103 protein-coding genes and 5 pseudogenes (1 of these 108 running past the window's edge) are annotated in these 115343 nt (G+C 68.7%); 58 read left to right on the forward strand and 50 right to left on the reverse strand.

The window, feature by feature from the left end:
• Nucleotides 1–117: 117 nt before the first annotated feature.
• Both AB0E07_RS25320 and AB0E07_RS25325 read right to left on the reverse strand, forming a co-directional pair.
• Nucleotides 118–876 (reverse strand): dienelactone hydrolase family protein, encoded by a 759-nt coding sequence (locus tag AB0E07_RS25320; RefSeq protein WP_362256431.1) that lies wholly within the window; start codon nucleotides 874–876, stop codon nucleotides 118–120.
• 133 nt (nucleotides 877–1009) lie between these two features.
• Entirely contained in the window at nucleotides 1010–2026 is a 1017-nt protein-coding gene (locus tag AB0E07_RS25325) for an LLM class flavin-dependent oxidoreductase (protein WP_362256433.1), read from the reverse strand.
• A 697-nt stretch (nucleotides 2027–2723) separates the two neighbouring features.
• On the opposite strand from AB0E07_RS25325, the gene AB0E07_RS25330 reads away from it, so the two are divergent.
• The 6 genes and pseudogenes from AB0E07_RS25330 to AB0E07_RS25355 all read left to right on the forward strand — a co-directional run.
• A complete protein-coding gene (locus AB0E07_RS25330) occupies nucleotides 2724–5069 on the forward strand; it encodes a CoA transferase (RefSeq protein WP_362256436.1) in 2346 nt (781 codons plus the stop codon).
• A 168-nt stretch (nucleotides 5070–5237) separates the two neighbouring features.
• A complete protein-coding gene (locus tag AB0E07_RS25335; protein WP_362256439.1) occupies nucleotides 5238–6083 on the forward strand; it encodes an alpha/beta hydrolase in 846 nt (281 codons plus the stop codon).
• A gap of 947 nt (nucleotides 6084–7030) precedes the next feature.
• Nucleotides 7031–7897, forward strand: a complete 867-nt coding sequence (locus tag AB0E07_RS25340; protein WP_362256442.1) for an IclR family transcriptional regulator — start codon at nucleotides 7031–7033, stop codon at nucleotides 7895–7897.
• Between the two features lie 415 nt (nucleotides 7898–8312).
• Nucleotides 8313–9839, forward strand: a complete 1527-nt coding sequence (locus tag AB0E07_RS25345; RefSeq protein ID WP_362256445.1) for an MDR family MFS transporter — start codon at nucleotides 8313–8315, stop codon at nucleotides 9837–9839.
• Nucleotides 9840–10089: 250 nt separating this feature from the next.
• Nucleotides 10090–10919, forward strand: a protein-coding gene (locus AB0E07_RS25350; protein ID WP_362256740.1) for an IS5 family transposase whose coding sequence is annotated in 2 segments (ribosomal slippage) — nucleotides 10090–10420 and nucleotides 10420–10919 — 831 coding nt in all. Because the reading frame shifts where the segments join, the coding sequence is not laid out codon by codon here.
• A 23-nt stretch (nucleotides 10920–10942) separates the two neighbouring features.
• Nucleotides 10943–11191, forward strand: a pseudogene (locus tag AB0E07_RS25355) (MerR family transcriptional regulator); the annotation flags it as partial.
• Nucleotides 11192–11352: 161 nt separating this feature from the next.
• Here the strand turns inward: AB0E07_RS25355 and AB0E07_RS25360 are convergent.
• Nucleotides 11353–11967: a TetR family transcriptional regulator gene (locus AB0E07_RS25360; protein ID WP_362256448.1), complete on the reverse strand. Its 615-nt coding sequence runs from the start codon at nucleotides 11965–11967 to the stop codon at nucleotides 11353–11355.
• Between the two features lie 54 nt (nucleotides 11968–12021).
• Nucleotides 12022–12618, reverse strand: a complete 597-nt coding sequence (locus tag AB0E07_RS25365) for a TetR/AcrR family transcriptional regulator (protein ID WP_362256451.1) — start codon at nucleotides 12616–12618, stop codon at nucleotides 12022–12024.
• Nucleotides 12619–12874: 256 nt separating this feature from the next.
• On the opposite strand from AB0E07_RS25365, the gene AB0E07_RS25370 reads away from it, so the two are divergent.
• Entirely contained in the window at nucleotides 12875–13627 is a 753-nt protein-coding gene (locus tag AB0E07_RS25370; RefSeq protein WP_362256454.1) for an IclR family transcriptional regulator, read from the forward strand.
• A 68-nt stretch (nucleotides 13628–13695) separates the two neighbouring features.
• The gene (locus AB0E07_RS25375) at nucleotides 13696–14331 is read left to right on the forward strand and encodes a TetR/AcrR family transcriptional regulator (protein ID WP_362256457.1); all 636 of its coding nucleotides are present in this window, start codon (nucleotides 13696–13698) and stop codon (nucleotides 14329–14331) included.
• A gap of 119 nt (nucleotides 14332–14450) precedes the next feature.
• Here the strand turns inward: AB0E07_RS25375 and AB0E07_RS25380 are convergent, their stop codons facing one another.
• Nucleotides 14451–15140, reverse strand: a complete 690-nt coding sequence (locus AB0E07_RS25380; RefSeq protein ID WP_362256460.1) for a TetR/AcrR family transcriptional regulator — start codon at nucleotides 15138–15140, stop codon at nucleotides 14451–14453.
• 205 nt (nucleotides 15141–15345) lie between these two features.
• Between AB0E07_RS25380 and AB0E07_RS25385 the strand changes: the two genes are divergently transcribed.
• The 5 genes from AB0E07_RS25385 (at nucleotide 15346) to AB0E07_RS25405 (ending at nucleotide 20189) form a co-directional block, all read left to right on the forward strand.
• Nucleotides 15346–16494 (forward strand): LLM class flavin-dependent oxidoreductase, encoded by a 1149-nt coding sequence (locus tag AB0E07_RS25385; protein WP_362256463.1) that lies wholly within the window; start codon nucleotides 15346–15348, stop codon nucleotides 16492–16494.
• A complete protein-coding gene (locus tag AB0E07_RS25390) occupies nucleotides 16491–17429 on the forward strand; it encodes an amidohydrolase family protein (RefSeq protein ID WP_362256466.1) in 939 nt (312 codons plus the stop codon). Before AB0E07_RS25385 ends, AB0E07_RS25390 begins: the two co-directional genes overlap by 4 nt.
• Nucleotides 17430–17561: 132 nt before the next feature.
• Nucleotides 17562–18830, forward strand: a complete 1269-nt coding sequence (locus tag AB0E07_RS25395) for an MFS transporter (protein WP_362256470.1) — start codon at nucleotides 17562–17564, stop codon at nucleotides 18828–18830.
• A gap of 66 nt (nucleotides 18831–18896) precedes the next feature.
• Complete coding sequence (locus AB0E07_RS25400) at nucleotides 18897–19514, forward strand: NAD(P)H-binding protein (protein ID WP_362256473.1); 618 nt, start codon at nucleotides 18897–18899, stop codon at nucleotides 19512–19514.
• Nucleotides 19515–19607: 93 nt separating this feature from the next.
• Entirely contained in the window at nucleotides 19608–20189 is a 582-nt protein-coding gene (locus AB0E07_RS25405; RefSeq protein ID WP_362256476.1) for an NAD(P)H-dependent oxidoreductase, read from the forward strand.
• Nucleotides 20190–20289: 100 nt separating this feature from the next.
• On the opposite strand, the gene AB0E07_RS25410 is transcribed toward AB0E07_RS25405, so the two are convergent.
• Both AB0E07_RS25410 and AB0E07_RS25415 read right to left on the reverse strand, forming a co-directional pair.
• Nucleotides 20290–20964 carry a response regulator transcription factor gene (locus tag AB0E07_RS25410; RefSeq protein WP_362256479.1) on the reverse strand — a complete coding sequence of 225 codons (675 nt, stop codon included), beginning with the start codon at nucleotides 20962–20964 and terminating at the stop codon, nucleotides 20290–20292.
• Between the two features lie 350 nt (nucleotides 20965–21314).
• Nucleotides 21315–22784 (reverse strand): MFS transporter, encoded by a 1470-nt coding sequence (locus tag AB0E07_RS25415; protein WP_362256481.1) that lies wholly within the window; start codon nucleotides 22782–22784, stop codon nucleotides 21315–21317.
• Nucleotides 22785–22908: 124 nt separating this feature from the next.
• Here AB0E07_RS25415 and AB0E07_RS25420 point away from each other — a divergent pair, with 124 nt between their 5' ends.
• Nucleotides 22909–23553, forward strand: a complete 645-nt coding sequence (locus tag AB0E07_RS25420) for a TetR family transcriptional regulator (RefSeq protein ID WP_362256484.1) — start codon at nucleotides 22909–22911, stop codon at nucleotides 23551–23553.
• A gap of 86 nt (nucleotides 23554–23639) precedes the next feature.
• Here the strand turns inward: AB0E07_RS25420 and AB0E07_RS25425 are convergent, their stop codons facing one another.
• From AB0E07_RS25425 to AB0E07_RS25450, 6 genes are all read right to left on the reverse strand, one after another.
• Nucleotides 23640–24176: a hypothetical protein gene (locus AB0E07_RS25425; protein WP_362256487.1), complete on the reverse strand. Its 537-nt coding sequence runs from the start codon at nucleotides 24174–24176 to the stop codon at nucleotides 23640–23642.
• Between the two features lie 256 nt (nucleotides 24177–24432).
• The gene (locus AB0E07_RS25430) at nucleotides 24433–25170 is read right to left on the reverse strand and encodes an SDR family oxidoreductase (protein ID WP_362256490.1); all 738 of its coding nucleotides are present in this window, start codon (nucleotides 25168–25170) and stop codon (nucleotides 24433–24435) included.
• Nucleotides 25171–25341: 171 nt separating this feature from the next.
• Nucleotides 25342–26145, reverse strand: coding sequence for a fumarylacetoacetate hydrolase family protein (locus AB0E07_RS25435; protein ID WP_362256493.1), 804 nt, complete (start codon nucleotides 26143–26145; stop codon nucleotides 25342–25344).
• 24 nt (nucleotides 26146–26169) lie between these two features.
• Entirely contained in the window at nucleotides 26170–26817 is a 648-nt protein-coding gene (locus AB0E07_RS25440) for a TetR/AcrR family transcriptional regulator (RefSeq protein ID WP_362256496.1), read from the reverse strand.
• A 12-nt stretch (nucleotides 26818–26829) separates the two neighbouring features.
• Entirely contained in the window at nucleotides 26830–27951 is a 1122-nt protein-coding gene (locus AB0E07_RS25445; protein WP_362256498.1) for a DUF3500 domain-containing protein, read from the reverse strand.
• A gap of 92 nt (nucleotides 27952–28043) precedes the next feature.
• Nucleotides 28044–28844 carry a cupin domain-containing protein gene (locus tag AB0E07_RS25450; protein WP_362256501.1) on the reverse strand — a complete coding sequence of 267 codons (801 nt, stop codon included), beginning with the start codon at nucleotides 28842–28844 and terminating at the stop codon, nucleotides 28044–28046.
• Between the two features lie 282 nt (nucleotides 28845–29126).
• On the opposite strand from AB0E07_RS25450, the gene AB0E07_RS25455 reads away from it, so the two are divergent.
• From AB0E07_RS25455 to AB0E07_RS25480, 6 genes are all read left to right on the forward strand, one after another.
• Nucleotides 29127–30809: an AMP-binding protein gene (locus AB0E07_RS25455; protein WP_362256504.1), complete on the forward strand. Its 1683-nt coding sequence runs from the start codon at nucleotides 29127–29129 to the stop codon at nucleotides 30807–30809.
• A 542-nt stretch (nucleotides 30810–31351) separates the two neighbouring features.
• Nucleotides 31352–32509: an LLM class flavin-dependent oxidoreductase gene (locus tag AB0E07_RS25460; protein ID WP_362256507.1), complete on the forward strand. Its 1158-nt coding sequence runs from the start codon at nucleotides 31352–31354 to the stop codon at nucleotides 32507–32509.
• A gap of 78 nt (nucleotides 32510–32587) precedes the next feature.
• On the forward strand, nucleotides 32588–33346 hold the full coding sequence (locus AB0E07_RS25465) for a dienelactone hydrolase family protein (protein ID WP_362256510.1): 759 nt from the start codon (nucleotides 32588–32590) through the stop codon (nucleotides 33344–33346).
• 40 nt (nucleotides 33347–33386) lie between these two features.
• A complete protein-coding gene (locus AB0E07_RS25470; RefSeq protein ID WP_362256513.1) occupies nucleotides 33387–34655 on the forward strand; it encodes a MaoC family dehydratase N-terminal domain-containing protein in 1269 nt (422 codons plus the stop codon).
• A 2-nt stretch (nucleotides 34656–34657) separates the two neighbouring features.
• Nucleotides 34658–36223, forward strand: a complete 1566-nt coding sequence (locus AB0E07_RS25475; RefSeq protein WP_362256515.1) for a class I adenylate-forming enzyme family protein — start codon at nucleotides 34658–34660, stop codon at nucleotides 36221–36223.
• 139 nt (nucleotides 36224–36362) lie between these two features.
• Nucleotides 36363–37118 (forward strand): TetR/AcrR family transcriptional regulator, encoded by a 756-nt coding sequence (locus AB0E07_RS25480; RefSeq protein ID WP_362256518.1) that lies wholly within the window; start codon nucleotides 36363–36365, stop codon nucleotides 37116–37118.
• A gap of 136 nt (nucleotides 37119–37254) precedes the next feature.
• Here the strand turns inward: AB0E07_RS25480 and AB0E07_RS25485 are convergent, their stop codons facing one another.
• Entirely contained in the window at nucleotides 37255–37755 is a 501-nt protein-coding gene (locus AB0E07_RS25485; RefSeq protein WP_362256521.1) for a flavin reductase family protein, read from the reverse strand.
• A 443-nt stretch (nucleotides 37756–38198) separates the two neighbouring features.
• On the opposite strand from AB0E07_RS25485, the gene AB0E07_RS25490 reads away from it, so the two are divergent.
• The 5 genes from AB0E07_RS25490 to AB0E07_RS25510 all read left to right on the forward strand — a co-directional run bounded on the left by AB0E07_RS25490 (nucleotide 38199) and on the right by AB0E07_RS25510 (nucleotide 44392).
• A complete protein-coding gene (locus tag AB0E07_RS25490) occupies nucleotides 38199–40532 on the forward strand; it encodes a CoA transferase (protein WP_362256523.1) in 2334 nt (777 codons plus the stop codon).
• Nucleotides 40533–40582: 50 nt separating this feature from the next.
• Nucleotides 40583–41488 carry a nitronate monooxygenase gene (locus AB0E07_RS25495; RefSeq protein WP_362256742.1) on the forward strand — a complete coding sequence of 302 codons (906 nt, stop codon included), beginning with the start codon at nucleotides 40583–40585 and terminating at the stop codon, nucleotides 41486–41488.
• Nucleotides 41489–41602: 114 nt separating this feature from the next.
• On the forward strand, nucleotides 41603–42361 hold the full coding sequence (locus AB0E07_RS25500) for an SDR family NAD(P)-dependent oxidoreductase (RefSeq protein WP_362256526.1): 759 nt from the start codon (nucleotides 41603–41605) through the stop codon (nucleotides 42359–42361).
• Nucleotides 42362–42407: 46 nt separating this feature from the next.
• Nucleotides 42408–43478 carry an LLM class flavin-dependent oxidoreductase gene (locus AB0E07_RS25505; RefSeq protein ID WP_362256529.1) on the forward strand — a complete coding sequence of 357 codons (1071 nt, stop codon included), beginning with the start codon at nucleotides 42408–42410 and terminating at the stop codon, nucleotides 43476–43478.
• Nucleotides 43479–43504: 26 nt separating this feature from the next.
• Nucleotides 43505–44392 (forward strand): SMP-30/gluconolactonase/LRE family protein, encoded by an 888-nt coding sequence (locus AB0E07_RS25510; RefSeq protein WP_362256532.1) that lies wholly within the window; start codon nucleotides 43505–43507, stop codon nucleotides 44390–44392.
• A gap of 91 nt (nucleotides 44393–44483) precedes the next feature.
• On the opposite strand, the gene AB0E07_RS25515 is transcribed toward AB0E07_RS25510, so the two are convergent.
• From AB0E07_RS25515 to AB0E07_RS25555, 9 genes are all read right to left on the reverse strand, one after another.
• Nucleotides 44484–45413: an SDR family NAD(P)-dependent oxidoreductase gene (locus AB0E07_RS25515; protein WP_362256535.1), complete on the reverse strand. Its 930-nt coding sequence runs from the start codon at nucleotides 45411–45413 to the stop codon at nucleotides 44484–44486.
• 73 nt (nucleotides 45414–45486) lie between these two features.
• Entirely contained in the window at nucleotides 45487–45942 is a 456-nt protein-coding gene (locus AB0E07_RS25520) for a hypothetical protein (protein WP_362256538.1), read from the reverse strand.
• Nucleotides 45939–47537 carry a long-chain fatty acid--CoA ligase gene (locus AB0E07_RS25525; protein WP_362256541.1) on the reverse strand — a complete coding sequence of 533 codons (1599 nt, stop codon included), beginning with the start codon at nucleotides 47535–47537 and terminating at the stop codon, nucleotides 45939–45941. The genes AB0E07_RS25520 and AB0E07_RS25525 overlap by 4 nt, the downstream gene beginning before the upstream one ends.
• A gap of 20 nt (nucleotides 47538–47557) precedes the next feature.
• The gene (locus tag AB0E07_RS25530; protein ID WP_362256543.1) at nucleotides 47558–48394 is read right to left on the reverse strand and encodes an SDR family NAD(P)-dependent oxidoreductase; all 837 of its coding nucleotides are present in this window, start codon (nucleotides 48392–48394) and stop codon (nucleotides 47558–47560) included.
• Nucleotides 48391–49200, reverse strand: a complete 810-nt coding sequence (locus tag AB0E07_RS25535) for an alpha/beta fold hydrolase (protein WP_362256546.1) — start codon at nucleotides 49198–49200, stop codon at nucleotides 48391–48393. Before AB0E07_RS25535 ends, AB0E07_RS25530 begins: the two co-directional genes overlap by 4 nt.
• Nucleotides 49201–49266: 66 nt before the next feature.
• Nucleotides 49267–49842, reverse strand: a complete 576-nt coding sequence (locus AB0E07_RS25540) for a 3-phenylpropionate/cinnamic acid dioxygenase subunit beta (RefSeq protein WP_362256549.1) — start codon at nucleotides 49840–49842, stop codon at nucleotides 49267–49269.
• A gap of 59 nt (nucleotides 49843–49901) precedes the next feature.
• Nucleotides 49902–51104, reverse strand: a complete 1203-nt coding sequence (locus AB0E07_RS25545; protein WP_362256552.1) for an FAD-dependent oxidoreductase — start codon at nucleotides 51102–51104, stop codon at nucleotides 49902–49904.
• On the reverse strand, nucleotides 51101–51442 hold the full coding sequence (locus tag AB0E07_RS25550) for a non-heme iron oxygenase ferredoxin subunit (RefSeq protein WP_362256555.1): 342 nt from the start codon (nucleotides 51440–51442) through the stop codon (nucleotides 51101–51103). The genes AB0E07_RS25545 and AB0E07_RS25550 overlap by 4 nt, the downstream gene beginning before the upstream one ends.
• The gene (locus tag AB0E07_RS25555; RefSeq protein ID WP_362256558.1) at nucleotides 51439–52800 is read right to left on the reverse strand and encodes an SRPBCC family protein; all 1362 of its coding nucleotides are present in this window, start codon (nucleotides 52798–52800) and stop codon (nucleotides 51439–51441) included. The genes AB0E07_RS25550 and AB0E07_RS25555 overlap by 4 nt, the downstream gene beginning before the upstream one ends.
• Nucleotides 52801–52902: 102 nt before the next feature.
• Here AB0E07_RS25555 and AB0E07_RS25560 point away from each other — a divergent pair, with 102 nt between their 5' ends.
• The 5 genes from AB0E07_RS25560 to dmpG are packed head-to-tail and all read left to right on the forward strand — an operon-like array spanning nucleotide 52903 to nucleotide 57626.
• Nucleotides 52903–53901: a zinc-binding dehydrogenase gene (locus tag AB0E07_RS25560; protein ID WP_362256561.1), complete on the forward strand. Its 999-nt coding sequence runs from the start codon at nucleotides 52903–52905 to the stop codon at nucleotides 53899–53901.
• Nucleotides 53898–54845, forward strand: a complete 948-nt coding sequence (locus tag AB0E07_RS25565) for a 3-carboxyethylcatechol 2,3-dioxygenase (RefSeq protein ID WP_362256564.1) — start codon at nucleotides 53898–53900, stop codon at nucleotides 54843–54845. Before AB0E07_RS25560 ends, AB0E07_RS25565 begins: the two co-directional genes overlap by 4 nt.
• Nucleotides 54842–55639: a fumarylacetoacetate hydrolase family protein gene (locus AB0E07_RS25570; protein WP_362256567.1), complete on the forward strand. Its 798-nt coding sequence runs from the start codon at nucleotides 54842–54844 to the stop codon at nucleotides 55637–55639. The genes AB0E07_RS25565 and AB0E07_RS25570 overlap by 4 nt, the downstream gene beginning before the upstream one ends.
• Nucleotides 55636–56589 (forward strand): acetaldehyde dehydrogenase (acetylating), encoded by a 954-nt coding sequence (locus tag AB0E07_RS25575; RefSeq protein WP_362256570.1) that lies wholly within the window; start codon nucleotides 55636–55638, stop codon nucleotides 56587–56589. Before AB0E07_RS25570 ends, AB0E07_RS25575 begins: the two co-directional genes overlap by 4 nt.
• The gene (gene dmpG / locus AB0E07_RS25580) at nucleotides 56586–57626 is read left to right on the forward strand and encodes a 4-hydroxy-2-oxovalerate aldolase (protein ID WP_362256572.1); all 1041 of its coding nucleotides are present in this window, start codon (nucleotides 56586–56588) and stop codon (nucleotides 57624–57626) included. The genes AB0E07_RS25575 and dmpG overlap by 4 nt, the downstream gene beginning before the upstream one ends.
• A 237-nt stretch (nucleotides 57627–57863) precedes the next feature.
• Here dmpG and AB0E07_RS25585 read toward each other — a convergent pair whose 3' ends face one another.
• On the reverse strand, nucleotides 57864–58649 hold the full coding sequence (locus AB0E07_RS25585; RefSeq protein ID WP_362256575.1) for an IclR family transcriptional regulator: 786 nt from the start codon (nucleotides 58647–58649) through the stop codon (nucleotides 57864–57866).
• A gap of 87 nt (nucleotides 58650–58736) precedes the next feature.
• Here AB0E07_RS25585 and AB0E07_RS25590 point away from each other — a divergent pair, with 87 nt between their 5' ends.
• Complete coding sequence (locus AB0E07_RS25590; RefSeq protein WP_362256577.1) at nucleotides 58737–59384, forward strand: XRE family transcriptional regulator; 648 nt, start codon at nucleotides 58737–58739, stop codon at nucleotides 59382–59384.
• A gap of 332 nt (nucleotides 59385–59716) precedes the next feature.
• Here AB0E07_RS25590 and AB0E07_RS25595 read toward each other — a convergent pair whose 3' ends face one another.
• From AB0E07_RS25595 to AB0E07_RS25635, 9 genes are all read right to left on the reverse strand, one after another.
• The gene (locus tag AB0E07_RS25595; protein ID WP_362256580.1) at nucleotides 59717–60496 is read right to left on the reverse strand and encodes a polysaccharide lyase family 7 protein; all 780 of its coding nucleotides are present in this window, start codon (nucleotides 60494–60496) and stop codon (nucleotides 59717–59719) included.
• Nucleotides 60497–60557: 61 nt separating this feature from the next.
• Nucleotides 60558–61634: a DUF1565 domain-containing protein gene (locus AB0E07_RS25600; protein WP_362256582.1), complete on the reverse strand. Its 1077-nt coding sequence runs from the start codon at nucleotides 61632–61634 to the stop codon at nucleotides 60558–60560.
• Complete coding sequence (locus AB0E07_RS25605) at nucleotides 61631–62218, reverse strand: hypothetical protein (protein ID WP_362256585.1); 588 nt, start codon at nucleotides 62216–62218, stop codon at nucleotides 61631–61633. Before AB0E07_RS25605 ends, AB0E07_RS25600 begins: the two co-directional genes overlap by 4 nt.
• Before the next feature lie 10 nt (nucleotides 62219–62228).
• Nucleotides 62229–64271 carry a heparinase II/III family protein gene (locus tag AB0E07_RS25610; protein ID WP_362256588.1) on the reverse strand — a complete coding sequence of 681 codons (2043 nt, stop codon included), beginning with the start codon at nucleotides 64269–64271 and terminating at the stop codon, nucleotides 62229–62231.
• 6 nt (nucleotides 64272–64277) lie between these two features.
• Complete coding sequence (locus AB0E07_RS25615; RefSeq protein ID WP_362256591.1) at nucleotides 64278–66032, reverse strand: heparinase II/III family protein; 1755 nt, start codon at nucleotides 66030–66032, stop codon at nucleotides 64278–64280.
• The gene (locus AB0E07_RS25620; protein WP_362256594.1) at nucleotides 66020–66787 is read right to left on the reverse strand and encodes an SDR family oxidoreductase; all 768 of its coding nucleotides are present in this window, start codon (nucleotides 66785–66787) and stop codon (nucleotides 66020–66022) included. Before AB0E07_RS25620 ends, AB0E07_RS25615 begins: the two co-directional genes overlap by 13 nt.
• 54 nt (nucleotides 66788–66841) lie before the next feature.
• The gene (locus AB0E07_RS25625; RefSeq protein ID WP_362256597.1) at nucleotides 66842–67768 is read right to left on the reverse strand and encodes a carbohydrate ABC transporter permease; all 927 of its coding nucleotides are present in this window, start codon (nucleotides 67766–67768) and stop codon (nucleotides 66842–66844) included.
• Nucleotides 67758–68612: a sugar ABC transporter permease gene (locus tag AB0E07_RS25630; protein ID WP_362256600.1), complete on the reverse strand. Its 855-nt coding sequence runs from the start codon at nucleotides 68610–68612 to the stop codon at nucleotides 67758–67760. The genes AB0E07_RS25625 and AB0E07_RS25630 overlap by 11 nt, the downstream gene beginning before the upstream one ends.
• Before the next feature lie 137 nt (nucleotides 68613–68749).
• Complete coding sequence (locus AB0E07_RS25635; protein WP_362256603.1) at nucleotides 68750–70039, reverse strand: ABC transporter substrate-binding protein; 1290 nt, start codon at nucleotides 70037–70039, stop codon at nucleotides 68750–68752.
• A gap of 164 nt (nucleotides 70040–70203) precedes the next feature.
• On the opposite strand from AB0E07_RS25635, the gene AB0E07_RS25640 reads away from it, so the two are divergent.
• Together AB0E07_RS25640 and AB0E07_RS25645 are read left to right on the forward strand one after the other, a co-directional pair.
• Nucleotides 70204–71265 (forward strand): LacI family DNA-binding transcriptional regulator, encoded by a 1062-nt coding sequence (locus tag AB0E07_RS25640; protein ID WP_362256606.1) that lies wholly within the window; start codon nucleotides 70204–70206, stop codon nucleotides 71263–71265.
• Between the two features lie 259 nt (nucleotides 71266–71524).
• A complete protein-coding gene (locus tag AB0E07_RS25645) occupies nucleotides 71525–72874 on the forward strand; it encodes an MFS transporter (protein WP_362256609.1) in 1350 nt (449 codons plus the stop codon).
• 60 nt (nucleotides 72875–72934) lie between these two features.
• On the opposite strand, the gene AB0E07_RS25650 is transcribed toward AB0E07_RS25645, so the two are convergent.
• Genes AB0E07_RS25650 through AB0E07_RS25660 form a run of 3 tightly spaced genes read right to left on the reverse strand, consistent with a single transcriptional unit; the run spans nucleotide 72935 to nucleotide 74648 of the window.
• The gene (locus tag AB0E07_RS25650; RefSeq protein WP_362256612.1) at nucleotides 72935–73234 is read right to left on the reverse strand and encodes an NAD(P)-binding protein; all 300 of its coding nucleotides are present in this window, start codon (nucleotides 73232–73234) and stop codon (nucleotides 72935–72937) included.
• Nucleotides 73231–74343, reverse strand: a complete 1113-nt coding sequence (gene arsB / locus AB0E07_RS25655) for an ACR3 family arsenite efflux transporter (RefSeq protein ID WP_362256615.1) — start codon at nucleotides 74341–74343, stop codon at nucleotides 73231–73233. Before arsB ends, AB0E07_RS25650 begins: the two co-directional genes overlap by 4 nt.
• Nucleotides 74340–74648, reverse strand: a complete 309-nt coding sequence (locus AB0E07_RS25660; RefSeq protein ID WP_362256617.1) for a metalloregulator ArsR/SmtB family transcription factor — start codon at nucleotides 74646–74648, stop codon at nucleotides 74340–74342. Before AB0E07_RS25660 ends, arsB begins: the two co-directional genes overlap by 4 nt.
• A 95-nt stretch (nucleotides 74649–74743) precedes the next feature.
• Here AB0E07_RS25660 and AB0E07_RS25665 point away from each other — a divergent pair, with 95 nt between their 5' ends.
• The 5 genes and pseudogenes from AB0E07_RS25665 to AB0E07_RS25685 all read left to right on the forward strand — a co-directional run.
• Nucleotides 74744–75166, forward strand: coding sequence for an arsenate reductase ArsC (locus tag AB0E07_RS25665; RefSeq protein WP_362256744.1), 423 nt, complete (start codon nucleotides 74744–74746; stop codon nucleotides 75164–75166).
• Nucleotides 75163–76158: a thioredoxin-disulfide reductase gene (trxB, locus tag AB0E07_RS25670; protein ID WP_362256621.1), complete on the forward strand. Its 996-nt coding sequence runs from the start codon at nucleotides 75163–75165 to the stop codon at nucleotides 76156–76158. The genes AB0E07_RS25665 and trxB overlap by 4 nt, the downstream gene beginning before the upstream one ends.
• Nucleotides 76159–76503: 345 nt before the next feature.
• On the forward strand, nucleotides 76504–77085 hold the full coding sequence (locus AB0E07_RS25675; protein ID WP_362256624.1) for an IS607 family transposase: 582 nt from the start codon (nucleotides 76504–76506) through the stop codon (nucleotides 77083–77085).
• On the forward strand, nucleotides 77082–78488 hold the full coding sequence (gene tnpB, locus AB0E07_RS25680) for an IS607 family element RNA-guided endonuclease TnpB (RefSeq protein ID WP_362256626.1): 1407 nt from the start codon (nucleotides 77082–77084) through the stop codon (nucleotides 78486–78488). Before AB0E07_RS25675 ends, tnpB (AB0E07_RS25680) begins: the two co-directional genes overlap by 4 nt.
• 63 nt (nucleotides 78489–78551) lie before the next feature.
• Nucleotides 78552–79487, forward strand: a pseudogene (locus AB0E07_RS25685) (ArsO family NAD(P)H-dependent flavin-containing monooxygenase); the annotation flags it as partial.
• A gap of 4 nt (nucleotides 79488–79491) precedes the next feature.
• On the opposite strand, the gene AB0E07_RS25690 reads toward AB0E07_RS25685, so the two are convergent.
• The 3 genes from AB0E07_RS25690 to AB0E07_RS25700 form a co-directional block, all read right to left on the reverse strand.
• Nucleotides 79492–80010 (reverse strand): N-acetyltransferase family protein, encoded by a 519-nt coding sequence (locus tag AB0E07_RS25690; RefSeq protein ID WP_362256629.1) that lies wholly within the window; start codon nucleotides 80008–80010, stop codon nucleotides 79492–79494.
• 13 nt (nucleotides 80011–80023) lie between these two features.
• Complete coding sequence (locus AB0E07_RS25695) at nucleotides 80024–80395, reverse strand: metalloregulator ArsR/SmtB family transcription factor (RefSeq protein ID WP_362256632.1); 372 nt, start codon at nucleotides 80393–80395, stop codon at nucleotides 80024–80026.
• A 121-nt stretch (nucleotides 80396–80516) separates the two neighbouring features.
• A complete protein-coding gene (locus AB0E07_RS25700; RefSeq protein WP_362256636.1) occupies nucleotides 80517–80660 on the reverse strand; it encodes a hypothetical protein in 144 nt (47 codons plus the stop codon).
• Nucleotides 80661–81012: 352 nt separating this feature from the next.
• Here AB0E07_RS25700 and AB0E07_RS25705 point away from each other — a divergent pair, with 352 nt between their 5' ends.
• From AB0E07_RS25705 to AB0E07_RS25740, 8 genes and pseudogenes are all read left to right on the forward strand, one after another.
• A complete protein-coding gene (locus AB0E07_RS25705; protein WP_362256638.1) occupies nucleotides 81013–82416 on the forward strand; it encodes an NAD(P)-binding domain-containing protein in 1404 nt (467 codons plus the stop codon).
• Nucleotides 82413–83651, forward strand: a complete 1239-nt coding sequence (locus AB0E07_RS25710; RefSeq protein ID WP_362256641.1) for an MFS transporter — start codon at nucleotides 82413–82415, stop codon at nucleotides 83649–83651. The genes AB0E07_RS25705 and AB0E07_RS25710 overlap by 4 nt, the downstream gene beginning before the upstream one ends.
• Nucleotides 83652–83761: 110 nt before the next feature.
• Nucleotides 83762–84736, forward strand: a pseudogene (locus AB0E07_RS25715) (transposase family protein); the annotation flags it as partial.
• Nucleotides 84737–85342: 606 nt separating this feature from the next.
• On the forward strand, nucleotides 85343–85510 hold the full coding sequence (locus AB0E07_RS25720) for a hypothetical protein (RefSeq protein WP_362256644.1): 168 nt from the start codon (nucleotides 85343–85345) through the stop codon (nucleotides 85508–85510).
• Nucleotides 85511–85995: 485 nt separating this feature from the next.
• Nucleotides 85996–87048, forward strand: coding sequence for an ABC transporter permease (locus AB0E07_RS25725; protein WP_362256647.1), 1053 nt, complete (start codon nucleotides 85996–85998; stop codon nucleotides 87046–87048).
• On the forward strand, nucleotides 87045–87902 hold the full coding sequence (locus AB0E07_RS25730) for an ABC transporter ATP-binding protein (RefSeq protein WP_362256650.1): 858 nt from the start codon (nucleotides 87045–87047) through the stop codon (nucleotides 87900–87902). Before AB0E07_RS25725 ends, AB0E07_RS25730 begins: the two co-directional genes overlap by 4 nt.
• A 1-nt stretch (nucleotide 87903) precedes the next feature.
• Entirely contained in the window at nucleotides 87904–88887 is a 984-nt protein-coding gene (locus AB0E07_RS25735; protein WP_362256652.1) for an ATP-binding cassette domain-containing protein, read from the forward strand.
• 54 nt (nucleotides 88888–88941) lie between these two features.
• On the forward strand, nucleotides 88942–90516 hold the full coding sequence (locus AB0E07_RS25740) for an ISL3 family transposase (RefSeq protein WP_362256655.1): 1575 nt from the start codon (nucleotides 88942–88944) through the stop codon (nucleotides 90514–90516).
• Between the two features lie 581 nt (nucleotides 90517–91097).
• Here the strand turns inward: AB0E07_RS25740 and tnpB (AB0E07_RS25745) are convergent.
• The 3 genes from tnpB (AB0E07_RS25745) to AB0E07_RS25755 form a co-directional block, all read right to left on the reverse strand.
• On the reverse strand, nucleotides 91098–92555 hold the full coding sequence (gene tnpB / locus AB0E07_RS25745; protein WP_362256658.1) for an IS607 family element RNA-guided endonuclease TnpB: 1458 nt from the start codon (nucleotides 92553–92555) through the stop codon (nucleotides 91098–91100).
• Complete coding sequence (locus AB0E07_RS25750) at nucleotides 92552–93136, reverse strand: IS607 family transposase (protein WP_362256660.1); 585 nt, start codon at nucleotides 93134–93136, stop codon at nucleotides 92552–92554. Before AB0E07_RS25750 ends, tnpB (AB0E07_RS25745) begins: the two co-directional genes overlap by 4 nt.
• Before the next feature lie 315 nt (nucleotides 93137–93451).
• Nucleotides 93452–93757 (reverse strand): hypothetical protein, encoded by a 306-nt coding sequence (locus tag AB0E07_RS25755; protein ID WP_362256663.1) that lies wholly within the window; start codon nucleotides 93755–93757, stop codon nucleotides 93452–93454.
• 609 nt (nucleotides 93758–94366) lie between these two features.
• On the opposite strand from AB0E07_RS25755, the gene AB0E07_RS25760 reads away from it, so the two are divergent.
• The 4 genes from AB0E07_RS25760 (at nucleotide 94367) to AB0E07_RS25775 (ending at nucleotide 101071) form a co-directional block, all read left to right on the forward strand.
• Nucleotides 94367–94729 (forward strand): hypothetical protein, encoded by a 363-nt coding sequence (locus AB0E07_RS25760; RefSeq protein ID WP_362256666.1) that lies wholly within the window; start codon nucleotides 94367–94369, stop codon nucleotides 94727–94729.
• 359 nt (nucleotides 94730–95088) lie between these two features.
• Nucleotides 95089–97098, forward strand: coding sequence for a hypothetical protein (locus tag AB0E07_RS25765; RefSeq protein ID WP_362256669.1), 2010 nt, complete (start codon nucleotides 95089–95091; stop codon nucleotides 97096–97098).
• 1022 nt (nucleotides 97099–98120) lie between these two features.
• Nucleotides 98121–99524 (forward strand): SGNH/GDSL hydrolase family protein, encoded by a 1404-nt coding sequence (locus AB0E07_RS25770; RefSeq protein ID WP_362256672.1) that lies wholly within the window; start codon nucleotides 98121–98123, stop codon nucleotides 99522–99524.
• 173 nt (nucleotides 99525–99697) lie between these two features.
• On the forward strand, nucleotides 99698–101071 hold the full coding sequence (locus AB0E07_RS25775; RefSeq protein ID WP_362256675.1) for a VanZ family protein: 1374 nt from the start codon (nucleotides 99698–99700) through the stop codon (nucleotides 101069–101071).
• A gap of 494 nt (nucleotides 101072–101565) precedes the next feature.
• On the opposite strand, the gene AB0E07_RS25780 is transcribed toward AB0E07_RS25775, so the two are convergent.
• Nucleotides 101566–103056, reverse strand: a complete 1491-nt coding sequence (locus tag AB0E07_RS25780) for a SulP family inorganic anion transporter (protein ID WP_362256677.1) — start codon at nucleotides 103054–103056, stop codon at nucleotides 101566–101568.
• A gap of 415 nt (nucleotides 103057–103471) precedes the next feature.
• On the opposite strand from AB0E07_RS25780, the gene AB0E07_RS25785 reads away from it, so the two are divergent.
• Complete coding sequence (locus tag AB0E07_RS25785; protein WP_362256680.1) at nucleotides 103472–103882, forward strand: MerR family transcriptional regulator; 411 nt, start codon at nucleotides 103472–103474, stop codon at nucleotides 103880–103882.
• A gap of 582 nt (nucleotides 103883–104464) precedes the next feature.
• Here AB0E07_RS25785 and AB0E07_RS25790 read toward each other — a convergent pair.
• The gene (locus AB0E07_RS25790; protein WP_362256682.1) at nucleotides 104465–105040 is read right to left on the reverse strand and encodes a TerD family protein; all 576 of its coding nucleotides are present in this window, start codon (nucleotides 105038–105040) and stop codon (nucleotides 104465–104467) included.
• Between the two features lie 304 nt (nucleotides 105041–105344).
• On the opposite strand from AB0E07_RS25790, the gene AB0E07_RS25795 reads away from it, so the two are divergent.
• The 3 genes and pseudogenes from AB0E07_RS25795 to AB0E07_RS25805 form a co-directional block, all read left to right on the forward strand.
• Nucleotides 105345–105749 (forward strand): BlaI/MecI/CopY family transcriptional regulator, encoded by a 405-nt coding sequence (locus AB0E07_RS25795; RefSeq protein WP_362256685.1) that lies wholly within the window; start codon nucleotides 105345–105347, stop codon nucleotides 105747–105749.
• A 174-nt stretch (nucleotides 105750–105923) separates the two neighbouring features.
• Nucleotides 105924–106299: pseudogene (locus tag AB0E07_RS25800) on the forward strand (BlaI/MecI/CopY family transcriptional regulator).
• Nucleotides 106300–106304: 5 nt separating this feature from the next.
• Nucleotides 106305–106504, forward strand: a pseudogene (locus AB0E07_RS25805) (M56 family peptidase); the annotation flags it as partial.
• Nucleotides 106505–106638: 134 nt separating this feature from the next.
• Here AB0E07_RS25805 and AB0E07_RS25810 read toward each other — a convergent pair.
• The 6 genes from AB0E07_RS25810 to AB0E07_RS25835 form a co-directional block, all read right to left on the reverse strand.
• A complete protein-coding gene (locus AB0E07_RS25810) occupies nucleotides 106639–106902 on the reverse strand; it encodes a GlsB/YeaQ/YmgE family stress response membrane protein (RefSeq protein WP_362256687.1) in 264 nt (87 codons plus the stop codon).
• 87 nt (nucleotides 106903–106989) lie between these two features.
• Nucleotides 106990–107445, reverse strand: coding sequence for a TerB family tellurite resistance protein (locus AB0E07_RS25815; protein WP_362256689.1), 456 nt, complete (start codon nucleotides 107443–107445; stop codon nucleotides 106990–106992).
• A 115-nt stretch (nucleotides 107446–107560) separates the two neighbouring features.
• Nucleotides 107561–108622: a sporulation protein gene (locus tag AB0E07_RS25820; protein WP_362256691.1), complete on the reverse strand. Its 1062-nt coding sequence runs from the start codon at nucleotides 108620–108622 to the stop codon at nucleotides 107561–107563.
• Between the two features lie 95 nt (nucleotides 108623–108717).
• Entirely contained in the window at nucleotides 108718–108939 is a 222-nt protein-coding gene (locus AB0E07_RS25825; protein ID WP_362256694.1) for a hypothetical protein, read from the reverse strand.
• Between the two features lie 1028 nt (nucleotides 108940–109967).
• Entirely contained in the window at nucleotides 109968–110174 is a 207-nt protein-coding gene (locus AB0E07_RS25830; RefSeq protein WP_362256697.1) for a DUF2180 family protein, read from the reverse strand.
• Nucleotides 110175–110325: 151 nt separating this feature from the next.
• Nucleotides 110326–111471, reverse strand: coding sequence for a site-2 protease family protein (locus AB0E07_RS25835; RefSeq protein WP_362256700.1), 1146 nt, complete (start codon nucleotides 111469–111471; stop codon nucleotides 110326–110328).
• A 478-nt stretch (nucleotides 111472–111949) separates the two neighbouring features.
• On the opposite strand from AB0E07_RS25835, the gene AB0E07_RS25840 reads away from it, so the two are divergent.
• The 4 genes from AB0E07_RS25840 to AB0E07_RS25855 all read left to right on the forward strand — a co-directional run.
• Entirely contained in the window at nucleotides 111950–112432 is a 483-nt protein-coding gene (locus tag AB0E07_RS25840) for a retropepsin-like aspartic protease (protein WP_362256703.1), read from the forward strand.
• Between the two features lie 382 nt (nucleotides 112433–112814).
• Nucleotides 112815–113702: a universal stress protein gene (locus tag AB0E07_RS25845; protein ID WP_362256706.1), complete on the forward strand. Its 888-nt coding sequence runs from the start codon at nucleotides 112815–112817 to the stop codon at nucleotides 113700–113702.
• Nucleotides 113703–113770: 68 nt separating this feature from the next.
• Nucleotides 113771–114352, forward strand: coding sequence for a copper chaperone PCu(A)C (locus tag AB0E07_RS25850; RefSeq protein WP_362256709.1), 582 nt, complete (start codon nucleotides 113771–113773; stop codon nucleotides 114350–114352).
• A gap of 133 nt (nucleotides 114353–114485) precedes the next feature.
• On the forward strand, nucleotides 114486–115343 hold the 5' portion of the coding sequence (locus AB0E07_RS25855) for an SGNH/GDSL hydrolase family protein (protein ID WP_362256712.1). Its footprint extends 786 nt past the window's final position; 858 of the gene's 1644 nt are visible here — the first part of the coding sequence; it begins with the start codon at nucleotides 114486–114488; its stop codon lies beyond the right edge, outside the window.

Below are 115343 nucleotides of genomic sequence, written 5' to 3' on the forward strand. Positions count from 1 at the left end.
CTCCCCAAGGGCGGGCCGAAGGCTCGCTGACCTCCCGAGACGACACGACACGGAGGGGGGGGCCCGCTTTTCACCCGGGCCCCCCCCCGGGGGGGGGGCGGGGCCCCGGCGGCTCGGTCACACGGTCGCGGCGTCCCTGAGGCGCCGGCCGAAAAGAGCGAGCATCTGCGCCCAGGACGCAGCGGCGCCCGCCGGGTCGTGGGCAGGCGTTCCCGGCCACAGGAAGCCGTGCCCGCCCTTGGCGTGAATCTCCACCGTCGCCCGCCGGCCGAGCTTCTCCAACTCGTCGATCAGCGGCCGCTGGTCGGGCAGGGGGACGACGGCGTCGACGCCGCCGAAGGCCGCGTACACGTCGCCCCGGATCTCCTTGACCCGCAGGTGCGGGGAGTCGGGGGCGTCCGCAACGGTGAAGGCCGGGTGCAGCATGGCACCGGCCGTGAAGACCTCGCCGTGTTCGGCCATGGCGTGGATCACGGTGCGGGCCGTGTGGCAGAAGCCGAGGCACCCGACCGCGCCGGCAGCCGCTGCCGGGTGGTCCGCGAGGGCTTCCAGCAAAGTGACGGAATCCGCGACCATCCGCGAGGGCGTCGCGTTGCCAATGGCTGCCTCCATCCGGGCCCGCTCAGGGCTGTCCGGGTCTCTCATCCGTGACAGGTCGAACCTGATCTCCTCGCCGTCGCGGTGGTAGAGGTCCGGTACCGCAACGCAGTAGCCGTCAGCGGCAATGCGGCGCGCCGTGTCATAGATGGATTCCCGCAGGCCCGGTCCATCGTGGTAGCAGAGGACCACGGGGTGCGGGCCGTCGGCGTCGGGGCTCAGGACGCGCGCCGACATGGGACCGTCAGCTGTATCGACCACCATGCGGTGCTCATTCATGACATCTCCTGGTGGGTGAGTTGAGTCTGCGGCGACCGACGGCCTGCACGGCGCGGTTCACGTCCCGGCCGTGCAGGCCGTCAGCCGACTCCAGGGCCACAACAGCCCTTTGACGAGAGTGCGTTCAGGAGCCTCAGCCGAGCTCGGCGGCGCGCAGGCGCGGGATCACCCGGGTCCCGAAGAGTTCGTGAGAGCGGGTCAGATCGGCCCAGCTGAAGGAGGCGAAGTCAGCCCAGGCGAAGACCGTGCCGATGCCGGCCTCCTGGCACTGCCCGATCAGCTTGTCGGCGACCGTCTCCGGTGAACCGATCACATAGTCCTCGGGGTTGTGGACCAGGGCGGCGGCACGTGGGTCGGCGACCTCCATGCGGCTGCTGGTGCTACGCAGCAGCAAGGGCATCAGGTTCTGCGCGGCATCGAACTTCTCCTGCGCCTGTGCGTCCGTCTCCGCGACGAAGACCCTGCGGCGCAGGCCGAGCATGGACGGGTCGGTGGAGTGCCCGACGCCTTCGGCCGCCTCTCGGTAGCTGCGCGCCAGGTTGGCCGCGTACTCGGTCGGGACCCAGCCCATGAGGAGTTTCCAGCCACGCTGCGCGGTCCTGGCCGCTGACTCCGGTGACATGGCTGTCACCCACACCGGCTCCTGGCCCGGTGACGGATCCCAGCGCGGCACTATGCCGAGGTTGTCGACGTTGTGGAACTCGTCGTGCAGCGTGACGGGCTTGCCCGTGAGGGCACGCTCCAGCAGGGCGACACCACTCTCGTAGCGAGGCCGGGCCTCCTCGGCCGGGTAGCCTGCCAGTATCGCCTCGGTGGGGCCCGAGCCGGGCGCGACTCCGGGCTCGAAGCGCCCCTTCGACAGGTAGCGGAGCATCGCGATCTCAGCGGCGTACCGCCAGCCATGGTGCAGCATCAGCACGCTCCCCGCCGTGGAGAGGCGCAGGCTCCTGGTCCTGGCGGCGAGGGCGGCGATCGCCAGATGCGGCGAGGGGACCATGGAGTTGTTCATGAAGTGGTGCTCGGCGAAGGTCACTCCGTCGAACCCCCACTCCTCGGCCTTCGTGAGAATCTCCAGCCAGCGTTCGAACGCCTCCTCCATGGCGTCGGGTGTCAACTCCGCTTGCGACTCCACATACTTTTCCGGGGTCATGATGTAAAAGCCCCAGCTCTGAATCATCGCCTTCGCCTTCCTGGTGATGCAGGGAACGTCCGTACAGGGAATTCCGAACGGGAATATCTCAGCCAGAAAATGGGAGCGGGAAAGCACACTCTGACGGTGTTGTGGGCGCTGCTCGCCAGTGCGGCCGACGGCCGGCGGCACAGAACACGCCTCCCGCTGAACAGTTGTGCAGCGACACTAGCCAGGCCGGGCCAGAAGTCAAGAGGTCACACAGCAACCCGCATCGCCAGACCCCTGCCGCACCCGATTCCGCACCGAGGCGGCACGCACGCGACCAGTCGCGGCAACGGCCGCACCCGTCAGATGTCTTGACGACTCCTGGAGCGCTACCTAAGGTGCCACTGCACATGTGTTCAGCGGCCGAGGCACGGGCAATTCCGCAACGGACCCTTCTCCTGCAACGCGGGCTTGCTCGCACACGCCTTCACCTACCGACCGGCGGGGCCGGACGCCGGGTGAGCCCTGCCCCTCCTTGCCACGCCCATATCAGCGGCGTTTCACAAGACCAGTCAGATCCATCAGATCCTTTTGCCGAGAGTCAGCCACCAATACGAGCGGCACAGCCACGACAGGCTCACTTCCCTCGCCCTTCTCTCGGCCAAGGAAAACTCCGCGCCGCATCGAATCCGAAACGGCCGGAACGCAAGTCACTACGGAGGTAGCGTTCGTGAGCGAGATCAACGCCGGCGCCCTGCAGGGCGTGCGAGTGATCGACTTCGGCCAGTACATCGCGGGCCCCATGGTCGCCCAACTGCTCGCCGACCACGGTGCGGACGTGATCCGCGTCGACCCGCCGGGCGGGCCCCGCTGGCAGCACGAGAGCAACGCGCTTCTGCAGCGCGGCAAGCGCAGCATCATGCTTGACCTCAAGACCTCGGCCGACGCTCAACTCGCCCGACGGCTCGTCGACTCGGCCGACGTGGTCATCGAGAACTTCCGCCCCGGCGTGATGGACCGGCTCGGAGTCGGGTCCGCCGACGCCCTTGAGCGCAACCCCGGCCTGATCTACTGCTCGATCCCGGGTTTCGCCTCGGACGACGCCCGCGCGGGTGTCTACGCGGACGAGGCCGTGGTGGCTGCAACAGCCGGCCTCTATCCGCCTCAGGACGGAAACTGGGACCACCCGCCGGTCGTCAACACGCTCCCGCTGGCGTCCGTCTCCGCGGCCTTGGTCGCGGCGAACGCCATCGCCGCGGCACTGATCGCCCGAGAGCGCGGCAGTGGAGGCCAGCGCATCGAGGTCCCCCTCTACGCCGCCGCCTTCGAACTGACGCGCACCTTCATCGACCGGACCCCGGGCAGGGCGCATCGTCCGCTCGGCACCTTCGGCGGCAGCCACGCGTACCCGATCGCCCGCGCATACGAGTGCGCGGACGGCCGCTGGGTGCGGGTCACCTGGCTCGAAGGACGCCAGATCGGCGACTTCGCGCGGCTGATTGGCAAGTACGACGACTGGCAGGCTCGCGGATTCCTCGACGCCGGCGTCGAGCGGGTCGTCTCCGACGCCGCACTCGTCGAGGAGATGACGACGGAGATCGAGGCAGCCTTCAAAACCCGGACCGCCGAATCCTGGGAGAAGGAAGTCGGCCTCATCGCCGACCTGGCGATGGTCCGCTCAAAGCGTGAATGGCTGCTCTACGACGAGCAGGCGAGGGCGATCGGGGCAACGGTCGACCTCGTCGACCCGGAACTGGGCGTGACCAGGCAGGCAGGAAGCCCCGTCGACCTGTCCCTGACCCCGGCCGCACCCCGGCCACGCCGCCCGCTGGACGCGGATCGCGCCGGCATCCTCTCGGAACTGGACCGTCTGCCGGCGAAACCGGCCGTTGTCTCAGCCGAGCCTGTCGACCTCACCTCCGCACTGCAAGGCTTCCGTGCGATCGACATGACCGTACTGCTCGCAGGCCCCAACACCTGCCGCATCCTGGCCGAATACGGCGCCGAGGTCATCCATGTCGGCAACCCGAACTTCCACGGAATGAACGGGTTCCACTACGAGACCCACGGCGGCAAGCGCACCGTCCTGCTCGACCTGAAGAAGCCCGGAGCACTGGACATCTTCCACGCCCTGGCCAAGGACGCCGATGTCGTCGCCACGAACTTCTCACAGGCGGTCGGCGAGCGGCTGGGGGTCGGCGAGGACGCCGTCCGCGCGATCAACCCGAGCATCGTCTATTCCCGGCTCTCCGCCCACGGTGTGGTCGGACCACGTGCGGAGTTCCGCGGGCACGAGGAAATCGGCCAGGCGGTCACCGGCGCGCTCATGCACTTCAGCAAGACACTCGCCGGGAACATGCAGTTCTTCCTCCTCAACGACAACGGCACGGGCCAGATCGCCGCCTTCGGCATCCTGGCGGCCCTGTTCCACCGCATACGCACCGGCGAAGGTCAGTTCGTCGGTAGTTCCCTGGCCCAGACCAGCGTGGCGTGGATGACCCCGTACATGGTCGACCACCGCACCCGCGACTGGGACAGCGATCCAGGCGGTCTCGACTTTCGTGGCTACGGCCCGCTCAACCGGCTCTACCAGGGCAGCGACGGGCGCTGGCTCTACCTCGCGGTCAACCGGTCGACGGATGCCGCGGTCCTGTCCTCCGTCACCGGGCTCGAAGGGGTCCACAAAGTGGAGGCCGAAACGCTCCAGGCCGAACTGGCCGCGCGCTTCGCTCAGAAGCCCGCCAACTGGTGGGTCACCGAACTCAACCGGGTCTCGCCGGGCGTCGGTGCCGGCCCGGTCACCCCCATCGAGGAAGTGGTCGTCGACGACTGGGCCCTCGCCCACGACCTCATCCAGCAGCGGGAGTTCCCGGGAGCAGGCAGTGGCACGCTCGTCGGTCCCGTCCCCTACCTCTCCCGCACGCAACCGAAGATCGGCTTCCCTGTGGGACGTCCGGGCACCGACACCCGGACCGTGCTCGAAGAACTCGGCTTCCGCGACCGCATCGACGACCTGCTCACCCAAGGCGCAGTCAGAGAGCCGGCCACCGAGGCGCCTCCGGCTGCACAGGCATAACGTCACCCTCTGCCCGCGTACGCCCGGCACGTGGCGTGAGGGCGTATGGCCGAATGATCGTCCGTGCGCCCTCACTTCCTTATCCGGCCCGCCCGCCACTTCGGGCGCCGCCCGGTTCCAGCCCATGCCAACCACATTGCCCACGGCACTCAACGTCAAGGAACCACAATGTCGCGACCGCTGCCCACGCAATCCCACCACCACACCACAGCTGTCGGCTACACACAGCAGCTCGATGTGTTCCGCCCCACCGGGACGCACCGCCGCGGCGCCGTCCTGGTCTTCCACGGCGGAGGCTGGCGAACAGGGGCGCCGCGGGACGTGCACGACCGCGCGGCCGCACTCGCCGGTCTCGGATTCACTGCGATAGCACCCAGCTACCGGCTGCTCCACGAGGCGCCATGGCCCGCCCCGGTCGAGGACCTGCGCGCCGCCCTTGGGTGGGTGCGCGCCCATGCCGAGGAACTGGACATCGAACCGATGCACATAGCCGTACAGGGGCATTCAGCCGGAGGCCATCTCGCCCTCCTGAGCGGAACCCTCGACACCTCGGAGCGGCCCGCCGCGATCGTCGCCTACTACGCGCCGATCGGCTTTCACCCTGTGCCCGCACCAGCGACCGGCACCTTGCGCAAGGAAGACCTCATCCTGGACGAGGCCGGACGCATGCCGAGTTGGATGATTTTCCCTTCAGGGGACGCATCCGCTCAGGCGCTCGAGGATGCCAGCCCCCTCGCTCGGCTCACCGCCGACTTCCCGCCCACAGCACTCCTGCACGGGACCTCCGACAACGGCTTGCACCAGCGATCCAGCGTTCTGCTCAATTCCCGGCTGTCCGAGCTGGGGGTACCCAGCAGCCTGCACGTCTACGCGGGCCGCAACCACGAGTTCGACCGTGCTCCCACGATGCTGGCTGCGACCAGCCGTGACGTCGCCCTCTTCCTCGACTGCTACATGACCGACCGCAAACGCATCCAGGCTGAGGCGGAGCAGTACCCGTTCCCGGCCAAGTAGCACGCGCCCAACGCTGTTCGGGCCACGCTCGCGGGGCGGGCAGGTAAGGACACGCGGTGGCCCCGGGGACCGAGCCCCGGGACCACCGAGCGGGCTGTTCCGCCCTCGACCGCACCCCGTCCGCTGCGTCACCGCGCACGGGTCTCAGCAACGCGTCAGGCATCGGCGTCCTCGGAGAGCGATCCGTTAGGACCGGGACGCAGCGCAAGCCACGCTTCCAGGTCTGCAATGCCACGACGGGCGTATCCGCGGGTGTTCACGGGGCGCCGAGCCGCATCCACCGTCTCGACCGGAATCGGGGGCACGCCCACGTAGGGGGTGCCGGCAGCCATCAGAAATCGCAAGAGGCCGCTCAGAGCACGCCGGAGAATCTTCCTCACGCCCATCCACCAATCAGTCGGCAGCATCAGGGGATCAGCCCCAGCGCATCCGCTGCACAGGCCCACAGGTCCGACAGAGGGAACCTTGGTTCGTGCCCTTGCACTGCGTCCGGACCGCCGACAGCTTCGCGCCCGACAGCGAAGCCTAGAAACGAGCCTCCTCTCCCTCCAACAGATCGTCCCGGTTTCCGGGACAGCAACTCAGGCCGCACCACCAACAGCTTCGCCTCGGCAGAGAGCGGCGGCCGAGAACGCCGTAACGAACCCGCGCCGGCCGCCGGCACAGCCCCACCGCAGCTGTGACGCCTGACGCTGGCATTCCCTGGACCGTGCACAAACTATTGACGCCCTTGAAACGCGGGCCTAACTTTGCCGAAGGTCCTCAATCTGGTCCATTGGTCCACATAGAAGACCGGCTCCGAGAGCACCGCCCCCTGAGGGCGATACCCCGCTCCCGCCCGGACCGACCCACCCCCAGGCCGGCCAGAACCCCCGCCGACCTGGCGCCGTGAGGCGCGCGGGCCCACCGGGCCGTCACGCACCACCGAGACCAAGGAGCACGGCTCCATGACCGACCTGGCCAAAGCCACCGCCATCCTCAACGTGCTGGCCGACGGCAGACGGCCACTGACCTTGACCGAGCTGACCTTCCGCACGAACCTTCCGCGCTCGACGGTCCACCGCGTCATACGCAGCCTCGAAGAACAGTTCCTCGTCGTGCACGCCTCCGACTGTCCCGGCTACGCCCTCGGACCAGGCGCCCTGAAGTTCGGACTCAACGGTCACCTGATGCTTGTCACCGCGAACCGCCCGCTCGCCGTGTCCCTCTCGCACGAACTGCGCGAACACGTCGGCCTGGCGGTCTTCAGCGGTCGCGAAATGATCATGATCGACGAGGTCAGCCCGCCCGGTCGCCCCTTCGAACTCCACCACAGACTGGGACGCACCGCCGACCTGCACGCGACGGCGACAGGCAGAGTATTGGCGGCCCGCCTGAGCGACGACCAGATGTCGCGCCTTCTTCCCCATCCCCTCAAACGGTTCACAGGCAGGACCGTCGTCGACCCGGACCAACTCCTGGCCGACCACGCGAACGTACGCGCCTCCGGTGTGGCGATCTGCCTGGAGGAACACGACGCAGGAATCGGCGCCGCCGCAACCTGCATCCCCGGGGAGACAGGGGTGCTGCTCTCCATCGTCGTGGTGCTCCCGGTCGGCCGCTTGCTCGCCAAGCGTGAGTCGGTGATCGAAGCACTGCGCCGCATCAACCCTGCGGTAGACGCTATCCGCGCACTGCGGCAACTGGAAGCACGAGCCGCGCAATGCCGCACCGCCGAGCGGAAACCGGTCCAGTCCAGCCTCACGATCCACCAGCGCGAGACCACTGCCCGGCCGTCCCGAACCAAGCCCCAGGTGGCCCCCGCATCGCAGTAGGGACACCGCGGATCGGAGCGCCTCCCCCGCCCGCACGCCCCGGCCGACCGACGCGGAGCAGAAGTCAGGCAGCCGCTCGACAGAGATCCCGGAAGTCACTCGCTCCGCCTTGCCCCAGCAGCCTGGGCGGCTGCATGACCCGTGCCCGTCCGTACGGCCGGGACCCGGATTCCGGGGCCGAGCGGACGCCGCACGGCACGACTCTGTTCGGACAACGCGATCTCCGAGGCCGGGGCACGGCAAGTGTTGCGGCGACTTCGACGCCCACGGCGAGGGCCGTCACACCGCAATCCCCAAGATGAGGGCGGGCCAGAGGAAACCGCGCCCTGCCCATGACCCCGCAAGGATGCACTTGCGCATCTTATTGCGAAGCCCTAGGCTGCTTAAGATTCATCTTCGCATCTTAGGGGCGTCCGTGAGCACCAAATCCACCAGCCAAACCTCACCGCCGGCGGACTCCGAGGCGGTCGACCCGGCCGTGTGGCGCCTGGCCTTCACCGTCATCGCCGGGGCCATGGCCGTCGTCTTCGACACCACCATCCTCAGCGTCGCCCTGAACGACCTGGCCACCGACCTCCACGCATCGCTGAGCACCATCCAGTGGGTCAGCACCGCGTACCTCCTGGCCATGTTCGTCACGATCCCCCTGACCGGCTGGGCCCAGGCCCGCTTCGGCGGCAAACGCCTCTGGATCGTCTCGCTGAGCGTCTTCTTCCTCGGTTCCGTCCTGTGCGCGCTGGCCTGGAACGCCCCCAGCCTGATCGCCTTCCGCGTCGTCCAGGGCATCGGCGGCGGCATCATGATGCCGCTGATGACCACGCTGATCATGCAGGCCGCCAAGGGCCGCAACCTCGGCAAGGTCATGGCCACCATCACCCTGCCCACCGCCCTGGGCCCGATCCTCGGCCCGGTCCTGGGCGGCATCATCCTCGGCCTGGGCGACTGGCACTGGATCTTCCTGGTCAACATCCCCTTCTGCGCCCTCGGCCTCTACCTCGCCGTGCGCAACATGACCGACGACAAGCCCGCGCCTGACGCCCCCCGCCCCCGCCTCGACACCGTCGGCCTGCTGCTCCTCTCCCCCGGCGTCGCCGCCCTCATCTACGGCCTCTCCCAGATCGAGGGCGACTCCGGCCTCGCCTCCGCCCGCGTCCTCACCCCACTGACCGCCGGCCTCCTGCTCCTCGCCGCCTTCACCGCCTGGGCCTGGCCGCGCAGCGCCGACGCCGTCGTCGACCTCAAACTCTTCCGGCACCGCAACGTCACCGCCGCAAGCGTTCTCAGCTTCATCTCCGGCATCACCCTCTACGGGGCCATGCTCCTGCTCCCCCTGTACTTCCAGCAGGTCCAGGGACGTGACGCCCTCGCCGCCGGACTCCTCCTCATCCCCCAGGGCGTGGGCACCCTCATGTCACGCACCCTCGCCGGCAAGTACACCGACAGCATCGGACCGCGCTGGGTCGCCTTCGCCGGCTTCACCGTCGTCGCCCTGGGCACCGTCCCCTTCGCCTTCGTCACCGACTCCACCAGCAACATCCTCCTGATGGCCGTCCTCCTCGTGCGCGGCATCGGCATGGGCGCCGCCACCATCCCCCTCACCAGCGCCATCTACGTCGGCCTCAAGCCCGCCGAGGTCCCCCACGCCAGCGTCCTCCAACGGGTCGTCCAGCAGATCGGCGGCTCGGTCGGCACCGCCGCGCTCGCCGTCATCCTCCAGCACACCCTCACCGGCGCCCAGAACCCCACAGCGCTCGCCGACGGCTTCGGCACCGCCTTCTGGTGGGCCACCGCCTTCACCGCCATCGGCATCCCCATGACCCTCCTCCTCCCCGGCCGACAGAAGACCGCCGACAACCAGGACGAGAAGGCCGCCTCTTCCAGCACCGCCGCCGAGGCAAGTGCGGAAGAGATGATCGAGACAAGCAAGATCACACAGATCTGACACGCACCAAGAGCTCACGTCGGCGGAGCCACGGCCTGCACAAGCGCCCGTGGCTCCGCCGACCGAGTCTGCGAGCGATCAGACGAACCATCCCAGACGTGGAAGGGGCGCGGTCGGCTGCTGGTGGGCAAGGAGCGTGAGTCTCGAGGAGGGGGAGACGTAAAGGTGGAGGCATGGACGGTGACACGATCTACCCGATCGGCTAGGCCGTGTCTTCAAACGATCTTGAGTAGTGGATCATGGTTGGGTGATACGTCGCCATGAACTGTCCGATGCCGAGTGGGAGTTCGTCCAGCCGCTGCTGCCCGAGTCCTTGCGGGGGCGGAAGCGGGTGGACGACCGCACCGTGCTCAACGGGATCGTGTGGAAGTTTCGGACCGGCACCGCTTGGCGGGATGTGCCCGAGCGGTACGGCCCGTGGCACACGCTGCACACCCGCTTCCGCCGCTGGGCCCTGGACGGCACCTTCGAGCGGATGCTCCGTGTCGCCCAGGCACGGGCGGATGCGGCCGGGGACATCGACTGGCTCGTGTCGGTCGACTCCACGGTCGTACGGGCCCACCAGCACGCCGCCGGAGCCCGAAAAGGGGGCTCCGCAGCCCCGGCCTCGGACGCTCCCGAGGTGGCCTGACCAGCAAAATCCACCTGGCCTGCGACGCCTTTGGCCGCCCGCTCGCCTTCACGATCACGGGTGGGAACACCAACGACTGCACCCAGTTCACCGCCGTGATGGAGGAGATCCGGGTGCCCCGCATCGGTCCGGGACGGCCCCGCGTGCGGCCCGCCCACGTCCTGGGCGACAAGGGCTACAGCTCCAGGGCCATCCGGACTTGGCTGCGACGCCGGGGCATCAGCCACACCATCCCCGAGCGATCTGACCAGGTCCGCAACCGGCTCCGGCGTGGCAGCCAGGGCGGGCGCCCGCCGGTCTTCGACAAGCAGCTCTACAAGCGGCGCATCGTGGTGGAACGGTGCTTCAACCGCCTCAAGCAGTGGCGCGGCATCGCGACCCGCTACGACAAGACCGCCGAGTCCTACCGGGCAGCCGTCACCCTCGCATCGCTCCTGATGTGGGCGTGACATTTGAAGACAACTCCTAGCGCGCTCGACGGACCGGTCTCGCGGTCAGGACCATTCGGTTCTACTCCGATCGCGGAATCGTGGCGCCGACGTACCGCAGCCCGGCCGACTACCGCATCTACGGCATCGACGCCGTCGCACGCCTGAACCTTGTACGGACCCTGCGCGGGCTGGGACTGGACCTCCCCACGGTCCACGAGGTCGTGGACCGTGAGCTCTCGCCTCCCGAGGTCTCCGCGGCGCACGCCGAAGCGGCGGCCGTGCAGATCCGCGCCGGCGACGCGGTTCCGGCGGCGGTGGAAGCGACCGACCTCACTGCAACGGGCGGGATGCCCGAACCGGGCGCCCACCCATCATCCGTACGCAGCCCATCCCGCTGGCCTGCCACGCCCGTGTCGACAACCGGTACCGCGGCCTTCAGGCACCCGGCACCCTACTGTGCAGAGGCAGGACCCTCACCGTGAGCGAGCCGTGCGTCATACCCGGTCGGGTGCGCGGCAGCCAGCAGCTCGAGCCCGACAGTCAGCGCTGCGTCGTGGACGGCGGCGTGCTCCATGTCGGCGTCCCCGAAGGCGGCCGGCACACGGTGCACGACGGAAATTGCAGCGATACAACGAAGCCGATCAGAGAGCCCAGCTCCTGGGACCTCGAAAAGGGACCAGGCACGCGCCAGGACATCATCCAGTGCGGCACCGACCGCAAGATCACGTAGTGCGGCCTGGTTCTCCCGCAAAAAGCGTGTCAGCGGCGCCGACTGCTCCAGGACGCTCGCATAGCGACGCAAAGCCTCCTGTCGGCAACTCAGACCGGACGGCTGGGACTGCATCCAGTCGACAACGTCCTCGATCGACTCGATCCATTGGGCGCAGAGTTCGGCGACAATCTCCTCCTTCGCCTTGAAGTGATAGTAGATAGCCGCTTTGGTGATGCCCAGATGGTCAGCAATCTCCCGCAGGGATGTGCGCTCGTACCCGTGCTCGTTGAAGAGAGCGAGAGCCGCCCGTTTTATGTGGTCTCGAGTGCCGCCTCGGCCCTTTCCTGTGCGCATAACGGTGCCCTCCGGGATCTGGCGGCGGTTCGACAGCAGAACACACCCGAGTTCTCACTCAGCGGTCCTCGACGCCGATACGTCGAGCACGAGAGGGAGGAACAGTGTGTCGACGATCTCCTCCAGGACCGCGTCCGGGAGAGGATTGTTGGTGGTGAGCAGTTCGAGGCGAAGGAGGTCGAAAGGGAGAGTTTTCATGCGGTCAGTGATATGACCGGGGTCGACCTCGCCCCGCTCCACAGCACGGTCGAAGAGCATCTCCACACTGGAGCGGCGCCCGGCATAGAGATGATTTCGAAAGTCGGCCGCAGTGGTGCCGGTCTCCCGGAAGTAGGCCGCGAGTTGCATGCTCATCGCCGTCACAAAATGCGCGCGGGTGGCATTGATGTGTCGCAGCACGCCGAGGACGTCTCCGCGCAGGCTTCCCGTGTCGGGCGTCGGGATCGGGTGACGCTCGGCGGCGCGGGTGAGCGCTGCGATCATCAACTGCTCCTTGTCGGGCCACCGCCGGAAGATGACGGGCCGACTGGTCCCTGCGCGGGATGCGACTCCGTCCAGGGTGAACCTGCTGTAGCCGGCATCGAGAAGTTCATCCCATGCCGCATCGAGCAGGGCACCTTCCAATTCGGTACCGCGACGCCGCTCAGCCACAGCTACCTCTTTCCACTACTAGATGCATCAACGCATCCTAACGCAGAAGTTCAAGGTTTCCCCAAAAGTCGCCGCCCCTGGGGCCCCCGGCACCTCTCCAGCCTGCCCACGACCGGGCCGACCGTCACCCATCACGTGAGCACACATCCCCCGCCTGTGCCACACTGTGGTGCGCTGGTGCACGATACGGTTTGACCAGCGCCGACCGCCGGTGTGTGGGAGACGGTAACCGTCAGACAGTGGAGGCCGCTGCGTCATGGCCATGAGTAGCACGCTCACCGCGCTGGCGGTCCTCGAGCGGCTGGCCCAGCTCCAGCCCGTCGGACTGAGCGAATTGACCCGATCGATGGGGCTGCCCAAGTCGACGGTCCAACGGTGCGTCGAAACCCTCCACACAGCCGGATGGATCGAACAGGAGTCGGCCGACACCAAACGGTGGGTCATCGGCATCCGCCCCTTCTCCGTGGCCGTCACCGCGATTCAGCGCGGTGGACTGCGGGACCGGGCGATCCCGGTGATGAACCGGCTGAGCGCGGAGACGGAGGAAACGATCCATCTTGCCGTACAGGACGGACGCGAGATCGTCCTGGTGGAAAGGGTGGACAGCCCCCACGCCATCCGCGCGGTGTCACCGGTCGGCGCCCGGGGCCCTCTTCATGCGAGTTCGAACGGCAAGGCCATTCTGAGCGCCCTGCCCGACTCCGAGATCACCGCGTACGTCGCTGGCGGACTGGAGTCCCCTACGGATGCCACGATCGTTGATGCTGACGCGCTGGCCGACGAGATCGCCGACGTCCGCGCCGCCGGCTTCGCCGTCTGCCGGGGCGAACTCCAGGACGGCGTGTTCTCCGTGGCTTCCGTCATCCCTGACCGCAGCGGCCACCCCGCTGCCGCACTGTCCGTCTCCGGACCCCGCGACCGCATGAACGCCGATCGCGTCAAGGTCCTGGGCCCCCTGGTCCGGGCCGCAGCGCGAGAGATCGCAGGCCCCCTGGGGCTCGGCTCCTGATCCGGCGGGCGGCGTGCGCAGCCCGTACACGGCTCGGGCACCTCTCGGCCAGCGGGTACCCTCGCCGCATGCTGAAGCTCGTAGACCTGCCTGAACCCAGAGCTTTTTCACCGCACGAAGTCCGCCTGATCGAAGGTACTTACGCCCTCGTCGCTCAGCGCGGTGTCCAGCAGATGTCGCTGCGTGCGATCGCCCGGGAACTCGACGTCAGCCCCGGGCTGCTCGTCTACCACTTCAGCACTCACGAAGACTTGCTCATGGCGACGATGCAGTGGGCTTTCGATCAGGCCGTCCAGCGGATGCAATCCCACATCGAGGCCCTGGAGGATCCCGAGGCCCTGCTCACCGGGCTGCTTGATGTCGTGCTGAGCAACGCCACAACCAACCGCGAACACATCCTCATCTACATGGACTTCCTCCAGTTCTCGCTGCGCAACCCGCGCTTTGCCCGCACCATGAGGCTGTGGCGCGACTACCTCGACGGCTTCTACTCCAGCGTGGTGCGGGCAGGAACCGAGGCCGGCGTGTTCAGGGTCGACGACGTCGAGTCCGCCACCCGGCACATACGCGCGATCGTGGAGGGCCACTGCCTCCAGTGGCTCCAGGAGCCTGACTGGCGGAACTCGCACCAAGCGCTCCGAGCCGCTTGTGAGACTCACCTTCTGGCGTTCCTGCAAGCATCCGACCGTGCGGAGCAGAGCTGACCGTCTCCGAGCGGAGAAGCCCGACGCTGCCGGCGAAGCCACCGCAGCGGGGACCCCGCTCACCTGCCGGACCAACCGCCCTGCGGTATCGCCGGATTGAAGACAGGCCACGGTCGCGTTCAGGTTCGAGGCCGCAGCCCTTGCAGCATGATGCCGGTGACGGTGTCGGCCAGGCGCCGCGCATCGTGTGAGCTCCGCGGCGGGTGCCAGAAGTACGCCCAGCACGCTCCCAGGAGCGCTACCGCCACCGTGTCCGCATCGTCATCCAGCACGAACTCGCCGGAGGCCGCGCCGATCTGGAGGATGTCCCTCATCTCCGTGCGGAACCGTTCACGCCCCTGTTCCAACTCGCCTTGCACGTCGGCGGGCAAGTGGCGGACCTGTTCCAGAACCACACGCAGGTGCGCGGGATGTTGATCGACCAGCCCGATGAGGTCGCCGATCATCCCCTGAAGCTGGGCAGCACCTGATTGCTGCTCGTCCTGGCGGCGCCCCCGCTGCCTGTCGAGAATGCGGTTCATGAGCGTGTGCAGGATCTCGACGAGGATCTCGTCCTTGGTTTTGAAGTGATGGTAGATGGTCGCCTTGCTGATGCCCGCCGCTTCGGCGATCTCCTGGAGCGATGTCCCGTGGTACCCCTGCTCGTCGAATCGCTGCGCCGCGGCGGCCACGATCCTGGCTCGGGTCCGCGCACCCTTGCTGGTCCTGTGTTCGGGCTTGTCCGTGATCACAGGCGGCAGCCTACGCCCGATCGGACCAGCCTGACCGGCCAGCCGGTCGACCAGCTCCGCGACGAGCGCCTCGGACAAACCTTGGCGCACCACTCTTGACGCCGAACAGAGCTCAGACCTAACGTCGAAACCGACCGGCTGGCCGGTCGAAAATCAGCCGCATATCACCAACCGTCCCCCAGGGGACGCAACGGGCTCCAGCAGCCCGATGCTCCGAACCGCAGGGTGAGCCGCCGGCGGACACGCCGTGAACCAGCCTCTGCCTCACTGATCGGACCGCACCATGTACTTTTCCGTGTTCCTCGGCCCCGGCGTACGCGGCCCGGCCGAAGACCGGCGCGCCATCGACCTCGGCATCCAGCAGGCACTCGAGGCCGACGAGGCCGGCTTCAGCGCCGTTTACCTGGGGGAACAGCACTTCAACAACTACGAGCCCTACAGCAATCCGTTCATGATGGCCGCCTACCTGGCGCCGAACCTGCGCCGGGCCTATCTGGGCACGAGCGTCGTCCCGCTGGTCCTGCACCACCCGCTGTTCATGGTCGAGCAGTGCAACCTCCTCGACCAGCTCACCCAGGGCCGCGCCATCATCGGCATGTCCGGTGGGCGCCCTCGCCAGGGCCGGACATGGCACAAGCACGACCTGTCCAGCGAGCAGCGCAGCCGGCTCTTCGAGCAGAAGCTGGACGTGATGCTCAGCGCATGGGCACACCGAGCCGGCGACCCGCCGCTCCACTTCGCCACGGACGACGAGCAGGGCGTGATGGACGGCCGGATCATGCCGTACTCCTACCGCGACCCCCACCCGCTGTACGCGATCGGCACGAACACCCCTGCCAAGATCGCGGAAGCCGGCCGTCTCGGACGCAAGGTGCACCTCGGCCCCTTCGACAGCGGCCATGCCGGCGGTGTTGCGCAGCTGTACCGCACGAGTATGGAGGAGGCCGGACACTCGCCCGACGTCGTGGAGGACAACCTCCGGTGGCTGATCCACACGAAGATCATCTATGTCGGCGAGACGGACTCCGAGGCATGGGACGTGGCCGAGCGACTGCTGCAGGGGCCCATGGTCATGGTGCCGTGGCTCAAGCGCGACCCCGCTCTGGAGGGAATGCCGCTGCGGGACGTCTACCGCATGGACCCGGGTGAGTTCGCCCCCGCCATGGGAATGCCCGAGAGCCTGCCGGCCTATCTGCGCCGCATGTTCGTCATCGGGTCCCCCGAAACCGTCGCGGGCGAACTCGCCGCGTACGAGAAGGCCGGACTCTCCCATCTCCACGCCCGCTTCATCTTCGGAGACCTGGACGTCCCGGACGTCTTCCAGCGCTCCTTCCGGCTGTTCACCCAGGAGGTCATGCCCCGGCTCGGCGTGGACGTCATTCCCGGGCCCTCCGCCGCCCAGGTCCGGCCAGAGTTCCGGAACAGCCGATGATCGTCGACGTTCACGCGCACTACATGCCCGACGAACTGGCCGACGCCTTCGAAGGGCTCGGCGGCCCGCCGATCAGAATGCGGCACGACACCGATCTGACCAAGCGGCTGGCCGACCTGGATGCCGCGGGCATCCACCGGCAGATTCTGAGCCTGGGGGGTGTGCAGCCGTACTGGCACGATGCCGCTGCCGCCGTCGAGGCCGCCCGAACGGCCAACGACATCTACCACCGGACCTGCGCCGGGTATCAGGGCAGATTCGGCGCGTTCGGGACGGTACCGCTCCCCCACGCGGAGGAGGCCGCGCGGGAAGCGGCGCGCTGCCTGGACCACCTGGGATTCGACGGGATCGGTCTCGGTTGCTCCGCGGCACAAAGCCCTCTGGACAAGCCGGAGTTCGAAGCACTCTGGCTCGAACTGGACAGGCGGGAGGCCGTTGTTCATCTGCACCCGGGCCTCGCCAACCAGCTCGCCGTCGGCATCGAGGACTACCCGATGCTGCTGGGCCCGTGTTTCGGCAGTCCCACCGAAACAGCCGTGGCCGCCGTACGGCTCGTGCTCTCCGGTGTCACCACGCGGTACCCACGGATTCGCTTCGTGCTCGCCGCGATGGGCGGCGCCCTGCCTCACCACTGGCACAAACTCATGCGCAGCGCCTCGGTCATGGCCCGGTTCGATGCCACGCTCCAGCCCGAGGCCTTGGAGTCCCAGCTACGCCGCTTCACCTACGACACGTCCTCACTGGATGAGGGACACGTGTTCGCCGCACGGGAGGCTGGGCTGATCGACCGCCTGGTACTGGGATCCGACGCACCGTGGGGCAGCCCTGTGGAATCCGTGGCAACGATCACAGGCTCCCGGCAGCTCTCCCCTCCTGAGAAGGACCACGTCCTCGCGAACGGTGGGGCCCTGCTCCAGCACAGGCGCACTGCCTGAGCCCCGCGCTGGGCGTTGCACGCTCCACCCGCACCCGCACACGCCGTCCTGGCGTCCTGGCCGGCTCGCGCCCTCACCACGGCGCGAGCCGGGCCTCCCTCTGCGCCCCACCTCTCCTCTCAGGAGGACCACATGCCTGTCGAGGTCACCCCGCCCACGGCACCACAGATCCACCTCCCCGGACGTCTCTCCAAACCCGTCCTGTTCGCCTACGCCGCCGCCACTCTCGGCATGTGGATGGCGATGCTCACGCCGGTCATCCTCACCCTCGCAGTCCGTGTCGAGCAGTTGGATCCGGCACACAAGGAAACCCGCCTCTCGCTGATTCTGGGCGCCGGAGCGGTCGTCGGGCTGGTGAGCAACCCCGTCTTCGGACGTCTCTCCGACCGTACGACGTCACGCTTCGGCATGCGCCGCCCCTGGCTGCTGGGAAGCTCACTGGTCGGCGTCATCGGTCTGACCCTGGTCGGCCTCAGCAATTCCATCACGGGAGTACTGATCGGCTGGTGCGTCGTCCAGTGCGCCTTCAACGTCATGCTCGCCGCCATGCTGGCACTGCTACCGGACCATGTGGCACCCAACCGGCGCGGCCTGATCTCCGGCATCCTCGGCATGTGCCAGGCCCTGGCCGCGGTCGTCGGCACCGGGTTGGCCAACGTTGCGACCCCCGGTTCGACGATCTCGTTCGTCGCACCCGGCCTGGTCGCCCTGCTGGGCGTCGTCTGGCTTGTGGCGAAACTGCCGGACCGGCGCCTGGACCCTGCTGAGCGCCCCGTCAGCACTCTCTCCGACCTGCTGCGCAGCTTCTGGGTGAGCCCGGCGCGCTACCCGGACTTCGGCTGGGCCTGGCTGAGCAGGTTCATGATCCTTCTCGCAGTCTCGTGCGTGCTCAATTACCAGGTCTACTTCCTCAAGGACGAGATCGGCCTGAGCACGGACGAGGCCAACCGAATGGTGGGCTTGGGAGTCGGCGTCCAGACCGTCCTGGTCGTCATCGGCTCCAACTTCTTCGGCTGGCTATCCGACCGCATGGGCCGCCGGAAGATCTTCGTCGTCGTCTCTGCGGCCGTTGCTGCCAGCGGATTGCTCATGCTGGCCACCGGCCGGTCGATCTCGTGGTTCCTGCTGGCCATGGCTCTGGTCGGCCTGGGACAAGGTGTCTACTTCGCGGTCGACATGGCCCTGGTCACCGAGGTCCTGCCCGACAGTCGCAGCGGCGCGGCCAAGGACCTGGGTGTCATCAACATCGCCACCGTCCTGCCCCAGTCCATCGCTCCCGCGATCGCTCCGCTGTTCCTCGCGGTCGGCGCCGGCGAGAACTACACGGCGCTGTTCCTGGCAGGAACCGCCTTCGCCGTGGCTGCCGCGCTGACGGTCTGGCCCATCCGTGGCGTCCGCTGACCGAACAGCCCAGATCACTGACAACCCCAGAGCGATGCGCCACGCATCCATTCAAGGAGACATCCCATGAAGGTCCTGCTCTTCGGTGCAAGCGGCGCCATCGGCCAGGCGATCGCCGCTGAACTGACCAACCGGGGACACGAGACCACCGCCGTTGCGCGCAGTGGCAGCCCCACCTCGTCGCAACCGGTTCAGGCGGGAGACGTCACGGATCCGGACACCGTCACCACGTTGGCACCGGGCCACGACGCGGTTGTCTCTGCCGTTTCCGCCAGCGACCCGGCCTCACTCGCTGACGCCGCCTCAAGTCTCGTGCGCGGCCTGCGGGAGACGGAGGTACGGCGCCTGCTGGTCGTGGGCGGGGCCGGCACGCTGGAAACCGAACCCGGCGTGCGGCTCATGGACACGACCGGCTTCCCGGATCAGTTCAAGCACACCGCCTTCGCGCAGGCAGCAGCTCTCGCCGTGCTCCGCACGGTGAAGGACATCGACTGGACGTACCTGTCCCCGGCCGTGGTCATCAAGCCCGGTGAACGGACCGGGCGTTACCGGACGAGCGGCGACACGCTACTCACCGACACCGACGGGAAGAGCGTCATCACGATCCCCGACTTCGCTCTCGCCCTCGTCGATGAGCTGGAACAGGGCACCGCGCTACGGCGCCGCATGTCCGTCGCCTACTGACTTACGCAAATCGGCAACCCGCACCATTCACGACTGGATGCGTTCGGGCGTCCCTTCCCATCAGCCCCACAGTTCCAAGGATGTGTGACTCACATGCTCATCGTCGGAATCGGCGGAACCACCCGGCCGAACTCCTCAAGCGAACTCGCAGTGGCGACGGCCCTGCAGGCCGCGGCGACCCACGGTGTCCGGATCAAGCACTTCTCCGGTCCCTTCCTCAGCTCCCTGCCCCACTACGCGCCCGAGAACCCCGCACGCACCGACAACCAGCGCGAACTCGTCGATGCGGTTCGCCAGGCTGACGGAATCGTGATCGGCACACCCGGCTATCACGGCGGCATCTCGGCACTGGTGAAGAACGCTCTGGACCTCCTCGAGGACCTGCGCGACGACGACCGCCCCTACTTCGAGAAGCGCTCAGTGGGCTGCATCGTCACTGCCGCGGGCTGGCAGGCCTGCGGCACCACCCTCACCTCGCTGCGTTCGATCGTGCATGCCATGCGAGGGTGGCCGACACCTCTCGGTGTCACCCTCAACACCGGCGGTACCCCGCTGTTCGGCCCCGATGGGGCGTGCGCAGACCCCACGGTCAGCGACCGCCTCACGCAACTCGCGTCACAGATCGTGGAGTTCAGCGGGTCGAGCGATCGCAACAGCCCGTCCCTGCTCGCCTGACCTCGCACTGCGGACGGCGAGGTCGCGGACCGCGCTCGCCGGTTCACGTCTCGAAGATGCCCTGGATTCCGTCGCGTACGGCGTCCAGGGCGTCAGGCCGTCACAGGGCCTCACGGTCGGTCGGCAGGCCGGCCAGGCCGACCTCGTACGCAAAGATCACCGCTTGGACTCGGTCTCGAGCACCAATCTTGGTGAGCAGTCGGCCCACGTGGCTCTTGACCGTCGAGGGAGCAACGTGAAACCGCTGGCTGATCTCAGTGTTGTTCAGCCCCGCAGCCACCGCAGCGAGTACCTCGCGCTCACGCGGTGTGAGGGCGGCGAGCCGTCGCTTCCGCCCCGGATCGAGGTCGGTCAGTCTCCGCGGGAGACCTCCGATGAGTTGGCGGAACAGTTGAGGTGACACGACGTTGTCCCCGGCGGCAACCGTGCGAATAGCCGCGACGAGTTCGTCCGCGTAGGCATCCTTGAAGAGAAATCCGCTGGCGCCCGCGTGAAGGACCGAATAGACGTGCTCGTCCAGTTCGCAGCCGGCCATGGCAAGGACCTTGGATGTGCCGCCACTCTGCGTGATACTCCGCGTGGCGGTGCAGCTGTCCAGACCGGGCATCTGGAGGTCCAGCAGCACGACGTCGGGGTGCAGTTGCCCAACCCGGCGGATGACGTCCTCCCCCTCGGCCGCCTCCCCCACGACATCCAGGTCCGGATGCTGAGAGAGGAGCATGCCGTAGCAGTATCGCTCCAACGAGTGGTGGTTGGCGACGAGAACAGTCGTCACGCCCTTGCTCCTCCCGTGCGGCGCAGTGGCGACGGCCGGGGGCCCGAAGGACTGGCGGTCAAGGTGGCCACGTTGTGGTCCTTCTGGAGCAGAGATGGTGCCAGTTGTCGGCTGCTCGCCTGTCACGAATGCCATGCGCGTTGATGTTTCTCTAGTCGACTCGAAGGAGCAGCCCGCGCGGAACGGTGTGCTGGACGGGCACCGACCGACGGCTGTGTCCATACCTTGCTCGCCAGCCATGCGGATCGACAGGCCCGGCGCAGGCTCACCGACATGGCGTCGTGCAGAAGGTGAATGCGCACGCGCCGGCCCGCAGATGGGTGTGCACCCTTCCTGCGGGCCGGCGCATGTCAGTGCGCGCCGGCGTGGGAAGCCGCTTGCGCGGTCCCGGTCGCTTGCGAGCGGGCGATGACCAGACCGAACACAGCGCTCAGCAGGGCAGCGGCCGCACAGATGCCGAACATGACACGGTATCCGTCGAGCGACGGAAGCTCGTAGGAACCGAGGGTCATGGTCATCGACGCCAGAATGCTTCCGCCCGCGGCGCTGGCGAAGGTGCCCCCCATCGAGCGGGCGAGACTGTTGATGCCGTTGGCGGCCGCCAGGTCCTCGGGCGGAGTGAACTCGTTGATGAGGGTGGGCAGCGCGGCATAGCCGATTCCAGTGCCGGCTCCGATGATGGCTGTGCCGAGGACGATCTGCCACAGGCTGTCGGTCAGCACAATCCGTACGCCAAGACCCGCGGCGACGACGAAGCCTGCGATCGCCAGTACCCGGCCTGCTCCCCAGAGTGTGTTGAGCTTGGCGGTGACGGGCGCAAGAAGGAGCATGAACAGGCCGCTCGGCAGGAGACACAGTCCGCCGACCAGCACCGACGAGCCGAAACCGTAGCCAGTCGCTTCGGGCGCCTGCACGTAGTTCGCGGTTCCAACAAAGCTCGCGAAGAGTGCGAATCCGAAGAACAGGCTGGCCAGGTCAGTCAGGGCCACCGGCCGCGAGGACAGCGCCTTGAGGTCGATCAAGGGTGCGGCGGAGCGCTTCTCCACCAGCACGAGGAAGACGAGCAGCACAACGGAAGCGGCCAGCAGCGAGAGCGTCTTCGCGTCCGTCCATCCCCACGTGCCGCCCTGCGAAAGGGGAAGGACCAAAGAGGTCAGGCCCGCAGCCAGCAGGACGATTCCGGGCAGATCGACGGACCGAACACCCTGCGTGGGCGGCTCCGCAACGAGGAGCAGGATCAGGACGATACTGACGGCGGCGCCCACGCCGCCGATCCAGAACAGCACGTGATAGTCGACACTGTCGGCGATGGCACCGGCAAGGGGCAGCCCCAGGGCGCCGCCGATGCCGAGCATCGCGCTGATCAGGGCGACCGCCGACCCCTTCCGCTCCTTCGGCAGCACGCTCGCGAGCAGACTGATGCCGAGCGGAATGGCCGCCGAGGAGACACCCGTGATGGCTCGACCGATGATCATGACGGTCGCGTCGCTGGTGACTGCGTCGAGCACGGAACCGACCGTGAGGCCGCCCAGCGCCACCACCAGCATGAGACGGCGGCCGAACATGTCCGCGAAGCGGCCGATGATGGGCACTGCCACCGCCGCCACCAGCAGGGTGGCGGTCAGCAACCACTGCGCCTGAGTCGTTGACGCGCCGATGTCCTGGGAGATCACTGGAAGCACTGGAATGACCAGCGTCTGGGTGAGGGACGCCATCAGAGCGCCCAGCGCCACAGCGGCGATCTCGAGATTGGCGCGGAGGCCGGATGTCCCAGCCCCCAGGTCGACGTCACCCGAGGACGCCGTCGTGTGAGATGTCATTGTCGTTCCCTAAGTAATCAAGCGATTGCTTCGCCGCGAGGAGCATAGAAGGCGCGGAGTCCTTTAGCAAACGGCTGATTACTTAGGCGGGCGCATCATCGGGCAAGTGAGGGATGATGGCTCCATGGCCAAGGAAGCGACTGACAATGCACCACGCCGCCGCGACGCAGACGCCACGAGGCGCCGACTGCTGCAGGCCGCACGACGGCGGTTCACGGTGCTGGGCTACGAACGCACCACGACCCGAGACATCGCCGCCGACGCCGACGCCAACATCTCCCTGATCAAGCGGTACTTCGGTTCGAAGGAGAACCTCTACGCCGAGGTCGTCACGGAGGTGACGAAGTTCCTCGACGGCCAGCCGTCAGAAGGTACCGAGAGCGAGCCCGGGGAGGAGCAAGCACTCCTCGAAACCCTGCTGAACGGCCTGCGCGCCGACGCATGGGCCGAGTACGGACATACACATCCGTGGATGTTGGTCCTGCGCCAGACAGGCAGCGACCCGGTCACCGACCGTCTCCGCCGCCAGTCACTCCTGTCCGGCATCGCCTCGGTGGAACGCTCGGTGGTTTCCCCCGGCGTCGCGGAGGGGCAGAGTCGCCGGGTGCGAGCCGAGATGATCATCGCCCTCTACACCGGGCTCGTCGTCCTACGGGAGATGCTCCCCAAAGAACTGCTCGCGGCGGCACAGGACGACGGGGTGACGGAGGAGGTCCTCAACCTCACACGTCAGCTGGCCGACCGGCCGAGCACCTGGCCGGCCTCGTAAAGCATCAGAGCCTCACCGGCCGCGGCAGCTGCCGCATCACTGCTGAGCGCGTGCCGGGTGCTCGATACCTCGCTCGTCCGCCAGCGTCAGGGGGCAGCGCTGCCTACGACTTCCGCCAACGCGTCGGCGGCCTCGGGGGTCAGCCGGTAGAACCCCTGAAGGCTGACCGAGCGTTCGAGACAGCCGTCCACCACGTACTTCAGACCGCGGGTCTGGCCTCGGCGGTTGCGCCAGGTGAGCTCCGCGAGCAGTTCCCCGGGGATGGCCGCATCGAAGCGCACGGGCGTCGCGTCCACATGCACGGCCATGGCGCCGCAGCCGCCGGCGCCGAGCATCGACCAGTCGCCATGCCCGGGATACGCGGGGTCCTCCCACGTCGCGGGGGCCGCGCCGCAGCAGTCGCGTCGCTCCATGTCGATCACCCGCAGCCGGCTCACCACGAACACCTCGCGCCGGTTGACATGCAGCGCGTACACCTCGTCCCCAGCACGAGCCCCCGTCCAGGCGGGCAGGGACGAGTGAGCGCCGCTGAAGGCGACCGGCGGGCGTTCTCCCACGCGGCCGGCTCTGCGCAGCGCACGGCACGTGTCATGGGTCCACAGGACGGTGAAGGCATCAGACATGCCGTGATCCTATGAACGGGTACTGACAGCCGGCCCGGAGGGACAGCACTCACCAAGCCTCCCGCCACCGTGCGTCCGGCCGGGAGGAAACAGGGCGTCCAGGCGCTCGTGGCAGCGTCGGCGGGCCGGACACGGCGACGGTCGGTGGGGTGCGGCCACCTCACGGTCCGCTCCCCGACCGCGACGAGGTCGGCACAGCCGACAGCGGGAAGGGTCCGCTGCACCCGGCAGGTGCCGCACGCACGGACAGGCTGGCCTACATGGACAGGCCACCGTCCACGGGAATAACGGTGCCTGTGATGTAGGCGGCCTCGTCACTGGCCAGAAAGCCCACGGCCGGGCACATCTCGGCTGGTTCGGCGAAACGCCCCATGGGGATCTGCTGGACCAGTTCGGCCAGTTTGCCTGACGGGATCGAGGCAACCATCCTCGTCTCGGCGTTGGGCGATATCGCGTTGACCGTGATCCCGAAGCCGGCGAGTTCCTTCGCCGCCGTCTTCGTGAAGCCGACGATCCCTGCCTTCGCCGTGGCGTAGGCGGCCTGGCCGACATTCCCGCGCAGTCCGGTGTAGGAGGTCACGTTGATGATGCGGCCGCGTTGCTGAAAGCGGAAGTGCGGAACGCAGGCACGCGTGAACCGGAAGGCACCGCCCGCGTGGACCGCGAGGACCGTGTCCCAGTCCTCGTCTGTGGCCTTCCACAACACACCGTCCCGTAGAACGCCGGCATTGTTCACCAGCACATCCACCCGGCCGAACTCATCGACACAGGCGGCAACCGCGGCGTCGACCTCGTCCGAGCGGGACACGTCGGCGGCCAGGGGCAGTGCCTTGATCTCCTTGGCCGTGCCCCGCAGAGCGTCGGCGTCCTGGTCCACCATCGCAACGTCGGCACCCGCCGCGGCGAAGAACGAACTGAGCTCCCGCCCAATCCCCCTGGCCGCTCCGGTGACGATGACAACTCGCCCGGTGAAATCGAAGTCAATGGACGGCATCGCTCTCCCATCTCTCAGGCTCCAGAGGCCACAGGGCCATGTGGTGGAGCCACGTCCTGAGGGCAGGCAGGGCAGAGGAACGGGCCGCCTGCGTATCTCCCCGTTCCTTAAGCCTTACGAACGCCCTCGCCCTACGTGTCGCCGGCCGGGGCTGTCCGTGCGGACGGTGGATCACTGTGCGGATCGAGCTCCAGCCACCTGGTGCTCGATCCTGCCGAGCTGGGTGATCTCAACGCGCACGGTGTCGCCGGGAGCGAGGAGAGCGGGCGGTTCCCTGACGAGGCCCACCCCGGCCGGTGTCCCGGTGAGGATGAGGTCACCGGGCAGGAGAGTGCAGGTCTGCGCGATGAAGGCGACGATCGTCGGGATGTCGAAGACCATGTCCATGGTCGACGCCTCCTGACGCACCTGCCCGTTCACATGCGTCGTCAGCCGAAGCGCGTGCGGGTCGTCGATCTCATCCGCCGTCGTAATCCACGGACCCCATGGGCAACTGCCGTCGAAGGCCTTGCCCCGGGTCCACTGTCCCTCGGTGAGCTGGAGGTCCCGGGCACTGAGGTCGTCGGCGACCGCATAGCCGGCGGGCTGTCCGCCGGGCCCGATGACGACGGCGAGTTCGCCCTCGTAGTCGAGTTGGGTGACGACGTCAGGGTAGACGACCGGGGCGTTGGGGGCGGCTGACGAGGTGTCCAGCTTGAGGAATACCAGGGGCTTCTCCGGTACCTCGGTTGCTGTTTCGCCGACGTGGTCCAGGTAGTTGAGCCCGATCGCGAAGATCGCACGCGGCCGCGGGATGGGCGCGAGGAGGGTGACCTGGTCCAGGTCCCAGAGTCGGCCGGCGGCCGGTGTGCGGTCCTGAGACGTCAGACGGTCCAGGACCGTCGTGCCATCGTCGAACGCGATGACCTGGTCGGCTCGGACCTCTCCGGACAGCGGCAGGTCCTCACCGGGCGGGAGGAAGGTTGCAAGTCGCAAGAGAACCTCTCTGGTATGCACGGGTCATGGTCGGTGCGCGTGCCGGAAGCAGAGCCCGGTCGGCGCGCTGCCGCAGGCGACTGCCGAGACGACGAAGTCGGCCACCGAGTGGGCGACTTCGTCTGCGGCGTGCGGCCCGTTCGGCCGGTACCACTGGTAGACGCCGTTGGCGGTGGAGAACATCTCGATCGACGTCAGGTGGGAGTCGACGAGGGGGCAGACCGTGCCGTCGCGGGCGCCATCGCCGAGCAGACCTCGCACGTAGGTCTCGATATCGTCCCTGACGCTGATGATCTGTTGGCGTCGATCGTCCGACAGGTTGTGCAGATCCCGGTAGATCAGCGTGGACTTCGCGAGATGGTCAGTGTTGATCCGGATGTGACCGACGAAGTAGCCGTGCAGTCGATCGAGCGCGGAACCCTTGACAGCGCGGGCGCGCTGGAGGTTCTCCAGTGTCAGGTCGTGGGCCTGGCGGATGATCTCGTAGAGGAGGTCTTCCTTGGTCCTGACGTAGTGGTAAAGGCTGCCCTTCGTCATGTGAAGGGCAGCGGCGACGTCACCGACCGAGGCCTCGGCGTATCCGCGGCGAAAGAACACCTCTGCCGAGACATCGAGTACTTCCTGCCAACGTGCGCTGAAGGGACCTCGGCTCGCGGTCGTGACGGTGGACATCGGCGCTGCTCCTCACTCGGTGGCGTGCTCGTGAGCGTAGTGCCGGCGCAGCAGGTCCTTGCCGTAGTCTCCGCCGTTGGGAGTGCGCACGATCGTGTGGACGTGGAACGGCTCAGGCTCGTCGTTGTCCAGGAAGATCCCGGCATGGTTGTCGTACTCGACGAGCAGGACCGGGCTGTGTACGCGGTAGTAGAACGGGGTGCCTTCGGCCCAGGGGCCGATCCAGGCGAGGCGGGTGGCGTCGAGGTGCCGGAGAACCTGTCGGCGTCGATGAGCGCGTGGTTCTTCGGGCAGGGTGTCGAGATAGGGGTCCGTGAGTGCTGCCAGGAGTTCCCGTTGTCCGGGTGTGAGGCTGGCCCCGGCCAGTCCCTCGTAGGGCAGGACGAGATTGTCCCGGCCGGCTCCGGCCCGGTGGCGGCCGTCCACGATTCCGGCGAGCTGTGGCGGCAGCTCGGCGGTGAGCATGGAGCCGTGCAGAAGGGCCCGGTCCCGCTGGTTGGAGGTGAGGGAGTTCATGAGTTCCCTGGCCCGTCGCTGATGCTCGGCGAAGAGCTCCTCTCCACCCAGCTCGACCCCCAGGAACATCGGAGTGAGAACCGCCTGCCCGGCGACGAAGACACAGTTGAGGGCGAGGTGGTGGCCCTGGAGCTGCCAGCCCCACGGCTCCTCGGGTGAGGGGTCCCCGAAGACGGTGAAGCGATAGCAGAACTCGGTCAGCGTGTCGGAGTAGCCACCCGTCAGCTCGCCCAGGACACCGTTGAGGCGCATCACTTCACGGACGCGTTCGAAACCGATGGAACTGATCGAAGTCCTGATGACGTTCAGGGCCGCTTCTCGCTCGTCGTGCGACAGCTCCTGCAGGAGCAGCCCGTACTCGGGGAACGTGAGGAACGCGTTGATCCACATCCGCCACTCGGCGGCGTCGAGGGGCAGTTGGCCGGATCCCCGTAGGCTGACGCTCAGGCAGTTCAGGAAGGATGTCGCCGCTTCTGCGGCCGACGCGGTGGGCGCGCCCGCGTCCCGCAGCTCACTCAGGCCGGCGATCGGAATGCCATCGGTCGTGACACCGACGAAGGGCTGCGTCGCGCCTTCGACGACGGGAGGCAGTTCCGCGCCGCCCACGACCCTGAGCATCTCCTTGAGGCCTGCCTCGTCACTGAAGTCGACCGTTCCCCGAGTGAGGGGGAGGTTGGCCGGCCGAGGACTGAATCCACCGGGCAGAGTGGTCACGGCGCGGCTACCAGGGGGCTCGCGCCGGTGTGGTCGTCGCCGTTGACGGCGAAGTCCACACCGCGGTCCCACGGCTTGCCGGGTTCCGGCGCCGGCGCGAGAACCGCCAGATGTCTCTCGACCGTGCTGCCGGCGTTGTACTGCCGGTGCGGCACGCCGGCCGGCAGGATGACGAGCGTTCCCGGCTGGACCGTGTGCTTCTCCAAGGACACCTCGACGGTGAGCTGCCCCTCCAGGACAAGGTAGTACTGGTCGAACTCGTGGACGTGAGTGCCGGGGCCCTCACCGCCCGGATCGACCTCCATGTAGTTGACAATGGTCCGGTCACAGCCGTGGGCGGAATCCGCCAGAGCCTGAACACGCAGGCCCCTCATCGGCTCGGCCAGTGCACTCCCATCCACCTTGCGCACATACCCCTTGCGGTCGGTGCGGTCTTCCTCGGGGACATCCGACGGGGAGTCCACCATGATCGCGATCTGGGCCATGGGCGGCGGCGCAGGGATGATCATCTCGAAGTGGGTCTCCGGCCCGGGGCCCTCGTTCCAGTTGCAGTGGGGCAGTCCGGCCGGGATGTAGACCAGACTGCCCTGCTCCGCAGCGTGGACGTCGTCGCCGAGCCTGACGTTCATCGCGCCTTCGACCAGGTAGTACAGCTGATCGCTGCGGTGGTAGTGAAGGCCCGGGCCGCAGCCGCCCTCCTCGATGTGACTGGCGATCATCAGGGCGCTCTCGAGATGCGACAGAAACTCTGCCTTATATCCCGGGAAGCCCGTGTCGACCGCTCTCTCCGGGTCCATGGTGCGAACGAACCTCATACGTGCCATACCGCGCCTCCGTCGGACGTCATAGCTAGCCGTCTAACACAGACAAAGGTAATGGTGGCACGCAACGGACTGTCAAGGTTGCGCACCGCATTCAAAGTCAACCCAGTTGAATCGACCGGTCGTCCGGTTCATGAATCGGACGACCGGTCGATTGACTCGCCGAGAAGAGTCGTCCTAGTCTTTCCGTCCCGTACGCGACTCACCGAGCGTGGCGCCAGGTGTCGCAGGGACGCGACACGGAAAGCGAGTTCCCAGGTGAGCAGTTACCTCCGTATGCCCTGGCTCGACCAGTACCACGACGGGCAGCACGCCGGCCTCGAGCCGGAGTACCACACCATGCTGGACGCCTTCCGGGCCGCAGCGGACCGAGCCCCGGACCAGGCGGCAGTGCGCTACTTCGACGGCGTCCTCACCCTGGCCCAAGTGGACCGGGCATCCGATGCCCTCGCCGTCGCCCTACTGGAAGGAGGCTTCCACCGACATGACCGGCTAGCCCTCTACGTCCAGAACAATCCTGGCTTCGTCATCGGGGTCATCGCAGCCTGGAAGGCCGGGGGAACAGCGGTTCCGGTCAACCCCATGAACAAGGCCAGCGAACTGCGCCACCTTCTCGACGACTGCGGCGCCACGGCCCTGCTGTGCCTGGACACCTTGTATCTGTCGGTGGTCCAAGGGGTCATCTCCACCGACTGCCAGGCCATCACCACCGTGATCACCACGTCGGCATGCGACTGGCAGACACGCGACGACGACCGCGTCATGGACGTTCCGCCCATCCCTGCTCCGCCAGGGACCCTCAGCCTCCTGGACATCGTCGCCGCCCATAACGGCAGGACCCCCGGGGCATCGCCCCCGCAGCCCGATGACATCGCCGCGCTCACCTACACGTCGGGAACCACCGGCCGACCGAAAGGCGCGATGAACACCCACCGCGCGATGGTGCACAGCTGCTGCAACTTCCGTCAGTGGATGTCACTCACACCGGCGGACACCGTGCTGGGCACGGCCCCGCTGTTCCACATCACCGGCCTGCTCGGCCACCTGGGCCTGGCCCTGCTGCTGCCCTGCCCCCTGGTGCTCACGCATCGCTTTCACCCAGCCGTCACCCTGGAGGCCCTGCGTGAACACCGCCCGACGTTCACGGTGGCCGCGATCACCGCTCTGACCCGCCTGCTGGAGGAATCCCAGGAGCCCGCCGCCGACTTCGCATCACTGCGGGTCATCTACTCGGGCGGCGCACCGATCGCCCCGGCGGTGGGCGAGGCCTTCCATGCCAGGACCGGGATCTACCTGCACAACATCTACGGTCTGACCGAGACGACGTCCATCACCCACGCCACCCCCCTGGGCGCCCGCTCCCCCGTCGACCCCGCGTCGGGCACCTTGTCCATCGGCGTCCCCGTCTTCGGCACCTCGGTGCGCATCCTCGACGACAGCGGCCAGGAGGTCCCTGTCGGAGAGACCGGCGAGATCGCCATCAGCGGACCCCAGATCATCCCGGGCTACTGGGGTCACCCCGAAGCGACAGCCGAAGCGCTGCCCGGTGGAGAACTGCGCACCGGGGATGTCGGCTTCATGGACAAGGACGGCTGGTTCTATCTGGTCGACCGCAAGAAGGACATGATCAACGCGGCCGGGTACAAGGTGTGGCCGCGGGAGGTGGAGGACCTGCTCCAGAGGCACCCCGCGATCCGCGAGGCCGCGGTAGTGGGTGTTCCAGACCGTTACCGCGGTGAAACGGTCGTGGCCTTCGTCTCCCTGCACGCCGGCTCGACGGTCACGCCGGCCGAGCTCGTGCGGTTCGGCAAGGACAACATGGCGGCCTACAAGTACCCACGCACCGTCCACGTCCTCGATGAGCTCCCCAAGACCCCGAGCGGCAAGATTCTCCGGCGGGAGCTGCGCGACCGGACGTCCGCCCCCTCGGACCCGGACTGAGATCTCGTCGCCGGAGGAGCCCTCGGGCGCCGAATGGCGCGCCTGGCGCTACGCGGCCGGCGCCCTCGAGCCCGTCCTCAGTGCGCACTCGGGAGAACAATCCAGCGGACGTACACACCAAAGTCGCAGGTTCTTGGAGCTGTTCCACAAGAACAAGACAACGCGGCGCCCTTGGCCCCGCCCGCATCGGTGCGGGCGGGGCCAAGGGCGCCGCGACCGTTATCCGCACGCGCCCTGAACGCTCCGGGACGGATTCTCCGCAGCGCTCAAAATCCAGCGCCTGAACACATATTCAGCCTCACGGTGACATGGCGTGGAGACCCAGTCAAGGGCGTGAACGGAAGCGCGAGAGAAAGTCATCCGGCATGCTTCAGCGCTTGACAGGTTCCAATGCGGAGATAGCATCACCTGTACAGTTGTTCAGCCTTTGGATATGGCGTTGCAGTCACCTCGTCGCCGAGATGAGATCCGCCATCCGCGCCGAGCCGACGCTCCGAGGTTGGAACCGATCCACATGACCGCTGAAGAGGGACGACACAGCGATGATCGAGAGCTGGGGCTTCTACATCATGACCCCCGAGGACTACGTGTCCTCGGCGGCAGAACTCACCCGTGAGAACCAGGAGGAAGCGTTCGCACACTGGCTGGAGATCCTGACCAGGACGGAAGAGTGGGGCTTCGACGGAGTCACCTTCGCCGAGCATCACTTCCTGCCGAACTCCATGGTCCCGTCCCCGCACATCGCGATCGCCGCGCTGATCGCGAAGACCGACCGCCTGCGCTTCTCCACCGCCGGAAGTGTCCTGTCACTGCACCACGGCTGGCGGTACGCCGCCGAGATCGCCATGCTGCGCTATTTGTCCAAGGGGCGCTTCGAGCCCGGCATCGCACCGGGCTCCGGCTCCGCCGAAGCGGTCATGGCAGGATTCCGCGCCGAGGACGCCCGGCCCCGCTACGAGAGCGGTGTCGAACTGCTGCAGAGGGCACTGACCGGCGAACACGTCACGCTGCACGACGAGTTCCACAACGTGGAGAACCTCGACATCGTGCCCCGCTGGGAACCGCATACCGGTCAGGAACCCGTGTGGGCCACGGTGCTGTCCCCGGAGTCGGCGGCGAAGACAGCTGAGCGGGGATGGAAACTGCTCACCGGCTGGATGCCCACCGAGGTCGCGGGCACCGTGGCCGCGCGCTACCGCGAGGCGGCACGCGCCTGCGGGCACTCGGACGACCCGTCCATGCTCGGCCTGCGCCGCCGGGTCTTCGTCGCGGAGACCGACTCGGAGGCTCAGGAGAAGTTCGAGGCCGCTCAGGATCTGATGCCGATGCTCATGAACAGGGACGGCAGCCAGATGGAGCTGGCCGACCCGAAGATCCGCGCCATGGTGCACAACCCCGAAGACTTCGCGATCGGGTCGCCCGAGACGGTGGCGGAGAAGCTGATCGACCAGTGCCAGTCCGGCGGTTTCGGGACCATCTTCGCCTGGGCCGACTTCGCGTCCTTCCGCTGGAGCGATCTGGCCCGCTCCCACGAACTCTTCGGCACGAGGGTCGCACCCCAGCTGCGTGCGGCCCACGTCGACCCCGCAGCCGCGGACGCCCGGGTGAGCGCTGCTTCCCAGGCCCGGACCGCCGCGGCGAACGATGTCCGGCAGAACATGTACGCCACGACTGCCGCCAACGTCCGGCACAAGTCCTGAGCCCCACGTCGTTCGCCCCGGCAGCACGGGCCGCCGGGGCCTCTCGCAGGGTGTGCAGTACGCAGAAAGTGAGTGATCATGATTGAGAGCCGCGTCGTCGCCCAGACCGCCGACGGTCCGATGTCGGCCCGCATCTGGCGTCCCGACGGAGGAGGCAGCTTCCCGGTAGTTCTCTGCTACCACGCCGGCCCCGGGCTCGGTGCGCACATCTACTCCGTAGCGCGCCGCTTCGCCGAGGAGGGCTACTACGCCGCGGTTCCGGACCTGTACCACCGTGAAGGTCCGGAAATCACCTTCGATATGCCGGCGTTGATGGAGCCCGACAGCGACGAGCTGCGACGCCTCCTCCGCATCGTGGGCGAGACCACCCCGGATCTCATGGTCGCGGACTCGGTCGCCCTCCTGGACGCCATTCGCCAGGACACGGCCGCTGAACCCGGTCCGGTCGGATCCATCGGCTTCTGCCACACCACGCGCACCGTCATCCGCGCCATGTCGGCCCACCCGGACACGTTCACCGCAGGTGCCATCATGCACCCGGCCTACGCTGTGACCGATGCTCCCGACTCGCCGCATCTCCTCGTCAAGAACATCGTCGGAGACATCTACGGCGGGTTCGGGGCAGTCGACGAGGTCGCTCCGCTGTCCGAGCAGCAGCCCCTCATCACCGAGTTGGAGAAACTCGGCCACCGGGCCACGGTGGAAATCCACGCTCACGGCGGCCACGGGTTCCTGTGGTCCGGAACCCCCGCCTACGACCCTCAGGGTGCCGTCTCCGCATGGCAGAACACGCTCCGCATCTTCGACCACCGGCTGAAGGCGCAGAGTCTCGCCTGAGCGCCTGCGCACCACACCTCCCACGAGCCGCCCCACCACAGTGGCCGCGCCACACCCGCGTCACTCAGCGAAAGAGGAGAGCATGAGCACGCTCAACGACGAGCAACACGCGCTCGACGAGGCCCTGGAGGAGTACGTCCGCGAGACCAACTCTCGCGTGGGGGAAGTGAAACCGGTACCAGTCAAGCGCACCGAGCACCACGAGTACACCCTGGCCTACCGGCATGTGACCGAAGACCTGATTCGGATGTTCACCGTGGCCAACGGCGACACCAATCCGTTGTGGCGGGACGGCAACTACGCCACCGGCTCCCCCTGGGGCGGAATCGTGGCCCCGCCGCTGTACTTCTACACCGCCGCGGCAACCACCGCTCTGCCTGAGCCGCCTCGCATCGCGGGCTTCGACCTCTTCCACGGCGGCAGCCGCGTCCGGATGCACCGCCCCATCCGGCATGGGGACACCCTGAGCGCGCAGGATGTCTGGAACGGCGTGGAGAACCGGTCCCGGCCCGGGCGGCCGCACCGCACACTGCTCTTCAACGGTGAGCGGCGGTTCTACAACCAGGACGACGAGCTGGTGGCGGCGCTGCACACCCGCATCATCGGAACGGCGCGCCTGCCGGGAACCAAGACCCAGGGTCCGAAGATCGGGCCCGACCGGGAGATTCGGCCGTACTCCGACACCGAACTCAAGGAAGTCCAGGACCACTACGACGACGAACTGGCCGGCAAACTCCGCCGCGGCAGCCAACCGCGCTACTGGGAAGACGTACGTGAAGGTGACGACCTCGGCACCGTCCTCAAGGGCCCACTGGACATTCTTGACCTGGCGACCTTCACCGGCGTCGTCGGTGCCGGCATCGCCCATGCCGACAAGTGGGAAATGATCCGCACGGAACTGAGCCGATCACCTCGCGACCCGCAGACCCGTGCGCTCCACTACCAGATGGACTGGCACCTCTTCGATGCCTCCGCGCAGGCCGTGGGCATGCCGCGCGCCATCAACTTCGGCGCCTACATGGACATCAACGCCACGCATCTGGTCAACAACTGGCTCGGCGATCACGGATGGTTTCTCGAGTTCGACAGCCGCGTCGGCGCCCCGATGTTCGTCGGTGACCTCCTGAGGATCTCGGGGAAGGTCGTGCGCGCCTACGAGGAACACGGCCGCGGTCTCGTCGAACTCGCTCTGACCGGCACAGTGCGGGACGACATCGAGGTGACCGCAGTGCGCGCGATCGTCCAACTGCCGCACCGAGGTTTCCCGGACGAGGTCGTTCACCAGGTTCTTTCGGACGTCGGTGCGTAGACATGCAGACATTCAAAGAACTTCTGCTGTGGGCCGAATGCGGCTACGCGGACAAGGAAGCAATCGTCGACCTCGGCCGGGGAGTTCGCTGGACCTATGCGGACCTCAACGCCCGCGCCCGCAGCGTGGCCGCCGCCCTGAGCGACGCCGGCGTCGTCAAGGGTGACCGCGTCGCCTGGTTGGCCATGGAACCCGGCGCCGATCTCAGCGCCGTGGTGCTCGGTGCCAAGAAGATGGGCGCGATCGTCACCGTCATGAACGGGCGCGCCTCGGTAGAACGCCTCGCCTGGATGATCAGCAATATCGATGCCAAGCTCCTCGCCTACACCGCGGAGACCGTGGAACTGCTGGAACGCGTCCGCGCCGTCGGAGTTCCCACGGTGCAACACTTCTTGGCACTGGACGAACCGGCCGAGCACGGTCACCTCGCCCTCGAAGCGATCTACCGGCGCCACTCTGCCGCAGGCGAACCTGCGGTCGATGTGCAACCCGACGACATCTCGCACATCATCTACACCTCAGGGTCCTCCGGCCTGCCCAAGCCCATCATGTTCACCGAACAGAACTGGCTTCAGGGCCAGCGCAACATGGCCTACGCATGGTCGGTGTTCCACGAGGACCGGTTCCTGAACTACTTTCCCCCGCACTTCGCAGCGTGGTTCGGTGTGCTGACCACGGCCACGGTCGCCGCGGCCACGCAGATCTGCATGCGCTTCGACCCGGGAGGTGTCGCGGCCGCGATCTCATCGGAACAGTGCACGCACCTGATCACCACGCCCACGATGATCCGCATGTTGCGCGAGGTCCACGCGGCCGGCCCGGAACTCTTCGCGGGCAACCGTGTGCGCGCCGGAATGCTCGGCGGCGAGACGATCACGCCCGACATTCTGGACGCGGTCGCGGACATGTTCCCCACCCTGCAGCTCATGGGCAGTCTCGGGGCCACCGAGAGCGGTGGCGCGATCATGCACACCGGACTGGGGAACCCGCGGGTGCAGCGTGACGACGGGCACCTGGTGGGCAAACCCATGATCGGTGTCACCGTAGAACTGCGTGACCCCGACACCGGAGTGGTCGTGACCGGTCCGGATCACCCTGGCGAGCTGTTCGTCCGGGGCCCGATCGCCGCCGGCGTGTGGGGAGACCCCGAGGCCACCGACCGCAACTTCCCCGACGGCTGGTGGCGCAGCGGAGACCTTCTCGTCCGCGACAAGGACGGATACTTCTACTTCGCCGGCCGCGGCGACAGCGTCTTCAAGAGCGGCGCCATCAAGATCTCCACCGATGACGTCGAATCGGTCCTCAAGGCGCATCCTCAGGTCCTGGACGCGATCGTCGTCGCGGTGCCCGACGCGCGATTCGGCTCCGTTCCCTTCGCCTTCGTCCGCCACGACGGCAAGCTCACCAGCAACCAGCTCACCGCCTGGTGGGGCAGCCGAGACGACGCCGACGCCTACGCCCGCCCACGGCACTGGCACTTGATGGGGCAGGAACCGTTCCCCATGGTTACCGCGGCGAAGGTGGACAGATACGGCCTGCGCCTGCGCGCACAGGAACTGAGCAGCTAGCTCACGGGCCCCGCGAGGGCTCCGGCTCAGGAACACGGCAGCGGAGTGGTGGTCGGCCCCATGCTCCGCTGCTTCCCCTCCCTGCCCGGCCCGCCGACCACAGGGGCCGGGTCCTCACACCGCGGCAGAAGGAGAGGCGATGGAGCCGGACATCCACGGACGCTCTGCACGCAGCAGCATCCGGCCGATGCTCCTGGTGCAGTGCGTTACCCTCCGTACTATGCCGAACGCAGAGGATCTCCCAGAACCGACTTCGTTTTCGGAGCCCGAGATCCGGCTGATCAGGGGCACCTACAGCGCCCTGGCCCGCCATGGCACCCAGCAGTTGTCCCTGCGTGGCATCGCCCGCGAACTCGAAGTCAGTCCCGCGCTGCTGGTGTATCACTTCGGCAACCATGAGAACCTGCTCACCGCGACACTGCGCTGGGCCATGGACCAGACACGGCGCAGACTTCATGAACGCGTGGACGGTATCGACGACCCAGGCAAAAAGTTCACGGCCTTCCTGGACGGAATTTTTGTCAGTGCCGACGAGAACCGTGAGCACATGCTCATCTACCTGGATCTCGTACAGTACGCGATTCGCAATCCGGAATTCGACCGCACCACAAGGCTGTGGCGAACCTACATGACGGACGCGTACCTCGATGTGATTCACACCGGAGTACAAGCCGGCGTGTTTCAGATTCGGGACGCCAGAGAATCCGCTCAAAAAGCACGAGCAATCGTCGAGGGACTGTGCCTGCAGTGGCTCCAGGACAGGTCGTGGCGCAAGAATCACGATAAATTGCGCCGGGACTGCGAGGAAGCACTTCTCGCGCTTCTGCGTCCGTTCCCTCAAGGCGAGAGCAGCACAGATCCCACCGCTGCTCCACTACCCGAAACCCGCAATTGACCCGTCCAGTACGCCTCGACTGCGTCTGCACCCTGCCGGGCGCCGTGAACGAACGGGCCGGCATCCGCGAAGGATCTGCCCGGGTGGTGGCGCTCGCCACGGCGTGTGCCGCCACCCGGGCCGTCAGCCGGGGCGGCTAACTCGTGATCGCGGCATGCGTGCCGAAGGCTCGGCCGTGATAGGTCAGCGGCGGTGTCACGACATCGTCGGCGAGCAGAACCGTGCCGAGAACCACTATGTGATCACCGCCCTCCACCAGGGCATCCACCGCACAAGCCAAGAAGCTTCCGGAGTCGGAGAGTCGAGGAGCGCCTCCCTCGAGCGACCACGAGACCCCGTCGAACTTGGCGGACCCGCCTTTGCGGGCGAAGTTGAGAGCAAGCTCCGACTGTGAGCTGTGCAGGATGTTCACGCCGAACGATCCGATCTCCTGGACGGCCGCCAACAGCGTCGAAGCACGGTCCAGGGCCACGAGAACCATGGGCGGGCTCATCGAGAGCGAGGTGAAGGAACTCACGGTCGTCCCGTAGGGGTTCCCGTCCACCGTCGACGTGACAACCGCGACCGGCGTGCACACCGACGCCATGACGTCACGAAACCGTACCTGCAGATCAGACAATTCGTTCGCGGAACTCACGAGTGGTCCTTTCGCAACTGCTCCACCGGCGCCGATTTCACCGTCGCGCAACTACGGAGTGCAGCGCGCCGAAAGGCAGTCTCCACTAGAAACGTGGCGCTCCGCAGCCGGGCGCCGCCGAATTGATCGCGATGCTCCGAGCAGCGGTCAGCATCGACTAAACATATGTACAGGATCGACGCTAGATGCGCGCGCCAATGACTGTCAAGAGCTGATGTGCGACTGTCACCGCTCAAGCACCGGATCCTTAAATGAGGTTTTCCCTTGCGCGATCCATTGACAGCGAGGGCTGCACGACTACGATCCCTGTACAGTTGTACAGGGATCACGAAAGCCTACGGCCCTGACGCTCATGGAGAATTACCCCAAGGCGTCCGGTTGATCTTTCCGGAATCCCTGTCGGCGATGGGCGATCAGCCGACCAAGCCGAGGAGGCGCTTGCTGTGGAACACACCACCCGTGGGGCATTGAGCGGGGTCCGGGTCATCGATTTCGGTCAGTACATCGCGGGACCACTGGTCGCACAGATGTTGGCCGACTACGGCGCGGACGTCATCCGTGTCGACCCGCCCGGCGGGCCGATGTGGAAGTCGAACGCCAACGCCTACCTCCAGCGGGGCAAACGAAGCATCGTCCTCGACCTGAAGCAGGAACCCGACCTCGACATCGCCAGGCGGCTGGTGGCGTCGGCGGACGTGGTCATCGAGAACTTCCGCCCCGGCGTGATGGACCGGCTCGGGCTCGGTTCCCAGGAACTGCTGGAACGCCACCCCGAACTCGTCTACTGCTCGATCCCGGGCTTCGCCTCGGACGACCCCCGGGCGCGTGTGTACGCCAACGAGGGCGTGGTCGCAGCAGCGGCCGGCCTCTATCCCTCGCACAACTTCGACCCGGACGGCGAACCCGTGGTCAACACCCTCCCCCTGGCCTCGGTCTCGGCTGCCATGATCGCGGCCAACTGCGTCGCCGCGGCCCTGATCGCACGTGAACGCGGAGGCTTCGGCCAGCGGGTCGAGGTCTCCCTGTTCGACGCCACCTACGAACTCACGCGCCTCTACAACGACGCGCCTCCCGGCGGTACCAAGCCTCCACGACAGATGGGTGGCACCGGTTCCTTCCCGATCGCCCGCAGCTACGAGTGCCAGGACGGGCGCTGGGTCCGCGTCAGCTGGCTCGAAGGTCGCCAGCTTGAGGACTTCGCCCGGATCGTGGGCAAGTACGAGGAATGGGACGGCCTCGGCCTCCTCAACCACGCCATGCTGGACTTCGTGACGGACGCGGACCTGTCCGACCGCACCAGGGATGCCGTCTCGGAGGCCTTCAAGTCGAAGCCGGCCGCGTACTGGGAGCGGGTCGTCGGACCCGTCGCCGACCTCGCCGTGATCCGATCCACCGAGGACTGGCTGCTCTACGACGAACAGGCACTGGCGATTGCCGCCAGCATCGTCCGCGTCGACCCGGATCTGGGCATGACGCACCAGGGTGGCAGCCCCGTGACCCTGACCGTCACCCCGGCCGATCCCGGTGTCCGCCACCCACTGGACTCTGACCGCGAGGACATCCTCACCGAACTGGGCCGACTGCCTCAGAAGGCCGCCGTCGGCCCCGCGGGTCAGGCCGTCAAGCTCAGCTCGGCGCTCGAGGGCATCCGTACGGTCGACATGACCGTGCTGCTCGCCGGCCCTACGGCCGCACGACTGCTCGGCGAGTACGGAGCCGAGGTCGTGCACATCGGCAATCCGAACTGGAAGGGCATGGACCACTGGCACTACCAGGTCCACATCGGCAAGCGCACCATGCTGCTCGACCTCAAGAAGCCGGAAGCCGGCGAGGTGTTCCGCAAGCTCGTACAGGACGCGGACATCATCTCGACCAACTTCTCGCAGGAGGTCGCGCGCCGGCTGAAGGTTGATGAGACCTCGGTGCGCACTTACAACCCGGACGTCATCTACTCCCGGATCTCGGCCCACGGCATCGCCGGCCCCCGTGCCGAATACCGCGGCCACGAGGAGATCGGCCAGGCCGTCACCGGAGCACTACAGCGTTTCGGCAAGTCCCCCGAAGGCAACATGCACTTCTTCGTGATCAACGACGACGGCACCGGTCACGTGGCCGCCTTCGGGATCCTCATGGCGCTCTTCCACCGGATCCGCACCGGAGTCGGCCAGTTCGTCGGCACCTCCCTGGCACAAACCTGCGTCCTGTGGCAGGCCCCGTACATGATCGCCTACAGCGGCAAGGACTGGGACGAGCCCGGCGGCCTCGACTTCCGGGGGTACGGGCCGCTGGAACGTGTCTACCAGGGGAGCGACCGGCGCTGGTTCTTCCTCGCCGTAGAACCGTCCGCCGGAGCGGAGGCGCTGGCCGGTATCGAGGGCCTGGAGGCCATCGACAAGAGCGACCCGGACGCGCTGCAGTCGGACCTGACCGAGCGGTTCGCCTTGGAGCCGGCACAGACCTGGATCGACAGGATCAACGCACTCGACAACGTCGGCGCAGGGCTGCAAGCCACCATGGGGGAAGTCGCCAAGGACTCGTGGGCCCTCACACACGGGCTGTACCAGGACGTGGACTTCCCCCTGGCCGGCCGGGGGACCATCGTCGGCCCGGCCCCCCGCCTGTCCCGCACACCCATGAAGCTCGGCGCCCCCATCGGCCCGCCCGGCAACGACAGCCGCGGCATCCTCGCGGACCTCGGATTCGCCGACAGCACGGACCACCTCATCGAAACGAGCGTGGTGTCCGAGACACCGCTCCCGCTGGAACAGAACGACTGACGGAAGGAACGCCGCACGTGACTACGTCGTGGCCCCGTCTGCGGGCACGCATGCGCCTTCCCCTCATCGCAGCACCGATGCTGCGTGTGTCGGGCCCTGACCTGGTCGTCGCGGCCTGCAAGGCGGGGGTCGTGGGCTCCTTTCCCACCGCCAACGCCCGTACGCCGGAACGACTGGCCGACTGGATGTCGGACATCAGCAAGGAACTGGCGGGGACGCCCGCAGCCCCCGTCTGCGCGAATCTGATCGTCCGGCTTCCGAACCTCGACGAGCACCTCGCCGTGCTGACCGAGCACGGCATCGACATGGTGATCACCAGTACCGGCTCCCCCGAGCGGGTCGTCGAACCCCTCCACGCGGCCGGGGCGCTGGTGTTCGCGGATGTGGCCTCCATCCGCCATGCTCACCGGGCCATCGAAGCAGGCGCGGACGGACTGATCCTGCTGGCGGCGGGCGCCGGTGGGCACACCGGCTGGCTGAACCCGTTCGCCTTCGTCCGAGCCGTCCGGGAGTTCTTCGACGGCCCGCTGGTTCTCGCCGGCGGCGTCTGTGACGGCGCCTCCCTTCTGGCGGCACAGGCACTCGGCTGCGATCTCGCCTACATGGGCACACGGTTCATCGCCACGCAGGAGAGCGACGCAAGTGACGAGTACAAGAACATGCTCGTGACCAGCGATGCCGACGACGTGATCCTCACTCAGGCGTTCACCGGCCTGCCCACGAGCATGCTCAGACCGGCCATCACCGCAGCCGGCCTGGATCCCACCGCACTGGACGAGACGGTCACGCCCGAGGAGGCCAAGGACCTCTACGGGCCTGCAGCCACGGGCATCGGCCCCAAGCGCTGGACCGACCTGTTCTCAGCCGGCCATGCCGTCTCCTCGGTGCACGACATTCCCACGGTCGCCGAGCTTGTCGAACGCATCAGCACCCAGTACGACGCCGCGCGGGCATAGCAGTCCGCGGACAGCGGACGGGCCTCGCATCACCGGGGAGGCATCGCATGAGACCGCGGCGCCTCCCCAGGCCAGGCCCGTGCGGCCTCCCTCAGGAGCAACGGAGAAGAGATCATGCACATCGACGGCCGCTCTGCACTCGTCACCGGCGCAGCCTCCGGCCTGGGGCTGGCGACAGTGACACGGCTCGCCGCCGCCGGCGCCGCCGTCACCGCGGTGGACCTGCCCACAGCCGACACCAAGGCACTGCGGGAAGTCAGCGGCACGGTGACATTCGCCGGTGGCGACGTCACCGATGAGGCCGCCATCGCCGGAGCGATGGCCCAGGCCAACGCCGATCACAGTCTGTCCGTCGTGGTCAACTGCGCCGGGATCAACCTCCCCCACAAGACTCTCAGCAAGCAAGGCCCTTTCCCACTCGGCGTTTTCGACAGAGTCGTCCAGGTCAACCTCATCGGGACGTTCAACGTCCTCCGGCTCGCCGCGGACGCCATGACGGCCAACGAACCCGTCGGGGGCGAACGGGGCGTCATCATCAACACCGCGTCCATCGCCGCCTTCGACGGCCAGATCGGACAGGCCGCCTACGCCGCGTCAAAGGGCGGTGTCGCGGCCCTGACCCTGCCCGCCGCCCGCGACCTGGCCCCTCACCTCATCCGGGTGGTCACCATCGCTCCAGGTCTCTTCGAAACACCGATGCTGGGTGCGCTGCCCGACGAGATACGGGCGTCCCTGGGCGCCCAGGTGCCCCACCCCTCGCGGCTGGGCCGACCGGCCGAGTACGCCGACCTCGTCGCGGCCATCGTCCACAACCAGATGCTCAACGGCGAAGTGATCCGCCTCGACGGTGCCATACGCCTTGCCCCCCGTTAGCGCTCATCCACAGCACGAGCCCTACGTCAAAGGAGATGTACGGTCCATGGAATTCGGCATCATGTGTCCAGGCGATGTGAACCTGGTCTCCCGCGCCGTACAGGCGGAACAACTCGGCTACAGCCAAGCCTGGTTCGGGGACAGCCCCATGATGTACAGCGAGGTCCTGGTGACCATGGCGCTGACCGCCCGGGCCACCACGAAGATGAAGGTCGGTTCCGGCGTGATGATCGCAGGCCTGCGTCTTCCGCATGTCGCCGCCGCGGGCCTGGCATCGATCAACAGGATCGCTCCGGGGCGGGTGCAGGTGGCCTTCGGCTCCGGAAACACCGCCTACCGGGACCTCGGCCTGGTGAAGCCCGTCAAGCTCGACGCCCTCAGGAAGTACATTCAAACCGTCAGATCACTGCTGAGCAATGAGGAAGCGTGGTTCGAATACAACGAGCACCGCAACCCCATCAAGTGGCTGATGCCGGAATGGAACATGATCAACGTCGAGGATCGGATTCCCATCTATCTCGGCGCGACGGGTCCTAAGACGCAGCAGACGGCCGGTGAGCTCACCGACGGCCTCTTCGACGGCTGGGGCAGCATGGCAATGCTGCCCGCCGTGAAGGAGAACCTTCGCAAGGGTGCGGAGCGGGCCGGCAAGAACGCGGACGACCTGGCCCTGTGGGGCCCCAGCAACATCATCATGCTGGAACCCGGCGAGGATCTGACGAGCGATCGGGTCATCGACGAGGCCGGCATATCCGTAGCCATCGTGATCCATTCGCTCTACCAGCAGTTCGCCGACTCGACGAGCGAAGAGGTTCCGCCGTTCCTGGCTCCGTTCTGGGACGAATACCGCGCCCTGATGAAGCAGTGGAAGGACCCTCAGCGCTTCCACTACCGCGCCAACGCCGGACACGGCGTCTTCATCCACCCGGATGAACGCAAGTTCATCACCCCCGCCCTCATCGACATGCTCTGCGTCGTCGGACGCGCGGAGGAGCTGGTCGAACGGATCCGGTCATGGGAGGCCGACGGGGTGACCAACGTGAACCTCTACACGAACCAGACCACGGGCGACCGGCGGATGCACAAGTTCGCCGAACAAGTGATCGCCAAGTACTGACGCCTCGACGACAGGAGCTACCATCCATGGCCGAGAAATGCCTTTCCCTGCGAGATCTGCCCGGAGCTCGCGTGCTGGCCGCAGACCTCTCCTTCCCTGAGAGCCCTCGCTTCAAGGACGGACAGATATTCTTCTCCGACCTGAACCGGGTCTGCGCTGTCGATCTCGACGGACATCTTCGCGTCGTAGGCGAGGTACCCACCCCCGTCGCCTTGGGCATATCACTGGAGGATGACCACCAGGTTCTGGCAGCGGCCACCTTCGACCGGCAGATATTCCGGCTCGGCCACGGAAAGGCCGAGCCGGCCCTCGACCTGTCCGCTGCCACCAAGGAACCCATCAACGAATTCGTCAGGCTCCCCAACGGGGTGCTCCTGGTGGGTTCGATGGGGTTCAACCCCGTGGTCGACGGCTTCGAGGGGGCCCGGCCAGGGCACATGCTCCTGGTCACACCCGATGGCACGGTGCGTGAGACCGGACCGGAACTGCTCTTCGTGAACGGCCTCGTCCTCAGTCAGGACAAGCGGCTGCTGTGGGCCGTCGAGACACTCACGCGTGTCATCCACCGATTCACGCTCGACGAGACCGGCGAGATCGTGCACGACGATCCCATCGCGCTGCCGGCCGAAAGCAGCCCGGACGGCATGACCATCACGTCAGACGGTCAGATCTGGTTCGCCGACATGAAGCGGGGGGCCGCCGTAGAGGTCAACCCGCACGGCGAGATCCAGACCGTGGTCGAGGTGCCAGAGCCCCGCGCGCCCTGCTGCATCGCGTTCTCCGACCGCGGCCAGGAGTGGCTCGCCATCGGCGTCACCGTGCACGGCCCCGGTGAAGGCGAACCCGGCGCCCGCACGGGCCGACTCCTGGCAGTACCACTGGACTCCATCACCGAGGCCACCGCCGACAATTGAGGCGCTGAGCCGGCCTGCGGCGAACCGACGAGGTATGCGGGCGACACCCTGGCAGGTGTCGCCCGCATACGTGTACCACCCGCGACTCCCGTCAGGGCAGGTAAGGAAGCGGACGCATGCCTTCTGGATACTCGAAGAAGGCCGGGTCGGGGAACACCTGGGCGCCGCTCCGGTCCGTCGCCGCCGAGAGCCCTCCGAGTACCGATTCCGGTGTCACATCAGCACCATGAAAGCCCTTCGTAACGGAGAGGAGCACTTCACTCACACCTCCCGCCTTCGCCAGGATGGTCTTCCCGGTGAACGGAACATCCTCGTGGGCCAGGAGAGCGGCGACCGGGGCAACGCGCTCAGGAGTGGCTCCCTCCGACTGGGCCCGGGCACTCACACCCGGTTCCATCAACGTCTGCCAGGTCTGTGTGTCCGCGACAGGACACAGCGCATTCACCTTGACTCCGTGGGGCGTGCCTTCGAACGCTAGAGCGCGCGTCAGACCGATCGCCCCCATTTTGGCAGCCGCGTACACCGCCAGCTTCGGTACACCCGCCAGCGGAACGTTGGAGGAAACGTTGATGATGCGACCGTATCGCTGCCTCTTCATGTACGGCCATACGGCACGGCACATCCATATCTGGCCGAGGACATGGACACCGACCACACGCTCGATGTCCGTGTCCGTGATTTCATCGAAGTCAGCGAACGGAGCGATACCCGCGTTGTTGATCAGCACGTCGACTCGGCCCCATCGGTCAACGGCCGCCTTCACTATGGCATCCGCACCGTCTCGTTCCGCGACCGAGGCCTCGCTGGCTATGGCCTCACCCCCCGCTTCCTCGATCTCACGTACGACTCCAGCGGCGCCACTGCCTCGTTGGCCCCGTCCAGCCGGGCCGACGCCGAGATCGTTCACGACCACCTTTGCTCCTCGACGCGCCAGCAACAGGGCATAGCTGCGGCCCAGTCCGGGATTTCCACCGGCCCCGGTGACAATCGCCACTTTTCCGTCGAACCGAATCTCATTCATGCGAAGACTCCTTCAAGGAAACGAAAACGTGCACACAGCGAGGGAAGCAATCCGCCGGTCACCTCAAGGTTGTTCAGCCTTCGGGAATCAGATGCAGTCCCTGATCCCGTCGAGTGACCGATGCGGGCTCCCACACCGTCAAGCAGTGCTCCTCCCCGCCGAGGTCGACGTCCACAACGCGGCGGAAGGCAGCGGATTCGGCCGCCGCGAGACGCCCCAGGTCATCGGCCGGTACCGCGTAGAGCAGCCGCAGGCACCTCGGATCAGCATCGGCAAGAGCCGACCTCACTGCCATGAGCAGGCACACCAGCGCGCCGGCGCCCATACGCCCCGTCCGTACCTCGATGTCGTGCCGAGCCACGGGGTAGACGTCCCGCATACGGCCTGCGGCACACCGTTCAAGAGACAGAGCCCCAGCCCGCTCCCCCCTGGTCACGCGCAGGTCCAGGGCGTAGGTGCGGTGGTCCGCCCGCAGGATGCCCCAGCCGGGAATGGCCCCCAGGGCGGGGATCGGCGGAACGGAGATCACGGTGTTCCTCCCCCAGCCACAATTTGGCGGATCGCTCGCTTGTCGAGCTTCCCGGAACCGTTGCGCGGCATGCTCTGGACGATCGTCAGCCGCCGCGGCAGCTTGTAGCGGGCGAGGTGCGCGGCCCCGTGGTCCCGCACCGCGTCCAAAGTGATGTCGCTTCCCGGCGAGACCGTGATGACGGCCGCGACAGTCTCACCCCACCGGGAATCGGGAACCCCAACCACCGCGGACTCCAGGACTCCGGGCAGGGCGGCGAGTACCTTCTCGACCTCAGCCGGGTACACGTTCTCCCCGCCACTGACGATCATGTCCTTGAGCCGGTCGACGACGTACAGGTAGCCGTCGCCGTCCTCATAACCGATGTCCCCGGAGTGGAACCAGCCGTCCGAGTCGAAGGCCGCCTCAGTGGCCTCCTCGTCGTTCCAGTAGCCGGCCGACACATTCGGCCCACGGACCACCAGCTCGCCTGGGGTCCCGACATCCACAGGCCCACCACTGAGCGGGTCAACCACACGGACCTGCGTGTACGGCATGGGGATCCCTGCCGAGCCGGCCTTGTGCACGGTGTCCTCCGCCGGCAGGTGGGTGGCGAAGGGAGCCGTCTCGGTCAGGCCCCATGCCTGCTGGAGCCACAGGCCACGGTCCGCGTACTCGCGGACCAGCAAGGGGGGAACCGGCGCCCCGGCCACGACGACGGCCCTGAGCGAACTCAGGTCCCGTTCGAAGAAGCCGGGCACCCGGGCGAGGGCGGCGAACATCTGAGGGACACCGAACATGGAGTTGACCTTCAGACGCTCCAGGTCGTCCGCGCATGTCTCAGCGGCGAAGGCCCGGCGCACCGCGACCGTGCCGCCCCGCGTGAGCGTGCGCAGCGCAAAGCTGTTCAGTGCTCCGATGTGAAACAGCGGAGCTGCCGCGTAGGTGACGTCCCCGCGGCGGGTGTCAAGTCTCAAATCCACGTTGGCGGAGTTCCACCAGGCGTTGCCGTGGGTCAGCACTACGCCCTTGGGCGTTCCTGTGGTGCCGGAAGTGAACATGAGAATGGCGGCGTCATCGGCTCGCTTGGCGGAGACGGAGATCTTGGGCTCGGCCGCCGTGATGAGCGGCGACCACGGCTCCCACGCAGCGGTGGCATCGGCGTCGGCCGGCGGCACCACCGGGTCGTCGTCAACGAGCAGCAGACGACGGAGCGCGGTCCTGTCACGGACCCGCTCCACGCTCCCCCGGTGCCCCTCCTCGCAGACGATCACCACGGCACCGCTGCTCTCCAGGATCTGGGCGAGTTCGGGGTCGGCAAGACGGAAGTTCACCGGAACGAACAGCGCACCGATCCTGAAGGCGGCGAGCATGGTGACGAAGAAGGCTGGACTGTTCATGCCCAGGTAGGCGATGCGGTCCCCGTCGCGTGCCCCGCCACGGACGAGGACCGTGGCCAGCCGGGCGGCCTTGTCGTCGAGTTGTCGGTAGGTGAGATCTCCGCCCGGATAGTCGATGACGACCGCCTCGCCGTCGTACCGGGCGTTTCGGGAGACTGCCGAGGCCGGGTTCAGGTCCACCGCGAGGCCGGAGTTGGTGGGGTGTGGAGTGGTCACGAATGGGCTCCTCGTCCCGCTCAGAGATGATCGCCGCCCGCCGCGGAGATGAATCCGCGGACACCGATCCCGCCGTCGACCGAGATCGCCTGGCCCGTGATGGGGCCGCTCTGGTCACGGGCGGCCAGGAGAACGTACGAACCTGTGAAGTCGCGCGGGTCGGTGCTGGAGTCGTGCAGGGGAATGGGCGGTGGCGGGTCCCCTGCACTCTTCCTCGCGAACGACGCGGAGATCGAGCGGTCGGCGAGCCCCAGACCCTCGGGCCCCCGCAGATCCGTGTTCATGCCGCCGCAGGCGACACCGTTCACCCGCACCTTGGGGGCCAATTCATAGGCGAGTTCACGCATCAGCCCCAGACAGGCATGCTTGCTGGCGGTGTAGAGGGGGCCGCCGCCGTTGACGAAGAACGAGGCATTGGACAGCGTCATGATGATGCTGCCCCGGGTCTTGACCAGTTCGGGCCAGGCTGCTTCGGCCGCGAGCACATAGCCCTTGACGTTGACCGAGAAGATCTCGTCGAAGGCCACGTCCAACTGCGCTGCCGTGAGCCGGGTGAGCTGACGCTGGTAGTCCCAGACACCGGCGTTGGCGACGAGGGTGTCGACCTTGCCGAAGCGGTCCACGGTCTCCGCGACTGCCGTATGAAGTGCGGCGGAGTCGCGCACATCGGCGGCCACGGTATGAAAGCGGTGCGCGGTGCCGGAAGCCTGCACCACCTCGTCGAGGCGGGCCTTGTCGCGCCCCACGATGGTGACACGCGCCCCCTCCGACACGAACCGCTCGGCGACCGCGCGCCCGATTCCTGTACCGCCGCCGGTGATCAGCGCGACGTGCCCGTCCAGCCATCCCCTGCTCATGCCGGCTCCTCGGAGAGGCTGAGGAAGTCCATAACGAGCCGCTCGAAGTCGCGTCGGCGTTCGATCTGCACCCAGTGGCCACAGCGGCTGAAGACGTGCAGCTGCACGTCCCTGATCAGCTTGATCATCAGCCCGGCCCCGTCGAGTGTGATGGTCCGGTCGTCACGGCCCCACAGCAGCAAGGTCGGCGCCTTGATCTTGTGCAGGTCCCGCCACAGCGGGTCCATGCCGCCACGCTGGGCGAAAGCCGCGTTGTACGCGTGGTAGAAGTCGCTGTGGCTCTGGTCCAGGGATGCCTCGTACCGGGCCCGGACGACGTCCTCGCCGAACTGCTTGTGGTCGAAGACCATGGTCCGGATGAACGCGCCCATCTTCTTCTCGCTGGGCCCAGTGCCGTTGTAGTAGCGGAACATCTCCTTCTGCCCCTCGGTGGGGGTAGGTCCGAAGGGCACCCATCCTCCGCCGGGAGCCATCAGCACGAGACGGGCGACTCGTTCCGGCCGTTGTTGGGCCATAGCGATGGCGGCGGCCCCGCCTAGGCTGTTGCCCAGCAGATGAAAGGTGCCGATGCCGAGCTCGTCGAGGGTCTGGTATAGGGCATCGACGGCGATCTCGGTGATCGACCGATCCGCCAGGTCCTCGGATGTCGGCCGGTAACTGCCGCCGAAACCCGGCTGGTCAGGCAGGAGCACACGGAAGTGCTGGGCCAGCTCAGGCAGGTTCTGGTGGTAGTTGCTCACGCCGGAGGCGCCGGGGCCACCGCCGTGCAACATCACCAGTACGGGTCCTTCACCGGTCTCCGCCACGGCGATCTCCCCCAAGGCCGTAGCGACTCGATGGTGCTTCAGATGAACAGTCACAGCACAGTCCCCTCAGAAAAAGGTCGAGATGTTCTTCGCCAGGAGGACGTTCTGGTCCAGGAGTATCGTCCGGCGCGCCACTCGCAGATCACCGTCCTCCGTGCGCCGCAGAATGTCCGTGCGGGTGCCGGCGAAGACGTTCTCCTCCCGCTCCAGCCGGTTGCGATAGACGAGAAAGGTGGATTGCACGACCAGGTCGTTCTGTGAGAACCCCTCGTGTTCCGCGGCGTCGACGTGGCCGACCATCACATTGCCGATCAGGTGTCGCGTCCGCGAGGGCGGGTCCTCGGCCCAGGCCATCCCGGAGTCGAACCGGCGGATACGCCAAGCGAGACTCTCCTTGGTCTCGTCGTAAAAGGCGGCCTCGCCGCGTGCCGCCACGGACAGTGCCTGCTGGCGACGCAGCCGGTTGGTCCGGGTGGGCATCCAGTAGTCGAGGTCGTCGGCGAGCAGGTCGAGCCAGTCGGCATAGCGGCCTTCGTCGAGAAGCGCGGCCTCTTCGTAGTAGAACTGCTCGACCTCGAAGTGGGTTTCCCGGTCTGCGCGTGTCGCCGCTGCCGACCGGACCCGGTCAAAGGGAGTGCTCACGGTGTCATTCGATCCCTTCTCGGACCGGTGTGGGACGGGCTGTGCCGTCAGACGGCACGTCAGCCGCGCACCAGAGCGCGCGGACTCACGGAGGGATCGGCCAGGCGACCGGCGTCGGCCGGAATCCTTCGGTCGATCAGGCGACGCGCGGCGCGTACGGCGGCTGAGTCGTCGACGGCCGCCGCCGCCACGACGAATCCGTCACGCAGGCCGAACAGACAGAAGGACGGGGCGTCGTACGCCCCTCGCAGAACCGTCCGCTCCGCCTGTTCCATCTGGCCGACCCCTTCAACGTGACGGCCGTAACGGTCCGTCCAGAACCACGGAGCCGTACGTTCGGGAACCGGTGTACCGAGGATGGTGGCCGCGGCGCGCGCGCCGTCCTGCCGAGCCGCCTCCCAGTGCCCGGCGTGAGTCCCCCCTCGCACATGGGCAGGGTCTCCGACTGCCAGGACGGCGACGTTGGACGTCACCTGACCGGCGTCGACCAGAACGCCCCGCTCGACCTCCAGGCCGGCTCGTACAGCCAGTTCGATGCGCGGCACCATGCCCACCCCGAACACCACCGCGTCGTACGCACGTGGTTCTGATCCATCGCACAGCCGCACCTCAAGACGGTTGCCGTGCTCGGTGACGGACGCGACCGCCGCCTGAGCGCTGGTCACGCCGTGGCGGGCATGCAGATCGTGCAGCCAGCCGGCCAGTTCATGGCCAAGAGTGGAGACCAGGGGCGCGGCGACCGGGTCGATCAAAGTGACCTCACAGCCCGCGTCGACCGCGGTGGAGGCGACCTCCGCACCGATCAGGCCCGCGCCCACGACAAGGACACGGGCTCCGGGGACGAGGGCTGGGCGCAACCGGTCGGCGTCCTCGACGCTGCGCAGGACGTGGACACGGTCGCTGCCCAGGCCGGGGACAGGAGGCCGCACCGCACCACCGCCGGTCGCCAGAACCACGCGGTCCGCGGCCAGCTGGGTGCCGTCGTCCAGCTCGACCTTGCCCTCGCGTGGCAACAGCGCCGTCACAGCGGTCCTGTTGATCAGTCGTACCCGCTGTTCGTCGTACCAGCCCGGAGGTTGTAGGAGGATCTGTACGAGGTTCTGGGTCCCGAGCAGGTAGCCCTTCGACAACGGTGGCCTGTCATAGGGAAGTTCATTCGAGTCGACGATTGTGATCTCCCCCTGGAAGCCACCCGAGCGCAGTGAAGCGGCTGTGCTGACGCCGGCGATGCCGCCACCCACGATCACAACACGTTCGGTCACGGCGACTCCCCGGGGAAGAGCCAGACCTCGCCGTCAAGCACCTCGACGCGATGTGGACAGGCGTTCCTCGTGGCGGGCAGGCCCTGGACCTCACCCGTCTTCAGACAGAACTTACTGGAGTGCAGTGGGCATTCGACGTAACCGTCCTCGACCCAGCCCTCGGAGAGCGAGGCGGTCTCGTGGGTGCAGGTGTCGTCGAGCGCGTGGACGCTGTCGTCGGTGTCACGCAGCAGGGCGATGTCATCGGAAGTGCCGGTGATCACCTTGCTGATGGCGATGCCCTCACCCGGAGGGATGTCGCCCAGGGCCGCCACCCGGATGCCGTTTCCCTTGCTCATGCGTCCTTCTCCTCGTGCCAGGCGGGGGTGTTCATCAGCTCGCGCCAGCGCTCATAGAAGCCGCGGCCGGCAGCGTCGCTGTACAGTTCGCTGGTCCTACCGGGATGGCGGCCGTCCTCACGTTCGGAGTCCATGCCCATCTGATAGTTGAGGGCGACCCCGTTGGCGATGAAGCCGTGAGCGGCTGCCTGAACCTCGGACCAGTTCTCGCCGTCGTCCTGCTCGAAGACACCGCTGGGCCCGAATGTCCGCAGGTTGTAAAGGCGTTGGGACTCACGGACCTCCTCCGGCATCGCCCTGTCGACGATCGTCCAGGCCCACACCTCCATGCGGTCGGGGCCCTTGGGGTGCCAGACGCGGATGGATCCGTTGACCGGCAGGTAGGAGAAGTTGGGAAAGACGGTGGCGTGGCCGTTGGTGAGAGGTCCCTCCACTCGGGCCGCGCCGAGACGCTCACGCAGGGCCTCGTAGTCCATCCACTGGTGCACCCGCTGGGCGTCGAAACGGTTCCTGGGGTGGACCGGGAAACCGGCCCCGTGGCCGTTCGCGTCGGAGTACTGGCGGCCCGTGCGGTGTACCACCTCGTCCTTGGGCTTCTTGCCTGCGGGCGAGAGCAGCGTGAGCGCCGAGGCGTGACTCATGTTCACGTGGTACCAGTCGGTGGCGAACTGCTCGGCCGCCAGCTTCCAGTTGCCCTCCAGCACCCACTTGTGGACGCCCTCCACGACGACCGTGCCCTCTGGGTCGTGGTCGAGCATGGCGTCCATGTACCAGGCCATGTCGCCGAGCGAGTCGCGCAACGGTACCGGGTTCGGATTCCAGGTGCCGAAAACAAGTCCGTGGTAGGTCTCCACGTGCGGGACCTCGACCAGCCCCCACTTCGTGTCGTCGAAGTCGGCGGGGTAGCCGTCCTTGTTCGGCACGCTCACCAGCGAACCGTCCAGGTTGAAGGACCAACCGTGGTAGGTGCAGGTGAAGTTGCGCGTCGTTCCGGAGTCGGCACGGCACACACGGGCGCCGCGATGACGGCAGGAGTTGAGATACGCGCGAATCCGCCGGTCACGGTCGAGGGCGACGATGACCGGGTCCTCGCCCATGTACGTCGTGAAGAAGTCACCGGGCTTGTGGAACTGGTCGGTGTGCGCGAGGAACAGCCAGCTCGGCGCGAAGACGCGGCGCAGCTCCTGACGGTACAGCTCCTCGTTGGTGAAGATCACGCGATCCAGCAGCCCGCCCTCGGCGTCGACAAGCCCGGAGACGTCCAGGTTCCGCGCCAGGTCCGCCGGGCGCCGCAGTGCTCCGCGGGGGGCCGCAGTGGCCGCCGGGGCGGCGCCCTGAGGTTCGATCGTCGAGGTCATGGACCCCAGCAGACAGCAGCGGCCGACGGACGTGCCATCCGTCGTTCCGCACCGCGGCACGCGCACTGTCCGCGGATGCGGCCGACACGAGAGCGTGCCTCCATGCTTGCTGCCATCGCCACGTCCCAGAGCTCGACCGACCCGCTCTCGGGCCTCGTCCTGGGAGACGTCACCGAGCCGGAGGCGCGCCCTGGTTGGTCAACCGTCCGCGTCGTCTCCTCATCGCTCAACATGCACGATCTGTGGACCTTGCGCGGAGTGGGGCATCCGCCCGAGCGGCTGCCCATCGTCCTCGGCTGCGACGCCGCCGGATACGACGAGAACGGCAACGAGGTTCTCGTGCATCCGGTGATCGCGGACCCCGACGCCGGGCTCGGCGACGAGACTCTCGATCCGGGCCGGGTCCTGCTCTCCGAGCGGCACAACGGAGCGTTCGCCGAATTCCTGTCCGTGCCCACTCGCAACCTCGTCCCCAAGCCGTCCTGGCTGACCTTCGACGAGGCCGCCAGCCTGCCCGTGGCCTGGGGCACTGCCTACCGGATGCTCTTCACCCAGGCGCAGATCCGCGCGGGCGACCGAGTTCTCGTCCAGGGCGCCGGCGGCGGGGTCGCCTCCGCCGCGATCAAGCTGGCCGTCGCCGCCGGTGCGGTCGTGTATGCCACCAGCCGTAGCGAGGACAAACGGCGGCAGGCGGAGTCCTGGGGCGCGCGCAAGGCCCTGTCCACGGGCGAGCGAGTGCCCGAGCGCGTGGACGTCGTGGTCGAGACGGTCGGCGAGGCGACGTGGTCGCACTCTCTCAAGGCCCTGCGTCCCGGCGGCACGATCGTTCTTGCCGGCGCCACGAGCGGAATGAATCCGCCCGCCGATCTGGGCCGGATCTTCTACCTCCAGCAGCGCGTCCTAGGCTCGACCGGATGCACCCGCGGTGAACTGATCTCGCTCCTCAGGCTCCTGGACGCCACCGGCTTGCGTCCCGTCATCGACCGGGCGCTGCCGCTCAACGAGATACACAAGGGCTTCCAGCTCATGATCGACGGACGGCTCACCGGGAAGCTCGTCGTCAACCCGCCCGCTTCGGCCCCGCACGGAGCCTCGCGATGACCGCCGCAGCAGTCGGCCTGTCCCACTCCCCCCTCATCGGCAGGAACGACCCTGCACCCGAGGTGCTGGACGCGGTCGAAGAGGCCGTTGCGGGCGCGCGGACCTTTGTCCGGGCCTTTGACCCCGAGCTGGTGGTCCTGTACGCCCCGGATCACTACAACGGCTTCTTCTACAAGGAGATGCCGCCCTTCTGCCTGGCAACCGAGGCCCACGCCATCGGTGACTTCGGTTCGACGGCGGGCCCGTTGTCGGTCGACACCCGCACCGCCCGGGAGCTCGCTCGCGGGGTCCTGGAACGGGGAGTCGACCTGACCGTCTCGGCACGCATGACCGTCGACCACGGTTTCGTCCAGCCGCTGGAGGTCCTCTTCGGCGGTATCGACAAGGTCCCGGTCGTCCCGGTCTTCGTCAACGGAGTCGCCACCCCGCTCGGTCCCGTCAGCCGCATCCGGGCCCTCGGTACCGCCGTCGGCCAGGCAGCGGCCGTGCTGGACCGCCGCGTCCTCTTCGTGGGCTCCGGTGGCCTCTCGCACGATCCGCCCGTACCGGTCCTCGACGGCGCACCGCCCCGGGTGGCCGACGCCCTCATCGAAGGCCGTCCGCCCACACCCGAGCAGCGAGCCAGGAGCGAGGAACGCGTGATTCAGGCGGGCCGCGACTACGCCGCCGGTTCGACCGCGATGATCCCCATCAACCCGGCCTGGGACACCCAGGTCCTGGACACCTTGAAGGACGGGCGGCTGGCGGACGTCGACTCCTGGTCCGTGGAGTGGATGGGCGCGCAAGGCGGTGGTTCGGCTCATGAGGTCCGCACCTGGATCGCGGCCTTCGCCTCCCTCGCCGCCACCGGCGCCTACCGCATGACATCCCGTTTCTACGCGCCGATCCCCCAATGGATCGCGGGCTTCGCCGTGGCCACGGCAGAGCAGGAGAGTGAGCGATGACCTCCGTGACTGAGTCGGCGATCGCGGCTGCCGTGGAGCGGCTGACGACCGCCGCCGCCGACCTGAAACCCTGTACACCGGTCCGTGATCTGCTCGGAACCAGCGACATCGCCGGCGCGTACGAAGTCCAGCGACGACTCAACGCACAGCGCACCTCCACCGTGACCGGTCGCAAGATCGGTCTCACCTCACCTGCGGTCCAAAAGCAACTCGGTGTCGAACAGCCCGACTTCGGTGTGCTCTTCGCCGACATGGACGTCTCCGCCCGCACCGAGGTTCCGACCGCACGGCTGATCCAGCCGAAGGCCGAGGCAGAGATCGCCTTCCTCCTCGGCACCGACCTGGATGCCGAGAACCTCGACCTCGCAGCCGTCCGGTCGTCGGTCGCCTGCGCGCTGCCCGCTCTGGAGATCGTGGACAGCCGGATCGCCGACTGGGACATCACCATCACCGACACCGTCGCCGACAACGCGTCCAGCGGGCTGTACGCCCTCGGCGCATCGCGGCTTCCTCTGGGAAGGTTCGAGCCGGGCGAAGCATCGATGCGGATGTACGCCGACGGCGTCCTGGTTTCCGAGGGCCACGGCGCCGCATGCCTCGGCGACCCCCTCCTGGCCCTGCTGTGGCTGGCCCGGACGGCCCGAGACTACGGCGACCCGCTGCGCGCCGGCCAAGTCGTGCTCTCCGGCGCGCTGGGTCCGATGATCCCTGTCTCCGCCGGTGCCACCGTCCGCGCGGACATCTCAGGCCTGGGCACGGTCGTCACCACCTTCTCGGACAGGGGGCGGGCATGAGCACCCTGCAGAAGACCAAGGTGGCCGTGATCGGTTCCGGCAACATCGGCACCGATCTGATGATCAAGGTGCTGCGGCTGTCGGAGACCCTGCAGATGGCCGCCATGGTCGGCATCGACCCGGACTCCGACGGACTCGCCCGGGCCCGTCGCCTGAAGGTTCCCACCACGCACGAGGGCGTCGACGGTCTGATCCGCATGGACGACTTCGACGAGATCGGCGTGGTCTTCGACGCCACGTCGGCAAAGGCCCATACGGCCAACGCGGAACAGCTCGCGCCCTACGGCAAGCGGCTCATCGACCTGACTCCGGCCGCCATCGGCCCCTTCGTCGTACCTCCGGTCAACCTTGAGGCCCACCTGGACTCTGCCAACGTGAACATGGTCACCTGCGGCGGCCAGGCCACGATCCCGATCGTTCATGCCATCGCCCGTACGACCCCCGTTCCCTACGCGGAGATCGTCGCGTCCATCGCCTCGAGATCCGCCGGTCCCGGGACCCGCGCCAACATCGACGAGTTCACAGAAACGACCGCCTCGGCGATCGAAACCGTCGGCGGCGCCGCCCGCGGCAAGGCGATCATCGTTCTCAATCCCGCCGAGCCGCCACTGATCATGCGGGACACCGTCCTCTGCCTGACCGGCGACACCGACCACGACACGATCCGAGCCTCTGTGGCGGACATGGCCGCCCAAGTCGCCAAGTACGTCCCCGGATACCGCCTCAAGCAGGACGTCCAGTTCACGCCGGTACCGGCCGACGAACCGGTCCACACCCTGCTGCCTCCCACCGGACCGAAGGTGACCACCAAGGTCACGGTCTTCCTCGAGGTGGAAGGGGCGGCCCACTACCTGCCCGCCTACGCCGGCAACCTCGACATCATGACCTCGGCCGCGCTGCGCGTTGCCGAACGCATCGCCCGACATGTGTACCAGGGGGCCGACGCATGACCGCCAATGTCTACATCCAGGATGTGACTCTGCGGGACGGCATGCACGCCGTCCGCCATCGCATCGCGCCTGACCAGGTGAAGCACATCGTCGCGTCGCTCGACGCGGCCGGCGTGGACGCCATCGAGGTGGCTCACGGCGACGGCCTCGCGGGTAGCTCGCTCACCTACGGACCAGGCAGCAACACCGACTGGGAATGGATCGAGGCAGCCGCCTCGGTTCTCGAACACGCCACCCTCACCACTCTCCTGCTCCCCGGCATCGGCACGATCAAGGAGCTGAAGCACGCGCACGCCCTCGGCGTACGTTCGGTCCGCATCGCCACCCACTGCACCGAGGCCGACGTATCCGCCCAGCACATCTCCACGGCCCGCGAACTCGGCATGGACGTCTCAGGCTTCCTGATGCTGAGCCATATGGCTCCCGCGAAACAACTCGCAGCGCAGGCACAGCTGATGGAGTCCTACGGCGCCCACTGCGTCTACGTCACCGACTCCGGGGGCCGGCTCACCATGGACGGTGTCCGTGAACGTGTACGCGCCTACCGTGATGTCCTGCTTCCGCAGACCCAGATCGGCATCCACGCCCACCAGAACCTCTCCCTGGCGGTGGCCAACTCTGTCGTCGCCGTCGAGGAGGGGGTCACCAGAGTGGACGCTTCCCTCGCCGGACACGGCGCGGGCGCGGGCAACTGCCCGATCGAACCGTTCGTCGCCGTCGCCACCCTCAACGGGTGGAAGCACGGCTGTGACCTGTTCGCGCTCCAGGACGCGGCCGACGACCTCGTGCGCCCCCTGCAGGACCGCCCGGTCCAGGTCGACCGCGAGACGCTCACACTCGGCTTCGCCGGCGTCTACTCCAGCTTCCTTCGGCACGCCGAGGCGGCCTCCCGCCGCTACGGCATCGACGTCCGCTCGATTCTCCTGGAGGTGGGCCGGCGCCGTTTGGTCGGCGGGCAGGAGGACATGATCGTGGACATCGCTCTGGACCTGATGCGAGCGGCACCGGAGGAGGCCCGGTCGACTGACGCGGGATGACGTGGTGTCCCTGACGTTCTTCGCCGGCCGGGGCGCTCCGGACAGCGCTGGCTCCGTCAGAGATCCAAGCCGGCTGTGCCCGCACGCGGCCCGGTCGGCTCCGCGCCGGGGCCGACTCCGACCGTGGCGGCACCGACGACCGATGCCCCACACCCCCTGTCCAAGGCTCGGGTGCAGGAACAACCGACGGAACCGCTATGCGTACGGTCCGGGCAAGCCCCCCTCGGACCGTGCGCGTCACGCCGCCCGGGCAGGGCCCATCGCCGCCACCCGGGATGCCGCAGCCGCGCCCCGTCGAACGTGTGCGCTCAGCGCCCGCGGATCGATCTGCCCGAACCGTCCGGCGACAGACATGGCCGCGACCGCCCGCCCAGACCGGTTCAGCACGGGCGCCGCGACGCACGCCAGTCCGGGCCGGTACTCCTCATTGTCGAAGGCGATCCCGGTACGGCGAATGGCGTGCAGTTCCGCGGCCAACACGTCCGGGTCAGTGACCGTACGCTCGGTGAAGGACCGCAGCGGACCGGACAACGCCTGTTCCGCGGCCTGCGCGTCGTAAGCGAGCAAGACCTTGCCGACCGCCGTCGCATGAGCAGGCAGTTGGCCGCCGATGCGGGACGGCACAGGCGCGTGACGGTGTCCATAAAGCTTGGCGAGGTAGACGACCTGCGTACCGTTCAGAACGGCCAGGTGCACAGTCTCCCTGGTCGTCTCGTACAGGTCGGACAGGAAGGGCAGTAGCGCGTCACGAACACTCTCGGAGCCGGGCGCGTGGACAGCCCTGCCCAGATGGTGCAGGCGTTCACCGAGGCGGTAGTCGGTCCCGGCACGCTCCACCACTCCGTTGCGCTCCAGCATTCCGAGCAGGCGGAACGCCGTGGATTTGCTCATTTGCGCCCTCCGCGCGAGTTCGCTCACCCCAGTCGACCCCCTGGCCCCGTCCCCCAGGGCCAGGAGGAGGCTGATGGCCTTGTCGACGGCGGCCCGGTCGTCACGCGTCGGATCCGCAAGGGATGCGCTCACGCTGGTTCACCTCAGCTTCGAGGAGTGGCGTCACTTTTAGTGCGCTAGCTGGAAACCTTTACGTGACCAGGATGGCCAGAACGCCAGATGTTCGTCAACAATGACGGTATGCATATTAAAAGTGACAGCTCTCCCCGAGAGAACGAGCTCGTCGCCCGCAACGTCCGACGCTTCCGACTGGAGCGGGCGATGTCCCTCGGTGAACTGGCCCGCCGCTCAAGCCTCTCCAAACAGACCCTCTCGAAAATCGAACAGGGCGTGGGCAACCCCACCGTGGAGACCCTGTCACTGCTTGGGGCGGCACTCGACGTACCCACACGCCGCCTACTGACCGAGTGGGGCACTCCGGTCTACGTCCAACGGCACGACGAAGGACAGTGGTCGCAGGCCGCGAACTGGACCGAACGCCTCCTGGACGAAACGTACGGCTCAGGCTACGTCCGCACCCTCGTCCTGCGCCTGGTGCGGGGCGACCGAGACCCCGAACCGATCGCAGCGCATAGCGCCGGCACCCTCCACCACATCTACGTGATCACCGGCAAGCTCCGAACCGGACCACTCAACGAGCCAGTGGACCTGTCAGCCGGCGACTTCGTACGCTTCCCCGGCGACGTATCGCACCGTCACATCTGCCTGAGCGACCGCGTTGTCGCCCACGTGGTCACCACACTCCCCCAGGTTCGCCAGGTCGGCCCCACCATCACGCGGGGTGGTGCGACACCAACACCGCGGTGAACCGCACAAGGTGGACCTGTCGGCCTCGGCCCACGCCTGCCGCCATCAACCTGACCTTCCCCCGATGGGACCTGGCGCACCTTCACTTGTCCACTCTGAGGGACGGCACCCAACCGGGTCCAGGCCCACCTGAACCGACTGCCGCCCGAGCGCGGCATGAACCTCTCCGAAGCGGCGGCCAGCGTCGGGGCAGGGCTGGATCAGCTTCCACGTTCGCTGCACAGGCCCCTCTTGCAGGACCCCGAAGGAGGCGACGGGGGCCGGATCTGCACGTTGTACCGTGCGGGGAGGTGCCGGGCCTCCTAGCCCGAGGCCCGGCACCGGCTCGTCTCTCAGCCGTGGGTGACCTGGAGCTTGTAGATGCTCACCTGCCCGTAGTTGGAGCTGCTGCACGGGGAGGAGTTGGTGCAGTTGGCCTGGGTGTAGGCCCCGGCCTTGAAGTAGTTCCCGGACGCGGTGTGCGCGATGGTCGTCTGGAGGACGCCGTTGTAGTACACCTTGATCTGGCCGCCGCTGACGACGAACTTGCCCTCGAAGACCGTGTTCAGCTTGTAGTCGCTGGTCACGAGCTTGTGGTGGGTGGTGTCACCCTTGGTGATGTAGAGGCTGGTGCCCTCCAGGCGGAAGACCGTCACGTCGTCGTCGCCGTCGTGGATCTGGGCGCCGACGAGGTGCGACTTGTCGTTCGGCAGCTTGTTGAACGCCTCCCGGAAGGTCATGGTGTGGGTGCCGGAGGTGGCCGACCAGGAGGCGTTGCTGGTTCCGTTGCCGGTCATCTCGCGCAGCTCGGCGCGTCCGTAGCTGGAGTTGGGTGTCGTGACGGCGTTGACCGCGGACCGGAACTGGACGCCGGAGCACTTGGAGTTCACGGTGAACCAGGGGCTGGACGAGAAGGTCGCGAGAGCGGGCTGCTTGACCTCGGTGGGTGAGCCGCTGGAGCCGGTCGGCAAGGTGACCTTCCAGTTGGTCAGGTTGAGCTGCTGGGCGGGGTAGTCGCACGGGGCGGCCGCAGTGGCGGTGCCCGCGGTGGTGAGCGGGAGGGTCAGGGCGGCCAGGGCGGAGAGTGCGGCCACGCCGGTGGTGGCGAGAGTGCGCTTGCGGGTGCGGCTCATGTCTGCTGCTTCCTTACGGTCGGTCGTGACTGTCGTTTGTGTCGGGTGCCTTCTTCTGCGGTCAGCAGGGACGTGACGGCTCGTACTCGTGCCCGTACGTGCCCGTCGCGTCGCCGCCGGTGTTGCCGGCCAGGGTGTTACCGCACACCCGGCCCTGCGGGGTGGCCTCGAACTTGATGCCCCCCGCAGCGTTGGAGAGGAGGACGTTGCCCTCGATGGTGTTGCCGGTGCCGTCGGTGGGGGTGTCGCCGCCGACCCGGACTCCGGCTCCGACGTTGTGGTGCGAGCGGTTGGCCCGGAAGGTGTTGCCGCTCCCCCGCGCGTCCAGACCGGCGGAGTTGGGGTCACGCTGCCCCGTGCAGTCGTTGTGCTCGACGAGGTTCGCGGTGGAGTTCTCCTTGATGTCCACGCACTCGTTGCCCTGGGTGTCGATCCTGTTGTGGTGGATCCAGTTGTCCCGGCTGACGTCCGGCCGGTCGTCCGGGGCGCCGTTGAGCCCTTGCTGCTCGGGGGCCGTGCCCAGGTAGACGCCCTCACCGACCTTGCCGCCGTCGGCGAATCGGAAGTCCCACACCCCGCATCCGGTGATCCGGTTGTGAGCGACCTCGGCGCCGGTGACGAGGTAGCGCAGCCGTACGCACTCCTCACCGGCGTTGCGGAAAGTCATCCGGGTGATGCGCAGGCCGTCGACACCGTCTCCTGGTGTCAGGCTCATGACATACAACAGCTTCTTGCGGTAGCCGGACTTCTCGTCGGCGTCACCGACCAGGCCGTCGATGGTGAACCCCGTGAGCCGGACGCGGTCGTGCTGGATCTCCCCGATGGCACGGCCCTGACCGGATCCCTGGACCACGGCGGACGAAGGCCCGGTGAGGGTGACCCCGTGGCTCCGGCTGACGAAGTCCTGCAGGTAGCGTCCCGGTGCCAGGTGCACGGTCGATCCGGGTCCGGCCACGTCCAGGGCCCGCTGGATGCCGGCGAAGGGAGCCCGACGGGTGCCGGGGTTGGTGTCGCTGCCGCGCGGTGACACGTAGATGTCGTGTCCGCCCCGGGGTGCGGCGGCGGACGCCGTGGGCACGGAAGTTCCGGTCACGGCCAGCAGGGCGGCCGCAGAAGCGAAGTACCGGATGAGTCTCATGCTGGTTTCCTCGGGTTCAGGGGTGCGTACAGGGACAGTGCAAGGAGGAGGGGAACAGTGGGCCCGAACAGCAAGGGGCCCAGCGGGACCGGGAGCATGGCCGGCGGCACAAGCAGCAGGGCGAGCAGCAGAACCAGGCTGCGTCGCGGGGAGGCGAAGGCGAAGGCCGCCGCGCGGCGGCGGAGCCCGTCTCCGGTACCGGCCGCGGCCGAGGCGGCGAGCGACAGGGCGTAGACCGCGAGGGCGGCCAGCAGGGCGAGCTGGACGGGAAGCAGGACCCATGCGGTGGCACTTGCGCGGCCCAGCAGGAAGAGGCAGTTCACCGCAAGGAGGGCGATCAGGGCACTGGTTGCGAGGGCGTCCTTCCACAGGGCGCGCCAGCAGCGCGGAAAGGCCCGCAGCGTCCCGGTGAACGGCCGGCCACCGCCGTCCCTGCGCCAGTCCTGCAACGCGATCGCCGCGGCGGCAAGTGCCGGGAGCCAGGTGACGACGCCGAGCGCCAGCAGGCAGAACGCCGCCCCCGCGAGCGCCGGCTGTGCGACGAACTCCATGGCGCGCAGGGCACCGCGCTCCCAGCCCTTCATGGTGTGCTCCCTACGCGCCGGTGGTCTCGATGGGCAGTACGCCGGTGAACGGCTCGTCGGACCGGAGCCCCACGGCGCCGTCGACGTCCACGCGACGGGCCCGCACGGCGGCGACCCGCGTGCCGGACAGGATGACCGCGGCAGCGTCGGCGCTGACGCGTTCCGTCTCGATGGCCCCCGCCCGGGGAGCGAGGAGGACCAGTTCCGTCTCGTCCCCCTGGCCGACGGACACCGCGTGCCCCTGGTCCGAGGCCAGGAGCACGGCCGGCTCCGGCCGCGGGTCCAGCGAACCCGTGCTGTCGAGGACGGTCAGGAAGGTGGCCGTGCGGGTCCTGGGTGTGGTGAGGCGCAGGGTGTGCATGGTCTTGCTGACCTTGAGGCTGGGGGTGCTGGAGGTCGGGTTCGCCTCCACCTCGGTGCGGTGACGCGTGGCCGTCGCGTCCGTGGGCAGCAGCCGGGTGAGCCGTGCGCTCGCCGGCCCGGACTCCAGTCGCCAGCCGTCGGGGTCCAGTTGTGTCGTGGGCCAGTCGGAGTGCAGCAGGTACGTCCACTCGCGCGGTGCCTCGGCCTCAAGCTCGTCCAGGATGATGACGCGCCCCACAGGCGTCACCACCAGCGTGCGGTCGACGCGCCGTACGCCCAGCCGTTCGGGGAACATCGCCGCGGACTCCGCCGTGGCGTGGGCGAATCCGTCCTGGGCGAGCACGTCGCGTACCCCCGCCCGGCGCTCCTCGGGTATCCCCTCGTACACGTGGTAACGGCCCTCGTCCGCCCAGCCCTCTCCGTCGACCAGGACCAGATTGTGGTGAGCCGCTCGCTTCTGGTTGCTGTAGCCCTCGTCCACGGCGAGGAAGGCGCCATGGGAGTGGAGTACGAAGGCGCCCGCGTCGGGGTGGTGGTGACCCGCGCTCATCGCGTCCCAGCCGCCCTCGGCCTTCAGCCGGTGCCCCTCGTCCCAGGCGCGGTGGCCGCCGCCGGGCGCGGCCTTGAAGCTGACGCAGGTGGCGGCGCTGTCCCAGCCGGTGCGCGCGGTGATCTGCCCCAGGTCCGGGAAGTACGCGGTGCCGGGCTCCCCCTCCGGTGCCACGGGTGTCACCCGCGGGTCGTACCAGAGCAGTTCGAGGAAGGCTTCGGGCATGACCCCTGGACGTACACCCGACTCGTACGCCTCGCGCCAGAAGTGGCGCTCCGCGACGAGGTTCCCCAGCCACTGCGCCGTGCCGTCCCGGTAGGCGGAGGCCAGACGGTAGTAGAGGGCGACGCTGTGGCCGCTGCGCCGGTCGTGGCAGTCGCCGTGGTCGATGTTCTCCTCGAAACCCGGCGCGCTCTGGTGCAGGCGCCAGCGCGTGGTGTTGCGCAGGAAGCCGCCGGCCGACCACAGGTCGGCCCGCTCCTGGTGCTGGACGAGGTCGGTGTGGATGGCGAGCCACGGCACTCCGTAGCGCCAGTAGACGACGCCCTCCGCGTCCGAACCGTCCTCGGGGAGCATCCTGAGGACGGTCTCCAGGTTGGCCCGGGCGGCCTTGCTCCACTCGGAGCGGCCCAGGGCGTACCCCGCGGTGGCGATGCCGCTCCAGCAGATCCAGTTGTGGTTCTGCCAGTACGCGCTCGACCACCAGCGGCCGGTGGTCTCCTCCGCGAAGGAGTGCAGCCGCTCACCCTGGAGTTCCAGCTTGGCACGCAAAACCTCGCGCCGCTCCGGCTCCAGGTCCTCTCCCAGCCAGGAGTACGCGAGGGAGAGACCGTGCAGCAGCCAGCCCGCGTCCAGGTCGTGGTCGGGCATGTGGGCGCGCCCCCAGTGGGGGAAGGCCGCGCAGGTGGAGATCCAGCGCCACGCCTCTTCCAGGTACCCGCGCTGGCCCGTGAGCCGGTAGGCGAGCGCCAGGTTCGCGGCGGCGGGGCCGAAGTAGGTGATGCTCGCCTCGGGGTGCTCCGTGGGCGGGTTCTGGCGGCGGTACCAGTCGCACTGTTCGTGCAGCCTGCGCCACTGAGCGGCGTGCGTGCCGTTCAGCTCGCCGCGCAGTGAGTCGAGTCGTCCCTCGAGAAGCAGCATGCGTTCTTACGCTCCGATGGGATGGGTGGCGACGGTTCCGTCGGCCAGGTCGATGTGGACGGTCCGTTCGGACAGGCTCACCCGGCGTACGGGGGGCGCCGTCTCGGCGGACTGGTAGACGGAGACGAACACCGCGCGCCGGCCGGTGAGTGACCAGTCGACGCCCTGACGGGTCCGCGCCGGGTCGTCGGCGGGCCCGGGGTGGGCGACCACGGTGAACTCCGCCTGAGGGCGGGAGGCGTGGCAGCCCGTCAGAACAGCGGACTCGCCGTCGCCCCAAATCGTGCGGGCCCGGTCGGGCCCTTGGGCCATGACGTCGAGATCGGTGCCGGGACGCAGCTGGGCGGTGAGCCTGCGCTCGGTGGCGGCGTCGAGGACGAGGATGTCGAGCAGGTAGCGCCGGTCGGCGACGACGCGCCGTGTCGCCGTGACGCCGTCGTACGCCTGCTCGCACCGTCCGGTGGCGCCGTCGAGGACGGCGTCGCAGGGGCGCTGTTCCGTCTCGTCGACCCGGAAGGTGGGGTGGGCCGCCGTGCTCGCGTAGTACGCGCGCAGGTTCCGGTGGGCGTACGGGACCTGTCCGGGGTCCGGTTGCCAGGCGGTGCCGTCGTCCCCGTACAGGTAGAGCGACAGTTTGTCCTGGTGGCCGTGTCCGCCGCCGTGCGGTCCGGCGTCGAGCAGGGCGTGGACGCCCGCGGAGCGGAAGACCGCGAACCCGGCGTCGGGGAAGCTGTGCCGCGGCGCCCTCGCGGGGAGCGGAAAGCCGGCGAACCAGCCCTCGAGGTCGGCAGGGAGCGGGCCGGCCGAGTCGCGTTCGGCGGCCTGGGCGACGGCCTTCAGCGGGGTGCCCGCGAACATCTGCGCAGCGAGCGCGGCCACCTCCCTGATCTCCGCCGCCTGTTCCTTGCGCCGGTAGGGGCCGTCGTGCAGGGCCGGCAGGGTGCCGTCCGGAGCGGCGATGCCCCCGAGCGCCGAGACCATCGAGCCCAGTACGTCCGCGAGGTCGGCGGGCAGCTGCTCCGGGCGGGCGCCACGCAGCGCGAGCAGGTATGCGTGCAGGACGAAGAGGTGGTAATAGGTGCTTGCCTCCCATTCCCAGCCGTCCGGGTGGACCGCTGTCCTCATGTGGGCGGCCAGGCCGTACTCCTGTGCGAGGCCGATCGCGTCGGGTTCCCCGCCGGCGATCAGATCGGCGGCGCAGCGGCAGGAGATCTCCGCGGCGGCCAGCCAGGCGGTGTAGTTCGAACGGGCCTCTCCCTTACGCAGGAGCTCGGCCCGGGCTGCCCCCGCCGCTTCCCGGAGCGCTTCGAGGAAGGGGGCGAGTTCGCCCAGCCGGGGGCCGTCGGGGTCCGCCGCCAGCGTGCGTACCGCGTGGGCGATGTTGACGGCCCAGATGGCCTCGGTCAGCGCCTGGTGGAAGAGGCGTCCGCGCAGCATCCAGTCGTCACCGCCCGTGTGCGTGTCCGGCAGACCGGCGTAGAGCTCCGCGTAGTCCCGCAGCGCCGCCACGGCCTCGCGGCGTTCGTCGGCCGGGCCGGCTGCCAGGTGCCGCAGGTATCGGGCGGCCTCCTGATGCGCCAGCACGGTCCACGCACCCCGTATGGCGTCCGTGTCCAAACGGCAGCCGTACCGGCAGGCGGCACCGCCGACGGGGAAGGCACCGCCGAGGAGGTCGCCATGGTCGAGTTCCACTCCGTGTGCCGGGCAGACATAGGCGTGCCACCACCCGCCGGGCTCCTGCGGGACGGTCAGCGCGGCCATGCGCCGCCGCCGATGTCGAAGGTGGCGCCGGTGACGTATCCGGCCTCGTCCGACGCCAGGTAGACGGCCGTGCCCGCGACGTCCTCCACGGTGCCCGCGCGGCCGATGGGCAGCTTCTCCACGATGCCGCGGCGGGCCTCGGGCGCGGTGAACGTGCCGTGGAAGGCGGTGTCGCCGATGTAGCCGGGAGCAAGGGAGTTGACCGTCACCCCGGAGCCGCCGATCTCCTTGGCCAGCCCCTTGGCGAAGCCGATCACTCCGGCCTTGGCCGCCGCGTAGGCGGTCGCGCCGGGACCGCCGCCGTCGTGGGCGGCCTGCGAGGCCATCAGGATGATCCGTCCCGCGCGCCCGGCGTCCCGCACGTGCGGCAGGGCGGCCCGGCACGTCCGGAAGGCGGAGACGAGATTGACGTCGATCACACTGCGGAAGTGCTCCTCGGTCATGTCCGAGACGGGAACCCGTCCGACCAGATGCCCGGCGTTGGCGACGACGATGTCGAGGCCACCGAGGAAGGCGACGCTCTCGTCGACCAGGCGCTCGACGTCAGTCGCGTCCGTGACGTCCGCGGCGACGGCGGTGGCCTTCCGGCCGAGCGCGCTGATGTCGGCCACGACGCGCTGAGCCGAGTCGGCGGAGCGACCGTAGTGGACGATCACGTCGGCGCCTGCCCGCGCCAGGCCGAGCGCGACGGCCGCGCCGATGCCGTGCCCGGCGCCGGTGACGAGCGCACGGCGCCCCATGAGGTCAAAAGGCATGAGGAGTTCTCCGGTTGGTATGTCGGATCTGATGTGTCGCATTGAGCAACGGGGCTACTTGATGCCGGAGTTGGCGAAGCCCTGCACGAAGTACCGCTGGGCGAGCAGGAAGAGCGCCACCATCGGGACCGTGGCGAGCGTCGTGCCGGCCATCATGTAGGCCCAGGCGTTCTGGTCGGCCTGCTGGAAGGCGGACAGCCCCACCTGGATGACACGCAGGTCGGTGTCGGTTGTGATGATCAGCGGCCACAGGAAGTTGTTCCAGCTGCTCTCGAAGGTGAGCAGGCCGACGGTGGCGATGGCCGGCTTGACCAGGGGTGTCATCACCCGCGCGTAGATGCCGAACTCACCCATGCCGTCGATGCGGGCGGCCTCCTCCAGCTCCCGCGGCAACGAGAGGTAGAACTGCCGGAAGAGGAAGATGGCGAAAGGAGTGAGCGCGCCGGGAATGATCAGACCCCACCACGAGTCGAGCCAGCCGTGGCCGCCCCTGCCCAGATAGTCGTTGCCGCCGAAGAACGGGATGCCCTTGGCGATCAGGTACTGGGGCACGATCTTGGTGTAGGTCGGAATCATCATCGTGGCCAGGACACCCATGAAGACCACGGTGCTGCCCCGGAACGGGATGCGGGCCAGAGCGTATCCGGCCATGGACGCCAGGGCCAGGTTGAGCGCGGTGTGCCCGATCGAGATGAACAGACTGTTGCGGAAGTAGGTGCCGAACGGGGCGTACTCCAGGGCTTCCGGGTAGTTGTCCCAGTCCCAGATCCGGGGCAGCAGCCCCGGGGGGTAGGAGGCGAGGTCGGGGTCGGTCTTGAGCGAGGTGATGATCATCCACAGAAAGGGGATGGCCATCGCCAACGACACAGTGCCGAGCACCAGGTGCAGCGCCACGCGTCGCAGCCGCCGGGCGAGCAGGGGTCTGCTCGCCCACGGGGTCACCGCGGTCGCGGTGCCGGCGGAGAGCTTCTCAGCGGACATCGTCTTCCTTCCCGGTGAGACGTCGGCTGATCAGCATGAGCACCAGCAGGAAGGCGAACAGCACCACGCTCTGAGCGCAGGCCGCACCCATGTTGAACTCCTTGAACGCCGTGCGGTAGATCTCGTACGTCATGACCGTCGTCGAGTTGCCGGGCCCTCCGTCGGGCGTCAGCACGTACAGCTGGTCGAACGCCTGGAAGGAATCGATGATCGACACCACCAGGACGAAGAACGTCGCCGGTTTCAGCAACGGCAGCGTGATGGAGAAGAACTGCCGCACCTGTGAGGCGCCGTCGATCCTCGCCGCCTCGTACACGTCCTCGGGCATGGCCTGCAGGGCGGCCAGATAGATCAGCATCTTGATGCCGATGCCCTTCCAGATGCTCACCACGATCACCGCGGTCAGCGCCCAGTCCGGGTCGGCCAGCCAGACCGGCCCGTCGATGCCGACCCAGCCGAGCATCGTGTTCACGACACCGAGCCGGGGTTCGAACATCCACATCCACACCAGGGCGATCGCCACGGTCGCGGTGACGTGCGGCATGAACACCGCCGTCCGGTACCAGGCCGACCCCCGCATCTTCACGTTGAGCAGGAGCGCCAGGACGACCGCGATCGCCATGGCCACCGGCACGGTGAAGAAGGTGAAGACGACGGTGTGCCAGATGGACGAGTTCCAGGTCGGGTCGCTGAAGATCTCCTGGAAGTTGTCCAGACCGTTGAAGGTGACCGTGCCCGCGAGGATGTCGTAGTCGGTGAACGCCAACGCGAAGGTCGCCACGACCGGGACACCGATCCACCACACGAGATGGATCACCGAGGGCGCCAGCAGCAGGAGGGCCACCCGGCGTCGTTCACGCCCGAACTCGCGCGCGCTCCGGGGCCGTCCACTGCTCGGCTTCGAGGTCGGCGATCTGGTAGATCGATGCACTGCGGGACGCCGACCTGCCGCTTCCACGGTCGAATGACTGGGCACCAGGGTCACGCCCCCTTGGCGATGATGGCCTCGGCCTTCTCGGCCAGCTCCCGCAGGGCGTCGGCCGGGCTGGACTTGCCGAGCAGGGCGCTCTCGAGGGCCGGCTTGAACTCCTCCCGGATCTCCAGCCAAGTCGGCACGCCCCCCTCGGAGAAGGCATGGTCCAGGTTGTCCACCGCGAACGAGACGAGCTTGTTGCTCTTCACGTAGTCGGATTCCGCCGCGCTCAGGACCGCGGGGATGTTCCCGCGCTGCTCGGCCGCCTGCGGCGACACCTTCTCCCCCGACAGGAACTCCACCAGGGCCTTGGCCTGCTCGGGATAGCGCGTCTTCGCCGACAGAGTGGCCAGCGTGCCGCCCTGGAACAGCGCCGGACGCTGCTGGTTCAGCATGAAACCGGCGATCTTGTCCTCGGCGATCAGCTCCGGGGCGCTCTCGGACACCTGCCGCCACATGTCGTTGTGCCCGACCATCATCGCCGCCCGGCCCTGGACGAGAGGCGCGACGACCGCCCCCTTCTGAGTGAAGCCGTAGTCCTCGATCTTCTCCGTGCGGATGATGTCGACCATCCACTGGAGGGCGTCCACGGCCTCGTCCGAGTCGAAGACGGGCTTGCCGTCGGCGAACAGGTCGCCGCCGTGCGCCCACATGAGGGGAAGATAGGTCTGGCGCAGGTCGTTGCTGAGGATGTCCACACCGGCCCGTGTCAGCTTGCCGCCCTCGCGGACGGTCAGCTCCTTGGCCATCTCCTTCAGCTCGGTCAGATCCTTCGGCGGCGCGTCGATTCCCTCCTCGGCCAGGATGTCCTTGCGGTATATGCCCATTCGGGTGTCGAGGAGGATAGGGCGGGCATAGGTCCTGCCCTCATAGATCCCGGGCTGCACCACTCGTGGGTTGTACATGCGGTCCAACTCGGACTGGCTCGTCCCGAGATCGGCGAGTACCCCCTTCTCGACGAAGGGCGGGATCCAGCCGACGCCCATGAGCATGACGTCGTAGGGCTGCCCTCCCACGATCGACGTGGCGAGCTTCTCGTTGAGCTTTCCGTACTCCGTGTAGTCCACCTGGACGCTGACGCCCGGGTGGTCCTTCCTGAAGTCGGCGAGCAGTGAGGTGAGCAGCTTCTGTCCGTCCGCGCGATCGAAGATCGGGGTGAGCAGCCGCAGGGAGGCATCACCACCGCCCTCCTTCTGGGGCGCGGGACCGCCGCAGGCGGACAGGGCGGCGCCTGCCGCGGCGGCGGCGCCCAGTCCGAGGAGTCTTCTTCTGGAGAGGGGCGACGTACGTGGGCGCATAGGGGACTCCCGGCTGAAAGGTACGCACTGGTCGGGTGACGAGCTTGCCTTTTGGCTGGTGCATCGATTTACTGGTGTTTCGATGCACGAGACTAGGAACGGCAGTACGGGCTGTCAACACAGCGGAAACATTTGGTTTCCGATTCACAGGGAGAGAGAGGTCAGTGGCCGGGGTAACGATCTACCAAGTGGCGCAGGAGGCGGGGGTCTCCCCCAGCACGGTCTCCAACCTGCTCAACGGCCGGACCGGCAAGATGCTGCCCGAGACACGGTCACGAGTGGAGTCGGCGATCCGGCGCCTCGGCTACCGTCCCAACCGGGCCGCCCAGCAGCTGCGTACCGGGCGGATCCAGATGCTCGGACTCATCGTGCCGTCGGTGGCCAATCCGTTCTGGGGCACGTTCGCCCGGCATCTGGAGGCCGCGGCACTGGCCGAGGGCTTCTACATGCTCCTGTGCAACAGCGAACGAGACCCGGAGCGAGAGCGGCGCTACGTGGAGGAACTCTGGGGTGACGGCATCGGCGGGGTGGTGCTGTGCTCCTCGCTCCCCTCACTCGACCACGTGAAGCCGACCGTCGAGGCCGGACTCGGGCTCGTGGCTTTCGACCGCACCGCCCAGCCCGGCGATCCGCACCGCGTGGTGAACATCGGGACCGACAACGTTCTCGGCATGCGCCTGGCGACAGAGCACCTGCTGGCCCTCGGACACAGGCAACTGGCCTTCGTGTCCGGCTCGATCGGCAGCGTCAACCGGGCCGAGCGCTACAGCGGGTTCCGCCAGGCCCTCGACGATGCCGGCCTCCCCAGGTCGGCCGGCATCGTGTGGTCGGGAGCCGACACGGTCAACTTCGACGACCAGGACGCGGCCGAACTCGGACGAGTTGCCGCGCTGGAGATCCTCTCGGCGCCCCGCCCGCCCACCGCCATCGTCGCCATCAACGACATGTGCGCACTGGGCGTCATCGCGGGTGCAAGGGAGGCGGGCCTGGTGGTGGGCCGCGACGTCTCCGTGACCGGCTACGACGACATCATGCTCGCCGGCATGGCTATGCCCACGCTCACCACGGTGCGGCAGCCGGTGGAGGAGATGGCGGCCACCGCATTCACCAAACTGCGCCACGTCATGGAAGGTGACAGCGGCGAAAGCGGTCAGTCCATCCTGCACCGTCCCGCCCTGGTGGTCCGCGCCTCGACATCGGCGCCCGCAGCATCCCCAACCATGTAGCCGGAAGGCGCTGTCACCAAGACCGAGCCTGCCGCACTGCGCCGGACCCACGCTCATACGCGCCCGATCGCCCTGCGGAGGGTGGCGCTGCGGAACTGACACGCAAGAACGCCGACAGGCCGGGCCTGGCCGCCTCCGCCACGGTCACCCTTCGAGGGCGCGACCCCCCGGGCCCCGCTGAGGCCTGCCTTGGGTGTGCCGGAGCCGCAGCCGAAGCCCGGCAGGCTCGCACCGGACGACGACCAGGAGGCGACCTCGATTGACCACGGACCCCGGAACCGGTTCCGCCCCCGGCACACGCGGTTCGTTCCGCACCCGGCGGCGCGGAGCCCCTCTGCTGTCTGCGTTGAAGGTGAGGAACTACCGCCTGTTCTTCCTCGGCCAGGTCGTCTCCAACAACGGCACCTGGATGCAACGCATCGCCCAGGACTGGCTGGTCCTCAGCCTCACCGGCTCGTCGACCGCTGTCGGTATCACCACCGCCATGCAGTTCCTGCCCCTGCTGCTCTTCGGCCTGTACGGCGGCGTCCTCGTCGACCGCCTGCACAAGCGCCCCGTACTCCTCGCCACCCAGGTGGCCATGGCCCTCAGCGCCCTGGTGCTCGCCGTCCTCACCCTGACCGGCAGGGTCGACGTTTGGCACGTGTACGCCGCCGCGTTCACCGTGGGCCTCGCAACCGTGTTCGACAACCCGGCACGCCAGTCCTTCCTCTCCGAACTGGTCGGCCCGGAACTGCTGCGGAACGCGGTCGGCCTCAACTCGGCGAACTTCCAGTCCGCCCGGCTGATCGGCCCGGCCCTCGCGGGCCTCCTGATCACGGGGGTCGGCACCGGGTGGGCGTTCCTCCTCAACGGCGTCTCGTTCGCCGCACCACTGGCCTGCATGATGCTGATGCGGCGCCGCGAACTGCACGCCGCCGAGCGGGCCCCGCGCGGAAAGGGGCAGCTGCGCGAAGGCCTGCGCTACGTCGCCGGTCGCCCCGACCTGGCCTGGCCCATCATCCTGGTCGGCTTCTTCGGAACCTTCGCCCTCAACTTCCCCGTCCACCTCACTGCCTTCGCCGACGACGTCTTTCACAGCGGTGCGGGTACCTATAGCCTTCTCAACACTCTGGTCGCGGCGGGGTCCCTGGCAGGCGCACTGCTCGCCGCCCGGCACGAGGGAGGGCGGCGGCGACTGCCCTTCTTCGCCGCGCTGGCCTTCGGGGCGCTGGCGACCGTGGCAGCCGTGGCACCGACCCTGTGGAGCTTCGCGCTGCTCATGGTCCCCATGGGCCTGTTCGCCATGGTCGTCAACGTCACCACCAACGCCACCATGCAGACCTCAACCGCCCCAACCTTTCGAGGCCGGGTCACCGCGCTCTACATGATGGTCCTCCTCGGTGGGGCACCTCTCGGCGCTCCGGTGGTCGGCTTCATCACCGACACGTACGGCGCCCGGTCCGGCCTTGCCGCGGCGGGCGCGGCGGCCGCCCTCACCGCCACGGCGACCGGCCTCCTTCTGGTCAGGGCAGGCGGCCATCGATTCACTGTCGGCTGGGGCAACCACGTCCCACGGATACGAGTCGTGCCCCGAGGGGCCGGCAGAAGCACCGGGCCTCGCGCGTGACCGCAGTCCGCCCCGGCGGGGCGGATACCAGCCGGATCGCCTTCCGCCATGCCCTGGGCCTCACCGTCCTGGCGTAAGGCGTCCGCATGGGTGCCGTGCTGGACGGGCAGCCCGTAGCGCTGTTCGTAGTCGGTGAGCCGGTCCACCTGGAGCCCCGCATCCCGGTGGGTCCCACTGGCACGGGTCCGTCCAGACGTCGCGCAGGTCCTCATCGGCCCTCTCCTCGCTCGCCGCATCCCCGCCCGGCGCCGCCTCCCCGTCCAGGATCACGAAGTCGAGGCCGCGCCGGCGCAGGTGGTAGCCGGCGGCGAGTCCCGCCTGGCCGCCACCGACCACCACCACATGCGTGTGCTGCGTCACGGTGCGGTCGTCACCGCGTCGGCGGTGAACTTCCTTCGCCAAGCGAGCGCTACGTACACCAGGCCGATCAGGACCGGGACTTCGATGAGCGGTCCGACGACGCCCGACAGGGCCTGGCCGGAGGTGACACCGAAGGTGGCGATGGCGACCGCGATGGCCAGCTCGAAGTTGTTGCCCGCCGCGGTGAAGGCGAGGGTCGTGGTGCGGTCATAGGCCAGGCCCAGGCTCTTGCCGAGGAGGAAGGTCCCGAAGAACATGACTGCGAAGTACACCAGCAGCGGCAGCGCGATCCGGGCGACGTCCAGCGGCTGGGAGGTGATCGTCTTCCCCTGGAGGGCGAAGAGGATGACGATCGTGAACAGCAGCCCGTACAGCGCCCACGGGCCGATTCTCGGCAGGAACTTCGCCTCGTAGTCGGCGCGGCCCAGCTTCTGCTCGCCGATGCGGCGGGTGAGGAAGCCGGCCAGCAGCGGGACACCGAGGAAGATGACGACGTTCAGGGCGATGTGCCAGACGGAGACGTCCAGCCCCTGGCCGTCTCCGAGGTTCATCCAGCGGGGTAGCAGATCGAGGTAGAACCAGCCCAACAGGCCGAACGCAAGGACCTGGAAGACGCTGTTGAGGGCGACCAGGACGGCGGCGGCCTCGCGGTCGCCGCAGGCGAGGTCGTTCCAGATGATGACCATGGCGATGCACCGGGCGAGGCCGACGATGATCAGGCCGGTGCGGTACTCGGGCAGGTCCGGCAGGAAGATCCACGCCAGGGCGAACATCACGGCAGGGCCGACGACCCAGTTGATGACCAGCGAGGAGACCATCAGCTTCTTGTCGCCGGTCACGCGGTCGAGCCGGTCGTAGCGGACCTTGGCCAGGACCGGGTACATCATCACGAGCAGGCCGAGCGCGATCGGCAGGGAGATGCCGCCGATCTCCATCTTCGCGAGCGCGTCGTTCATGCCCGGGATGACCCGGCCCAGGCCCAGGCCGACGGTCATGGCGAGCAGGATCCACACCGCGAGGTAGCGGTCGAGGGTGGAGAGCTTCTTGACGATCGAGTCGTCCTTACCGCCAGTCGGAGCGGAGGCGGTGGTGGGCTCGGTGGAGGTCACGGGCAGGCCCTCTTGTTCGCTGCGGCGGTGCGGGCGGAGACTGCGAGCTCGGCGAACTGCTCGGACAGCCCGGCCAGGACCTCGGGCTTGAGCTTGTAGTAGGTGAAGCGACCGCAGGGCTCGGTCTCCACGATCCCGGCCTCGCGCAGCACCTTCATGTGGTTGGACAGGTTGGTCTGCTTGGCTCCGGTCTCCTCGACCAGGTGCGTCGTGCAGAGCGTCTCGCGCGCCAGCAGGGTCACGATTCGAAGGCGGAGCGGATCGCCCAGCACCCGGATCACATCAGGATCGACTGAAGTCAGCATGCGCTGATACTCTCACATCATCGCCCGCTGATACCAGCGGGGGCTGAAGTCATTGGCGGCTGCGTTCCGCCATGCGACGAAAGAGAACGATCACCATGGCCGACAAGCCGTCCGTCCTGTTCGTCTGCGTCCACAACGCCGGCCGCTCCCAGATGGCCGCCGCGTGGCTCACCCACCTGGCCGGCGACCGCGTCGAGGTCCGCTCCGCCGGCTCCAACCCCGGCGACCAGGTCAACCCGGCTGCCGTCGAGGCCATGACCGAGGTCGGCATCGACATCTCCCAGGAGACGCCGAAAATCCTCACCATCGACGCGGTCCGCGAGTCGGACGTGTGCATCACCATGGGCTGCGGCGACACCTGCCCCGTCTTCCCCGGCAAGCGCTACCTCGACTGGAAGCTGGAGGACCCGGCCGGCCAGGGCGTCGAGGCCGTCCGTCCGATCCGTGACCAGATCAAGACCCTGGTGGAGGACCTGATCGCCGAGATCGCCCCGGTGAAGCCGGAGGCGACGGCGTGAGCGGGATACACGAGGTCGTCATCATCGGCTCCGGCCCCGCCGGCTACACCGCCGCCCTCTACACCGCCCGCGCCCAGCTGAGGCCCCTGCTGTTCGGCAGCTCCGTCTTCGTCGGCGGCTCGCTGACGACCACCACCGAGGTGGAGAACTTCCCCGGCTTTCCCGAGGGCGTCGACGGCCCCGTACTGATGCAGAACATGCGTGCCCAGTCCGAGAAGTTCGGCGCCGAGATGATCGACGACGACATCACGGCCGTCGACCTCAGCCGCGACATCAAGCTCCTCACCGACTCCGCCGGCATCGTCCACCGCGCGAAGACGGTGATCATCGCCACCGGTTCCGGCTACCGCAAACTCGGCCTGCCGAACGAGGACGAGCTCTCCGGGCGAGGTGTCTCCTGGTGCGCGACCTGCGACGGATTCTTCTTCCGCGACCGCGACATCGTTGTGGTCGGCGGCGGCGACACCGCCATGGAGGAAGCGACGTTCCTCACACGCTTCGCCCGCTCGGTCACCGTTGTCCACCGCCGCTCCACCCTGCGCGCCTCCAAGGTCATGCGGGACCGGGCATTCGCGGACGACAAGATCTCCTTCGCCTTCGACAGCGAGATCGCCGAGGTCAAGGAGGCGAACGGCATGCTCGGCGGCGTCGTCCTGCGCGACGTCTTCACCGGTGCCACCCGCGAACTGGACGTGACGGGCCTGTTCATCGCGATCGGCCACGACCCGCGCACGGAACTGTTCAAGGGGCAGCTGGATCTCGACGGCGAGGGCTACATCAAGGTGGACTCCCCGTCGACGTGTACGAGCCTGCCCGGGGTGTTCGCGGCCGGCGACGTCGTCGACCACACCTACCGCCAGGCCGTCACCGCCGCCGGAACCGGTGCGGCCGCAGCCCTGGACGCCGAGCGATACCTCGCCGCCCGCGGCGCGGCCGAGACTGCGCCGGCGACCGCCGAGAACGAGCCGGCGACCGCAGCCGTCCTCATGTGAGCGGTACGTGCACGCGGGGACGTCCGGAAGCGGGACTGCTGCTGCTCCGTGGTGTGACTGCCGCCGGCGCCAGTGGCCAGTGAGATGTGGGCTGGCCGTCGCGCTGGAATGCGCTTGTGACACAGGGGCGGGATCGTCCCTGCCGCGCGCGGGTCCATGCGTGATCAGCAAGCTGTCACTGGAGGTCTGTGGGCCGACGGAAACGGACGCGTTGTGGCAGCGTGTCGTGTCCTGGCTGTGCGAGTACGCCCCGGTCGGTCACCGTGCTCTGGGGGTGAAAGCTGCGGCAGATTTCCTAGTCATTCATGGTCACTTCTAGTCACGTATGTTGGATAGTTTCGGGGTGTGAAGCTGTCGGAGTGGGCGAGTCAGCAGGGCGTGAGCTACCAGACCGCCTGGCGGTGGGTAAAGAGCGGCAAGATGCCCGTTCCCGTCCGCCAGGCGCCGTCAGGCACGTGGCTGGTCGATGAGGCCGCTGCCGAGCCGGCCGGCCGGGTGGTGGCGTACTGCCGTGTGTCGTCCGCCGACCAGAAAGCGGACCTGGAGCGGCAGACGGCCCGGGTGACGGCCGGTGCGAACGGGGTGGGCCTGCTGGTCGCGGAGGTCGTGGCCGAGGTCGGGTCGGGGCTGAACGGGCGGCGGCGCAAGCTGCACCGGCTGCTGTCCGACCCGTCCGCCGCGGTGATCGTGGTCGAGCACCGTGACCGGCCGGCCCGGTTCGGTGTCGAGCACCTCGAGGCCGCGCTGTCCGCGTCCGGTCGGCGCCTGGTCGTCCTCGACCCCACCGAGACCACCGACAACCTGGTGCGCGACATCACCGAGGTCCTGACGTCGATGTGTGCCCGCCTGTACGGGCGGCGCGCGACGAAGACCCGGGCCACCCGCGCGGTGGCCGTGGCGACCGCCGAGGACGAGGACGCCGGATGAAGAAGTTCCAGGCGCAGCCCGGGTTCGTGGTGCAGGCGTTCCGGTTCGCGCTGGACCCGAACGCCGCCCAGGAGGCTGCGCTGCACTCGCACTGCGGTGCCGCGCGGGCCGCGTACAACTGGGCCGTCGGCTGGGTGACCGCCTCGTGGTGGCAGCGTAAGGCCGAGGAGTCCTACGGCGTCCCTGCCGCTGGTCTGACGGAGTGGCGGCCGTGGTCGCAGCCCTCGCTCCGCAAGGCGTTCAACCAGGCCAAGCACACCGATCCGCGGTTCGCCTCCTGGTGGGAGGAGAACTCCAAGGAGGCGTACACCACCGGCCTGGCAGGCGCGGCAGCCGCGTTCGACAACTACGCGAAGTCCAAGCAGGGCAAGCGCAAGGGCGCCCGCATGGGTGCGCCGCGGTTCAAGTCGAAGCGGAAGGCGCGTCTGGCCTGCCGGTTCACCACCGGCACGATCCGCACCCACGAGCCCACCGTGAAGCTCCTCGCCCGCGTCCAGGCCGGTTCGGCGCGGATCCTGTCCGCGACCGTCCGCCACGAACGCGGGCGCTGGTTCGTGGCCTTCCAGGCCGAGGTGAAACGCGACCTGGTCCGCGTGGCACGCCCCGGGACGGCCGTCGGCATCGACCTCGGTGTGAAGACCCTCGCCGTGATGGCCGACAGCACCGGCGAGATCCGCACCGTCGACAACCCGAGGCATCTGGACGCGGCGCTGAGGCAGTTGCGCCGCACGTCCCGTGTCGTCTCCCGCCGCCAGGGCCCGGACCGCAGGACCGGCCGCAAGCCGTCGAAGCGGTGGGAGAAGGCCAACACCCACCGCAACCGCGTCCACCACCGGGTGGCGAACCTCCGCGAGGACGCCCTCCACAAGCTGACGACCGCCGTCGCCGCCGAGTACGGCACGGTCGTCGTGGAGGACCTGAACGTCGCCGGGATGCTCCGTAACCGGCGCCTGGCCCGCCGCGTCGCCGACGCCGGGTTCGGCGAGATCCGCCGCCAGCTCGCCTACAAGACCAGCCAGCGCCACGCCACCCGCCTCGTCGCGGCCGACCGCTGGTACCCCTCATCGAAGACCTGCTCCGGGTGCGGCGCGGTGAAAGCAAAGCTGCCGCTGCACGTCCGGACGTACGAATGCGACGCCTGCCATCTGGTCATCGACCGGGACGACAACGCCGCGCTCAACCTCGCCGCGCTCGCGGCAGCCTGCACCACTGGTACCGGAGTGGCCGGAGACCAGGACACCGCCCCGGCGGTGTCGAAGCCTCGTGGAGCCGACCGTAAGACCCGCACCACCCGCCCCCGCCGCAAGGCGGAGGCGGGGCGGGCAGGTGGCGCGACCCTGCCGCACCAGCGGCAGGAAGAAGCGAGAGACCGTCCTCAAGCCGAGCCCCTGACGCTCTGGTGATGTGACGGACCTCCCGGGCCAAAATGCCCGGGATGCTGAGATCTGACTACGGTCTCGGCAACGGCATGGCAGCACATGTGGGACTCCCTGCGCCTGTTCTCCCCGGCCGAGCACTCCTCGCTGCCCGGCCGCCTCATGCCCGCCCAGACGGGCGAGATCCACCCGGGCGCCGGACATGTGGTGGACTACCTCACCGACTACGAGAAGGGCTACGACCTGCCCGTCCGGCACGGCACCCGCGTGCACGCCGTACGCCGCGACGCGGACCGGCTTCTGGTCGAGGCGGACACCGGCATCTGGCGGGCGAAGGCGGTCATCAGCGCGACCGGCAGCTGGTCGCGGCCGTTCCTGCCCGCCGTCCCTGGCCGATCCGTCTTCACGGGTCGGCAGTTGCACACGGTGAACTACCGCTGTCCCACCGACTTCGCCGGGCAGCGCGTCCTGGTGGTGGGCGGCGGCAACTCCGGAGCCCAGATCGCCGCCGACCTCACCCTCGACGGCTGTGTCGGGGTGACGTGGGTGGCGCAGCGCCCGCCGCGGTTCCTCCCCGACGACATCGACGGCCGGGCCCTGTTCGATGTCGCCACCGCCCGCCGCCGCGCTCTGGACGCCGGCCGTGCCGACACCGGCGGGGTCGCCTCCCTCGGCGACATCGTGGCCGTGCCGCCCGTCCGCGCCGCCCGCGACGCAGGACTCCTCACCGCGAAGCCGATGTTCGCCCAGCTCACCGCAACCGGTGTCCGTTGGGCGGACGGCAGCCAGAGCGAGGCGGACGCGGTGATCTGGTGCACCGGCTTCCGCCCGGCCCTGGCCCACCTCGCCCCGCTGAACCTGCGGGGTCCGCGCGGCCACATTGCCACCGAGGGCACGCGGGCGCTGGGTGAGCCGCGGCTGCACCTGCTCGGTTACGGCGACTGGACCGGCCCGGCCTCGGCCACCCTCATCGGCGTCGGCCGCCCGGCCCGCGACGCCGCCCGCGCGATCACCCAGCTGACCTGACCGGTCAGGTGACGGTGGGACTGCGGCGCTCGACGAGGGCGACGTCGCGCCAGACACCGTGATGGCGCCCGATCCGTTCCCGCGTGCCGATGACACGGAAGCCGGCCCGCTGGTGAACGGTGAGGCTGGCGGTGTTCTCGGGGAAGATCCCCGACTGGATCGTCCAGATCCCCGCGCGTTCAGTGGAATCCACCAGCGCACGCAGCAGGGCGGAGGCGATGCCGCGGCCGCGGGCGGCCCGGTGGACGTAGACGGAGTGCTCGACCACACCCGCGTACGCACACCGGTCGGATACCCGGCTCGCGGCCACCCAGCCCAGCACGGTCCCGTCCGCGTCGAGGGCGGCGAAGCGGTGCCCGGGCAGCTTCGCCGCATCGAACTCTTCCCAGGTCGGTGCGAAGGTCTCGAAAGTGGCGTTGCCCTCGTCGATCCCCGCCTGGTAGATGGCCAGTACCTGCCCCGCGTGCTCCGGCGCCAGCGGCACGATCACCGCGTCGGCAGCTCCGCCCACCACGACGTCCATCTCCCCGTCCCGGTCAGGCCGCAGCCGGCAGGGCCAGCAGCTTGCCCATCGCCACCAGCACCGACGGCTCGACCCGGTAGTACACCCAGGTGCCGCGCCGCTCGGAGGTGAGTAGCCCGGCCTCCTTCAACTTCTTCAGATGATGGGACACCGTGGGCTGGGACACGCCGACGTCGGAGATGTCGCACACGCATGCCTCCCCGCCCTCGTGCGAGGCTACGGCGGAGAACAGTCGCAGGCGGACCGGGTCACCGAGCGCCTTGAACATCCGCGCGGCCGACTCGGCCTCCTCTGCGGTCATCGGGCGCTCGGACAACGGCGGGCAGCACGGCACCACACCCTGACCGTCAGGTTCGAGCAGCGGCAGTGCCTTGGCATTCGACATGCGTCTATGTTGACACACGTCGAACCAGTGAGGGAGGCCCGTCACCGGCCGGCGAGACGAGTGGCCAGGCATCGGGCGATCCGCTCCGCGTCCCGGCCGAGGGCGCGCGGAGCGGCGAAGTTCACCGGGCCGCGGGGGCGAGCGTGATGTGTGCGGCCTCTGCGAGTTCGGCGGCGATGTGCACCGCGGAGTTCCCGGCCCCGCCCACGACCGCCCGGCGGCCGGCCAACGGGGCCGGACTGCGACAGTCGGCGGCGTGGCGCACCTGCCCTGCGAACTCCTCAGGGCCCGCCCGGCAGAGCGGGCGGGTGCGGGTCTCCGGACATCCCGGAGGCCGCCACGGCGGCCCGCACGGTCGACCGCCCGCCATCTCCAGGAGTGGCGCGGCCGCCATCCCGCCGCGCCGTCGGACGCCTCCGGACCGGCGGCCGCAGCCCGCGGCGCAGCGCGTGGGCGGCGGCGGGCCGGACCGACAACCGCCGATCACGGTGACGTCGATGCATTCCATCAGCGAACCCCTTCATTTCGATGAATGTCTATGTTGACGCTCATCGATACAGGTGTCATGCTGGGCCGTGCAGTCCATCGACAGATGTCGAAACACGCAAGGAGTCGCCGTGAACGCGCCCGCCACCACCGAGCTGCCCGTCGTCGTGATCGGGGCCGGACCCGCCGGTCTCGCAGCCGCCGCCCACCTCATCGACCAGAACATCGAACCCCTGGTCCTGGAAGCCGGACGCACCGCCGGCGCCGCGGTGCGCGAGTGGTCGCACGTGCGGCTCTTCTCCACCTGGGGCGAGGTCGTCGACCCCGCCGCCGAGAAGCTGCTGGCCCCCACCGGCTGGACGAGGCCGGACCCGGCCACCTACCCCTCCGGCGGTGACTGGGCCGACTTCTACCTGCAGCCGCTGGCCGACGTCCTCGGCGACCGCGTCCGCACCGGCGCCACCGTCACCGGCGTCTCCCGCACCGGCCGTGACCGGATCGTGGACACCGACCGCGAGACCCAGCCGTTCGTCGTGCACGTCGCCCACACCGACGGCCGCGAGGAGCGCCTCTTCGCCCGCGCCGTCATCGACGCCTCCGGTACCTGGGCCACGCCGTCCCCGGCCGGCGGCAGCGGGCTGCCCGCGCTCGGCGAGAAGGCCGCCGCGGACCGGATCACCTACCGCGTCCCGGACCTCAAGGACCCCGGCGTCCGGGCCCGGCACGCGGGCAAGCGCACCGCCGTGATCGGCTCGGGCGCCTCCGCGTTCACCGCCCTCGCCTACCTGGCCGACCTCGCCAAGTCCGACGACGGCTCGGGCACGAAGGGCGTGTGGATCCTGCGACGGGGTATCTCGGGCTCGACCTTCGGCGGCGGCGAAGCCGACCAGCTCCCGGCACGCGGCGCCCTGGGACTGGCGGCCAAGGCGGCCGTAGACGAGGGCCACGCGGACGCGGTCACGGGCTTTCGCACCGAGACGATCGAGCGTGACAGCGACGGCCGCCTCGTCCTGGTCGGCGAGGACGGCCGCCGCTTGGACCCCGTCGACGAGGTCATCGTGCTGACCGGCTTCCGCCCCGATCTGTCCTTCCTGGACGAACTCCGCCTCGGACTGGACGAGCGCCTCCAGGCCCCGGTCGAGCTGGCGCCATTGATCGACCCCAACCAGCACTCCTGCGGCACCGTCTACCCCCACGGCCACCGCGAGCTCTCCCACCCCGAGCGGGGCGTGTACCTGGTCGGCATCAAGTCCTACGGCCGCGCCCCGACATTCCTGGCGATGACCGGCTACGAGCAGGTCCGCTCCGTCGCCGCGGCGATCGCCGGTGACCTCGAGTCCGCCGACCGCGTGGACCTGACCCTGCCCGAGACGGGAGTCTGCGGCGGCGCCGGCCTGTTCGACGCCCCCGACGCCGCTGAGGCTGACGGCGGTGGCTGCTGCGCGCCCGCGCCGCAGCTCGTCCCGCTCGGTACTCCCGCCGCGGTCGGCGCGGCAGCCGAGAAGGCCCCGGCGGGCGGCTGCTGCAGCTCGTGACCGACCTCGGTACCCGCGACGGGAACGCGACCGGAACAGGGGACCGGTCGCGGCCCCGCGCCGCCCTGCCCGCCCTCTGCGCCACGCAGATCGTGAGCTGGGGCACCGTCTACTACGCGTTCCCCGTCCTCAACCCCCAGATCAACACCACGACGGGATGGCCGACCGGGGCGACCACCGCGGCGTTCTCTCTCGCCCTCGTCATCTCCGCCCTCGCCGGAATCCGCGTCGGCCGCATCCTCGACCAGCGCGGCCCCCGCGCCGTCATGACCATCGGCTCCCTGCTCGCCGCCATCAGCCTGCTGATCGTGTCTGCAGCCCCCAACCTGGCGATTTTCACCGCCGGTTGGATGCTCGCCGGATGTGCGATGGCGGCCACCTTCTACCAGCCCGCGTTCGCTGCCCTCACCCGCTGGTGGGCCCCCGACCACGTCCGCGCCCTGACCATCGTCACCCTCGCCGGCGGACTCGCCTCCACTGTCTTCGCACCCTTGACTGCGGCCCTCGCCGACCACCTGTCCTGGCGCCACACCTACCTCGTGCTCGCCGCCGTCCTCGCCGCCGTCACCATCCCCGCCCACGCCCTGGCCCTGCGCGCACCATGGCCCGACGCCCCCACCAGCCCGGCGCACAAGGCCGAAGGCGCTCAAGGCGTCGGGCGCAGCAGGCCGTTCGTGCTGCTCGCCGCCGCCTTCACCCTGTCCGGCTTCGTGATGTACGCCGTCGTCGTCGCGCTCGTCCCGCTCCTGCTGGAACGCGGATACACCACCAGCCAGGCCGCCTGGGCCCTCGGCATCGGCGGCGCCGGACAGACCCTCGGCCGCACCATGTACGCAGCCCTTGCACGCCACACCACCGCAACAGCCCGCACGACAATCCTGATTGCGCTCGGCGGACTGACCACCGCCGCCTTCGCGGCCGCGCCCGGCCCGTTCGCCCTTCTCATAGCCGTGTCACTCGTGGCCGGCATGGTCCGCGGCAACCTCACCCTCCTCCAGGCCACCGCCATCACCGACCGCTGGGGCACCGCCCACTACGGTCGCCTCTCCAGCCTCCTCGCAGCACCGGCCCACACAGCAGCAGCCCTCGCACCGTTCGCCGGCGCCGCCCTGGCCGTGCCACTCGGCGGCTACGAGCCACTGTTCTTCCTCCTGGCCCTCGTCTCCACAGCCGCCGCGTTCATCGCACCATGGACCCACACACCCGCCGCACGCCGCCGCCTCCCACTGGTCTGACCTGCGCGTCATACCCGGCATAGCTGAACCCCCCGCTGGCGTGCCCAGCCCGGCGACGACGGGTCAACGAGTCTGTCCAGACACTGTTTTCGGGCCTGTGCCCGCTGGTCATGGACGACGTGATCGATGAGGGTGAGCGGATCGTGGTGCGGGCGCGGACACCGCGCGACACGGCGCCGTGTCCGGTGTGCGGGGTGTCGTCGGGGCGGGTGCACGGCTACCACTCGCGGACTGTGCCTGACGTGCCGGTCGACGGGAGGCGGGTGGAGGTCCGTGCACGAGCGACCTATGCTGAGGCGGTCCGGCGCGCCCTGCCTGACGCGGTGCAGGTCGTGGACCGGTGGCATGTGTGGCACAACCGGTGCGAAGCCGCTCCGAGCGAGGTCAAGGCGCACAGCACCTGTCGGGGCACCTTGCCGGACGCGCCCATCTTGACGGGCCTCGCGCCCAGACAACCCTGGAACGCCGGCACCAGGTCCACGGGCTGCTCGACCAGGGCGACGGCTTGCTCAAGAGCGCCTGCCGTCTCCAACTCGCCCTGAACCCCGTCAAACGCTCCGCGCGAGCCGATGGCCCCGGCGTCCCCGTCAACCACTTCCTCGAAGAGATCAAAGCCCTGGGCTTCACGGGCTGCCTGAACCTCCCGCGCAAGTACGTCAACCAGGGCCGCGCGGACGCCGACCGCAGCCGTATCTCCCCGCACACGTTCGCCCGGATGCTGCTGACCAGGCCCGACAACCTCAAGGCCGAGCAACGCGAGCTCCTGGCCAAGCACACAACCGTCTGCCGCGAGATGACCCAACTGGCCCCCAAAATAAGGGACTTCGCCCAGCTCCTCACGCCACACGCCGACAACGCCGACTCGCTCACACGCTGGATCACCCAAGTCCGAGCAGCCGACCCGCCCCATCTACATGCCTTCACCCGGCCTGGACCGGGACGCCGACGCCGTGATCGCCGGACTCACGCTTCCATACAGCAAAACGGCCCCACCGAGCGCGTCAAACACCAAGACCAAGCGGATCACACGCCAGTTGCAAGGACGACCGGGCTTCACCCTGCTTCGGCACCGCATCCTCCTCGGATGGCGGCACGCTCCGTCAGCACCGAATGCGAGACAGGGCCGTTGGCTGGACAGACCCGCCCCGGGCCACCCTCTCACCGCCGACCCGCCCCATACCAGCAGGACGCCAAAAGCGCAGCAGAGGCACTCCGTGCGTAAGGCCGGATCGGCCAGCGTGAGCCAGTCCTGCCCTCCGGCCACCCTGGGCAATCCGGAACATCATCCGGCGCCCTCGATCATACGGAGGCGGAGCACGAGCCCGTCCAAAGCCACAGCCACACGCTACGCCGACGTCGGGCTGGGACATCCCGACGTCCGTCGTCGATCCAGGGGCGGCAGCATCCGGTGATCTCGTACCTGCGGATGTCAGCGAAAACCATCGGTGCCGGCCCGGTGACGGCCGACAGGGGTTGCCGGCCGACGGCCGCATCATCAGCTGCCCTATCCTGTGGCCGGGACAGGTTCAACATCGCGAGACCAATCGGGTACCCCCGAAACCCCAAGGGGTCTGGCCTTCCCGCTACGCACTCCACTCCCCCAGGGGCCCGACCGGAACCAACAGGCACCGCGCCTCAGCTGGAACCGCAGGAACATCTTGGGACCCGATTCCACAAGAAGGAACAGACGGATGCCCGCAAGACGCTTCTGGGGACTCATCGTCCTGTCCGTGACCACTGTCTTCTCTGTCATCGGCTACTACCTCAACGACCACAGCCCGAGCGGCCCCTGGGGCCTCGCGGGCCTGACCTGCGGCCTGATCACGGTCATCGCGATCCACCGGCTCCAGAAGAAGTAGAAGAACCGCCGTACCGCCACCCAGGGTTCCCGACCGGCCCACGGCGCACCAGCGGTGTCGAGAGGTTGACAGCAGCTCAGTGACGGCCCGGACGCCGGCGCACCAACTGCCGTCCTGCCGTGATGGCGAACCGGAGGCAGGCAGTCCTGGAATACCGCGAACCTGCCGTCCACCTCTGCGCGGATGCAGGTATCGGGTATCACCACGTCAGGCATCAGGTCTCCCGCCGTGGCCTCTCGCTCAGGCTAGGTCTGTCAACTGCCGGGCGGCCACCTGCTCACGCAGGTGCAGGGCACGGCGCCGGGGACGCGGCACTGGGGCGGGATCGTTCACCCGTCGAGCCCAACGAAGCCAATCGCGCGTTGCATTGCCGTGATCGCCGTTTCTACGCTGATCGCGCTCTGCCGGCGGCGGACCAGGGCGCCGCGAAAGAGACCAGCGCGGATACCGGCATTTAAGTCAAGGCGGGTGGGTTTATGTGGGCGATGATCCTCAAAGAGTTCCTCGAGCTGCGCCGGGACAAGCGGACGATGGCGATGATCATCGTGTTGCCGCTGGTGCTGCTGGTCATCTTCGGCTACGCCGCGAACTTCCAGGTCAACGACGTGCCCACCCGGGTCTACGGACCGACGGCGCAAGCTGTGGCAGCACAGCTGAAGGCGCCGTTCGACGTCAAGGAGGTCGACCCATCGGGCACCAGGGAGGAGGCGACCGACGCGCTGCGTGCGCAGGACGCCGGAGCGGTGGTGCTCACCGACGAGACGGGCAAGTCCTCGACGGTGCTGATCGACGGGTCGAGCCAGTTCTCCGCCCAGGCCGCCTCCTCCGCTGCTCTGGCGACGGGCGGCGCCCTCAAGCCGGACATCCTGTTCAACCCGGATCTCAAGACGTCGTGGGTGATGGTCCCTGCCCTGATCGGCATGATCATGGCGTTCATCGGAACGATCGTCACCGCGATCGGGCTGGTGCGCGAGCGTCAGGCCGGGACGCTGGAGCAGCTGGCGGTGATGCCGTTCAAGGCCTCCGACGTGATCGTCGGGAAGATCGCCCCGTACTTCGTGCTCGCTGCCGTGGACATGGTGCTGGTGACCGTGCTGGGCTGCCTGCTGTTCGGAGTACCCTTCGCCGGCAACATCCTGGTACTGGCCCTGGGGGCCGTGCTGTTCCTCTTCACCGTCCTGGGCATCGGCGTGCTCATCTCCTCCGTGTCCCAGAACCAGGGCCAGGCCATGCAGATGGCCCTGCTGACCCTCATGCCCCAGATCCTGCTCTCGGGCATGATCTTCCCGCTCGCGGCGATGGCCGCCGGGGTCCGCTGGATCGGCTACATCTTCCCGCTCACGTACTTCAACATGATCTCCAACGGCGTCATGCTCCGTGACGCCCCGCTCAACTCCCTCGCCCTGCCCCTGGGGGTCCTGGCGGGCATGTCGATCCTGGTCTTCTCCGCCGCCGTGCTCCGCTTCCGACGCGACCTGGCCCCCGCCGCCCCCAAACCGACCGCCCGCAAGACCGTCCCCGCCGGGAGCGTCCGATGAGCCCCGACACCGCAGGCACATCCGCAGCCGACACACACCAGTGGGGCGCATTCGACGTCACCGTCACCTTCGGTGCCACCACCGCCCTGGACCACGTGACCCTGGCCGCCGTCCCCGGACAGGTCGCCGCCGTCGTCGGCGGAGACGGAGCCGGCAAGACGACCCTGCTGCGCATCCTGGTCAACCGGGTCCGCCCCGCCACCGGACACGTCCAGGCACCCGCCACCGTCGACTGCGGATTCATGCCCACCGGCGCCTCAGGCGTCTGGCAGGACCTCACCGTGGACGAGAACATCGCCTTCGTCGCCGCCGCCCACCACCTCACCGGCACACGCCTTGCCGAACGCCGCGAACAGTTGCTGAACGCCGCAGGCCTGGACCAGGCCACCGACCGGCTCGCCGGGGCGCTGTCGGGCGGCATGCGCCAGAAACTCGCCTTCTGCCTGGCCATCCTGCACCGCCCCCGCCTCCTCGTCCTGGACGAACCCAGCACCGGCGTCGACCCCGTCTCCCGCGTCGACCTGTGGCGCCTGATCTCCCGCGCGGCCGCCGACGGCGCCGCCGTCGTCATGGCCACCACCTACCTCGACGAAGCCGAACGCGCCTCCACCTGCCTGGTCCTGGACCAGGGCCGCGCCCTGACCACCGGCACCCCCGCCGAAGTCCTCGCGCACTCCCCCGGCACCCTCACCACGGGCACCGCTCCGGCCGGACCGGCAGACCTTTCCTGGCGTCGCGGACGGGCGACCCGTTCCTGGCACCCGGGCCCCGCCCGCCCCGGCGAACAGCCGTTCCCCGCAGACATGGAGGACACGGTGATCGCCCTCACCCTCGCCGCCCGGCAGGAGACCTGACATGGCCGAGATCCTCGTCAGCTCCGACACCGTCACCAAGCGCTACGGTGCCTTCACGGCCGTCGACAGCGTCACCATGGACGTGGGCCCCGGTGAGATCGTCGGCCTGCTCGGCGCCAACGGTGCCGGCAAGACCACTCTCATCCGCATCCTGCTCGGCCTGACCGTGCCCACCGAAGGCTCCGTCACCGCCTTCGGCCGCACCCCCGACCGCACCACCCGCGGCCGCCTCGGCTACGTCCCCCAGGGCCTCGGCCTGTGGCAGACCCTCACCGTCGCCGAGAACATCGCCTTCGCCTCCGCCGCCTTCGAAGCCGAACCCCCCGTCCTCGACCCCGCCCTGGCCGCGGTCGAACACCGCCTCGTCGGAGAGATCGGCCTCGGCCTGCAACGCCAGCTCGCCTTCGCCATCGCGCTGGGCCACCACCCCGAACTCCTGGTCCTGGACGAACCCACCTCCGGCGTCGACCCCCTCTCACGCGCCCGCCTGTGGGACGCCGTCCACCAACAGGCCGAATCCGACACCGGAGTCCTGGTCACCACCCACTACATGCAAGAAGCCCAGCAGTGCGACCGGCTCATCCTCATGTCCCACGGAAACGCTGCGGCGCCTGTGATCAGGGGCGAAGTGCAGTCCGGAGGCGAAGGCGTCTTGGGCGTGGTCGATGAGGCCGGAGTTGCCGGTCTTGGCGCCGCCGATGTTCGCGGCCTGCCCAGACTCGGCACCAACACCCACCACAAAGGGTCCGCCAGTAGACCGACGGCCCCTTGCGCGGGGGCGAGCCCAAAGACTCCCCGGTGTTTCGAGAGATCCTCGGCTTCCCTTATGTCCCCGCCTGCCGTGGCGCGTTGCTCATCGGATCTCCTTCGTGGATGGCTTCAGCCCGGGGTGGGGGTACCTCCCGCTTGCGGGTGTCGGCGTACAAGTGAACGTGGCCCCGGCAAGATTTCCGTGAAGCCGGGGTGTGCCACCGTGTGCCGGTGACACTCCGTCACCGATAGCGGCATTGTCGGCGAGTGTGATGACCTCGTACGGATCATGTCTCCGCACCTGGATGCGGTGCGGGTGGAGCGGGTGTGGGTGGCGGGCGGCGTGGTCCGTGTTGCGGCCTGTACCAGCGAGTTGACGGTGAGGTGTCCGGACTGCGGTCGTGGTTCTGCGCGGGTGCACAGCCGCTATGTCCGCACGCTGGCCGACTTACCTGTCAGCGGGCGCCCGGTGCAGATCGGGCTGGCAGTGCGGCGATTGTTCTGCGACGGCCCGGGCTGTGCTCGGCGGACGTTTGCTGAGCAGGTCGAAGGGCTGACGGCGCGCTACCAGCGCCGCAGTCCGCTGCTGCAGCACCTGGTGGTGATGGCCGGGGTATTGCTCGCCGGTCGCGGCGGGGCTCGGCTGCTGCAGATCCTGCAGGTGCCGCTGTCGCGGACAAGTGTGCTGTTCCACTTGATGCGTATCCCGCTGCCGGCGGCACCGACTCCGCGGGTGCTGGGCGTGGACGACTTCGCCCTGTACGCAGACGTTTACGGCACCCTGCTCGTGGATGCTGACACGCGGCTGCCGATCGATCTGTGGGCCGGACGCGACGCCGAGCAGCTGGCCGCCTGGCTGCGGACGCACCCCGGAGTCGAGGTGGTCTGCCGGGACGGCTCTTTGGTCTACCGGCAGGGCATTGCCGATGGCGCCCCGGATGCGGTGCAGGTCAGCGACCGTTTTCACCTCTGGCAGGGGCTGTCGAAACGGGTCTCGGACATCGCCGCCGCCCACCGCAATTGCCTGCCCGCCGCCGTCCCCGAACCCGAACCGGCCCCACCACCGCCGACGGACCGGTCCGAGACGCCCGATACTCCCGCCCGCCGTCACGCCAAGCAGCTGTTCGAAGCGGTGCACGCAGTCTCTGAATCCGGCCGCTCGCTCAGCGCCATGGCCCGCGAGCTGGGACTGAACCGACGAACCGTAGCCAAATATGCACGTGCTACCTGCTGGCAGGAGTGCGTACGGCGTCTCCCGCCCCGCCGGTCCACGAGCCTCGACCCGTATCTGGACTATCTGCGTCAACGCTGGGAGGAGGGCGAGCACACCGCGACGGTGCTGCACCAGGAGATCGTCGCCAAGGGCTACTTGGGCCACTACCAGCGGGTCAAGATGGCCATCGCGCCACTGCGTCGCGGTCTGCCGATCGACACACCAGGCGAGCGGCCGCCCTCGCCCCGCCAGGTCGCCCGGTGGATCACCACCGCCACGACCCGACGCAGCCCGCACACGACCGAGGCACTTCGTCGGCTGTTCGCTCACTGCCCGGAACTGGACCGAACTCACGACTTGGTACGGCAGTTCGCGGCCATGCTCGACGCCCGCGACGCCGCCCCTCTGCCGGGCTGGCTGGAGCAACTCGCGGCCTCCCGCCTCCCAGCCCTGACCGGCCTGGCCAAGGCTCTCCGCGAGGACCAGCCTGCGGTCGTGCAGGGGATCACCACCCCGTTCAACTCCGGTGTGAACGAAGGCCGGATCACAGACCTGAAGCTCCAGAAGAGAATCATGGCGGGCCAAGCGGGAGTTCCGCTCCTTCGCCACCGCGTCATCCTCATGGCCCACCTCCGACGCCGCTACCGGTGACGGAGCGTCACCGGCGCACGGTGGCACACCCCGGCTTCACGGAAATCTTGCCGGGGCCACATTCAGAAGTACGCGGACAGCGGGGGAGAACCGAAGCTCCTGCGGAGCAGGGGGAGGAAGAGCCGGTTCACCGCCAGGGCGGCATTGACCCCCGACTGCCCGCGACCTGCCACAAAATGACGGGCCAAGTCGCTGCCGCAACCGGTCCGGGGTCACTCGCAGGCGATACTGACCGCGCCCTTCCAGGCGATTCAGCGAGACGCCCCTCGTCGTCGGTGCCGTCCTTCGGGCGGGGGCACCCGGAACATCGCCCGCCGTAGCCGACCGGGCAGAAGGGCCCGCCCGGCCATGACCAGCCCGATGCCCAGCAGGGCGCCTCCGACGGCGACGCAGCCGGCAGACAGCCAGCCGATCCTGTTCTCATCGGCCCAGGCGCCGACGGTCGCGGCAACGAGGAATCCCAGCACACATGTGGCGCTGATGAGGACATACCACCAACGAGAGAGCACAGGTTCACCCGTTGCCAAGACCGTAGTCAGGTCTCAGCATTCCGGGTATTTCGGCCCGGAAGGTCCGTCACATCACCAAAGCGTGAGGGCTTCGGCTTGAGTACGGTCTCTCGCTTCCGTCTGCCGCTGGTGCGGCAGGGTTGCGCCACCTGCCCGCCCCGCCTCCGCCTTGCGGCGGGGGCGGGTGGCGCGGGTCTTACGGTCGGCTCCACGAGGCTTCGACACCACCACGGTGGTGTCCTGGTCTCCGGCCACTCCGGTACCAGTTGCTGCTGCCGCCGCGAGGGCGGCGAGGTTGAGCGCGGCGTTGTCGTCCCGGTCGGTGACCAGACCGCAGACGTCGCATTCATAGGTCCGCATGTGCAGCGGCAGCTTGGCTTTCACCGCGCCGCACGCGGAACAGGTCTTGGAAGAGGGGTACCAGCGGTCGGCCACGACGAGGCGGGTGGCGTGGCGCTGGCGGGTCTTGTAGGTGAGCTGGCGGCGGATCTCCCCGAATCCGGCGTCGGCGATCCGGGGGGCCAGGCGCCGGTTCTTCACCATGCCGGCGACGTTGAGGTCCTCGACCACGACCGTGCCGTACTCGGCGGCCACGCTCGTGGTGAGCTTGTGCAGCGCGTCTTCGCGGAGATTCGCCACCCGGTGATGCACTTTGTTCCGCTGGGCGTTGGCCTTCTCCCAGCGGCGGGACGGCTTGCGCCCGGTCCTGCGGTCGGGGCCCTGGCGGCGGGAGACGATCCGGGATGCGTGGCGCAGCTGCTTGCGGGCGGCGTCGTAGTGCCCGGGATTCACGACGGTGCGGATCTCACCCGTCGAGTCGGCCATGACGGCGAGGGTCTTCACACCGAGGTCGATGCCGACCGCCACATCCGGGCGCGCCACACGCTCCAGGTCGCGCTTGACCTCGACCTGGAAGGAGGCGAACCAGCGCCCGCGTTCGTGGCGGACGGTCGCGGACAGGATCCGTGCGGTCTGGGCCTGGATACAGGCAAGGAGGCTGCCGGTGGGTTCGTGGGTGCGGATCGTGCCCAGCCTCGGCAGCGTCACCTGCCGGCCGTCCGTGTCCACGCGGATCGTGCCGGTGGTGAACCGGCAGGCCAGACGCGCCTTCCGCTTCGGCTTGAACCGGGGCGCGCCCATGCGCTTGCCGCGCCGCTTGCCGTTCTTCGACTTGGCGTAGTTGTCGAACGCGGCCGACGCGTTCGCGAGGCCGGTGTTGTATGCCTCCTTGGAGTTCTCCTCCCACCAGGGGGCGAACCTGGGGTCGGTGTGCTTTGCGGCGTTGAAGGCCTTGCGCAGCGAGGGCAGCGACCATGGCCGCCACTCGGTCAGCGACTCCTCGGGGATCCCGTAGGTCTCCTCCGCGCGGCGCTGCCACCACGACGCCGTCACCCAGCCGACAGCCCAGTTGTACGCGGCCCGCGCGGCACCGCAGTGCGAACGCAGCGCGGCCTCCTGGGAGGCGTTCGGGTCCAGGGCGAACCGGAACGCCTGCACCACGAACCCGGGCTGCGGCTGGAACTTGTTCACCCCGCGTCCTCGCCGGTTGCCACAGCCACCGCGCGAGCGGCCCGGTTCTTCGCCGCCCGCCGCCCATACAGGCGCGCGCACATCGACGTGAGGACTTCGGTGATGTCCCCTACGAGGTCATCGGCGGTCTCGGTGGGGTCGAGGACGACCAGACGCCGCCCGGACGCCGACAGGACCGCTTCGAGGTGCTCGACACCGAACCGGGCCAATCGGTCGCGGTGCTCGACCACGACCACAGCGGCGGACGGGTCGGACAACACCCGGTGCAGCTTCCGGCGCCGGCCGTTCAGCCCGGAACCGACCTCGGTAACAACCTCGGCCACGGCCAGGCCGAGCCCGTTCGCTCCGGCCACGACCCGGACCGCCTGCCCGTCAAGGTCCGCTTTCTGGTCGGCGGACGAGACACGGCAGTACGCGACCACCCGCCCCGCCTCCACGGTGGCAGCCGGAGCGGGCTCATTGACCAGCCACGTCCCGGACGGCGCCTGACGGACCGGGACGGGCATCTTCCCGTCCTTCACCCACCGCCAAGCGGTCTGGTAGCTCACGCCCTGCTGACGGGCCCACTCCGAAAGCTTCACCAGGCCAACGTACGCGAAACAGCCGACTAGATATGACTATCAATGACTAGAAAATGTGCAGCAGCTCTCACCCCTGCACGTGCCGCGAACAGGACCGCCTGGCAGCGGTCCCTCGCTGTCCGCGCTGAGTTGCCCGGCGTCGGCGCAGCCAGTCACCGATCTCCCCGATGCCGACCAGGAACGCGGAGGAGGCGGCGCAGCCCGTGAGGGAAGAGCTCTGGCCGGCAGCGTGCCCAAGGAGCCACAGAGCCAGGGCCAACAGCAGCCACCAGGCCGTGAGGGACCAAGCATGCCTGACGAGGCGGGTATGGCCGGTCATCGAGTGACCACCCCGGCCCGTTGGGTGGTGACGATCATTACGATGCATCCCGAGAGCGTCACCAGCGTCACCAGCATCGCCAGGCTCGAGGCGGCCAAGGTGATCAAGGGCGGGGCGCCGACCAATCGAGGAACGGCGTTGAGCGGCGCAGCAGCGTAGAAGGCGAGAAGCGCCAGGCCGCGCGGCCGCATCGGAGCCAGACGCGGACGCAGCCGCTGTGGAATGCGGCCGGTGAGCAGCGCGACGCCAGCGGGCAACAGAGTGGCAGAGAAGACGGACAGGCCTATCCATTGCCAGTGCATGGGAACCAGGGCTCCTGTCGCGGGTGAGAGTGGTCACCTGCGGCGGAGCGCGGTGAGTACGAAGACGCCGAGGACAAGTAGGCCCAGGCCGAGTACAAGGACGGGGAGGCCAGGACCGGGCAGCACGTAGAACGCAGCCCCTGCAAAAGAAAGCAGGACTCCTACAATCACCAACGCGATGGCGGTTGTCCGCATGGCAGCATGAGTCATGACGGTGAGTCCTCCGGGCAACGTCGGCGAATGGGCACACAGCCCCTCAAGACGCCGACCAGACTTCCCGGCACGCCCACGCTCGACTTGACGCGTTCGCCACAGACTATCTTCCGCAGCCACCCCTGCCCAGCCCCCCGCCTTCCCTCACCCGCCGCTCACCAGCCCTGCGCCCGCCGGACTGCCACGCGACCAGAATCCGGCGCAACCTCGGATTCTGCCTTCTCGCCCGTTCGACGGGAGCGTGGAGGCCGCGAAATGGCGAGTTGAGGTCCACAGCCCGGACCATGTGCATGAAATCGACGGCGTCTACTGCGACCAGGTCCCCACGGATAGGCGCCGGCGAATGTACATGAGGGGCGGGCCAGACCACTGCAAAGGGTGCACGGATCTGTGGCCGTGGTGGCGGCTCTTGCCGACGTCCGGGCCCAGCAAGACGCCTGTCTCGTCGTACTCCGTCAAGCCGTCCTCCCGAACGAGGTCCTGCTCGACACGGTCTGCGGCGGAGTCTGCTGGGACCCGTTGTTGTTCAGCGCCGAGGAGACGGCGTTCATGAACTGGTTCCCGCTCGCCAAGCGCCAACTCGACTTCGGCGAGGCGGACATCCGCACCGACCCCGACTCCGGCACCTTCTCCGCGCGACTGCTCGTCCTGGCCCCGACCGCCGACGGGGAGCGCATAGAAGGTGTCAACGGCAGGTGGCTCTCCCGCCAGGGCATACTGCTCACCTCGGTCGCCCTGCGGCGGACCACAGGACAGTAGCCGTCCCACATCGTCTGTCAGGGCACGACGGTCGTGTGCGGCCCGGCACTCCGGCTCGCGCGGTGGAGCCGCCATCGCGGTCGGCCGCGCCCGCTGTCACGGCTCCCCGCAACGGCGATCGGGAGACTGCAGGTCTCGGCCGTGCCGTCCGGAACGTTGCCGGCGGCCACCGCGTGCGGCCGCCTCGGCCGTCCGGTCCCGCTGCGGTCACCTGAAGGGGTGGCAACGACGCCGTGTGACGGCGGCATGGGCCGTTTCCGTGCCGCTTCGCTGAAACCGTGAACCCCATAGCCAAGGCACCGAGACTCTGCCGACGGAACGCCCGGCGGCACCGTGTTCCCGCCCGAAATGGAGTTCTTGTGCGTCGTCGCAGAGCCGCCGTGCTCACCGCCCTTCTGGCCTCTCTCGTGGTGGGTGCCGCGTATCCGGAGACCACCGGTGAATCGTCGCCGGGACACGGCACGCTGATTCAGCACGGTGTCGTGCGCAGCGGCAGTCGGCCCATTGCCGCCGCCGAGGTGACACTGCTCCAGGCCGGGGACCACCCCGGTGCAGGCGCCCGGCCGCTGGCCCGCACACGCAGCGACGCCCACGGTCGCTTCAGCCTCTCCTACCGCGGTCGGCACAACCCGGATGCCGTGCTGTATCTGACCGCGGACGCGGGACCGGTCGGCCACGGGCACCCCCGGGCCGCCCGCCGCGTGCGGCCGGTCCGGCTGGTCGCGATGCTCGGCACAGGCCGCCGTACCGGCAAGGTGGTGCTCAACGAGCGCACCACCGTCGCGGCGGGGTTCGCGATGGCGCAGTTCACCCGTGGAGGAGAGGTTGCCGGACGCAGTCCCGGGCTGCAGAACGCCGCAGCCGTCTCCCACAACCTGGCCGACATCACCAGCGGCACGGCTGCCAGAATGCTCACCACCGCCCCCAACGGCAGCCAGACATCCACCCTGCGCGCCTTCAACACCCTGGCGGACATCCTGTCCGGCTGCACCGCGGGACAGACCTGCGGCACGCTCTTCGACCTGGCCGGACATCCCGGGGCGCCCGCGCCCCGGGAGACCTTCCAGACCGTCGCGGACATCGCCCGGCTGCCCGGCAACCACGTCAGCGAACTGTTCGCGCTGGCCGACGGCCGCGACATCTACCGGCCCAGGCTGACGGCGGCCCCCGACGCCTGGACCCTCGCCCTGCGCTATGTGGGCAACGGCCACGAACTGGACGGACCGGGCAACGTCGCCTTCGACGCGGAGGGCACCGCCTGGATCGGCAACAACTACGTGTTCAACGCCGATCCCCGGCAGCCCGTCTGCGGTTCCCGCATCCTGTCCCGGCTGACTCCCACCGGCCACGACGTCCCCGGCGCGCCCTACCGAGGCGGCGGCCTCTACGGCGTGGGCTTCGGCACCACCATCGACCCCAAGGGCCATGTATGGGCTGCCAACTTCGGCTTCCAGGGCACCGGCTGCCCCCTGGACGCCAGCCGCCTGTACCGCAGCGTCTCGGAGTTCACCGCCGACGGCCGGCCCCTCTCACCGCCCCAGGGCTGGCGGCAGGGCGACATCGTCCAGCCGCAGGGCATCGTGTCGGACCGTCAGGGCAACATCTGGGTCGCCAACTGCGGCGGCAGAAGCGTGACCCGGATCCCCGAGGGGAACCCGCGGCGGGCCCGGAGCATCGCACCCGGCGGCGACAGCCTGATCAAGCCGTTCGGCGTCACCGTGGACACCCGGGGACGCGCCTGGGTGACCGGCAACGGAAGCGACAGCGTCATGCTGCTGTCGCCGCAAGGCACACCCCTGCGCTCGATCACCGGCGGCGGGATCAAACGCCCCATGGGCATCGCCTCCGACAGCCTGGGCAACGTCTGGGTCGCCAACGGCGGCGCGGTGGTCGCACCCTGTGAGGGCACCACGCCCGCCATGGTCGCCGAGGCGATCAAGGACATCGTCACCCGGCACGTCGACGCGTCCGTCACCATGGTCCGTCCCGACGGCACCACCCCCGCCAAACCGTTCGTCAACGACGGACTGTTCCTGCCCTGGGGCATCGCCGTCGACGGCAACGACACCGTCTGGGTGGCGAACTTCGGCGGCCACCGCCTGGCCAACCTGTGCGGGGCCCGCCACTCCGCCTGCCCACCCGGACTCCGCACGGGCGACCCGATCTCACCGGCCGACACCGGCTACACCAGCGACGGACTGCACCGCAACACCGCCGTCCAGATCGATCCCTCCGGCAACGTCTGGCTGACCAACAACTGGCGGACCGTACCGCTGCAGACCAACCCCGGCGGTCACGAGATGGTCGTGTTCATCGGACTCGCCGCTCCCGTGCGCACCCCACTGCTCGGACCGCCGCAACACCTCTGACAGCAGGAGCCCGGGAGCTGAACTGCCCAATGCCCGATCGGCGTCGGCTCCCGGCGCCGCTATTGACCACCACGGCTGACCTCCCGGTCCTGCCGGGCAGTACCGCACAACTCTGCCCGGGCCCGGCCGTACAGACCCAGGAAGCCAGCTGGCGGAGGGTGTCCCGGCCCTTGGTTTCAGGGCACCCGCACCAGGAGTCCGCTGGAAGGCGAGGGTCCAGGGGCTGCGGTGATCCGTGCCCGCAGGCCGGGGTACGGGACCTGCACGGCTGCCGCCCCCTGGTACTGAACGCGCCCTCGCGGGAGACGGTGGAGTAGCCGGCCGGAAGGTTCGGCAGGCGGGTCAATGCCCCGTCGCGGGCCCGAGAACAGTGGAGTCTCGTGGTTCACGTCCTCGACCACCGCGGTAGCCCCTCTACCAGGTGGTGCGTCCCTACGCGGCCCCAGAGCCCGGACGGCGACCCCGTCGGCGGCGTAAACGCAGAGGTAGCCAGTGCCCCGGGGCTGCCGGATGCCTGGGCGACTGCAGCTGAGTGTCTTCCGCCGCGCAGTGCACGCCCTGAAACATGTCCAGGACCGCCACCCGCTGGGGAAGAAGGCCCCACTCACCGTCATCACAGCGCTCACGCTGCCGACGCTTCTCGTCTCCAGCGTGCTGGCCCTGATCCTCACCGGTGACACGGACTGCACCGCCGGCCGGATCACGAGAGCGGACGGCGCCGTCACGGCGTGGAGCATCCTGAAGAGGCCGCTGCCGGCCTGCCTGGCCACCTGGTCCTGGTGCTGTTCCGCTTCGGCCGGGCCACCGCCTACGGCCTGCGACACCCGCCCGAGCCCTTGTCCGACCGGTCGGACAAGGGCTCGTGGGCACCGAACTCCCTCCGCCCGTTGCAGCACCATCGGCGCGGTGGACCCGGTACTGTCGTACTGCCCTGATGCCCCGGCGCGGACTGCAGAAAGCCCCTCGACGAACGAGCCGAGCGCCCGGCACCCAGCCGCACACCGGCCGGCCGAAGGAGCCGTATGCGCCCGTGGTTTCGCCGAATACCGACCGTCCTCGGGTACTCCGCCGCTGTCCTGGCCGTCGCCGCCGTGTCCATGTGGCTGTCAGTGCGCGTGACCCCCCTGCAGACGGCCACCCCGGCCGGCCAGACCGTGCATGTGGGCGCGGCCTCACCGGACCTGAGCCTGTCCGGGCCGGGGGAACTGGACCTCTTCGGCCAGGTGATCCCCACCCGGCCCCACTTCGAGGGACCCATCCGTCCACGGCTGAAACTGACCAACATCGCCCTGAACGCCCAGGCAAGGGCTCTCACCCAACCGGGAGGCGCCCAGGCCGCCGGAGCCGACCTGAGCCGGCAGCTCACCTCCGCCTGGACGCGCTACCTGCTGTGGGAAACACTCATCGCCGCGGGATTCGCGGCGATGATCGCTGTGACCGTGGCGAGCATCCGCCGCTCAAGCCGCACGACGACGCTGTGGACGCTCTGCATCGCCGTCGCAGGCGTGTGCGCCGTCAACGCCCTCGGCGTCTACCTCCTCGCCTCCGCCACCCCCCAGGTACTGCGGCAGGTTCGCGGCATCGAGGATCTGGTGGGACCGAGCACACCCACACCCGTGCGGGCCATCGGCGCGCCCGCCCGGCCGGGGGTGCAGGCCGTGGTCCTCGGAGACTCGACCGCCGCCGCGATCGGCAACGCCCCCCTGGACAATCCCACCGCCGCCGACAAGGCATGCGGACGCAGCAAGGACGCCTACGCGGTGTATCTCGCCGCCGCCAACAACTGGAACACCCTCAATCTGGCCTGCAGCGGCGCCACCATCCGCGAGGGCCTGCTCGGATCCCAGCAACGCGGCACCACCCGGGTGCCGCCCCAGTTCTCGGCCGCGATGGGGGCCACCAAAGCCTCGGTGATCATCGTCAGTATCGGCGCCAACGACATCCACTGGTCCACGCTGACCGCGCTCTGCGCCGCGGCGGACGCCTGCGACGACCGGGCGTCCACCGCCTACTTCCAGCAGCAGATCGCCGGATTCACCACCGCCTACTACGATCTGCTCGGCAGTCTCGCCGCGCTGCCCCAGCACCCCCGGGTACTGATCAACGAGTACTACAACCCCTTCGGCGAGAACGTCGACTGTCTCAAGGACCAGGGCATCACCACCGCCAAGGCCAAGGTCCTCGAATCCCGCCTGGAGGAACTCAACTCCGTACTGCGTCAGGGCGCGCAGACCTTCAACTTCACTGCCGTCCCTCAGCACTTCGACGGCCACCGCCTCTGCAGCGACCAGCCCTTCGTACAGGGACCGGACGCGAACGCGCCCCTGCACCCCAACGCCGCGGGTGAACTCGCCATCGCCCTCGCCGACCAGCAGGCGCTCTCACGCGCCCCCGCACCCACGCCCACAGCGCAGCACACACCGTAAGCCACCACCGCGCGCACCACCCGTACCGCCCTTACCACCGCTGCCCGCCGGGCCGTCAGCGCGCGGCACGACCCGAGCCGGAGGGAGAGAGTCCGCGATCCGCGATCCCCTCCCTGGGGCCGACGGGTTATTGCCAATTCCGGTCAGGCTTGGGAGGATCCGAGCGACCACTCATGGGGATACCGCGCGGCCACGGTCCCGCGGTCGGCGGCGGCGCATGCCGCAGACAGAGGGCACCCGCCGTGTTCCGCACCTATCTGCTGCCGGTCCAGGCAGCAGTGACACTGTTCCCCCTGATCACCATGCTGATCATGGTGCCCGCCGCTGTCCACGGCTATCGCCGTCGCGGCCGGGCCGGCGGCTGGCCGGTTGTCGTCTTCTACAGTTTCGTGTTCTACCTGCTCGCGGCCCTGCTGCAGACCGTCATGCCGCTGCCCGCCCGCACCAGTGCCTTCTGCTCCACCTCCCGCTACGCGCAGAGCCCGCAGCTCGAACCCTTCGACTTCTACACCCGCGTCGCTTCCGCGTCCGGCGGTGACTGGTCGGTGAGCACCCTGGCCGGCCTGGCCGTGACCTGGACCACCGTGCTCAACGCGGTGCTGCTCCTGCCACTCGGCGTCTACCTGCGCTACTACCTGCGCCTCAGACTGCTCCCCGCGACCGCTCTGGCCTTCGCCACCTCCCTGTTCTTCGAAACGACCCAGTACACGGGCCTGTGGTTCGTCTACGCCTGCCCCTACCGGCAGTTCAACGTGGACGATCTGATCCTCAACACCGCCGGCGCGGTCCTGGGCTGGCTCGTCGCCGGGCCGCTCACCCGGTTGCTCCCCGCCAACGACCCGGACCACGAGCGCGCCCGCTACGGCGGGCGCGTCACCTTCACCCGCCGCCTACTCGCCTTTGTCACCAATCTGGCCGGGTGGCTGATCACATGGACCCTGATGACCGGCCTCCTGGCAGTGGCCACCGACGTGTCCACAGGACGCCGCTACGCGTTCGTCCTCGGCAGCGCCCTCGGCCTGCTCTGGTTCTGGCTGGTGCCCGCCTTCACCGCTTCCAGCCCGGGCAAACGGGCCGTACGGCTGCGCATCGTACGTCCGGACGGCAGCCGCGCCGGGTTCGTCCGCATCACCGTGCGCACCTGGGTGGCGTACGCTCCGCTCGCCCTGATCTGGCTCTCGGCCGCCCAGTACACCCGCGACGCCCTGCTCCCCGCCCCCGCCGGTCCGCTCGTCCCGTACGCGGCCGCGCTCGCCGCCGCCGTCCTGTGGGGCTGGACCCCGCTGTCAGCCCTGCTGCGCCGCGACAGCCCCCCGCTGCACGAACGCTGGTCCGACACGGTCAACCACGCCGTCGAAGAACCCTCACGCGACCCCGTCCTCAGCGCACCGCCGATCCCCTGGCCGTCCGTTCTCACAGCGGGACCCGAAGACGTGCCCGCCCCGGTCCCGGCCAAGCACTCCCCGCCCGGACACAGCGCGGCAGGGGATCATCACAGCGACCTGACCAGCGCACCTCTCGGCGGTGACGCCGGCGACCCGGCTTGATCGAAGCAGCCGGCACCGACTGGCACGAAGTCCTTGCGAGACCGGTCACGCCGAGCCGCGCGCCTCGTCCGTCGGCGCCCGGGCACGTCCCTCGGGACTCGGCCGTCCGGCACCGAGGGGCACACGTAAGAAGGCCAGGCGCTGCCCTGGGAGGCCGTGACGAGTCTCGGCCACCATGCCGTGATGATCCGCGACGAAACGGCGCTCCGGGGACCACCACCAGGACCAGACCCGAGAGCCGTCCCGCCGAACAGCTCCGCAGATCACGGGCAGCCCGGCGGACGGCGTGCCCGTGGCCTCTGCCCAGCCGTCTCTCGTGGGAGAGTCCGAGGCGGTGGCGAGCTGACCGGCCCGCATCGCCACGCTGCTTCTTCCCTTCGAGTCGGGTGGGCCCGAGCGATGGTCAGGAGCGGCGGGTGCCGTCTGGGTCCCGAGACTGCCATCGGCCTCCCGCCGTGAGGCAGGAGGCCGATGACGGCTGGGCTCGGTGGCGGTCAGTGGCTGGCGGCGAGTTCGCCGCTGAGCTTGCCGTGCAGGTGGGCGCTGGGGTCGTTCAGGCCGGTGATCTCCACGGCCTTGCCGCGCTGGGCGTACTTGGTCTCGATGGCGTCGAGGGCGGCGACGGAGGAGGCGTCCCAGATATGGGCGGCGGACAGGTCGATGACCACCTTGTTCGGGTCACCCGCGTAGTCGAACTGGCCGACGAGATCGTTGGAGGAGGCGAAGAACAGCTCGCCGGTCACCCGGTAGACCACGGTGGTGTTGTCGGGGTCGGTGACGGACGTGACCTCGGCGAGGTGGGCGACCCGCCTGGCGAAGATGACCATGGCCGTGATCGAGCCGACGACGACGCCGACGGCCAGGTTGTGGGTGGCCACGACACACGCGACGGTGATCACCATGACGGCGATCTCGCCGGCCGGCATCCGCTTGAGGGTCTTGGGTGCGATGGAGTGCCAGTCGAAGGTGGCGAACGACACCATGATCATGACGGCTACCAGGGCGGCCATAGGGATGTCGGAGACGACCGGGCCGAAGACGATGCACAGCACCATCAGCAACGCGCCCGCGAGGAAGGTCGACAGGCGGGTGCGGGCGCCGGAGACCTTTACGTTGATCATCGTCTGGCCGATCATGGCGCAGCCGCCCATGCCGCCAAAGAACCCGGTGACGATGTTGGCGATGCCCTGGCCGATCGACTCGCGGGTTTTGTTGGAGTGGGTGTCGGTGATGTCATCGACGAGCTTCGCGGTCATCAGCGACTCCATCAGGCCGACCAGCGCCATCGCGAACGCGTACGGGGCGATCGTCGTCAGCGTGTCAAGCGTGAACGGCACGTCGGGCAGACCCGGCACGGGCAGGGAGGACGGCAGGGCGCCCTTGTCGCCCACCGTCGGTACCGCGATGGCCGCACCGACGGTGATGACGGTCAGGATGACGATGGACACGAGCGGGGCGGGGATCACCGTGGTGATCTTCGGGAAGAACACCATCAGCGCCAGGCCGCCGATGATCAGCGGATACACCGCCCAGGGGACGTCGGTCAGCTCGGGGACCTGGGCCATGAAGATCAGGATGGCGAGGGCGTTGACGAAACCGACCATCACGCTGCGGGGGATGAACCGCATCAGCTTCGCCACCCCGAGCGCGCCCAGCACGACCTGGAAGATGCCGGCGAGGATGACGGCGGCAACCAGGTAGCCCAGGCCGTGCTCCCGGTTGAGCGGGGCGATGACGAGGGCGACGGCCCCAGTGGCGGCAGAGATCATCGCTCGGCGTCCGCCGACGACGGAAATGACGACGGCCATGGTGAAGGATGCGAACAGGCCGACCGCAGGATCGACGCCGGCGATGACCGAGAAGGAGATCGCCTCGGGGATCAGCGCCAGGGCGACGACCAGGCCCGCGAGGACCTCGGTGCGCCAGACCTTCGGATCGGTCAGCCAGTCGGGCTTCAGGCCGCGCAGGCGCGCGGCCTGGGACACAGCGGTAGCGGAAGACAAGAGTTCGGGAACCTGTCGTGCTCGGGCACACCCTGCGGCAGCCGGGGACGTGCGGGAGGACGCGGAGGGGCCGGGCCGGCACCCCGCGGACGGCCCCGTCAGCGCGGAGCCGGAAGACCAGAGAGAACGGAGCAGGCAGGCGCGAGGGCGCCGGGCTCACCATCGGGTCGAAGCGTCACGGCGGGCAGGCGGCGGCGCCGGGCGTCATGGGCTCGCGCACGCGCATCTCCTGAAAGAATTTGGAACTTCGCCGGGGGCGACATCGGCCCCGACACGGCAGCTGCTGGAGCAGCAGTGCGCCCCTCCAGCATCAGCAACTCTACCCTAACGTTAGAGTAGGCATGGGCGGGTCCCGGCCGGGGCGACCGCTGTGACGGACAGAGCCAGGAGCGGAGACGTGGACGGCAAGCACATGCAGATCGGCGAGGTCGCCGCGCGCACCGAGCTGTCCCTGCGCACCATCCGGCACTACGAGGAGACCGGTTTGGTCGTCCCCTCCGCACGCTCTCAGGGCGGCTTCCGCCTCTACACCGACAATGACGTTGCCCGTCTCATGGTCATCCGCCGGATGAAGCCGCTCGGCTTCACCCTGGACCAGATGCGTGACCTGCTGGACGCCACCGACCGCCTCGACGCCCGCGGTGAGCCCGGCCAGGACGAGCGCGAGGCGCTTCTGGAGCGCGTGCGCGAGTACGAGAAGGCCGCAGCCGAGCAGGTGGAGAAGCTGCGGATCCAGCTTGCCCGCGCCGAGGACTTCGCCGCCACGCTCCGCGCCCGGCTGCCCGAGAACGAGCCGGCCCGCAACTGATCGCCGAGCGCCGACAGAACCCGCCCTTCCCCTCTGCCTTCGCACTCGACGGCCAAGTCCAGCACGACAGCCCCCTCGGAATCCGCACGTGGGCACCGCGAAGAAGCGGCTCAGGGGTGGCCCCGGCGCATTTACGGCAAGGCGTGCGCTCCCTCAGCTTTTTGCCCTTCATTCCCAGGACTCCTGCCTAGCGAGTCCGGCAGCATGTCCGCAAGTGACCGTCGCGTAGGCTGCTACAGCTCGTGGGGGCCGAGCCACTGCGGCGCGGACGGCAGCAGCTGAGGAGCCTGTCCGTCGAGGTCAGCAGCGCAGGCTCCGAGACCCGCGGGCCGCGGGGCCGCGAGGCCGCGCGACACACGTGGCTTGATGGCGGTCTGGCCAAGGTCAGCACCGTGTTGACTTCGTCCCCCTCCTGAAGGAGGCGGATCCCTACAGCTCGCGCTGTAGGGGTTGAGGAGGGGAACCAGCGGTCGACCGCGATCACGTCGCGGCCGTACCAGCCGGCCTTGTACTCCAGCAGGCTCCGGAAGTCGCCCCACGCGGCATCACGGTACGGCCCGCCCGCCGACGCGTGGTGGTGGGTCAGACGTTGACGCCGAAGTCGGAGGCGATGCCCGCCAGGCCGGAGGCGTAGCCCTGACCGACCGCACGGAACTTCCATTCCGTGCCATTGCGATACAGCTCGCCGAAGACCATCGCGGTCTCGGTGGCGGCGTCCTCGGAGAGGTCGTAGCGGGCCAGTTCGGCGCCGCCCGCCTGGTTGACGACGCGGATGTAGGCGTTGCGGACCTGGCCGAAGCTCTGGCCACGGTTCTCGGCGTCGTGGATGGAGACGGGGAAGACGATCCGGGCGACGTCGGCGGGGACCGTGGTCAAGTTGACCTTGATGGCCTCGTCGTCACCTTCACCTTCACCGGTGAGGTTGTCGCCGGTGTGCTCCACCGATCCGTCAGGGCTCGTCAAGTTGTTGAAGAAGACGAAGTGCTGGTCGGAAGCCACCTTGCCGGACTCAGTGACCAGCAGAGCGGAGGCATCGAGGTCGTAATCGGTGCCCGTGGTCGTGCGGACATCCCATCCGAGGCCGACCAGGACGGCCGTCAGGCCCGGCGCCTCCTTGCTCAGCGAGACATTGCCGCCCTTGGAGAGGCTCACACCCATGTCGCATCCCTTTCCATGTCCGAGGGCCGGGCGTAGGGGCCCGGACCACTGAGTGACTGAACTTGAAATCTACAGCACTGTAGAAGTTGTTGGGCTGACCGTCCATGTGCCCCCTCCCTGTGCCGCCCGGCGTGGCGGTTCGCCGCACTGTGTCGTGATGCCACCCGGCGGCCCTCTACCTTCACACCGCCGGAGTCAAACATCTACAACGGCGTAGAAGATGGTGGGGGCAGAGGGCATCGTGAACATGTGCGAGGGCGCGCTTGTGCTCCTCGTGCCGGCAGCGACGGAACGGGAGTGGCAGGTGGATGAGAAGCATGGTGGACCCCCGCTGCGTGAGCGCCCCCGCAGAGGCCCGGGCGAACTGGAGGCTCGTGTGCTGGCCGTCCTGGGCGGAGCGCCGGGGCCGGTGACGGCCGGCTGGGTGCGCGACCAGATCGACCCCTCTCTCGCCTACACCACGGTGGTGACCACACTGACGCGGCTGCACGGCAAACAGGCCGTGCTGCGCAGCCGCGCCGGGCGCTCCTATGTCTGGAGGGCCGCTTCGGACACGGCGGGGCTGGCCGCTCGGCGCATGCGCCAGATCCTCGACCAGCAGAGCGACCGGGGCGCCGTGCTCATCCGATTCATCGCTGAACTCCCCCCTGACGACGAACGGTTGCTGCGACTGGGACTCGGCACCACCCGTGCGGGCAAACCCAGTTGACAGATAAGGCCCGCTCCGCCGGCCCATGCTCCGCTCTCGGAAGTGGACATCGTGGAAACGGCGTCGGACGGGTGGGAAACGGCTCAGTACGATGAACCTCCCCCGCAGCGGCAGGCCGGGGCCGGCCGACGGGGAGGTTGACGGTATGACTGACCAGACAGGGGCGGTCCCGGGCTGTCCGCGCGCCGCCGCGGCCAGGGAGAGCTGGAGACACAGGTGCTCACCGCGCTGCACCAGGCCCCCGGAGCGGTTCCTGCGGCCTGGGTCCAACAACACCTCGGGGGCAGCCTCGCTTACACCACGGTGATGACCATCCTGACTCGACTGCACGCCAAGGGCGCGGTCGCCCGCCGACAGGGGCGGGCCGCTCGTTCGAGTGGAGGCCACCGCCGACGCGGCCGGGCTGGCCGCCTTGCGGATGCGGAGGGTTCTGGACGCCGAGGGCGACCGGGAGGCGGTCCTGGCCCGCTTCCTGACCAGCCTGACGCCGGGGGATGAACAGGTGCTGCGCGGTCTGCTGGCCCCGGGCCCTGGCGAGGGGGAAGACTGACCGCCATGGAGGTCTTCGTCTTCTTCCCGTTGGTCCTGCCGTTGACGGCCCGGCCCATCGCCCGCCCTGGCGAACAAGGTCTGCACGCCAGGGCGGCGACCTGGCTGCAGTCGGCCGTCGCCGGGATCCTCGCACTGTGCAGCACCCTTGCACGGTCCAGTTGATGGTGGTCGGCACCGCGCGGCTGCCCGGAAATCCGCTGCCTCGGCGCTGTCCTCGGCGAACTCGGCCGTCACCCTGTTCCTCGTCCTGCACGCGGCCGCCTCGATATGGCCGCCAGGCACGCCGAGGGGGTGCCGGCGCCTGCCCGGCGTCAGCACCCCCTGCGTCCGGCACAGCTCAGGTGCGGCCCTTGAGGCGTTCGACAGCGGCGACGCCGACTGCGGCGAGTCCGACCTGGATGGCGAGTTCGATCCAGTCGATGCCCTTGGTGTCGGCGACGCCGACGCCGGCGGCGATGGCGGTGCCGACCAGAGCGGCGACGATGCCGACAGCGATGGTCCACAGGATGCCGGTGTGCTGCCGGCCGGGCAGGGCGAGCCGGCCCAGCACGCCGATGATGGCGCCGATGATGACGGCGGTGATGATGCCGGAGATCTCCATGCCGTTCCTTCCTCGAAGTAGTCCGCTGCTCGCATGCCCGTTTGCCACCTGCTCACGCATGGTGTGGGCTGCTGATGCGCCGCCGCGTTACAGGTCGAACTCGTGGGGCGGCAGTTCGAGGGCGTAACAGGCTTCGCGCACGACCTGCTGCTCGTCCTTGTCGAAGTCGCCGTCGGCGCCGCCGATGACGATGCCGATCTGGATCACGGCGCGTGCCTCGGCGGGCTTCTTCTTGGCCTTGGCGACCTCCTGCAGGACGCTGACCTTGCCGAAGTCGAAGTCGGCGGACAGTTTGTTGCAGTTGTCGTCGAAGCGGCGCTGCAGGTCCTCGGCAGGGAAGTTCTGCAGCACCTCGTTGGTGGCGATCAGCTGGGCCACTTTGCGGCGCTCGGACGGGTCGATGGTGCCGTCGGCCGCGGCGACGAGCGCACACATCGCCATGCTGGCGTCGCGGAAGGCGCCGCTTTTGAGGTCGTTCTTCTTCGCGTTGAGCTGGGTCTGCATCGTCGATGCGGACTCCTTGATGCGGTCCCACAGGGCCATGCCCACTCCGTACGTCTCAGGGCCGTCCGGGCCGAAGGAAGGGGACGGCCCGGACAACCACACCTTCTACATTGATGTAGAAGTTACCAGGGGTGGTCAAGACTGCGCGGGCTCCTCAGTCCTCGCCGCCCTCTTCTTCCTCGTCGCCTTCGAAGAAGTCACCCACCTCGTCGACGACTTCAGCCGCGACCATGCCGCCGACCACGCCGACGGCGAGTCCCGCCGCGCCGGCCGCGACCACGGTGCCCATGCCGGGTCCGGACCGGTGCCCGTGGCCGCCGCCGTGGTGATGGTCGCCGTGACCGTGCTCGCCCTTGTGGGCGTGGCTGCCGTGGGCGGCGTAGGGGTCGTGTCCGTCGTGGCCCTCGTGGTGCGCAGCGCCGTGCCCGTAGGAGCCGTAGGAGGCGCGGTGTTCGACCATCTGACGGATCCAGCCGTCGACTTCCGCGTGCCAGTCGATCTGCTCGACGCCGTGGTGGCCGACGGTGAAACGGGACGTCGCGTCGCGCCCGCCGGAGAAGAGGCCGCCGCGCTTGTCGGCCTCCAGGACCACCTCCATTCCGGCCGGGCCCGCGAGGAAGGTCACCTCGATCTCGTTCATCTGGTGCGCGTACTGCGGCGCCGGGGTGAGCTCGATCTCCTGGTAGAACGGCAACTGCTGACCGGTGCCGCCGATGCGGCCCAGCTCCAGGTCGGCGGATCTGAAGCCGAAGCCGATCTGCCCGAATGCCTCCAGGATCGCCTCCTGGGCGGGCAGCGGGCGCACTGCGAGCTGGTCCAGGTCGCCCTTGTCCTTGGCGCCCGCCACCGCCAGTTCGGTGCGTACCCCGAGCACGATGCCCAGGCCCTGTCCGTACAGTTCGGTGATCGGGGTCTCCCACGGCAGCGCCACGCTGAAGGGCACGCTGTGCGGTTCGCCGGCGCCGAGGCGGAAGCTGCCGCCGACGGTGAACCGGTCGAAGACGATGGCGCCCTCGGCCTCCCCGTCCTCGTGCTCGGCCTCGACGCGGGCCATCAGCTCCAGGGTGATGTGCTCGACCGTGAAGTCAGCTTCACCGCCCCTCAGGTGGACCTGCCCGCCCAGGCTCCCGCCAGGCAGCACCGCGCCCGGGTCGAGGACCGTGTCCACCGTGGGCCCTCCCACGCCGAGCGAGCCGAGCAGCCGTTTGAACACCATCCTGGCGTTCACTCCTTCGTGTGTACGTGCGGTTCGTGGTTCCGCCGGGCGGCGGACCCCGAAGGGAGTGGGGTCCGCCGCCCGGCGGGAGAGGGCTACTTGGCGGATGCGTCGAGTGCGGCCAGGGCCTGCGCCCAGCGTGCGTACTTCAGCTCGGCCAGATCGGCGACCGTCTTGACGCCGAACGCCTCCTGCAGGAGATCACCGTCTTTGTCCGAGACTCCCTTCAGCGCGGAGACCGGCGCTGCGAGGATCTCCGGCAAACTCTTGTCGGCCCACGCCTTGTCCAGCACCTTGTCCAGGTCGATCGAAGCCACGACAGCCCTCCCAGGGAAAACACCGATGGACATCCCGGACGACGTGCCGCCGGGTGGCCGTGACCGGCCGATAATGGCCTGCTCAAACCGGTGTACGCCCCTCCCGCCCCTGCCCGTCGCCCGCAGGGCGACCGGAAACACCGGGCCCGCCCCTCGCGTTATCTACACGCATGTAGAAGCATAGAGGGGAAGCGCCTTGCAGGGACGACAGCCCGGCGAAACGTCCGAAAACCACCCGCGCGGACGGCCGAAGCCGCCCCACAAGGTGACTTGGCCGCCCCATGACCAGGGGGTCCGATGGAGTCCGGCGATCTCTTCCAGGAGGTCTTCGACGGTGAGGTTGCCCTCGGCGCAGCCGTCGCAGCGCGATAGGCACGATCTCGCTGCCGAGGAACAGCGCGGTGCAGCGTCCCGATGCCACGTGCACGGTCGATCCGGGTCCGGCCACGTCCAGGGCCCGCTGGATGCCGGCGAAGGGAGCACGACAGCTGCGGGGGTTGGTGTCGCTCCCGCGCGGTGACACGTAGATGTCGTGTCCGCCCCGGGGTGCGGCGGCGGACGCCGCGGGCACGGAATTTCCGGTCACGGCCAACAGGGCGGCCGCAGAAGCGAAGTACCGGATGAGTCTCCTCGGCCGTGGAGCCGGTGCGGAACGCGGAGAGACGATGCCGAGGGGGCGATGGTGGAGCCCCAGGGGCGATCGTGTCCGCGATGCCGAACAGGGCCATCGTGGGCAGTGAACGGGTGGCGTTGAGTGCCCGAGGCGGCTTCGGTGAGGGAGAGCGGTTCACGCCGACGAGCAGGCTTCCGCCGACCACTGCGGTGAGGCTACCGAAGGCGACGGTGAACCAGGGCAGGTGCTGCTGAACAGGGCCGCCGACAGGCTGGACGAGAAGCCCGAAGGCACCGAAGAGAGCAGCGAATCCGACGGTGATCGCTGCGTTGGGGCGTGCGGCCTTGTCCAAGAGCGCGGGAGCGGATTGGGCCTGCTACGCCGGGCCACGGGGAGGATTCGGCGCCCCTCTAGCTCATACCGCCTGCTCTGCCGCTCGGCAGGTGGGGCACGTCAGCCGGCGGGCGGACCGGTTGTGCATCACTTTGCCGGGGTGGGCCGGCTCGCGGATCTGCATGGTCTCGGTGCGCACATGGGTCGCGCACACGCCCGCCCCGCACACGGTGCAGACGGCGACTGCGGCAACCGATTGGCCGATCTCGTCACATTCGAAGCAGTTCATGGCACTGCCCCTTCGGTCGGCGGCTGCGAGAGGTCACATGACACCTCACATCTGGGGCGGGTCCCCGCACAGAGGCCGCTGAAACGGCCGCGGCAATCCGGCGCCGCGACACACTCCGCCCGTGCGTCGCACCGATCGTCCGGCGGCCGCTTCACAGGGTCCGCTTGCGCCAGGCGCTGGACGAGCTGAGCCAGGCTGTGACCCGGCTGATGTCGGCGGAGGTGACGATGCCGACCAGTCGGTTCCCCTCCAGGACGAGGGCGCGGTGTGCGGGATGGGCCTGCAAGGCGGGAACCAGTCGGGCCAGCGGGTCCCCGGGGTGGGGCGTCGGCAGGTCGTCGACCGGGACCATGGCCTCGGTGACGGGGGTGGAGGAGCGTTCGGGCTCGGCGACCGCGTCGGCGTCCCTGACCGTGACCAAACCGGCCGCGGTGTCGGCGCCGTCCACCACCGGGAAAGCCGAGTGGCGATAGCGGTATCGGGGGTCGGCGAGGAACTCGCTGATCGTGGTGGCGGCCGGGACGGTCACGGGTCCGGGTGTCATCGCGTCGCTCACGGGGATACCGCCCAGCAGTTCACGCAGTCGCGCCTGACCGACCTCCACGGTGGCCACCGCGATGACGAACCAGCCTATGACGACCAGCCAGACACCGCTGAGGACGGCTCCGACCAGGACGAGGTACAGACCGATGGCCACCAGAGTCCATCCCAGGAACCGCCCGGCGGCCGTGGCCACCGCCGTGGCGCGCAGCGGGCTGCCGGTCCTCCACCACACCGCTGCTCTGAGCAGCCGGCCGCCGTCGAGGGGAGCGGCGGGCAGGGCGTTGAAGACGGCCAGCAGGATGTTGATGCCCGCGAGCCAGGCCAGCGCCTCCACCGCGAGTCCCGACCCGGAGGCCGCGGCCACCAGTCCGGCCGCCAGGGCGAACAGCCCGCCGAGCAGCAGACTCACCAGCGGCCCCACGCCGGCTATGCGCAGCTCCGCTCCTGGGGTGGCCGCCTCGTTCTTGAGGCGGGCGAGTCCGCCGAGCAGCCACAGGGTGATGTCCTGGACGGTCACCCCGTTGCGGCGGGCGACCAGCGCGTGGCTGATCTCGTGGGCCAGCAGCGACAGCAGGAACACCGCGGCCGTCACTGCCGACGCGAGCCAGTACTGCCACGCCGGTCGGTCCGGATGGGCCTGCCGAAAGCTCCCTCCCGCCAGCCCCACCAGGATCAGCACGAAGATGACCAGGACGCTCCAGTGCACGCCCACCCGGACACCGGCCACCCGGCCCAGCGAGATCGTCGCCCGCACGGTAGCCACCTCCCGGCCTGCGCCCGATGTCGTTTGTACGGCAGGCGGCGGCGCCGATGGGTTTCCACCGGACACCGGCAACGGCGCTGCTTCGCCGGCTCTCCTGGTACCCGGGAGACCGGTGGGAGGCGGGAGCGTTCAGGTACACGCGCGACGCAACGGTCGACGGCCCCCGCCCCGCCCGGCACTGGCAAGAGGGCCTCGCGCAGCGCCTCGCACGGTCATCGCTCCCACCTCCTCCTGCCTCGGTCACCGACTACCCCAAGTCAGCCACCTGACACCGACCTCCCCGCCCTGACCACGGCGGACGATCGCAGGATCCACGCCGTGGAACACGCCTCGCGCGCTTGCGGCGCCCGCGGTTCTCTCCGCTGGCGGCGGTTTGCGGGGGCTCGAAGGGGGGCACTCCGGCCCCATGGGTGCGCGGGACGGCAAAGCGTCCGGTGCGAGGCATCGGCCCAGAGGACGCCGGCCCCTCGTGGCACTCGCGGTCGCACCGCTGCTCGCCGGGTGTGTCGTGGCCCAGGAAAGCCGCGACCGCAGCGCGACGCGGACGTCCGAGGGGGAGGTCCCGCTCAGGGTCGTCGAGCAGGGTGGGCGGACGCTGGCGTTCGTCCCCGTGAGCATCGAAGGCCAGGGCCCCTTCTCGTTCGCCCTGGACACGGGCGCCTCCACCAGCGTCGTCGACGACGATGTCGCCGATCGGGTCGGCCTCGAACGCACCGGCGAGCGGCGTCCGGTGAGCGGCGTCATCGGGTCGGGAGAGGTCCCCGTCGCCCGCGTGGACCGGTGGGAGGTCGGCGAGATCCGCCTTGACCCGGGCGAGGTCACCGTCATCGACCTGGGAACGCCCGGCGGAGGGAGGGGCATCCAGGGGTTGCTCGGTTCGGATGTGCTCAGCGACTTCGGGTCGATCACCGTCGACTACGACGAGGGCGTGCTCACCGTGGCCGGCGCCTGACAACTCCGTGGCGCCGCACGTCGGTTCGTGTCCGCTCGGCAGTCGAACGCTCGAACGCTCGAAGGAGTACCGGGAGACGTAGGGACGGAAGGCGCAGGAGCGCCCGCTCCCCCGGTTCGGTGGTGGTGCGGTCATCGTCCCCCGCTGCACGGTGGCCATCTCTCGGTTTCCTGTTCACAGGGCTCCGCAGGGTGTGCGGACCAGTGTGAGGCGTTCCCGCACGGGTACTCGGTGGTCCACGCGCGGAGAGAGCCATCAGGTAGCGGGCGCCGCCTGCCGCGCAGGAAACGCGCCCGGCCACCCCGGCCTCCGCCAGTGTCCGGTTCCGCCCTGAGGAACGGGGCGGTGCAGGTCCGTGAGGAGCTCCCGGAGAGGAGCCGACATGGCTGACGTGACCCCCGTCGTCGTCGGCGTCGACGATGCCGACGACCAGGACGCACTGGTGCGGTACGCGGCCCATCAGGCCCGGATGACGGGAGTCCCCCTGCACCTGGCCCACGCCCTCGTGCTGCCCGGCCCCTTCGGCTGGGACAAGGAGGAGGAAGCGGGGCCAAAAGCTCTTGTGCGCCGGGCCTCGACGGTGGTGAACCGGTGGGAAGCCGTGGCCCGCTCGGCGTTCCCCGACCTGACCGTCAAGGGCGAGCTGCCCTTCGGCGATCCCGCCTCGACGCTCGTGGAACGTTCGGCCGAGGCGTCCCTCCTGGTGCTGGGCCATCGGGGCAAGGGAGGCTTCCCCCGGCTGGCTCTGGGCTCGGTGAGCCTACAGGTGGCCACCCACTCCCGCTGTCCCGTCCTGGTGATCCGGCCCGGCATCGACGGTGCCCGCCCGCGGGGCCCGGTCGTCGTCGGCGCCGACCTCGTCCACCGGACACCGCAAGTGCTGACGTTCGCCTTCGCGGAGGCGGACCGTCGCTCGGCGCACCTGCGCGTCGTGCACGCCCTGCACCGCCCCGCGCTGCTGCCCGGTCCGGGCAGCGTCAGCTCCGCCCAACGGGAGGGGCGTGACACCGAGGACGAAGCCCGGAGCCTTCTCGAAGAACGGATCTCCGAGTTGCGCGCACGCCATCCGCAAGTGCCGGTCGAACTGCACATCGAGTGGGTGCGCCCGGCGACGCGCCTGACGGAGTGGTCCGAGGAGGCCGATCTGCTGGTCGTCGGCACCCGTGGCCGCACCGGCCTGCGCCGTCTCTTCCTTGGGTCGGTGAGCGGCGAAGTCCTGCACACGGCGGGCTGTCCCGTGGCGGTCGTACCCACTCAGGACGAGCAATGACCTCACCTCGCCCACCGGGCCCGGGAAGCCTCTGCGCCCGCCGGATCCGCGGATCGGCCGGCCGACCGGTGCCCGGAGGAAAGCTGCGCGGCTGGGAGGGCATGCGTCCCGGAACATCACGGCCGTGGCGCCGGAGCATCACGTTCCTCGTCGTCGCCTGCCTCGCCGTCGTCCTGGGCGCGACGGGCTGCGGCGGTGACGGAGGCGAGTACCACCCACAGAGGGAAGGCGCCCGTGTCGGACCCGTCCTGGTGCGCCCTGCCCACCTTGCCGAACCCCCCGACGGCCCGTGGGAGTCGGGCGACGAGGCGCCCTTCTACGTCTGGTTCTTCAATCAGGGACAAGAAGCCGACAGGCTGCTCGGCGCGGAGACCACCGCCGCCCGGTCCGTCGACATCGTGGATGCGAAGGGAGCGGTCCGGGGGCCGGTCCCGCTGCCCACCGACAGACTGGTCGAGCTGGAACAGGGGCGTGTGCACCTGTTGCGCACCGATCTGCGCCAGCAGATCCGGGGCGGGGACTGCGTGTGGATCACTCTTCGGTTCGAACGCGCCGGCGAGATCGCCCTCCAGGTGCACTCCCAGATCCCCACCTATGTCGACGACCACGCCACCGACGCGCCGGGCCTGACACCCCCGTCACCGCCATGATGACCAACGCCCCGCGCGGGCCGCAGACATCCCCTCCGGTGGGACAAGCTCCTGTCGCGAGTGCCCTCCCCGGCCTGCGCGGAGGTCAGGGACCCTCTCCTCACTTCACCACCCGGACACCGGAGTCGTACCGGTGAGGCTGAGGCGGCGTACACCGAAGCAGCGCCGGCCACGCCGCAGACCGCGGCGCGCGCTCATCGCCGCCGCGTACGCCGCGGGACTGTCGGGGCTGGCACTGGCAGCCGTGTGGCTCGCGGTGCTCGTCACCCCGCTTCAGCCGGTGTCCGCCGCCGGCCAGACGGTCCGGGTGGGCGCCGCGCCGCTCAGCTGGAGCCTGTCCGGCCCCGGCCGGCTCGACCTCTTCGGCCAGACCATCCCGACCAAGGCACAGTTCGACGGACCCCTCAGACCACGGCTGGAACTGACCCGCATCGAGGAGGACTCGGAGGTGGCCCGCCTCCTGCGGTCCGGCGACCACGAACAACTCACCCTGGAGGTGGGCCGGAAGCTGGCCTCGGGCTGGCTGCGCTACGCGGCCTGGGAGACCGCGGTGGCCGCAGGGCTGGTCCTGCTCCCCCTGGCCGCCTGGACGGGCCTGCGCCGCATGCCGGCCCGCCGCACCCTCCTCGTCCTGGCCGGCGGCCTCGCCCTGGTGACCGCGGTCAACGCCGTCGGCTTCCACCTGCTCGCCTCGGACACCCCGCAGGCACTGCGCCACGTGCGCTCCCTCCAGGACCTGGTCGGCGACAGTCCCTTGGCGCCGGTTCCCCGGGCCGAAGGGCCCCCACTGGGCGACGTGCACGCGGTGGCTCTGGGGGACTCGACAGCCGCGGGCAGCGGCAACCGCCCGCTGCCCGAGCCCAGCGACCTCGACCGGGCATGCGAGCGCAGCGCCGATGCCTACCCCCAGGCTCTGGCCAGAGCCAATGACTGGAAGGTACTCAACCTCGCCTGCTCCGGCGCCACGGTCCGCGACGGTGTCCTCGGCGTG

This window comes from Streptomyces sp. NPDC048002 (assembly GCF_040653275.1).
Classification (GTDB): Bacteria; Actinomycetota; Actinomycetes; order Streptomycetales; family Streptomycetaceae; genus Streptomyces.

Bases quoted from the DNA above. Each gene is read 5' to 3' on its own strand.
- AB0E07_RS25615 (WP_362256591.1), bottom strand. From the start codon at position 66,032: ATGGCCGCGCTGACCGTCCCGCAGGAGCCCGGCGGGTGGTGGCACGCC.
- AB0E07_RS25735 (WP_362256652.1), top strand. From the start codon at position 87,904: ATGGCCGAGATCCTCGTCAGCTCCGACACCGTCACCAAGCGCTACGGT.
- AB0E07_RS25395 (WP_362256470.1), top strand. From the start codon at position 17,562: ATGCCTGTCGAGGTCACCCCGCCCACGGCACCACAGATCCACCTCCCC.
- AB0E07_RS25845 (WP_362256706.1), top strand. From the start codon at position 112,815: ATGGCTGACGTGACCCCCGTCGTCGTCGGCGTCGACGATGCCGACGAC.
- AB0E07_RS25440 (WP_362256496.1), bottom strand. From the start codon at position 26,817: ATGTCCACCGTCACGACCGCGAGCCGAGGTCCCTTCAGCGCACGTTGG.
- AB0E07_RS25730 (WP_362256650.1), top strand. From the start codon at position 87,045: ATGAGCCCCGACACCGCAGGCACATCCGCAGCCGACACACACCAGTGG.
- AB0E07_RS25530 (WP_362256543.1), bottom strand. From the start codon at position 48,394: ATGAGCAGGGGATGGCTGGACGGGCACGTCGCGCTGATCACCGGCGGC.
- AB0E07_RS25445 (WP_362256498.1), bottom strand. From the start codon at position 27,951: ATGCTCAGGGTCGTGGGCGGCGCGGAACTGCCTCCCGTCGTCGAAGGC.
- AB0E07_RS25385 (WP_362256463.1), top strand. From the start codon at position 15,346: ATGTACTTTTCCGTGTTCCTCGGCCCCGGCGTACGCGGCCCGGCCGAA.
- AB0E07_RS25390 (WP_362256466.1), top strand. From the start codon at position 16,491: ATGATCGTCGACGTTCACGCGCACTACATGCCCGACGAACTGGCCGAC.
- AB0E07_RS25600 (WP_362256582.1), bottom strand. From the start codon at position 61,634: ATGAGACTCATCCGGTACTTCGCTTCTGCGGCCGCCCTGCTGGCCGTG.
- AB0E07_RS25565 (WP_362256564.1), top strand. From the start codon at position 53,898: ATGACCGCCGCAGCAGTCGGCCTGTCCCACTCCCCCCTCATCGGCAGG.
- AB0E07_RS25625 (WP_362256597.1), bottom strand. From the start codon at position 67,768: ATGTCCGCTGAGAAGCTCTCCGCCGGCACCGCGACCGCGGTGACCCCG.
- AB0E07_RS25560 (WP_362256561.1), top strand. From the start codon at position 52,903: ATGCTTGCTGCCATCGCCACGTCCCAGAGCTCGACCGACCCGCTCTCG.
- AB0E07_RS25340 (WP_362256442.1), top strand. From the start codon at position 7,031: ATGACCGACCTGGCCAAAGCCACCGCCATCCTCAACGTGCTGGCCGAC.
- dmpG (WP_362256572.1), top strand. From the start codon at position 56,586: ATGACCGCCAATGTCTACATCCAGGATGTGACTCTGCGGGACGGCATG.
- AB0E07_RS25515 (WP_362256535.1), bottom strand. From the start codon at position 45,413: ATGAATGAGATTCGGTTCGACGGAAAAGTGGCGATTGTCACCGGGGCC.
- AB0E07_RS25430 (WP_362256490.1), bottom strand. From the start codon at position 25,170: ATGCCGTCCATTGACTTCGATTTCACCGGGCGAGTTGTCATCGTCACC.
- AB0E07_RS25465 (WP_362256510.1), top strand. From the start codon at position 32,588: ATGATTGAGAGCCGCGTCGTCGCCCAGACCGCCGACGGTCCGATGTCG.
- AB0E07_RS25400 (WP_362256473.1), top strand. From the start codon at position 18,897: ATGAAGGTCCTGCTCTTCGGTGCAAGCGGCGCCATCGGCCAGGCGATC.
- AB0E07_RS25720 (WP_362256644.1), top strand. From the start codon at position 85,343: ATGCCCGCAAGACGCTTCTGGGGACTCATCGTCCTGTCCGTGACCACT.
- AB0E07_RS25415 (WP_362256481.1), bottom strand. From the start codon at position 22,784: ATGACATCTCACACGACGGCGTCCTCGGGTGACGTCGACCTGGGGGCT.
- AB0E07_RS25605 (WP_362256585.1), bottom strand. From the start codon at position 62,218: ATGAAGGGCTGGGAGCGCGGTGCCCTGCGCGCCATGGAGTTCGTCGCA.
- AB0E07_RS25695 (WP_362256632.1), bottom strand. From the start codon at position 80,395: ATGTCGAATGCCAAGGCACTGCCGCTGCTCGAACCTGACGGTCAGGGT.
- tnpB (WP_362256626.1), top strand. From the start codon at position 77,082: ATGAAGAAGTTCCAGGCGCAGCCCGGGTTCGTGGTGCAGGCGTTCCGG.
- AB0E07_RS25595 (WP_362256580.1), bottom strand. From the start codon at position 60,496: ATGAGCCGCACCCGCAAGCGCACTCTCGCCACCACCGGCGTGGCCGCA.
- AB0E07_RS25500 (WP_362256526.1), top strand. From the start codon at position 41,603: ATGCACATCGACGGCCGCTCTGCACTCGTCACCGGCGCAGCCTCCGGC.
- AB0E07_RS25820 (WP_362256691.1), bottom strand. From the start codon at position 108,622: ATGGTGTTCAAACGGCTGCTCGGCTCGCTCGGCGTGGGAGGGCCCACG.
- AB0E07_RS25510 (WP_362256532.1), top strand. From the start codon at position 43,505: ATGGCCGAGAAATGCCTTTCCCTGCGAGATCTGCCCGGAGCTCGCGTG.
- AB0E07_RS25610 (WP_362256588.1), bottom strand. From the start codon at position 64,271: ATGCTGCTTCTCGAGGGACGACTCGACTCACTGCGCGGCGAGCTGAAC.
- AB0E07_RS25555 (WP_362256558.1), bottom strand. From the start codon at position 52,800: ATGACCTCGACGATCGAACCTCAGGGCGCCGCCCCGGCGGCCACTGCG.
- AB0E07_RS25570 (WP_362256567.1), top strand. From the start codon at position 54,842: ATGACCTCCGTGACTGAGTCGGCGATCGCGGCTGCCGTGGAGCGGCTG.
- AB0E07_RS25620 (WP_362256594.1), bottom strand. From the start codon at position 66,787: ATGCCTTTTGACCTCATGGGGCGCCGTGCGCTCGTCACCGGCGCCGGG.
- AB0E07_RS25790 (WP_362256682.1), bottom strand. From the start codon at position 105,040: ATGGGTGTGAGCCTCTCCAAGGGCGGCAATGTCTCGCTGAGCAAGGAG.
- AB0E07_RS25475 (WP_362256515.1), top strand. From the start codon at position 34,658: ATGCAGACATTCAAAGAACTTCTGCTGTGGGCCGAATGCGGCTACGCG.
- AB0E07_RS25405 (WP_362256476.1), top strand. From the start codon at position 19,608: ATGCTCATCGTCGGAATCGGCGGAACCACCCGGCCGAACTCCTCAAGC.
- AB0E07_RS25460 (WP_362256507.1), top strand. From the start codon at position 31,352: ATGATCGAGAGCTGGGGCTTCTACATCATGACCCCCGAGGACTACGTG.
- AB0E07_RS25450 (WP_362256501.1), bottom strand. From the start codon at position 28,844: ATGGACCCGGAGAGAGCGGTCGACACGGGCTTCCCGGGATATAAGGCA.
- AB0E07_RS25770 (WP_362256672.1), top strand. From the start codon at position 98,121: ATGCGCCCGTGGTTTCGCCGAATACCGACCGTCCTCGGGTACTCCGCC.
- AB0E07_RS25575 (WP_362256570.1), top strand. From the start codon at position 55,636: ATGAGCACCCTGCAGAAGACCAAGGTGGCCGTGATCGGTTCCGGCAAC.
- AB0E07_RS25425 (WP_362256487.1), bottom strand. From the start codon at position 24,176: ATGTCTGATGCCTTCACCGTCCTGTGGACCCATGACACGTGCCGTGCG.
- AB0E07_RS25830 (WP_362256697.1), bottom strand. From the start codon at position 110,174: ATGAACTGCTTCGAATGTGACGAGATCGGCCAATCGGTTGCCGCAGTC.
- AB0E07_RS25480 (WP_362256518.1), top strand. From the start codon at position 36,363: ATGGAGCCGGACATCCACGGACGCTCTGCACGCAGCAGCATCCGGCCG.
- AB0E07_RS25505 (WP_362256529.1), top strand. From the start codon at position 42,408: ATGGAATTCGGCATCATGTGTCCAGGCGATGTGAACCTGGTCTCCCGC.
- AB0E07_RS25590 (WP_362256577.1), top strand. From the start codon at position 58,737: ATGTTCGTCAACAATGACGGTATGCATATTAAAAGTGACAGCTCTCCC.
- AB0E07_RS25690 (WP_362256629.1), bottom strand. From the start codon at position 80,010: ATGGACGTCGTGGTGGGCGGAGCTGCCGACGCGGTGATCGTGCCGCTG.
- AB0E07_RS25665 (WP_362256744.1), top strand. From the start codon at position 74,744: ATGGCCGACAAGCCGTCCGTCCTGTTCGTCTGCGTCCACAACGCCGGC.
- AB0E07_RS25370 (WP_362256454.1), top strand. From the start codon at position 12,875: ATGGCCATGAGTAGCACGCTCACCGCGCTGGCGGTCCTCGAGCGGCTG.
- AB0E07_RS25755 (WP_362256663.1), bottom strand. From the start codon at position 93,757: ATGCACTGGCAATGGATAGGCCTGTCCGTCTTCTCTGCCACTCTGTTG.
- AB0E07_RS25420 (WP_362256484.1), top strand. From the start codon at position 22,909: ATGGCCAAGGAAGCGACTGACAATGCACCACGCCGCCGCGACGCAGAC.
- AB0E07_RS25810 (WP_362256687.1), bottom strand. From the start codon at position 106,902: ATGGAGATCTCCGGCATCATCACCGCCGTCATCATCGGCGCCATCATC.
- AB0E07_RS25375 (WP_362256457.1), top strand. From the start codon at position 13,696: ATGCTGAAGCTCGTAGACCTGCCTGAACCCAGAGCTTTTTCACCGCAC.
- AB0E07_RS25325 (WP_362256433.1), bottom strand. From the start codon at position 2,026: ATGACCCCGGAAAAGTATGTGGAGTCGCAAGCGGAGTTGACACCCGAC.
- AB0E07_RS25660 (WP_362256617.1), bottom strand. From the start codon at position 74,648: ATGCTGACTTCAGTCGATCCTGATGTGATCCGGGTGCTGGGCGATCCG.
- AB0E07_RS25725 (WP_362256647.1), top strand. From the start codon at position 85,996: ATGATCCTCAAAGAGTTCCTCGAGCTGCGCCGGGACAAGCGGACGATG.
- AB0E07_RS25635 (WP_362256603.1), bottom strand. From the start codon at position 70,039: ATGCGCCCACGTACGTCGCCCCTCTCCAGAAGAAGACTCCTCGGACTG.
- AB0E07_RS25775 (WP_362256675.1), top strand. From the start codon at position 99,698: ATGGGGATACCGCGCGGCCACGGTCCCGCGGTCGGCGGCGGCGCATGC.
- AB0E07_RS25550 (WP_362256555.1), bottom strand. From the start codon at position 51,442: ATGAGCAAGGGAAACGGCATCCGGGTGGCGGCCCTGGGCGACATCCCT.
- AB0E07_RS25815 (WP_362256689.1), bottom strand. From the start codon at position 107,445: ATGGCCCTGTGGGACCGCATCAAGGAGTCCGCATCGACGATGCAGACC.
- AB0E07_RS25320 (WP_362256431.1), bottom strand. From the start codon at position 876: ATGAATGAGCACCGCATGGTGGTCGATACAGCTGACGGTCCCATGTCG.
- AB0E07_RS25740 (WP_362256655.1), top strand. From the start codon at position 88,942: ATGTCTCCGCACCTGGATGCGGTGCGGGTGGAGCGGGTGTGGGTGGCG.
- AB0E07_RS25360 (WP_362256448.1), bottom strand. From the start codon at position 11,967: ATGCGCACAGGAAAGGGCCGAGGCGGCACTCGAGACCACATAAAACGG.
- AB0E07_RS25335 (WP_362256439.1), top strand. From the start codon at position 5,238: ATGTCGCGACCGCTGCCCACGCAATCCCACCACCACACCACAGCTGTC.
- AB0E07_RS25495 (WP_362256742.1), top strand. From the start codon at position 40,583: ATGCGCCTTCCCCTCATCGCAGCACCGATGCTGCGTGTGTCGGGCCCT.